Origin of the sequence: Kribbella pratensis (assembly GCF_004365355.1) — a bacterium.
GTDB lineage: Bacteria > Actinomycetota > Actinomycetes > Propionibacteriales > Kribbellaceae > Kribbella.
The window spans coordinates 2,399,655-2,514,352 of sequence record NZ_SODP01000001.1 but is presented as its reverse complement, the minus strand read 5'-3'; the positions used below and the strand labels follow the sequence as shown (position 1 = coordinate 2,514,352).

Annotated in this window: 107 protein-coding genes (2 of these 107 cut by a window edge); 64 read left to right on the top strand and 43 right to left on the bottom strand. The window is 68.1% G+C overall.

Going from position 1 to position 114,698, the window contains the following annotated elements; all coding sequences use genetic code 11:
* Positions 1-970, bottom strand: partial view of a SulP family inorganic anion transporter gene (locus EV653_RS11890; protein ID WP_134101541.1) — the 5' portion only. It extends 764 nt beyond the left edge of the window; 970 of the gene's 1,734 nt are visible here — the first part of the coding sequence; it begins with the start codon at positions 968-970; its stop codon lies off the left edge, out of view.
* A complete protein-coding gene (locus EV653_RS11885) occupies positions 967-2,490 on the bottom strand; it encodes a DUF2252 domain-containing protein (RefSeq protein ID WP_134101538.1) in 1,524 nt (507 codons plus the stop codon). The genes EV653_RS11890 and EV653_RS11885 overlap by 4 nt, the downstream gene beginning before the upstream one ends.
* A 277-nt stretch (positions 2,491-2,767) precedes the next feature.
* On the opposite strand from EV653_RS11885, the gene EV653_RS11880 reads away from it, so the two are divergent.
* The 3 genes from EV653_RS11880 to EV653_RS11870 all read left to right on the top strand — a co-directional run bounded on the left by EV653_RS11880 (position 2,768) and on the right by EV653_RS11870 (position 5,268).
* Positions 2,768-4,066, top strand: coding sequence for a diacylglycerol/lipid kinase family protein (locus tag EV653_RS11880; RefSeq protein WP_202871556.1), 1,299 nt, complete (start codon positions 2,768-2,770; stop codon positions 4,064-4,066).
* 46 nt (positions 4,067-4,112) lie between these two features.
* Positions 4,113-4,748 carry a phosphatase PAP2 family protein gene (locus EV653_RS11875; RefSeq protein WP_166679363.1) on the top strand — a complete coding sequence of 212 codons (636 nt, stop codon included), beginning with the start codon at positions 4,113-4,115 and terminating at the stop codon, positions 4,746-4,748.
* A 79-nt stretch (positions 4,749-4,827) separates the two neighbouring features.
* Positions 4,828-5,268 carry a DUF7144 family membrane protein gene (locus EV653_RS11870; protein WP_134101534.1) on the top strand — a complete coding sequence of 147 codons (441 nt, stop codon included), beginning with the start codon at positions 4,828-4,830 and terminating at the stop codon, positions 5,266-5,268.
* Between the two features lie 24 nt (positions 5,269-5,292).
* On the opposite strand, the gene EV653_RS11865 is transcribed toward EV653_RS11870, so the two are convergent.
* Together EV653_RS11865 and EV653_RS11860 are read right to left on the bottom strand one after the other, a co-directional pair.
* On the bottom strand, positions 5,293-5,910 hold the full coding sequence (locus tag EV653_RS11865; RefSeq protein ID WP_134101531.1) for a hypothetical protein: 618 nt from the start codon (positions 5,908-5,910) through the stop codon (positions 5,293-5,295).
* A 9-nt stretch (positions 5,911-5,919) separates the two neighbouring features.
* Positions 5,920-7,080, bottom strand: coding sequence for an AI-2E family transporter (locus EV653_RS11860; protein WP_134101529.1), 1,161 nt, complete (start codon positions 7,078-7,080; stop codon positions 5,920-5,922).
* A 241-nt stretch (positions 7,081-7,321) separates the two neighbouring features.
* On the opposite strand from EV653_RS11860, the gene EV653_RS11855 reads away from it, so the two are divergent.
* From EV653_RS11855 to EV653_RS11825, 7 genes are all read left to right on the top strand, one after another.
* Positions 7,322-7,732, top strand: coding sequence for a DUF7144 family membrane protein (locus EV653_RS11855; RefSeq protein ID WP_134101526.1), 411 nt, complete (start codon positions 7,322-7,324; stop codon positions 7,730-7,732).
* Positions 7,716-9,773 (top strand): alkaline phosphatase family protein, encoded by a 2,058-nt coding sequence (locus EV653_RS11850; RefSeq protein WP_134101524.1) that lies wholly within the window; start codon positions 7,716-7,718, stop codon positions 9,771-9,773. Before EV653_RS11855 ends, EV653_RS11850 begins: the two co-directional genes overlap by 17 nt.
* A 63-nt stretch (positions 9,774-9,836) precedes the next feature.
* Positions 9,837-11,432, top strand: a complete 1,596-nt coding sequence (locus tag EV653_RS11845) for a phospholipase D family protein (protein WP_134101521.1) — start codon at positions 9,837-9,839, stop codon at positions 11,430-11,432.
* A 1-nt stretch (position 11,433) separates the two neighbouring features.
* On the top strand, positions 11,434-12,522 hold the full coding sequence (locus EV653_RS11840) for a hypothetical protein (RefSeq protein WP_134101518.1): 1,089 nt from the start codon (positions 11,434-11,436) through the stop codon (positions 12,520-12,522).
* An 88-nt stretch (positions 12,523-12,610) separates the two neighbouring features.
* A complete protein-coding gene (locus EV653_RS11835) occupies positions 12,611-13,177 on the top strand; it encodes a hypothetical protein (RefSeq protein ID WP_134101515.1) in 567 nt (188 codons plus the stop codon).
* Entirely contained in the window at positions 13,174-13,656 is a 483-nt protein-coding gene (locus EV653_RS11830) for an RDD family protein (RefSeq protein WP_134101512.1), read from the top strand. The genes EV653_RS11835 and EV653_RS11830 overlap by 4 nt, the downstream gene beginning before the upstream one ends.
* A gap of 10 nt (positions 13,657-13,666) precedes the next feature.
* Entirely contained in the window at positions 13,667-14,086 is a 420-nt protein-coding gene (locus tag EV653_RS11825; RefSeq protein WP_134101509.1) for a DUF7144 family membrane protein, read from the top strand.
* Positions 14,087-14,120: 34 nt separating this feature from the next.
* On the opposite strand, the gene EV653_RS11820 is transcribed toward EV653_RS11825, so the two are convergent.
* Positions 14,121-16,580, bottom strand: coding sequence for a helix-turn-helix transcriptional regulator (locus tag EV653_RS11820; protein ID WP_166679362.1), 2,460 nt, complete (start codon positions 16,578-16,580; stop codon positions 14,121-14,123).
* Positions 16,581-16,979: 399 nt separating this feature from the next.
* Between EV653_RS11820 and EV653_RS11815 the strand changes: the two genes are divergently transcribed.
* The 5 genes from EV653_RS11815 to EV653_RS11795 all read left to right on the top strand — a co-directional run bounded on the left by EV653_RS11815 (position 16,980) and on the right by EV653_RS11795 (position 19,935).
* Complete coding sequence (locus tag EV653_RS11815) at positions 16,980-17,246, top strand: hypothetical protein (protein ID WP_134101504.1); 267 nt, start codon at positions 16,980-16,982, stop codon at positions 17,244-17,246.
* Entirely contained in the window at positions 17,233-17,496 is a 264-nt protein-coding gene (locus EV653_RS11810) for a hypothetical protein (RefSeq protein WP_134101501.1), read from the top strand. The genes EV653_RS11815 and EV653_RS11810 overlap by 14 nt, the downstream gene beginning before the upstream one ends.
* A gap of 101 nt (positions 17,497-17,597) precedes the next feature.
* On the top strand, positions 17,598-18,044 hold the full coding sequence (locus tag EV653_RS11805) for a DUF6325 family protein (RefSeq protein WP_134101498.1): 447 nt from the start codon (positions 17,598-17,600) through the stop codon (positions 18,042-18,044).
* 10 nt (positions 18,045-18,054) lie between these two features.
* Positions 18,055-18,354: an SHOCT domain-containing protein gene (locus EV653_RS11800; RefSeq protein ID WP_134101495.1), complete on the top strand. Its 300-nt coding sequence runs from the start codon at positions 18,055-18,057 to the stop codon at positions 18,352-18,354.
* A 9-nt stretch (positions 18,355-18,363) separates the two neighbouring features.
* Positions 18,364-19,935 carry an MFS transporter gene (locus tag EV653_RS11795; RefSeq protein ID WP_134101493.1) on the top strand — a complete coding sequence of 524 codons (1,572 nt, stop codon included), beginning with the start codon at positions 18,364-18,366 and terminating at the stop codon, positions 19,933-19,935.
* On the opposite strand, the gene EV653_RS11790 is transcribed toward EV653_RS11795, so the two are convergent.
* Entirely contained in the window at positions 19,919-20,455 is a 537-nt protein-coding gene (locus tag EV653_RS11790; RefSeq protein ID WP_134101490.1) for a potassium channel family protein, read from the bottom strand. The two genes, EV653_RS11795 and EV653_RS11790, sit on opposite strands and share 17 nt — an antisense overlap.
* Before the next feature lie 141 nt (positions 20,456-20,596).
* Between EV653_RS11790 and EV653_RS11785 the strand changes: the two genes are divergently transcribed.
* Positions 20,597-22,090, top strand: a complete 1,494-nt coding sequence (locus tag EV653_RS11785; protein WP_134101488.1) for a DUF2252 domain-containing protein — start codon at positions 20,597-20,599, stop codon at positions 22,088-22,090.
* Positions 22,091-22,132: 42 nt separating this feature from the next.
* Here the strand turns inward: EV653_RS11785 and EV653_RS11780 are convergent, their stop codons facing one another.
* A complete protein-coding gene (locus EV653_RS11780) occupies positions 22,133-22,513 on the bottom strand; it encodes a PLDc N-terminal domain-containing protein (protein WP_134101485.1) in 381 nt (126 codons plus the stop codon).
* 162 nt (positions 22,514-22,675) lie between these two features.
* On the opposite strand from EV653_RS11780, the gene EV653_RS11775 reads away from it, so the two are divergent.
* The 6 genes from EV653_RS11775 (at position 22,676) to EV653_RS11750 (ending at position 27,160) form a co-directional block, all read left to right on the top strand.
* Positions 22,676-23,242: an HdeD family acid-resistance protein gene (locus EV653_RS11775; protein ID WP_166679361.1), complete on the top strand. Its 567-nt coding sequence runs from the start codon at positions 22,676-22,678 to the stop codon at positions 23,240-23,242.
* A gap of 129 nt (positions 23,243-23,371) precedes the next feature.
* Positions 23,372-23,569 carry a three-helix bundle dimerization domain-containing protein gene (locus EV653_RS11770; RefSeq protein ID WP_134101478.1) on the top strand — a complete coding sequence of 66 codons (198 nt, stop codon included), beginning with the start codon at positions 23,372-23,374 and terminating at the stop codon, positions 23,567-23,569.
* 27 nt (positions 23,570-23,596) lie between these two features.
* A complete protein-coding gene (locus tag EV653_RS11765; RefSeq protein WP_134101472.1) occupies positions 23,597-24,568 on the top strand; it encodes a ring-cleaving dioxygenase in 972 nt (323 codons plus the stop codon).
* Positions 24,568-25,206, top strand: a complete 639-nt coding sequence (locus EV653_RS11760; RefSeq protein ID WP_134101469.1) for an alpha/beta hydrolase — start codon at positions 24,568-24,570, stop codon at positions 25,204-25,206. The genes EV653_RS11765 and EV653_RS11760 overlap by 1 nt, the downstream gene beginning before the upstream one ends.
* A gap of 177 nt (positions 25,207-25,383) precedes the next feature.
* Positions 25,384-26,358, top strand: a complete 975-nt coding sequence (locus EV653_RS11755) for a glycoside hydrolase family 16 protein (protein WP_134101467.1) — start codon at positions 25,384-25,386, stop codon at positions 26,356-26,358.
* A gap of 64 nt (positions 26,359-26,422) precedes the next feature.
* A complete protein-coding gene (locus EV653_RS11750; protein ID WP_134101464.1) occupies positions 26,423-27,160 on the top strand; it encodes a GntR family transcriptional regulator in 738 nt (245 codons plus the stop codon).
* Between the two features lie 9 nt (positions 27,161-27,169).
* Here the strand turns inward: EV653_RS11750 and EV653_RS11745 are convergent, their stop codons facing one another.
* Positions 27,170-28,501 carry a vanadium-dependent haloperoxidase gene (locus EV653_RS11745; protein WP_134101461.1) on the bottom strand — a complete coding sequence of 444 codons (1,332 nt, stop codon included), beginning with the start codon at positions 28,499-28,501 and terminating at the stop codon, positions 27,170-27,172.
* Between the two features lie 135 nt (positions 28,502-28,636).
* On the opposite strand from EV653_RS11745, the gene EV653_RS11740 reads away from it, so the two are divergent.
* The 7 genes from EV653_RS11740 to EV653_RS11710 all read left to right on the top strand — a co-directional run bounded on the left by EV653_RS11740 (position 28,637) and on the right by EV653_RS11710 (position 36,338).
* The gene (locus EV653_RS11740) at positions 28,637-29,257 is read left to right on the top strand and encodes an RNA polymerase sigma factor (protein WP_202871555.1); all 621 of its coding nucleotides are present in this window, start codon (positions 28,637-28,639) and stop codon (positions 29,255-29,257) included.
* A gap of 2 nt (positions 29,258-29,259) precedes the next feature.
* Positions 29,260-29,949, top strand: a complete 690-nt coding sequence (locus tag EV653_RS11735) for a Rieske (2Fe-2S) protein (RefSeq protein ID WP_238159812.1) — start codon at positions 29,260-29,262, stop codon at positions 29,947-29,949.
* 454 nt (positions 29,950-30,403) lie between these two features.
* Complete coding sequence (locus EV653_RS11730) at positions 30,404-30,700, top strand: cupredoxin domain-containing protein (RefSeq protein WP_134101455.1); 297 nt, start codon at positions 30,404-30,406, stop codon at positions 30,698-30,700.
* The gene (locus EV653_RS11725) at positions 30,697-31,644 is read left to right on the top strand and encodes a metallophosphoesterase family protein (RefSeq protein ID WP_134101453.1); all 948 of its coding nucleotides are present in this window, start codon (positions 30,697-30,699) and stop codon (positions 31,642-31,644) included. Before EV653_RS11730 ends, EV653_RS11725 begins: the two co-directional genes overlap by 4 nt.
* Positions 31,641-32,057, top strand: coding sequence for a hypothetical protein (locus EV653_RS11720; protein ID WP_202871554.1), 417 nt, complete (start codon positions 31,641-31,643; stop codon positions 32,055-32,057). The genes EV653_RS11725 and EV653_RS11720 overlap by 4 nt, the downstream gene beginning before the upstream one ends.
* An 82-nt stretch (positions 32,058-32,139) precedes the next feature.
* The gene (locus tag EV653_RS11715; protein ID WP_202871553.1) at positions 32,140-33,468 is read left to right on the top strand and encodes an NAD(P)/FAD-dependent oxidoreductase; all 1,329 of its coding nucleotides are present in this window, start codon (positions 32,140-32,142) and stop codon (positions 33,466-33,468) included.
* A gap of 128 nt (positions 33,469-33,596) precedes the next feature.
* Complete coding sequence (locus EV653_RS11710; protein ID WP_202871552.1) at positions 33,597-36,338, top strand: ATP-binding protein; 2,742 nt, start codon at positions 33,597-33,599, stop codon at positions 36,336-36,338.
* On the opposite strand, the gene EV653_RS11705 is transcribed toward EV653_RS11710, so the two are convergent.
* A complete protein-coding gene (locus EV653_RS11705) occupies positions 36,318-37,634 on the bottom strand; it encodes an NAD(P)/FAD-dependent oxidoreductase (RefSeq protein WP_134101450.1) in 1,317 nt (438 codons plus the stop codon). The two genes, EV653_RS11710 and EV653_RS11705, sit on opposite strands and share 21 nt — an antisense overlap.
* 195 nt (positions 37,635-37,829) lie before the next feature.
* Here EV653_RS11705 and EV653_RS11700 point away from each other — a divergent pair, with 195 nt between their 5' ends.
* From EV653_RS11700 to EV653_RS11690, 3 genes are all read left to right on the top strand, one after another.
* On the top strand, positions 37,830-40,577 hold the full coding sequence (locus EV653_RS11700; RefSeq protein ID WP_134101448.1) for an ATP-binding protein: 2,748 nt from the start codon (positions 37,830-37,832) through the stop codon (positions 40,575-40,577).
* A gap of 138 nt (positions 40,578-40,715) precedes the next feature.
* Complete coding sequence (locus tag EV653_RS11695; protein ID WP_134101445.1) at positions 40,716-41,459, top strand: SDR family oxidoreductase; 744 nt, start codon at positions 40,716-40,718, stop codon at positions 41,457-41,459.
* A 37-nt stretch (positions 41,460-41,496) separates the two neighbouring features.
* A complete protein-coding gene (locus EV653_RS11690; protein ID WP_134101441.1) occupies positions 41,497-42,390 on the top strand; it encodes an SDR family oxidoreductase in 894 nt (297 codons plus the stop codon).
* Between the two features lie 24 nt (positions 42,391-42,414).
* Here EV653_RS11690 and EV653_RS11685 read toward each other — a convergent pair whose 3' ends face one another.
* On the bottom strand, positions 42,415-43,260 hold the full coding sequence (locus tag EV653_RS11685) for an alpha/beta hydrolase (protein ID WP_134101438.1): 846 nt from the start codon (positions 43,258-43,260) through the stop codon (positions 42,415-42,417).
* A gap of 75 nt (positions 43,261-43,335) precedes the next feature.
* On the bottom strand, positions 43,336-43,779 hold the full coding sequence (locus EV653_RS11680; RefSeq protein ID WP_134101435.1) for a nitroreductase family deazaflavin-dependent oxidoreductase: 444 nt from the start codon (positions 43,777-43,779) through the stop codon (positions 43,336-43,338).
* A 210-nt stretch (positions 43,780-43,989) separates the two neighbouring features.
* Between EV653_RS11680 and EV653_RS11675 the strand changes: the two genes are divergently transcribed.
* Complete coding sequence (locus tag EV653_RS11675) at positions 43,990-44,607, top strand: TetR/AcrR family transcriptional regulator (RefSeq protein WP_202871551.1); 618 nt, start codon at positions 43,990-43,992, stop codon at positions 44,605-44,607.
* A 76-nt stretch (positions 44,608-44,683) separates the two neighbouring features.
* Here EV653_RS11675 and EV653_RS11670 read toward each other — a convergent pair whose 3' ends face one another.
* On the bottom strand, positions 44,684-46,858 hold the full coding sequence (locus tag EV653_RS11670; protein WP_134101432.1) for a S8 family serine peptidase: 2,175 nt from the start codon (positions 46,856-46,858) through the stop codon (positions 44,684-44,686).
* The gene (locus EV653_RS11665) at positions 46,855-48,459 is read right to left on the bottom strand and encodes a copper resistance CopC/CopD family protein (RefSeq protein WP_166679360.1); all 1,605 of its coding nucleotides are present in this window, start codon (positions 48,457-48,459) and stop codon (positions 46,855-46,857) included. The genes EV653_RS11670 and EV653_RS11665 overlap by 4 nt, the downstream gene beginning before the upstream one ends.
* Before the next feature lie 299 nt (positions 48,460-48,758).
* Here EV653_RS11665 and EV653_RS11660 point away from each other — a divergent pair, with 299 nt between their 5' ends.
* From EV653_RS11660 to EV653_RS11640, 5 genes are read left to right on the top strand one after another with little or no spacing between them, the layout of a single operon-like run.
* A complete protein-coding gene (locus EV653_RS11660) occupies positions 48,759-53,972 on the top strand; it encodes a hypothetical protein (protein ID WP_134101426.1) in 5,214 nt (1,737 codons plus the stop codon).
* Positions 53,969-55,240, top strand: a complete 1,272-nt coding sequence (locus EV653_RS11655) for a multicopper oxidase domain-containing protein (protein WP_134101423.1) — start codon at positions 53,969-53,971, stop codon at positions 55,238-55,240. Before EV653_RS11660 ends, EV653_RS11655 begins: the two co-directional genes overlap by 4 nt.
* A gap of 13 nt (positions 55,241-55,253) precedes the next feature.
* On the top strand, positions 55,254-57,230 hold the full coding sequence (locus EV653_RS11650) for a multicopper oxidase domain-containing protein (protein ID WP_166679359.1): 1,977 nt from the start codon (positions 55,254-55,256) through the stop codon (positions 57,228-57,230).
* Positions 57,231-57,259: 29 nt separating this feature from the next.
* Positions 57,260-58,213 (top strand): multicopper oxidase domain-containing protein, encoded by a 954-nt coding sequence (locus EV653_RS11645; RefSeq protein ID WP_166679358.1) that lies wholly within the window; start codon positions 57,260-57,262, stop codon positions 58,211-58,213.
* On the top strand, positions 58,210-58,692 hold the full coding sequence (locus EV653_RS11640; protein WP_134101413.1) for a hypothetical protein: 483 nt from the start codon (positions 58,210-58,212) through the stop codon (positions 58,690-58,692). The genes EV653_RS11645 and EV653_RS11640 overlap by 4 nt, the downstream gene beginning before the upstream one ends.
* A gap of 3 nt (positions 58,693-58,695) precedes the next feature.
* Here the strand turns inward: EV653_RS11640 and EV653_RS11635 are convergent, their stop codons facing one another.
* Together EV653_RS11635 and EV653_RS11630 are read right to left on the bottom strand one after the other, a co-directional pair.
* Positions 58,696-59,778 (bottom strand): sensor histidine kinase, encoded by a 1,083-nt coding sequence (locus EV653_RS11635; RefSeq protein ID WP_166679357.1) that lies wholly within the window; start codon positions 59,776-59,778, stop codon positions 58,696-58,698.
* Positions 59,750-60,424, bottom strand: coding sequence for a response regulator transcription factor (locus tag EV653_RS11630; protein WP_134101406.1), 675 nt, complete (start codon positions 60,422-60,424; stop codon positions 59,750-59,752). The genes EV653_RS11635 and EV653_RS11630 overlap by 29 nt, the downstream gene beginning before the upstream one ends.
* A gap of 281 nt (positions 60,425-60,705) precedes the next feature.
* Here EV653_RS11630 and EV653_RS11625 point away from each other — a divergent pair, with 281 nt between their 5' ends.
* On the top strand, positions 60,706-62,052 hold the full coding sequence (locus EV653_RS11625; protein WP_166679356.1) for a ferredoxin reductase family protein: 1,347 nt from the start codon (positions 60,706-60,708) through the stop codon (positions 62,050-62,052).
* Positions 62,053-62,206: 154 nt separating this feature from the next.
* The gene (locus tag EV653_RS11620; protein WP_134101400.1) at positions 62,207-63,217 is read left to right on the top strand and encodes a zinc-dependent alcohol dehydrogenase family protein; all 1,011 of its coding nucleotides are present in this window, start codon (positions 62,207-62,209) and stop codon (positions 63,215-63,217) included.
* A gap of 5 nt (positions 63,218-63,222) precedes the next feature.
* Here EV653_RS11620 and EV653_RS11615 read toward each other — a convergent pair whose 3' ends face one another.
* The 3 genes from EV653_RS11615 to EV653_RS11605 are packed head-to-tail and all read right to left on the bottom strand — an operon-like array spanning position 63,223 to position 65,154.
* Entirely contained in the window at positions 63,223-63,669 is a 447-nt protein-coding gene (locus EV653_RS11615; protein ID WP_134101397.1) for a hypothetical protein, read from the bottom strand.
* Entirely contained in the window at positions 63,666-64,433 is a 768-nt protein-coding gene (locus tag EV653_RS11610; RefSeq protein WP_134101395.1) for an ABC transporter permease, read from the bottom strand. The genes EV653_RS11615 and EV653_RS11610 overlap by 4 nt, the downstream gene beginning before the upstream one ends.
* Positions 64,426-65,154, bottom strand: a complete 729-nt coding sequence (locus tag EV653_RS11605) for an ABC transporter ATP-binding protein (protein WP_134101393.1) — start codon at positions 65,152-65,154, stop codon at positions 64,426-64,428. The genes EV653_RS11610 and EV653_RS11605 overlap by 8 nt, the downstream gene beginning before the upstream one ends.
* Before the next feature lie 106 nt (positions 65,155-65,260).
* On the opposite strand from EV653_RS11605, the gene EV653_RS11600 reads away from it, so the two are divergent.
* The 5 genes from EV653_RS11600 (at position 65,261) to EV653_RS11580 (ending at position 70,791) form a co-directional block, all read left to right on the top strand.
* Positions 65,261-65,917 carry a response regulator transcription factor gene (locus EV653_RS11600; protein ID WP_134101389.1) on the top strand — a complete coding sequence of 219 codons (657 nt, stop codon included), beginning with the start codon at positions 65,261-65,263 and terminating at the stop codon, positions 65,915-65,917.
* Positions 65,918-65,929: 12 nt separating this feature from the next.
* Complete coding sequence (locus EV653_RS11595) at positions 65,930-67,177, top strand: sensor histidine kinase (protein WP_134101386.1); 1,248 nt, start codon at positions 65,930-65,932, stop codon at positions 67,175-67,177.
* A gap of 161 nt (positions 67,178-67,338) precedes the next feature.
* Positions 67,339-68,928: an MFS transporter gene (locus tag EV653_RS11590; protein ID WP_134101383.1), complete on the top strand. Its 1,590-nt coding sequence runs from the start codon at positions 67,339-67,341 to the stop codon at positions 68,926-68,928.
* 180 nt (positions 68,929-69,108) lie between these two features.
* Positions 69,109-69,945 carry an alpha/beta fold hydrolase gene (locus tag EV653_RS11585; RefSeq protein WP_134101380.1) on the top strand — a complete coding sequence of 279 codons (837 nt, stop codon included), beginning with the start codon at positions 69,109-69,111 and terminating at the stop codon, positions 69,943-69,945.
* Between the two features lie 39 nt (positions 69,946-69,984).
* Entirely contained in the window at positions 69,985-70,791 is an 807-nt protein-coding gene (locus tag EV653_RS11580; RefSeq protein ID WP_134101377.1) for an alpha/beta fold hydrolase, read from the top strand.
* On the opposite strand, the gene EV653_RS11575 is transcribed toward EV653_RS11580, so the two are convergent.
* From EV653_RS11575 to EV653_RS11555, 5 genes are all read right to left on the bottom strand, one after another.
* Positions 70,775-71,161 carry a VOC family protein gene (locus EV653_RS11575; RefSeq protein WP_134101374.1) on the bottom strand — a complete coding sequence of 129 codons (387 nt, stop codon included), beginning with the start codon at positions 71,159-71,161 and terminating at the stop codon, positions 70,775-70,777. The genes EV653_RS11580 and EV653_RS11575 overlap by 17 nt on opposite strands.
* A 134-nt stretch (positions 71,162-71,295) precedes the next feature.
* Positions 71,296-72,162 carry a universal stress protein gene (locus tag EV653_RS11570; protein ID WP_134101371.1) on the bottom strand — a complete coding sequence of 289 codons (867 nt, stop codon included), beginning with the start codon at positions 72,160-72,162 and terminating at the stop codon, positions 71,296-71,298.
* 128 nt (positions 72,163-72,290) lie between these two features.
* Positions 72,291-72,821: a DUF1440 domain-containing protein gene (locus EV653_RS11565; protein ID WP_134101368.1), complete on the bottom strand. Its 531-nt coding sequence runs from the start codon at positions 72,819-72,821 to the stop codon at positions 72,291-72,293.
* A 13-nt stretch (positions 72,822-72,834) separates the two neighbouring features.
* On the bottom strand, positions 72,835-73,155 hold the full coding sequence (locus EV653_RS11560) for a Rieske (2Fe-2S) protein (RefSeq protein ID WP_134101366.1): 321 nt from the start codon (positions 73,153-73,155) through the stop codon (positions 72,835-72,837).
* Positions 73,156-73,186: 31 nt separating this feature from the next.
* A complete protein-coding gene (locus EV653_RS11555) occupies positions 73,187-74,917 on the bottom strand; it encodes a GMC oxidoreductase (protein WP_134101363.1) in 1,731 nt (576 codons plus the stop codon).
* Positions 74,918-75,184: 267 nt separating this feature from the next.
* On the opposite strand from EV653_RS11555, the gene EV653_RS11550 reads away from it, so the two are divergent.
* The 3 genes from EV653_RS11550 (at position 75,185) to EV653_RS11540 (ending at position 78,543) form a co-directional block, all read left to right on the top strand.
* On the top strand, positions 75,185-75,685 hold the full coding sequence (locus tag EV653_RS11550) for a hypothetical protein (protein WP_134101360.1): 501 nt from the start codon (positions 75,185-75,187) through the stop codon (positions 75,683-75,685).
* Between the two features lie 5 nt (positions 75,686-75,690).
* Positions 75,691-76,512 carry an alpha/beta fold hydrolase gene (locus EV653_RS11545; RefSeq protein WP_202871550.1) on the top strand — a complete coding sequence of 274 codons (822 nt, stop codon included), beginning with the start codon at positions 75,691-75,693 and terminating at the stop codon, positions 76,510-76,512.
* A gap of 126 nt (positions 76,513-76,638) precedes the next feature.
* Entirely contained in the window at positions 76,639-78,543 is a 1,905-nt protein-coding gene (locus tag EV653_RS11540) for a glycoside hydrolase family 15 protein (protein ID WP_238159679.1), read from the top strand.
* Positions 78,544-78,545: 2 nt separating this feature from the next.
* On the opposite strand, the gene EV653_RS11535 is transcribed toward EV653_RS11540, so the two are convergent.
* Both EV653_RS11535 and EV653_RS11530 read right to left on the bottom strand, forming a co-directional pair.
* Positions 78,546-79,124: an orotate phosphoribosyltransferase gene (locus tag EV653_RS11535; RefSeq protein WP_202871549.1), complete on the bottom strand. Its 579-nt coding sequence runs from the start codon at positions 79,122-79,124 to the stop codon at positions 78,546-78,548.
* A 399-nt stretch (positions 79,125-79,523) separates the two neighbouring features.
* The gene (locus EV653_RS11530) at positions 79,524-79,862 is read right to left on the bottom strand and encodes a hypothetical protein (protein WP_166679241.1); all 339 of its coding nucleotides are present in this window, start codon (positions 79,860-79,862) and stop codon (positions 79,524-79,526) included.
* Here EV653_RS11530 and EV653_RS11525 point away from each other — a divergent pair.
* Entirely contained in the window at positions 79,777-80,082 is a 306-nt protein-coding gene (locus EV653_RS11525; protein WP_134101352.1) for a LuxR C-terminal-related transcriptional regulator, read from the top strand. The two genes, EV653_RS11530 and EV653_RS11525, sit on opposite strands and share 86 nt — an antisense overlap.
* Before the next feature lie 33 nt (positions 80,083-80,115).
* On the opposite strand, the gene EV653_RS11520 is transcribed toward EV653_RS11525, so the two are convergent.
* From EV653_RS11520 to EV653_RS11505, 4 genes are all read right to left on the bottom strand, one after another.
* The gene (locus tag EV653_RS11520; protein WP_202871548.1) at positions 80,116-81,114 is read right to left on the bottom strand and encodes a hypothetical protein; all 999 of its coding nucleotides are present in this window, start codon (positions 81,112-81,114) and stop codon (positions 80,116-80,118) included.
* A gap of 39 nt (positions 81,115-81,153) precedes the next feature.
* Positions 81,154-81,600: a DUF1931 family protein gene (locus EV653_RS11515; protein ID WP_134101350.1), complete on the bottom strand. Its 447-nt coding sequence runs from the start codon at positions 81,598-81,600 to the stop codon at positions 81,154-81,156.
* Positions 81,601-81,671: 71 nt separating this feature from the next.
* The gene (locus tag EV653_RS11510; RefSeq protein ID WP_134101347.1) at positions 81,672-82,580 is read right to left on the bottom strand and encodes a PrsW family intramembrane metalloprotease; all 909 of its coding nucleotides are present in this window, start codon (positions 82,578-82,580) and stop codon (positions 81,672-81,674) included.
* Positions 82,581-82,614: 34 nt separating this feature from the next.
* Complete coding sequence (locus EV653_RS11505) at positions 82,615-83,037, bottom strand: hypothetical protein (RefSeq protein ID WP_134101344.1); 423 nt, start codon at positions 83,035-83,037, stop codon at positions 82,615-82,617.
* A 228-nt stretch (positions 83,038-83,265) separates the two neighbouring features.
* Here EV653_RS11505 and EV653_RS11500 point away from each other — a divergent pair, with 228 nt between their 5' ends.
* From EV653_RS11500 to EV653_RS11435, 14 genes are all read left to right on the top strand, one after another.
* Positions 83,266-83,919 carry a MerR family transcriptional regulator gene (locus EV653_RS11500; protein ID WP_134101342.1) on the top strand — a complete coding sequence of 218 codons (654 nt, stop codon included), beginning with the start codon at positions 83,266-83,268 and terminating at the stop codon, positions 83,917-83,919.
* Positions 83,916-85,310, top strand: a complete 1,395-nt coding sequence (locus tag EV653_RS11495; protein WP_134101339.1) for an ATPase domain-containing protein — start codon at positions 83,916-83,918, stop codon at positions 85,308-85,310. Before EV653_RS11500 ends, EV653_RS11495 begins: the two co-directional genes overlap by 4 nt.
* A 167-nt stretch (positions 85,311-85,477) precedes the next feature.
* Positions 85,478-86,791: a helix-turn-helix transcriptional regulator gene (locus EV653_RS11490; RefSeq protein ID WP_134101336.1), complete on the top strand. Its 1,314-nt coding sequence runs from the start codon at positions 85,478-85,480 to the stop codon at positions 86,789-86,791.
* Positions 86,792-86,802: 11 nt separating this feature from the next.
* Positions 86,803-87,414, top strand: coding sequence for a helix-turn-helix transcriptional regulator (locus tag EV653_RS11485; protein WP_134101334.1), 612 nt, complete (start codon positions 86,803-86,805; stop codon positions 87,412-87,414).
* Between the two features lie 134 nt (positions 87,415-87,548).
* The gene (gene dnaK, locus EV653_RS11480) at positions 87,549-89,432 is read left to right on the top strand and encodes a molecular chaperone DnaK (protein ID WP_134101331.1); all 1,884 of its coding nucleotides are present in this window, start codon (positions 87,549-87,551) and stop codon (positions 89,430-89,432) included.
* Between the two features lie 5 nt (positions 89,433-89,437).
* The gene (locus EV653_RS11475; RefSeq protein ID WP_134101328.1) at positions 89,438-90,043 is read left to right on the top strand and encodes a nucleotide exchange factor GrpE; all 606 of its coding nucleotides are present in this window, start codon (positions 89,438-89,440) and stop codon (positions 90,041-90,043) included.
* On the top strand, positions 90,043-91,047 hold the full coding sequence (locus EV653_RS11470; protein WP_134101326.1) for a DnaJ C-terminal domain-containing protein: 1,005 nt from the start codon (positions 90,043-90,045) through the stop codon (positions 91,045-91,047). The genes EV653_RS11475 and EV653_RS11470 overlap by 1 nt, the downstream gene beginning before the upstream one ends.
* Positions 91,044-91,400, top strand: coding sequence for a chaperone modulator CbpM (locus EV653_RS11465; protein WP_134101323.1), 357 nt, complete (start codon positions 91,044-91,046; stop codon positions 91,398-91,400). The genes EV653_RS11470 and EV653_RS11465 overlap by 4 nt, the downstream gene beginning before the upstream one ends.
* A complete protein-coding gene (clpB, locus tag EV653_RS11460; protein ID WP_134101320.1) occupies positions 91,391-94,018 on the top strand; it encodes an ATP-dependent chaperone ClpB in 2,628 nt (875 codons plus the stop codon). The genes EV653_RS11465 and clpB overlap by 10 nt, the downstream gene beginning before the upstream one ends.
* Positions 94,015-94,455, top strand: a complete 441-nt coding sequence (gene trxA, locus EV653_RS11455) for a thioredoxin (RefSeq protein ID WP_134101317.1) — start codon at positions 94,015-94,017, stop codon at positions 94,453-94,455. The genes clpB and trxA overlap by 4 nt, the downstream gene beginning before the upstream one ends.
* Positions 94,452-94,715, top strand: a complete 264-nt coding sequence (locus tag EV653_RS11450) for a UBP-type zinc finger domain-containing protein (protein WP_238159678.1) — start codon at positions 94,452-94,454, stop codon at positions 94,713-94,715. Before trxA ends, EV653_RS11450 begins: the two co-directional genes overlap by 4 nt.
* Positions 94,712-96,325, top strand: a complete 1,614-nt coding sequence (locus EV653_RS11445; protein ID WP_134101314.1) for an FAD-dependent oxidoreductase — start codon at positions 94,712-94,714, stop codon at positions 96,323-96,325. Before EV653_RS11450 ends, EV653_RS11445 begins: the two co-directional genes overlap by 4 nt.
* A gap of 52 nt (positions 96,326-96,377) precedes the next feature.
* Positions 96,378-96,986, top strand: a complete 609-nt coding sequence (locus tag EV653_RS11440; protein WP_134101312.1) for a manganese catalase family protein — start codon at positions 96,378-96,380, stop codon at positions 96,984-96,986.
* 57 nt (positions 96,987-97,043) lie between these two features.
* Positions 97,044-97,742, top strand: coding sequence for a hypothetical protein (locus tag EV653_RS11435; protein WP_134101309.1), 699 nt, complete (start codon positions 97,044-97,046; stop codon positions 97,740-97,742).
* Between the two features lie 5 nt (positions 97,743-97,747).
* On the opposite strand, the gene EV653_RS11430 is transcribed toward EV653_RS11435, so the two are convergent.
* The 4 genes from EV653_RS11430 to EV653_RS11415 form a co-directional block, all read right to left on the bottom strand.
* Entirely contained in the window at positions 97,748-98,971 is a 1,224-nt protein-coding gene (locus EV653_RS11430; protein ID WP_134101306.1) for an MFS transporter, read from the bottom strand.
* A gap of 29 nt (positions 98,972-99,000) precedes the next feature.
* Positions 99,001-99,648: a nitroreductase family protein gene (locus EV653_RS11425; RefSeq protein WP_134101303.1), complete on the bottom strand. Its 648-nt coding sequence runs from the start codon at positions 99,646-99,648 to the stop codon at positions 99,001-99,003.
* A 58-nt stretch (positions 99,649-99,706) separates the two neighbouring features.
* Entirely contained in the window at positions 99,707-100,501 is a 795-nt protein-coding gene (locus EV653_RS11420) for an isocitrate lyase/PEP mutase family protein (RefSeq protein ID WP_202871547.1), read from the bottom strand.
* 69 nt (positions 100,502-100,570) lie between these two features.
* Positions 100,571-101,110: a carboxymuconolactone decarboxylase family protein gene (locus EV653_RS11415; protein WP_134101298.1), complete on the bottom strand. Its 540-nt coding sequence runs from the start codon at positions 101,108-101,110 to the stop codon at positions 100,571-100,573.
* A 204-nt stretch (positions 101,111-101,314) separates the two neighbouring features.
* Between EV653_RS11415 and EV653_RS11410 the strand changes: the two genes are divergently transcribed.
* Positions 101,315-101,674, top strand: coding sequence for an MmcQ/YjbR family DNA-binding protein (locus EV653_RS11410; protein ID WP_202871546.1), 360 nt, complete (start codon positions 101,315-101,317; stop codon positions 101,672-101,674).
* A 139-nt stretch (positions 101,675-101,813) separates the two neighbouring features.
* Here EV653_RS11410 and EV653_RS11405 read toward each other — a convergent pair whose 3' ends face one another.
* The 10 genes from EV653_RS11405 to EV653_RS11360 form a co-directional block, all read right to left on the bottom strand.
* Positions 101,814-102,053: a hypothetical protein gene (locus EV653_RS11405; protein ID WP_134101292.1), complete on the bottom strand. Its 240-nt coding sequence runs from the start codon at positions 102,051-102,053 to the stop codon at positions 101,814-101,816.
* 13 nt (positions 102,054-102,066) lie between these two features.
* Positions 102,067-103,020 (bottom strand): sigma-70 family RNA polymerase sigma factor, encoded by a 954-nt coding sequence (locus EV653_RS11400; protein ID WP_134101289.1) that lies wholly within the window; start codon positions 103,018-103,020, stop codon positions 102,067-102,069.
* Positions 103,021-103,076: 56 nt separating this feature from the next.
* Complete coding sequence (locus EV653_RS11395; RefSeq protein WP_134101286.1) at positions 103,077-103,778, bottom strand: NAD(P)-dependent oxidoreductase; 702 nt, start codon at positions 103,776-103,778, stop codon at positions 103,077-103,079.
* A 30-nt stretch (positions 103,779-103,808) separates the two neighbouring features.
* Entirely contained in the window at positions 103,809-104,516 is a 708-nt protein-coding gene (locus EV653_RS11390) for a hypothetical protein (RefSeq protein ID WP_134101283.1), read from the bottom strand.
* A 60-nt stretch (positions 104,517-104,576) separates the two neighbouring features.
* Positions 104,577-105,368, bottom strand: a complete 792-nt coding sequence (locus EV653_RS11385; RefSeq protein ID WP_202871544.1) for an SDR family NAD(P)-dependent oxidoreductase — start codon at positions 105,366-105,368, stop codon at positions 104,577-104,579.
* 284 nt (positions 105,369-105,652) lie between these two features.
* A complete protein-coding gene (locus EV653_RS11380; RefSeq protein WP_134101278.1) occupies positions 105,653-108,865 on the bottom strand; it encodes a hypothetical protein in 3,213 nt (1,070 codons plus the stop codon).
* A 16-nt stretch (positions 108,866-108,881) separates the two neighbouring features.
* The gene (locus EV653_RS11375; RefSeq protein ID WP_134101275.1) at positions 108,882-110,132 is read right to left on the bottom strand and encodes a hypothetical protein; all 1,251 of its coding nucleotides are present in this window, start codon (positions 110,130-110,132) and stop codon (positions 108,882-108,884) included.
* Positions 110,133-110,160: 28 nt separating this feature from the next.
* The gene (locus EV653_RS11370) at positions 110,161-111,597 is read right to left on the bottom strand and encodes a hypothetical protein (RefSeq protein ID WP_134101272.1); all 1,437 of its coding nucleotides are present in this window, start codon (positions 111,595-111,597) and stop codon (positions 110,161-110,163) included.
* 1 nt (position 111,598) lies between these two features.
* A complete protein-coding gene (locus EV653_RS11365; RefSeq protein WP_134101269.1) occupies positions 111,599-113,497 on the bottom strand; it encodes an ATP-binding protein in 1,899 nt (632 codons plus the stop codon).
* Positions 113,490-114,698, bottom strand: partial view of a hypothetical protein gene (locus EV653_RS11360; protein WP_134101266.1) — the 3' portion only. The gene runs 345 nt beyond the window's last position; the window shows 1,209 of its 1,554 coding nt (coding positions 346-1,554); its start codon lies off the right edge, out of view; the stop codon is at positions 113,490-113,492. Before EV653_RS11360 ends, EV653_RS11365 begins: the two co-directional genes overlap by 8 nt.

The window sequence follows — 114,698 nt, the reverse complement described above, 5'->3', positions numbered from 1 at the left end:
CGAGGATCTGTGTCTTGGTCGGGCTGCCGTTGACCACGAACGTGCCGCTGAGGCCGGCGGCAAGGCTGGCCCCGCTGAGCCCCACGATGTCCCGGTTGATGTCGACCGCATCTCCGTGCTTGAACGCGAAACTGCGGGAGGTGGCAGCGCTCTGGGCGATGATCAGCACGGCGCAGGACACGGCGGTCGGCAGCACCTTGGGTACGTCCGACCACGAGATTCCCGACGGCAGGCCGAGCGGTGGGAAGCCGCCCTGGACGGCGCCCACCACGGCCACGCCGTGCGCGTGCGCGTCGGTCAGGGCGGAGATGGCGGTCAGCAGGATGACGGCGACGATCGCCCCCGGGACGACCGGGAGGAAGCGCTTGAACATCTGGATGATCACGATCGTGCTCAGGCCGAAGGCGAAAGTACCGAGCTGGATCGACGACAGGGAGGTGATCCAGTGCCACTGCTGCTCGAACCAGCCGCCGTTGCCCTTCGGGATGCCCAGCAGGTCGGGGATCTGCCCCGACAGCACCTGGATGCCGACACCGGTGAGGAACCCGATCAGTACGGACGCGCTGAGGAAGTCCCCGACGAAGCCCAGTCGCAGCAGCCGCGCCACGATCAGCAGCACCCCGCAGACGAGCGCCGTCAGGCTCGTGAAGGCAAGCCAGTCGGACGATCCGGGGGTCACCCCGGCGATACCGAGACCGGTCAGTCCCGCGGCGAGCACCGCGGCGGTGGCCGAGTCCGCGCCGACGACGAGCAGCCGCGAGGAGCCGAGCAGGGCGAAGACAAGAGTGGGGAAGATGATCGTGTACAACCCGGTGACGATCGGCGTACCGGCGATCGACGTGTAGCCCATCACCTCGGGGATCGCCACTGCCCCCAGCGTCAGGCCGGCGATGATGTCGCGAGTCAGCCAGGTCCGCTGGTAGCCCCGCAACGCTGCGGGTACCAGCTGCCTGCGTCGCCCCGAGGTCATACTTGCTGGATGGCTTCGATCCGGTGCGTCCGGATCGCATTGGTGAACTCCGCGAAGTCCTGCTCGTTCTGGGCGGCGTACCGCTCGGAGAAGTCGGTGATCGACATGTCGAAGGCATCGTCGTCGCCGAGATAGGCAGCGATGGACACCGCGTCACCCGATCGTGCGTGCGCACGGGCCAGGGTCCATCCGCAGATGCGGGCGTAGAAGTCCAGGGTGCCGGGCGCCATCAGCTCCACGAGCGCAGAGCCCTTCATATCGCGCAGCTGGCGCCAGTAGTAGTAGCGGTCGGCCTGCACGCCTTTGGACCAGCCGAGGAAGATGTCGCTGCTGGCCTGCATCAATCGCTGGCCCTGGACGACCCGCTCGCCCGGTTGGCTGAACGCACTCTTGCGCAAGGGTCCTTCGAGCACCGACCTGGTGGCTTCCTTGACCTGGAGGAACAGCGGATCGCCGCGGTCACGGCCCTGCAGCAAGACGATGAACGCCCTGGTTCCGACACTGCCGACGCCGACGACTTTCCGGGCCCAGTCGATGATCTCGAAGCGCTCCAGCAGTTGCCGGACGTCGGGCCGGAGGGTTGAACGGTAATCGTGGAACAGGTCGAAGACGACGTCCTCGAGCTCTCCGGGCTTGATGCCGTACGCCATGTGGAGGTCGCGGGCGGGGACGATCACCGGCGGGACGCTGACGATGCGGTAGCGGCCGTCGACCTCTTCGCCGAGCTTGGTCAGCGCCTGGTCGCTGTTACGGGAGTGCGCTTTCTGGGCGTTCTTCTCGAACCGTTTCGTCGCCTCTTTCCGCTGCTTGGCCGTCATGCTGATCGTGCCGTCGGTGCTGCCGTTGTGCTTGCCCTTGTCCTTGCCCTTGTCCTTGTCCTTGTCTTTGCCCTTGTGCTTGCCCTTGCCCTTGGACTCGGTTTCGGACAGGAAGGCGGCGACCGATTCCTTGATCTGTTCCTCGGAGGTGTGGGCGTACCACACGTCGAGAGTCTTCATCGAGGCGAAGTCGGCCATCGCCTCCCGGTAGGACGTGACCGCGGTCTTCGTGATCGCGCGGGCGTCCGACTTCGAGCACCCGTTGTTGAAGGCGGCCACCGTGAGGCTCGCTGCCAGGCGTTTGACGTCGTACTCGAACGGGCCCGGGAGGGTCTCGTCGAAGTCGTTGATGTCGAACACCATCGTTCGCTCCGGCGAGGCGTAGGCGCCGAAGTTCGACAGGTGCGCGTCACCACACAGCTGGACCTCGAGACCGGAGGTCGGCGTCTCGGCAAGGTCAACAGCCATGATCTTGGCGGCACCGCGGTAGAACGTGAACGGTGATGCCATCATCCGGCCGTGCCGGACCGGGACCAGGTCCGCGTCCCGCCGGGCGTTCTGCTCCTCGATCAGCGCGACCGGGTCCGGCCGGTCGGGGGCGGGCGTCCATCCGGTGTGACTGTCCGGATTGGCTCGTGCGCGCGCCGCCAGACCGCGTGCGCTGCGCTCGTCCAGAGTCAGGTGTTCAACAGTCGTCGACATGGTCGGCCGCCCTTCTCGCCGTCGCCGGCCCGGCTCGTCGGACGAGCCCGGTCCCTACAGTGCGATCCGCGTATTCCGCCGACGATTCAGCAGAACCCGGGGTCGCCGCATCACCCCTCAGGGAGGATCAGATCCGCGATCGGCTTGCCGGGGCGGTCCGGGGCCGGATCATCCCGGCTGTGGGATGCCCCGGGGGTGGAGGCCGCACAGGATGGGCGTGGCGTCGTGACTCGGCGCCGAAGCGGAGATTCTGAGGCGGGCCGATGGGGTGGAACTCGTGAGGCGCCGGATGGCGGCGGTGGTGGCTCTGGTCGTCGGGGCGGCGACGCTCGTGCTTGCCGTGACGGTCGCCGTGATTCATTTCCCGCGGGGACTCGTTGTGTTGGGCTGCGTCGTGATCGCTGCCGTCGCGGCCTGGTTCGGCCTGTTGCGACGAGGGATCGCGCGCGTGGTGGGGCTGGCCGTGGCCGCGCTGGCGCTTGCCGGTGCGGTGATTCTTCTTGTCGTGGGTGGGAAGTTCGGCCTCGATCTGTTCGTCGTGGTGGGGCTCCTCGTCACCTTGGCAGCGACTCGAGCCAGCTTTGCCGCCCACGTGGACCTGGCGCGCGTTGCGCCGCCGGAGCATCCGGTGCTGTTCTTCAATCCACGGTCCGGCGGGGGGAAGGCCGCACGCTTCGCCATCGCCAAGGAGGCGCGCGACCGCGGGATCGAGCCGATCGAGCTGAAGGCCGGGGACGACCTCGAAACCCTGGTCCGCGACGCGGTTGCCCAGGGCGCGGACGGACTCGCGATGGCCGGCGGGGACGGATCGCAGGCGATCGTCGCCGCGATCGCGGCCGAACGCTCGCTGCCCTATGCCTGCATCCCGGCGGGGACCCGCAACCACTTCGCGCTCGATCTCGGGGTCGACCGTGACGATGTGGTCGGTGCCCTGGACGCCTTCGTCGACGGCGGCGAGCGGGTGGTGGACCTCGCCGAGGTCAACGGCCGGGTGTTCGTCAACAACGTGTCGCTCGGCCTGTACGCCGAGGCCGTGCAGCGCAGCGGGTACCGCGCCGCCAAGATCCGGACCCTGCTCGATACCGTGCCGGACGCGCTCGGTGCCGGTGGCAGCGAACTCGACATGCGCTGGACCGGGCCGGGCGGTGACGGACACCGCGGCGGCGCGGCCCTCCTCGTGTCCAACAACCGGTACCGGCTCGGTCGTGCGGTTGGCTCCGGCACCCGTCCGCGCATCGACGACGGCGTACTCGGCATCACCGTCATGGGGGCGTACGCCGGCGGCGAGCAAGGGCACCGCCAGCGTCCATGGCGCGAGTGGTCGGCTCCGTCCTTCGAGGTCGATGCCGATCGCCAACTACCGGCCGGCGTCGACGGGGAGGCGCTCGTCCTCGACACGCCACTGCAGTTCCGGATCCGGCCCGGAGTTCTCCGGGTACGCATCGCGCAGCACCATCCCGGTTCATCGCCGTCGGCGCTCGCTCCCGAAGGCCTTCGGGACGGCTTGGCCGAGCTGGTGCGCATCGCGCTCGGCCGGGACCGGGCAGCAGCAAGCTCAGCTCCCCGGAGGCACTGATGGACCTGATCGAGGCCGGGCCCACAGTGGTGACGGAAGCCGCTGCGTGACCGACTCGCCGCACCGGATCGCCGGCTACGACCGCGCCGTCTACCGAACGGTGGCGCGGCTGTCGACGCCGGTCCTGGACAAGCCACTGAGGCGGGTGTCCGATCTCGCCAACTTCTCCAAGCTGTGGTTCCTGGTGGCCGGCGCCGTTGCCCTGTGCGGCGGCCCGCGCGGCCGTCGCGCTGCGTTGGCGGGGCTCACCGCGATCGGTGCGACCTCCCTCGTGGTGAACCAGCCGATCAAGAAGCTGGCGGGTGAACGCCTCCGGCCCGACCGGCCCGGCCTCGGCGTTCCGGCACAGCGGTGGGTGCGCATGCCCTCCTCGGGATCCTTTCCGTCCGGGCACTCCGCGTCCGCGGCGGCCTTCGCGGTCACCGTCGGAGGCCTGCTGCCCGGGCTCAGGCCGGCGCTGCGGTTGGTGGCGTCGGTCGTCGCGTTCTCCCGGGTGTACACGGGTGTGCACTACCCGAGCGACGTTCTGGTCGGGGCAGCGGTAGGAGCGCTGTTCGGGCGGTTGGCCGCCCGGCTGGCGCTCCGCCGCTGGCCACCACCGCAGCCGAACGACAAGTGCTCGCACTCCGGGGCGAGGGCACGTAGGGAGACGCGGACACGGCGAAGTACAGGTCCGCAGTAGCCCGAGCACCGCCGGCGTCTCACCCTCGGAGGACGATGCGGTGCCGGGGATCGGCAGGCATCGTCGGTCAGGAAGCTGGATGACCAGGAGGGCAAGCACGATGACGTACAGCGACCTGGACAACTCGGATTCACACAAGCACGTCCCGAGCGGGGCGGTGGGCGGCATCGCGTTCGCCGGGTTCACCCTGCTCATCATCGGCACGTTCTCCACGGTCGCCGGGCTGGCCGCGATCCTCGACGACGATTATCTGGTCGTCAAACGGCGCTACGCCTTCGACCTCTCCACCACTGCGTGGGGCTGGATCCACCTGGTGCTGGGGATCGGCGCCATCCTGGTCGCGGGCGGCGTCTTCGTCAACAAGGCCTGGGCGGGAACGGTTGCGATCATCGTCGCCGGGCTGATCGCGTTGGACTTCTTCTTCTTCATTCCCTACCAGCCCGCGTGGTCGCTGGTGGTGATCGGGCTCAGTGCGTGGATCATCTGGTCCATCACACAGGCCCGGGGGAGCGATGTCTGACTCCCCGGCGAGACCTGTGGGAGATCAGGATCTGTGGTGCACACCTGTCACGTGCCGCCGTGGCCAGCGCGCGTGACGGCTGAGGGCGCGGACGGAGAACTCGCCCAACTGATAGTGCGGGTCGGGTGAGCCGGCGGGCGTCTCGGGCGAGCCGAAGGCGACATCCTCGATGGTCAGCCGTGATCCTCGACTCAACGCATCGTGGTAGCCGACGAGCCGCCGGTCCACCCGCAGGTACGTCTTGCCGCTGGTGTGCCAGTCGAATCCCAGTTCCACGAAGCCCGAGCTGGGGTTCGGCAGCTGGCCGATGTCGTGCCAGACCCGGTGGACCCGGACGCGGACCAGGGCCTGGAACGTGGTCAGCGGTTCGAGACTCAGCATGAACTCCTCGCCGAGGCGAATGATCCGCACAGACGAGCTGACGGCTCGGGCGGGGTGCCTGAACCGCACGCTGCAGCTGACTCCGATCACATCGATCAGAGGCGGTTCCAGGACGTACTGGAGAGTGCGGCCCGGTGCGATCAGGATGATGCCTTCGGACGGGCTCAGCGCGAGCGAGCCCGGCGACAGGCGCCCGGGCAGGCCTTGAATGGATCCGGGGTTGCGGTCCGCGAACTCGTGCAGCAGAACTGAGCGCCACATGGGATCTCCTCATCCGACCTGTTCGGCGGGGACTTCGTCCGGGGGAAGCTCCGCGGGCGCTGCCGGCGGAGCGTCTTCCGGGACCGGGCCGCCGGAGATGAGGCCGGCGAGCCAGTGCGTGGAGGGGGCGGCGTCGAGGAGCAGCGCCTTGACCAGGAGCGACAGCGGAATGGCCAGCACGGCGCCCAGCGGACCGAGCAGCCAGGCCCAGATGACCAGGGAGAGGAAGGTCAGGGTTGTCGACAGCCCGACCGTGTCGCCGACGACCTTCGGCTGAATGACCGACTGGATGATGAAGTTGATGACGCTGTACGCCACGATCACCCACAACAAGGTGGCCCAGCCCTGGTCGAGAAGTGCCAGCAGGGCGGGCGGGATCACGCCGATGAAGAATCCGACGTTGGGGATGTAGTTGGTGATCAGCGCGAGCAGTCCCCACAGCCAGGGCAGCGGGATGTCCAGCACGTAGAGGACCGCGACGTCGAACACTGCCACGATCAGGCCGAAGACCGTGGAGACGATCAGGTACCGCGTCGTACCTCGCGTGAAGCCGGTCAGAGCGGCGATGACGTCCGGCCGGACCTGTGCCGCCTGCTTCAGACGGGCCGAGAAATCCGTGGCGTCGATGCCCATGAAGAACAGTACGGCGACGGTGAAGGCCAGGAGCGAGACGACCCCGAGGAGTCCGCTCAGCCAGCCTTGCAGGGTGTCGACGAACTTCCCGATGTCGAACTTCTGCAGGGCAGCCTGGAGTTGGTCCTGACCCACGCCGCGGTCGGCCAGCCAGGCGCGGGTATCCGCGACCAGCTCGGCGAACTTGTCCTGATAAGTGGGCAGCAGGCCCGCCAGTTCGGCGACCGAGTAGGCCAGCATCGCCGCGACTCCGAGCAGGAAGGCGTTCACGACGACCAGTGCGATCAGGCCGGCCAACCATCTCTTGACGCCTCGCCTGATCAGCGACCGGCGCAGTGGACTGACCGCGATCGTGAGGACGAGCGCGAGGAAGACCGGACCGACGATCTCCGCGAAGCTGCGTACTCCGGCGGCCGTCACGACTGCGGCTCCGGTGCCGAGGAGGACGACAACTCCGCGCGGCAGCGTCTCCGGGGCGGGCGCCTGGTCGGCTGCCGGCACCCTGCCGTCGGGGGAGCCCGTGGAGCCTGCGGACATCGTCGCAACCTCCCTGTCCGACCGGCCTGGGCTTCGAAGATCGCTCAGATCGTCGTAGGCGGGCATCACCCACCTGGGATGAATCCTTCGCCGGGCCGGAACCGTGGGGTCCCGCGGAACCGCCCTGGTGCACAGGCCCCGGATGTCGTCCGCCAAGGGTGACGCACCGACGGTCGGCGCGGTCCTACTGTCGACGCGCACTCGACGTACGTCGAGGACCTGGCAGGAGAGGTGGACACAGATGACCGACGACCGCGCTGTCAAGTCGCAGGCCGACTCGGGCTGGGCGATGGCCGGAGTCGCCTTCGCCGCCACGATGATGCTGATGATCGGCGGCTTCCAGGTGATCATAGGCCTGGCCGCGATCCTGAACGACGACTACTTCGTGCGGGTCAGGGGCTATGCCTTCAACCTGGACATCACCGCCTGGGGATGGATCCACCTGATCCTCGGCCTGGCGCTCATCGCGGCCGGGATCGGCCTGTTCTCCCGAGCGGTCTGGGCCGGTGTCGCCGCACTCTTCCTGGTGGTGCTGAGCGCGATCGACAACTTCTTCTTCATTCCTTACCAGCCGTTCTGGGCGCTGCTGCTGATCGCGCTCGACGTGTGGATCATCTGGGCGCTGACGCGTCCGCGTGCCCTCCGTACGTGACGGCCGGACGACCGTGTCCACGCCGCTGGTGCGCGCCGGCGATCTCGGCCGGATCGTCGCCACCTATGTCAGCTCGGTCCTCGCCCTCGCGTTCGCGGCCGCCGTGCTGCCCGGTCTCCGGTTCTCGTCGTTTCCGCAGCTGCTCGCCTCGGCGGCGGCGACGTTGCTGGTCGGTGCGCTGGTGCGCCCGTTGCTGGTCGCCGCGAGCGCGGCGGTCGGATGGCTTGCGGTACTCCTCGTGGCGGTGCTCGGACAGGCCGTGATCCTCGCGGCGGCGCTCATGTTGATCCCGGGGGTGGAGGCGGACTCGTTCTGGGTCGTGCTCGCGGCGGCGTGGATCGCCGCGGCAACAGCGACGATCGTGGCGTGGCTGTGCACCTCCGGTACGTCGGAAGCCTTCACAGCGGCCCTTGTCCGCCGAACCAGGCGGCGGCAGAAGCCGGTCGACGATCCAGCGGCTCCCGGCGTCATCTTCGTACAGCTCGACGGCGTGCCCTTCCCGGTCCTGCGCTGGAAACTTCTCGCCGCCACCCTGCCCACGATGGGGCGCTGGATCCGCGAAGGTGGCTATCGGCTGGTGGAGTGGACCCCGGTGCTGCCGCCCACCACGCCCGCCAGTCAGTTGGGGATCCTGCACGGCCGCATCGACGGCGTACCCGCCTTCCGTTGGTACGACCGCGCGCTGGGACGTGTGCTGGTGAGCAACCGGACCGCTGATGCGGCCGAGATCGAGCGCCGGGCGTCCGACGGCCGCGGTCTGCTGGCTGACGGCGGCGTGAGTATCTCGAACCTCTTCAGCGGCGACGCCGAGCGGTCGGTGCTGACCATGAGCAAGATCGAGCTCGCCCGCGGTTCGGCCGACACGCGTCGCCGCGCTGCCTGGTATCTCGCCCGGCCGGACGGTTTCGCCGGCAGCCTGGCCGGGGCGGTCGCGGAGATCGCACGGGAGAGGTTCGAGTCGCGCCGGCAACGCCGTCTCGATATTCGCCCGAGGGGAGAGCGTGGCTGGTTATTCGCGGGGATGCGGGCGGTGACGAACGTCGTCCTGCGCGACCTCAACACCGCACTGGTGGCCGAGGAGATGATGCACGGCACGCGGGTTGTCTATGTCGACTATGTCGACTACGACGAGGTGGCCCATCACGCCGGCGCGTTGCGGCCGGAGTCGCTGAGCACGCTGGATCGGCTCGATCGTGTTCTGGCGTGCTTGGAGGCCGTCGCCGCGGCAGCGCCGCGGCCGTACCGGCTGGTCGTCCTGTCCGACCACGGTCAGTCCCAGGGCACGATCTTCGCCGATCGGCACGGGATCGACCTGGCTGCGGTCTGCTCGCAGCTGACGGCAGCACGGGTCGAAACCGTCGAGCAGTCGGTCGAGGGCTGGGGCCGCCTGAACGGCCTGCTGGCGGATCTGGCCGACGGCGGCTCCGGTACCGGACGGGTGGCCCATCATGCGGCGCTGCGGGTACAGCACCGCGCCGCACCGCCGGCGGTCACCACGCATTCGGAGCTGGTCGTCCTCGGGTCGGGCAACCTCGGCCTGGTGTACGTCGCCGAGCAGCAACGGTTGACGATGGAGGAGATCACCGGTCGCTGGCCGGCTCTCATCCCCGGGCTCGTCAACCACGACGGGATCGGCTTCATTGCGGTGATGAGCACCGAGCACGGGCCGCTGGCACTCGGGCCGTCGGGTGTACACCGGCTGTCCGACGCGAAGGTGACCGGCGTCGACCCGCTGGCGCCGTTCGGGCCGCATGCCTCGGCAGACCTGCTGAGAGCGGTATCGATGCCCGAGGCACCCGACCTGTATGTGAACAGCTCGGTCGACCAGGACACCGGCGAGGTCTCCGCGTTCGAGGGTCTGGTCGGCTCTCACGGTGGACTCGGCGGGTGGCAAGGACGGGGGCTGCTCCTGGCTCCGCCGGACCTGGTGATCCCGGACCGGCCGATCCGCGGCGCGGACGAGCTCCACCGGGTGTTCGTCAGGTATCTCGAACAGCTGGGTCAGCGCAGCGGGCTCTCCCGCGATACCGCGGACGTATGAGGTAGCAGATGCGGCCAGTGGTGGCCGGCCAACCGCTCACCCACTCGACGGAGGGATGTCACGATGATCGACGACACTGCCGGGCAGTGGTTCCTCCGACCGGACGAGCGCGGCAATCCGGGAACGGACATCGACCGGGTGGGAGACGTGGACGGGTCCTGGGTCGACGGCAACCTGGTCCGGCCGCTGATCCACGGGGCGACCTACTTCCGTCGCTTGTACGAAGAACTGTGCGCGCTGCGGCCCGGTGACAGGGTCTATTTCACCGACTGGCGTGGCGACGCCGACGAGAAGTTGCTGCCCGACGGTCCGACGATCGGAACCGTGCTCGCCGATCTGGCCCGATCGGGGATCGAGGTCAGAGGGCTGCTCTGGCGTTCGCACTCGGATCACCTGCGGTTCAACGCACGGGAGAACCAGCGGCTGGGGACGAAGGTCAACGAGGCCGGCGGCGAAGTGCTGCTTGACCAGCGGGTCCGGCATCTGTCCTCGCACCACCAGAAGCTGTTCGTGATCCGGCACAAGGGCCGGCCGGAACTGGCTGTCGCGTTCGTCGGCGGCATCGATCTGTCCCACCAGCGCCGTGACGACGGCGAGCATCTGGGGGATCCGCAACAGGCGCCGATGGATCCCAGGTACGGCGACCGCACGCCCTGGCACGATGCGGCGCTGGAGATCCACGGACCGGTCGTCGGCGATCTGCTCCGCACCTTCGTCGAACGCTGGGACGACGGTCACCCGCTCGACCGGCGGACGCCGTACCGGATGATCGTCCAGCGACTCGCTCGGATGCCGCGCCATCCGCAGTCGCTGCCGGAGGAGTTCCCCGATCCGCCACCGGCCGGGCCGCACGCCGTACAAGTCCTGCGAACGTATGCCCGCAAGAGTCCGGGTTATCCGTTCGCGCCGCAGGGGGAGCGGAGCATCGCCCGGGCCTACGGCAAGGCGTTCGCCAGGGCCCGCAAGTTGATCTACCTGGAGGACCAGTACCTGTGGTCCGAGCTGATCGCACAGGGGATCCACGATGCCCTCGAGCGCTCGCCCGACCTCCGCGTGATCATCGTCGTGCCGCGGTACCCGGATGCCGACGGCCCGGTGACCGGCCCCCCGGAACGCTTCGGTCAATTGCGCGCTGTGCGGATGCTGCGCCGTGCCGCGCCCGCCCGGGTCGGGATCTACAACCTGGAGAATGCCGCAGGGGCGCCGATCTACGTGCACGCGAAGATCTGCATCGTGGACGACGTCTGGTTCACCTGCGGCTCGGACAACTTCAACCGGCGTTCCTGGACCAGTGACAGCGAACTCACCTGCGCGGTCCTGGACCCGACTCCCGACGACCGGGATTTAGTTGCTGACGGCACCCGTCGGCTCGCCCGCGACCTGCGGCTCGAGGTGTGGTCGGAACATCTCGGGTCGCCGCGCTCGAGTCTTGCGCAACTCGACCTGTTGACCGGGTTCGAGCTGTGGCGCCGCACCGCCGCGGAGCTGGAGGCCTGGTACGCCGGTGGCAGGAAGGGTCCGCGTCCACCCGGAAGGATCCGTCCGCACGAGACGCAACCCCTGACCCGCTTCCAGGCGCTCTGGGCCGAACCGCTGTACAGGCTGATCTACGATCCCGACGGCCGCCCCCGCCGGATGCGCCGGAATGGGGAGTTCTGACATGAGTGTCGAGTTCGTGTTCTGGGTTGTGGTTCTCGCGCGCTTCACGCTGCCGCTGCTGATCCCGTTGTTCCCGTTGCCGGCGATCATCGCCTGCCTGCTGCTCGACGGCGTCGACCAGACGATCTTCCAGACCTTCGGCTACGACCCGCCGAACTACCAGAGCTACGACAAGGCGATGGACGTGTTCTACCTGTCGATCGCCTACCTCGCGAGCCTGCGCAACTGGACCAACCCGGGCGCGGTCAAGATCAGCCGGTTCCTGTTCTTCTACCGTCAGATCGGTGTGGTGCTGTTCGAGCTCACCGGGTTACGGTTCCTGCTGCTGGTGTTCCCGAACACGTTCGAGTACTTCTTCATCGCCTACGAGGGCGTGCGCACGCGGCGGAACCCGATGCGGTACGGGTTCCGGTTCTGGGTCAAGGTCGCGGCCGGAATCTGGATCTTCGTCAAGCTGCCGCAGGAGTACTGGATCCACATCGCCCAGCTCGACCTCACCGACACGATCCGGGATGTTCCGTGGTTCCTCCCGACGCTCGTCGTCGCCGTCCTCGCCCTGCTCGCGGTCGTGTTCTTCTTCGTCCGTCCGCGGCTGAGTCCGGCCGACTGGACCTGGCGGTTCCGCGCCGATCCGCTGCCCGAGGGAATCGACGACGCCCGCGAGCGTGCGGCGTACCAAGCAGCGCACCGGAAGGTCTTCGACCTCGCGACGCTGGAGAAGGTGTTCCTGATCGGCCTGATCAGCGTGATCTTCGGCGAGGTGCTGCCCGGCGTCGAGTCGAACAACCTCGAACTGTTCCTCGGCATCGCGGGCTTCGTGGTGATCAACTCCGCGCTCGGTCTGTGGGCCGCGAAGCGCGGCTACTCCTGGAACTCGGTGGCGGTCTCGTTCGGGATCGTCTTCGCGACGAACGTCGTCCTGGTGGTGCTGGCCGACGTGCTGCTGTCCCGGGGCCCGGGCCGGCTGGACCTGACGGACGCGCTGTTCTTCGTCCTCCTGTTCAGCATCCTCACCACCCTCTACGATCGCTACCGCCCGATCGCCGACTATCGCCTCGCCGCCGCTGCCCGGACCGAAGCCGAGCGCTGACTCGCCGGGAACCGATGCCGACTGACGGTCAGGTGGTTCCTCCGCCATGGATGAGGTGGTGCCCGGCGCCGAGACGGAGCATGGTCACGTGGGTACTTCAGAGCAGTCCGAGAACCCGCCTGACGCGCCCCCGGCGAGCCAGGACCCGAGCGTCGTGCTCGACGCGGCCGTCGGAGCCGCGGCGCTGGCGGCGGCCGCCGCACAGTTGGTCGGACGCCGGGTCGGGCAGGCTGTCAGCCCGGTCCGACGCCGGGTCGGGGGAGTGCTCAGCCCGGTAGCTGTCGTGATCCTGCGGCCGCCCATGCTGGCGGAGCGTTACCAGGCAGCCACCTGGCTGGAAGGCCTGGCCAGGCGCGGTGGCCAAGGACGGGCGGAGTTGGCGCGTCAATTGTCGGTCGCGCTGGACCGGATGGTTCCCGCAGTCGCGGACGAGGTACTGGCCCGGATCGACATGGCCGGGCTGGCCGAGGGGGTCATCGCGGAGGTGGATCTGGCCGAGATGATCCGGCAGTCCACCGGATCGGTTGCGTCCGACACTGTCCGTGGCGTACGCATGCAAGGCATCTCCGGCGACGAGGCGGTGGGACGGGTGGTGGCCCGACTGAGGCTGCGGCGGCCCCGCGCCGAACCCGAGATGACGCCCCAGCAGCCATGAGAACGGACGTGCCGGTGTGGGTCGTTCCGCGGGAGGGGCTGCAGTACCAGGGACGACGGGCGGGACTCGTGACCCGATCGATCGCCGGTGTCATCGACGGGGTCGTCGTGGTGGTGGCGGTACTGGCCGGCTATGTGGGCGTCAACGGACTCCGGTTCCTCGTGCGTCCGCGAACCTTCCAGTTCAGTGAGGCATCGCCGCTGCCGAGCGTGGCGATCTTCCTGCTGGTTCTGGTCGGCTACTTCTTCGTCGCCTGGTCGATCACCGGGCGGACCTACGGCTGCCACCTGATGGGGCTGAGGGTCGTTGGCCGTCGTGGTGGACGGCCGGGTCCCCTCGTCGCGCTGCTGCGCGCCCTGTTCTGTGTCGTGTTCCCGCTCGGACTGCTGTGGTGTGCCGGCGGCCGCCAGCACTCTGTGCAGGACGTCGTCCTGCGTACGTCGGTCATCTACGACTGGAGACCCGGATCGCCACGATGAGGAGTTGACCATGTCGGACATCGACAGGCGCGTCGCTGCGCCGCGAGGGGGCTGGGTTGGCCCGATCGTCTTCGCCGCGGTGGTGATGATGGTGATCGGCGTCATGCACGGCTTCGAGGGGATCGTCGCCCTGCTGAACGACGACTACTACCTGGTGCCGAAGAACGGCCTCGCCATCCACATCAACTACACCGGATGGGGATGGTCGCATCTGATCGTCGGCACCGCCGTCCTTGTGGCCGGGTTCTGTGTCCTGCTCGGTCAGGTCTGGGCGCGGGTCGTCGGGGTGATCCTCGCGGTCCTCAGCATTCTGATGAACATGGCGTTCCTCGCCGCATCTCCGGGCTGGACCACGATCATGATCGCTCTGGACGTCCTGGTGATCTGGGCGCTGACCTTCCACGGTCGTGACGTCCGGCCCAGGCACTGAGCCTGCCTGAGCCTGAGCCGGACGGACCGGTGGACTAGGCCTCCGGGCGTGAGGGGAGCAGTCCCAACTCCCACGCCCGCCGAACGGCCTCGTTCCGGCGTGATGCGCTCAGCTTGCGCAGGATGCTGCGGACATGGCTCCGGACCGTGTTGACGGAGACGTACATGGTGCGGGCGATCTCCTCAGTGGTGAGCAACTCGGCGAGGTACTCGAGCACCTCCTGTTCCTTGCAGGTCAAGGCTGCGGTGACGACCAACTCGGGTCGTGACACTGCCCAGCGACCGGCGGTGCGGTCGCGACCACGAGGGCCGGGCGCGCGGAGCCAGGGGTGCTGTCTCATCAGATCGCCCGTGGGCTGTAGCAGTGTTCGCAGCGCCGGCGGCGCCTCCGCGAACGGGCGCCGGAGCTGCTCGGGTGCAGCCAGTCTGAGGGCCCTTTCCAGGCAAAGTCCGCTGCGACCACTGTCTCCGGTCCTGATCGATTCCGCGGCCTGGACGAGCCAGCCGTCCACCTGAGTTTCGAGTGCGACGACGCGCTCGGTGTCCGGGAGAGGGTGAGCGGGCGACGGCTCGCCGGCCTCGGCAGCTGCTCGCTGCAGCACCAGACGCGATCCGACCTGGTCCCGGCCCGCGGACTGCTCGATCTCTGTGATGGCCTCTCGTGGCCGGTGTTGTGCCACGAGCATCTTCGCCTCGTCGATGGTCAGGGCCTGGCCGAGCCAGCCACCCTGCGCGCCGTAACTGTCGCGGGCAGCCCGGAGTTCCGCGGCGGCGCCATCGAGGTTGCCGCTCGCCCGCAGCAGCCTGGCCCTGACCAGCGCGAGCGCGGCAGCGAGAACTCGCGCGTCGTGGGTGGGTACGGTGTCCGCGGCACGCTGCACCATCTCTTCGGCGCTGGGTAGATCACCCCGGTCGGTGTGCACCCAGGCCTCGGCCACGATCGCGGACTGGGGCAGTTCCGCCCCCGGTTCGGCCACCGACGCCGCGTGCGCGACAACCTCCCCGGCTCGCCGCAGATGTCCCCAGGCCGCTTCGACCAGCGCGGCCATGCCGAGGAAGTCGACGAGGGCGTCCCGAGCACCGTTCTCCTCCGCGAGCGCGATCCCTTCGGTGAAGGCTGCCAGGGCTGCCGCGAAGTCTCCGCGCTGGAGCAGGACGCGGCCCTTGCTACCGGCCACCAGCAGCCTCGGCTCGAGATGCGCCACGGCCGGTGATGCCGATCTCAGGTCGGCCTCCGCGATCAGGACCGGGACCAGCCCGCTCTCAGGACATTCGCTGAGGCTTGCGCACACCGCTTGCAGCACCCTGATGGCGGACTCGGCCGGGTGCCGCCGGGCGGAGGCCTGATGGTCCAGCAGATCTATGGCCCTGCCCAGTTGGGACGTGCAGCGCTCGACATCGAACTCGGCCAGCGCGCGGGCGGCGCTGATGATCGCGGCCTCGGAACCGTCCAGATCGTCGGGAAAACCGTCGAACAAGGTTGTCAGTTGCTGTCGCCGGCGCCCGACGAGGAGACCGGCGACCTCGTGGTACTCCACCAGGTACCGGGCCGCGTCCTGCCACTCACCGGCCGTGACGGCATGGTGGATCGCCTGCAGCGGCTGACCGTTCTGGGCGAACCAGGCCGCGGCATCGCGGTGGAGTGCCGGGGCCAGGGCAGGCATCTCGAACAGCAGTTGCGCGCGAAGGAACTCGCGGAACAGCGCCTGGTAGCTGTAGCCGTCCGCTGTCCCCGGGACGGGCTGGATGAACGAGTTGCCGTGGGAGAGGAACTGTAACGAGCGACCGGCAGAAGCCTGGCCGGTCAGGATCTCGGCCAGCGCCGGCCGGACCTCGTCGACGATGCAGGTCCGGAGCAGGAACTCGCGCAGCTCCGGCGGCTGGGCATCGAGTACCTCGGTCATCAGGTACGCCGCCACGTTCCCGGTGTCGCCACGGAACTCCCGGATGACCCGCTCCGGGTCGGCCTTCCCGGTCAGGTTCATCGCGGCGAACATCAGGGCGGCCGGCCAGCCGTCGGTCCGGGCGTGCAGTTCGGCGAGTTCCGACGTTGTCAGCTCGAGCTTGTGTCCGCGCATCAAAGCCGAGGTCTCGTCGGGGGTGAAGGCCAGCTCAGCGGCCCGGATCTCCGAAACCGTGCCTGCCAGCCGGTAGAGGTGCAAGGGCAGAGGCGGGTCGGACCGGGTCACCAGCACCACCCGGACGCGTCCCGCACTGCCGTGGATGAGGCGTTGGAGGCTCCGCCCGATCTGGGGTGTCACCGTCAGGTCGCCGCAGTCCACCACGAGCACCAGCACGGTGCGGTCGCGGCGGGACAGATCGTCGCGTACGGACTCCAGCAAGGCCGGGGGATGTTCACTGGTCGCATCCAAGGCGATTCGCCTGACAACGGCGGGACCCGGGTACTGCGCTGCCCACGACTTGAGCAGCATCGTCTTACCGAAGCCTGCCGGTGCGACGACCAGCGTGAGCGGTCGCTGAACCGCCAGGCTCACCCGGTCGACAAGCCGTGGCCTCGGCACGGTCCCGGGTGGCGTAGCCGGGTTTCGGGGTCCGGATCTCTGGCGACCGTAGACGGGCGCATCCGGTGACGCGCTGCGCCGGCCCTCCGCCCCTGCGTGCTGCTCGCTCGGCATGTCCCCTCCTAGCGACGTGCGACATCACGGAACGCTGGGGAGGCGGTGCGCAACGAATCGCACCCTTCGAAGAAATCACGGAATATCCTTTAAAACCAGCGTTTTTCGTCCGATTGCCGGACTATCTGAGACTTCGCGGTTTCGCCTCGCGTGGGCGGTGGAACCTGCGCGCTGCGGCAGTTCACCCCACAGGGATGAAGCCGTGACACTCGACCTTTGCGAGCGTCGAACGCACACGTTGGGAACGGAGTGGGTTCGATGGTCGACGCGACGTACGAGATCCGCGTGGCCGGCGCCGTACCCGAAGAAGACCTTCGAGACATGGAAGCCGTCACGCTGGCAGTCGACCAGGTGAGCACCGTCGTGTACAGCATCCCCGACGAGTCGGCGCTCTACGGTCTGCTCGCCAGACTCCGGGCCCTGGGCATCGAGGTCGTCGAGGTTCACCGGATCCTGGGCGCTGCGTCGGAACCGAGAGAGTGGATCGACATCGATCCGGAGGGGGGAGACGATGGCAGCGCATGAACGCCGCGGCCCGTCGTACCAGGTTGCCGTGCAGGGGGAGCTGAGACCACCCGTTCTCGTCTTCTGCGCGGGTCCGCGGGCTCATCACCAGACGTCCGGAGTCTTCCGGTTGCAGGTCCACGACGAGCAGGGAATTGCCGACCTGGTCGCGATGCTCCAGACCGCGGGCATGATGATCCTGAGTATCCGGCAGGTCACCCCGGCCGTCGTTGCAGGCGACGTCACCACCTCCGCGAGCGTGTCCTCCTGAGCTCATCCCGCGTGGGTGATGACGGCGCCCGCAGTGCGAGGGAACGTGGCGATGAACAGGACGCAGAGTCGCTGCGAGATCCGTGTGGAGGATGGAGAGTCATGCCAGACACAGAGGTCCATGGGCCCATCGACTACATACTCATCGAGTTCACGGGCGACAAGCTCACCGGTAGAGCGGCCGAGGAACTGGTGAACCTCGTCGAGCGCGGCATCGTCCACGTGTACGACGTGATGGTGGTCGGCAAGGATGCCAACGGCTCCATGTACATGGTTGACCTGGCCGAGTCATCGGGTCAGGCCGGCGGCTTCGCCGACCTCAACGGTGCCCGGTCGGGAATCCTGGCCGAGGACGACCTCAGCGAGGTGGCCGGCGCGATGCAGCCCGGCAGCGTGGCGGCGCTGATCGTCTACGAGAACACCTGGGCGATCCCGTTCGTCGCGGCCGCCCTGGAGTCCGGCGGCCAGATGATCGCCGGCGGGCGTATTCCGGCCCAGGACGTGATGGACGTCCTCGAGGCCCTGGAAACTCTGGAATCGACGAGTTGAGGAGCCTGACATGCCACTGTTACGAGGATTGGCGAGGACCGCGGCCGTCGCGGGCACCGCGACGGCTGTCGCGGGCCGGGTGCGGCGCCGGCAAGATGCCAAGTTCGCCAGGCAGGACGCCGAGGCCGCACCCGCCGCCGCACCGGCGGAGGCACCCGAACCGGCCCCTGCATACGCTGCGCCGGAACCGCCGCCGGACAACACGGCCGACCGCTTGGACCAACTCAAGTCGTTGGGCGAACTGAAGCAGTCGGGTGTTCTCACCGAGGCGGAGTTCGAGGCGCAGAAGGCGAAGATCCTCGCGGGCTGAGGACTTGCCATGACCGAGGAGACACGGAGCGTTCCGGCGGGGACGGCGGCCAATCCAAGGCTCGCCGTCCTCTTGGCGATGGCGATGTTCGTGCTCGTCGTGGACACCTCGCTGATGAACGTGTCCATTTCCTCGGTGGTCAAGGACCTCGACACGACGGTGAGCGGCGTACAGTCCGCCATCGCGCTCGAGGCGCTGGTATCCGCGGCCTTCATCCTGATCGGGAGCAAGGTCGGTGATCTGATCGGGCGCAAGCGCGCCTACCTGCTCGGCCTGCTCGGCTACGCGATCGGCGCGCTGGCGATGGCCTTGGCCCAGAGCCTGACCGCGATCATCGTGTTCTGGGCCCTGATCGGTGGCCTCGGGGCGTCACTCCTGCTGCCCGCCATGCAGTCCCTGATCCACGGCAACTTCGAAGGCGCGGCTCAGGTGAAGGCCTATGCCATGGTCGGGGCCGCCGCGGCGCTGGCTGCCGCCGTCGGACCACTGCTCGGAGGATTCATCACCACCTACCTGTCGTGGCGGATAGCGTTCCTGCTCGAGGTTCTGGTGATCGCGATCGTGGTCACCGGCCAGCATCTCGTTCACGACGTGCCGTACACCGGTTCCCGGCGCGTCGACGTCGTCGGCGCCATCCTGTCGGTCCTCGGCATGGGCGGCATCGTGCTGAGCGTCCTCGTGTGGCAGGAAGGCGGGGAGTTCGTCGGTCTGATCATGGCCACGGGCGCCATCGCCCTCGTGGCGTTCATCCGCTGGCTGGTACGACGTAAGCGGCAGGGCAAGCCGACGCTCCTGGATCCGGGCCTGTTCAGTTCCGCTGTCTATCGACTCGGCATCTCCGGTCAGATGCTGCAGCAGATCGCTCTGGGCGGCACCATGATCGTCCTGCCGATCTATCTGCAGATGGTCCTCGAGTACAACGCGATGCAAGCGGGCCTGTCGCTGGCACCGCTGTCGCTCAGCATGTTCGGGACGGCGATCCTGGCCGAGAAGAAGGCGGGCGGGCGACGCCCGGCCAGCATCATCAGGTGGGGATTCACGTCGCTGACCGTGGGCCTGCTGCTACTGATCCCGATCGTGCCCCGGGCTGACTCCGGCTGGATTCTGATCGGGCCCCTGATCATTGCCGGTGTGGGGCTGGGGCTGTTGGTCTCGCAGCTGAACAACTACACGCTCGGGCCGATCTCGGAGGAACGGGTCAGCGAGGCGGCCGGCGTCAACTCGGCGGCGGGATCGTTCGGGCTGTCGTTCGGGCTGGCATTCGCCGGTGCCATCATGCTGGCCGCGCTGTCGTTCACCTTCACGAAGCTGGCGGATTCGAGCACGGTCCTCCCGCCGGCGCAGCAGGAGCAGGTCGCCCAGGCGCTGGAGGACGATGCGGAGGTGATGAGCAACACCGAGCTCGAGACGCAGCTCGCCAAGCAACCGCCGGCGATCCGGGACGAGATCATCCGCATCAACACCGACGCACGGCCGATCGCCCTTCAAGTAGCGCTGGGGATTCCGATTCTCGCCGGCCTGGCCGGGTTGCTGAACTCGTTCCGCATGGTGCGGGCGACGCGCGTCACTCCCGATGACTGAGGCTGTGCTGGATGGCACCGAAGAGGGTGCGAGCGACAAGACCGACGACGACGAGATCACCGATCATCTGCACGGTGGCCACCGCGCGGGCGGATTGTGACACCGCCACGATGTCGCCGAAGCCGACGGTCGCGAAGACGGTCACGGTGAAGTACGCCGCATCGAGCCGGCTCAACGGCTCGGAGAAGTTCGCGGGCTGAGCACGTCCCATCAGGAAGTACGTCGTGGCGAAGACCGTGAGGAACAACGGCACCGACGTCGCCAGCGCCCCGACCGCCCTGAGACGGGGATAGGGCGAGCGGGCGATCTCGCGGATCTGCCATGCCAGCAGGACCGCCACGAAGACGAGCCCGCCGACCAGGGTTATCACTGCCGCGGCGCCGTCCAGGCGCAGGGGAAGGAGGAAATAGCCGGCAACGATGACCACCGACACCAGCAGCGAACGCAGCAGCGATGCCGCGGCGACGCGGCGGCGGGTCCGCGGAGGGAGCTGGGCGTAGCCGGCGTCGCGATTTCTCACACCGTCAGTGAAGCCCGAACCCGCCTCGGCCGGTTCATCCGGCGGGGGTGATGCCTGCTGAGTGCCCCGGGTGTTGGCTGAGGCCCCTGGGGGATCAGAGTCTGCTGACCTGGCGTGAACCTGTCCGGAGGGAAGAGCAGCATGAGCGCACGGATCACGATGGTGGGGGCCGGGAAGGCGTCACCGGCACCGGGATCGGCTCGTGCCGACGGTGGACCGGCGTACGCTTCCCGTCGTCTCGCTCCGGCCGACCGGGCCCGCCTCGGACTCGCAGCGCGGGCAGCGCTGCCGCCTCGCGAGCAGGCGCAGCTGGTCCTACCCTCCAACCGTCCGGATCCGGTCACGCTGCTCGAGCGGCAGGCCCGGTCCCGCATCGCCGAACTTGTGCCGGTGCGGCACGGCAGGATGATGGTGTCGCCGCTCGCCTTCTTCCAGGGCAACGCCCTCGGGATGGCCACCGACCTCGGCGCGGCACCGGTATCGGGTCTCGGCGCGCAGCTGTGCGGTGACGCCCACCTGTCGAACTTCGGAGTGTCCGTGTCGCCCGAACGGCGACTGCTCTTCGACATCAACGACTTCGACGAGACCGTCGCCGGTCCGTGGGAGTGGGACGTCAAACGTCTCGCCGCGAGCCTGGCGGTGGCCGGCCGCGGGAACGGGTTCTCGCGGAAGGAGCGCCGCAAGTGCGTCCTGGAGAGCATCCGGCGCTATCGCGATGCCAGTGCCGAGTTCGGGACCATGCGGGCTCTGGACGTCTGGTACGCCCGTGCCGACATCGATGAGGTGGAGGCGGCACTCCGCAGCAAGATGACCTCGAGCCGGCGCATCAACGTCGACGAGACCTTGCTGAGGGCACGCGGCAGCGGGAGCCTCAAGGCCTCCGCGAAGCTGACCGAGATGACCGACGACGGCGTCCGGCTGAAGGCCTACCCGCCGTTGATGGTTCCGATCGCCGAGTGCCTGCCCGACACCGACCGGGAAGAGCTCGAGAGCGGGGTCAAGGAGCTGCTGACCCTCTACCGCCGGTCGTTGCCACCCGAACGGCGGGACCTGTTCGACCAGTTCGAGTTCGTCGACATGGCCCGCAAGCTGGTCGGGGTGGGCAGCGTCGGCACGCGGTGCTGGATCGTGCTGCTGCGCGGCAGGGACGACGGCGATCCACTTCTCCTCCAGGTCAAGGAGGCCGAGCCCTCGGTGCTCAAGACGATGGTGCCGACCGTGCTCAGGCAGCGGTCCGCTCCCCGTAACGAGGGGGAGCGCGTGGTGGTGGGGCAGCGTCTGATGGAGGCAGCCAATGACGTCTTCCTCGGCTGGCAGCGGGTCGCAGGCTTCGACGGCCGGACTCGCGACTTCTACGTCCGGCAGCTGCGGGACACGAAGGTTTCGGCCGCGGTGGAGAAGATGGACCCGCGCACCATGACCATGTACGGCCAGCTGTGCAGCTGGACGCTGGCCAGGGCCCACGCCCGATCCGGTGACCGGATCGCGCTGGCGACGTACCTCAACAGCGACGACGCCTTCCCCGAGGCGATGGCGGAGTACGCCGAGGCGTATGCCGACCAGAACGAGCGCGACTACCGGGTGTTCCTGGATGCCGTCAAGAGCGGCCGCCTGGACGCGGAGAGTGGCTTGTAGCGAAGTCTGGTCGGCATTACGCGGAGAGCAGCGGACGACGGGTCAAGCGGCCAGGGCCTTCGCCTTCAGGGCGTCGAACTCCGCCTGCGAGATCTTGCCGTTCTCGAGCAGCGAGCTGGCCTGGGCGATCTGGTCGGTCGGACTGGCCGAGGCCGCGACCTGCTTGATGTAGTCCTCCTGCTGGCGCTGCAGGTCGGCGCGCCCGGCAGCCTGCCGCTCGGCCATACCCCTGCCGCGGACGATGACATAGATCAGCGCGGTGAGGAAAGGAAGGAAGAGAAGGGCGAGAAGCCAGATCGCCTTGACCCATCCTGAGGTCGCCTTGTCGCGGAACAGGTCCGTGATGATCGAGAACAGCATCATCAGGTAGGCGACGAACGCGAAGCTGATGATGATGAACCACACAATGTCCCAGAAACTCATTGCAGCGTCCTTTCTCGGGTGCGCGAAACGCGCGTGATCAACCCTGGCGTCTCGCGGGCGGGTCGTCCTCACCTCTCGGGGATGATCTTCCGGGCCTCGATCCGGACCAGGATGAGCCTGATCGCACAACCTGTCGTGTGCGCCGGCCGGGGAGGTCTGGACATGGATCGGGAGCTGTTCACGTCGAGCTGGAAGATGACGGTGGTCCGCGGAGCGGTCGCCGTCGTGTTCGGGATCGTGGCGATCGCCTGGCCGATCGAGACCGGGCTCGCCCTGATGCTGCTGTGGGGATTCTGGGCGTTGCTGGAAGGCATCAGCCTGCTGGTGCAGGCCGTTCGGCCCAGCGAGCAGGGAAGCCGGTGGGGGCGCGCGCTGCTGGGCGTGATCGCGCTGATCGTGGCCTTCTTCGCCATCTTCAGTCCGGGCGTGACCGCGCAGGCACTGACCTGGATCTTCGGCATCTGGCTCATCGTCCGTGGAGTGTTCGAGGCCTTCACGGCGTTCAGCAGCTACCGGCTCACACCCCGCTGGCTACTCCTCCTGGGGGCCGCGCTGTCGATCCTCCTGGGCGTGTTCTTCGTCGCCAACCCCGGCCGCGCCGCGGTGGGCATCGCGGTCTGGCTCGGTCTGATCGCGTTGTGCTGGGGCGTGGTCTTCGTCGTGGCCGGTTTCCTGAACCGCCGTGAACACCGCTGGCCGGCTGCCCCCGCCAACCCCGCACCCGCCTGAGTGCGGGGACCTCGGCCGCCTCGGTCCTGGAGAGTTCGAGGGGCGCGCACCTCATCCGTGGCGAGTGATTAGTGCGCCCATCACCGCGGGCAGGTTGTGTGCGGGATGGTCGGAGTTCATGGTGGAGGTATGAACACTGCGGATGAGGACCGCGCGATCGGTGAGGTGGTCGAGCGGCTCGCCAAGGCGTTTCCGAACGTCGGAGTGGACAAAGTGGCCCAGGTGGTGAGTGACACCCGGCCGGAGTTCGCGGATGTCCCGATCCGCGACTTCGTGCCGTTGTTCGTCGAGCGGGGCGCCAAGCAGCGGTTGCGGGAGCTCGCGTAGTCACGAATCCGGCGGGAGAGGAACGTCATGGCTGATTCGGTTGCACCGCACGGACTCCATCACGTGACGGCGATAGCGGAGGATCCGCAGCGCAACGTCGACTTCTACACGACGGTGCTGGGGCTGCGTCTGGTGAAACGAACCGTCAACTTCGATGCCCCGGACACCTATCACCTGTACTACGGCGATGCCTCGGGCCGGCCGTCGACCTTGCTGACGTTCTTCCCCTGGCCCGGAGCGCCGAACGGGAAACAAGGCACCGGCCTCACCACAGCCACCGCCTTCAGCGTTCCGCCGGAGTCTCTCGGTTGGTGGCAGCAACGACTCCAGACCCTCGGCGTCGACGCGGACGCGCCGGTCGCCGGCGCCGACGAGGAGATCTTGAGACTGCGCGATCCCGACGGCTTGGTGATCGAGTTGGTCGCCTCCGACGGTGACAGCCGGTCCGGTTGGGACGGCGTCGCGGCCATACCGTTCGACCAGGCGATCCGAGGCCTCTTCTCGGTGACCATGACCGAGCAGCTGCTCGATCCGACGGCCGAGATGCTCGACGGCCTGCTGGGGATGCGGCACGGCCAGGACACCAAGGACGGAACCCGATTCGTCATGTCGGGCGGAGCCGAGGGTACGGCGGTGGACGTCCGCCCCAGCAACGAGAATCGCGGAGTCCAGGCCGCCGGAACGGTCCATCACATCGCGTTCCGGGCGCCGGACGGCGAGACCCAGGCGAAGTGGCGTCTCGAGCTGATCGAGGCCGGAGTACAGGTCACCGAGATCCTCGACCGGCAATACTTCACCTCGATCTACTTCCGCGAACCGGGCGGGGTCCTGCTGGAGATCGCGACCGACCAACCGGGCTTCACCGTGGACGAACCGCTGCTCGAGCTCGGCCAGCACCTGAAGCTTCCGCCCTGGCTCGAACCGAACCGCGAGCAGATCGAGAACACGCTGCCGTCGCTGCGCGTGCCACCGGCTCCGAAGCCGGGCGAAGACGGCTGATGAGCGACGACCCGCTCCGGCGGCCGCACGTCTGGCAGCCGGGCTCGTCCGCGCCGCCGCTCCTGCTGCTGCATGGCACAGGCGGCGACGAGCGCGATTTGCTGGTACTGCGCGAGCACCTGGCGCCGGACGCTCCCGTGCTGTCGCCGCGCGGGACGGTGTCCGAGCAGGGGATGGCTCGGTTCTTCCGGCGGCTCCGCGAGGGTGTGTTCGACGAGGACGACATCCGGTTGCGTGCGGACGAGTTGGCCGACTTCCTCGCCGCTGCGGAGACGAAATACGACGTACCCGCTGGTTCCTGGGTGGCGGTCGGCTTCTCCAACGGGGCGAACATGGCGTCCGCGCTGCTCCTGCGCCACCCTGAGTCGCTCGCCGGCGCGGTGCTGCTGGCCGCGATGGTTCCCTTCGCGGAGGACGAGCCTCGGGACCACGCTCTGGCCGGCAAGCGGGTGCTGATCGTCAACGGTGACAGCGATCCGATGGCAACGCCCGACCAGACGAGCAGGCTGGCCGAGCAACTCCGCCGACGAGATGCCGACGTCGAGCTCCTGCCGTTCTCCGGCGGCCACACCATCGATCCCGGTCAACTACCTCGCATCAAGAAGTTCATCCGGACCGTCGGGGACGGAAAGTGGTAAATACCCCACGGCCCGGGACAACGTGTGGGGTTCAATTGTTGGTATTTACCAGTGAACAGGCGACGATTCTTCGCCAATACTGCTGCGGTTGAAACTCTTGCAGTTCACTCTTACGGCATTCATGCTCGACCCTGATCGGCTTCCGCCCGTCCTTGCCGTGAAGGAGACCCAAGAGCCATGTCACGTCAGCGAACGACCATCTTCCTCGCCGCCGCCGCGTCGATCGCCTCGGTGGTGAGCGGCGCCTCGGCTGCCGCCGGCTCGACCGACCAGACCGACCGCAAGGCAGGCGCCTGCGGCGTCTTGTTCGACGACTTCCAGTACACCGCGGCCACCGATCCTGCGCTCGCCGACCACGGCTGGAATGCGCGCAGTGAAATGGGTGGGCCGGGGGTACCGGGCACAGCCTGGCCGGCAAGCAACATCTCCTTCGTCACCACCGACGGCCAGAAGGTTGCGCAGCTCCGGGCGACGACCAACGGCACGGTCGCCGGGACGACGAACGCCGAGCTCCGACGGACAACGATGAATCTGCGGAACGGGACCTACGCGACCCGCGTCCGGTACACCGACAAGCCGGCCACCGGAACGGACGGCGACCACATCAACGAGACCGCGTTCGCGATCGGCCCGACGAAGTTCGACTACGACCCGATCTACAGCGAGCTCGACTTCACCGAGTACCTGCCGAACGGAGGCTGGGGAGAGACCGGCCCTGTCAACTTCCAGACGAGCTGGCACACCTTCCGTGAGGACCCGTGGGACGCACGGACGGCGGAGGCTCGCCAGGACCGGTCGCTCGACGGCTGGCACACCTACGTCACGCAGGTCGGCAACGGCCACGTGAGGTACTACATCGACGGCAAGCTCACGGCCGACCACACCGTCGACCAGGACGGCAACACCGTGCTGCCGCGTCAGGACATGAGCATGAACTGGAACCTGTGGTTCATCGATCTGGACGGGCACCAGGGCACGTCGACGAGTGAGTACCGCGAGCAGGTCGACTGGGCGTACTACGCCAAGAACGACACGGTCTCGCCCACACAGGCAGACGCCCGCGTGGAGAAGTACCGCAAGCACTCCACCACCTACGAGGACTCCTTGAGCAACGCCGGGAGCTGCGAGAACTACCAGCCGCCGGAGCACTGAGCCTCTGGCCCGAGCGCTGCGGCGTAACATACGAGACCTTCCGGCAGAACCAAGGAGGGTCCTCGTGGCAGGCAGCCTGCGAAAGCGAGACCGGGCGCGCGAGCACCTGTTGGGGCTGGTCGAGTCACGAGCGGTCGGCCAGCCCATCCCGTCCGAGCGCCAGCTGTCTGCCGAGCTCGAGATCTCCCGGCCCACGCTCCGAGCAGTGGTCGACGATCTGGTGCGCGACGGCCGGCTGGTTCGCGAGCACGGCCGCGGCATGTTTGTCGGTAGCCCCAAGGTCGCGCAACAGATCAGCGGCACCCACGGAGCGACGTACCCGACGGCACCCGGGACCTGGACCAGCAGGGTTCTCAGCCACGCCACGATCCAGGCCGGCACCTTGGTCGGCAGCCGGCTGCGCGTTCCACCGAACACCGCCGTACTGCGGATCGCCAGGCAGCGCTTCGTCAACGACGACCCGATCTGTCTGGAGACCATTCACGTCCTGCAGGAGATCGTCGCCGACTTCGACGTCCGTGCGATCGAGCAGAACTCGTTCTACGCGCTGCTCGAAGAGCGGTACGGCGTGATCCCGACCGACGCCGAACAGACCCACGCGGCTGCAGCGGCCGACGCCACCGAGTCGGCCCTGCTCGGCGTCGGCCTGGAAGCTCCGATTCTGGTCGTGGAGCGAACCACCCGCGACCAGAACGGCCGCAGGTTCGAGTTCACCCGCGCGGCCTACCGCGGCGATCGCTACCAGATCACAACCCACTTGAACCTTTCCAAGCCACCAGCCGCTCCGGCGAACGCCGAATAGCCGCGACTGTTACGGCCGCAGGCCCGGCTGGGTGAGGACGGACCTGGCCAGCCTGTGGCCGAGTTCCTGGCCGGCGTAGTGGTCGAGCCTGGTGTGGACGCCGGCGTACAGGCGACTGAGTCCGGCCTCGTCGGCGATGGCCTGCAAGGAGCGGAACCTCCGGATGACGCCCGGAAGCGCGTCGGACGTGACCGCGAGCCGCAACCGCGGATCGAATTCCTGACCCAGCACGGTAGCGGCGGTCTGCGAGACCACACTGTGCGCGCCTGGGTACGACGGGTCGGCCGGTGTGGTGGCCAGCGGGTTCCAGCCCGGATTCGCGGTGGTGGCCGGGTTGCCGTCCTGGTCAGCGATCCGGATCGCCGTGATGGGCCGCCAGATCCGGAAGTGGTACTTGGCGTCGTAGAACGCGATGACCGCGTCGGCCAGGGCCAGGTTCAGATGCGCGAACACGCGCGCCGCGCGCACGAGGTCGTTGCCCTCGGCACTGATAGCCGTCTGGGTGATCTCGTTCCAGTAGTTCCAGATCGGTGCTGCCCAGAAGTTGGCCTGTTCGGTCTGGTCCTCGCCGCGGCTGCCGCTCGTGTCCTGGCCGAGCCGTTGGACCTCGTTGATCGCCGCGGCGTACCGCCGGCTGCCGAGGTCCGGATACGCTTCCGGGCGGAATCGGTCGGCCCGCTTGATCAGGAACGGCCTGACGGCTGACCAGTGCGTGAACACGGCGGGGGAATTGGCGGGCGGCGTCGGCCGGTACTGGCCGGGTTCGGTGCCGGGAGGCAGTGGCGGCGGGACGGCCGCCGACCCGTCGTCGGCGCGCAGATCGAGCAGGAGACGAGCGGTGAGCCGGCCTGCGGTGATGCCCGCTTCGCGACCTGGCGCGTGGCCGAGGGCGCGCACTTCGTCGGCGAGCCGGTGGCCCAGATCGACCGCGGCAGCCGGATACAACGCGGCGAGAATGTCATGTCCTGCTTGGGCTGCAGCGGCAACCGGGGATGCTCCGGACGCCGTGTGCACCGCGAAGAGGTACGGCGTACCCTTCCCTGTGGTGGCTACCACAGCGTTATGGATCGCCGCATGCAGGAGTGCGAAGCTACGGGTCGGATGAATCGTGGGCGGCTGCAGACCTGCTGTGCGGACGATCTCGAGCAGTGCCTGGTTCCAGGCGATCACAACGTCAGCACCCGTCCGGGCTTGTCTGGTCGCTTCGAGGGACGGAACGCGGGCAGCCGTCTGAGCCGTCTGGGCAGCAGCGAAGCTGGTGCTTGTTGCGCCGACGGCTACGGCCGCGGCAGTCGTGCCACCGGCGATCAGTAGGCCGCGACGTGAGACTGGAGAGGTCACGATGACTCCACGGAGAAGATTCGATGGACATCAAGGGATAGCCGGACGGGTTACAGGCGGGCACTCGTGTAACCCGCGCACGTATTACAGGTGTGGTGTTGTGGCGGACCTGACGTGCGAAGTGGACGGTGACGGGTGGCGGGACAGAAGGTGTGGGGACGGCGCAAGCTCGACGGGGGAGCGGACTCTGAGTCGGACTCGGTGTCGGTGTCGGTACCCGCGGCCGCAGCGGTTCGTCTTCACGTGGTGACCGAGGACAGCTATTCCGACTGGGAGGCTGTCTACAACGACAATGTGGGCCGGGTCTACCGGATGATGTTCGCCAAGGTGGGCAACCGTCCCGACGCGGAGGATCTCACCGCCGAGGTGTTCGTGACGGCGTTGCGGCCGTTGCAGCTGTCGGCGAGCGTCGGCGAGGTCAGGGCGTACCTCTCGGCCACCGTGCGAACGGTGCTGGCGGCGTACTGGCGGCGAACACTGGGCCGGGAGATCACCCGGCTCGAGGAGGACTGGGCGCTGACCGAGCCGGTGACCGACACCGGCGACGGTGGCGACAGCGGCGCGGTCGCCCGGGCGGAGGCGATCCTGGCGGAGCTGCCCGAGCGGTACCGGCGCATTCTCCAGTTGCGGTTCATCGGGTCGTGTTCGTTGAAGGAAGCCGCGAAGGAGCTGGGAGTCACCGTGGGCAACGCGAAGGTCCTGCAGCACCGGGCGCTTCGGCAGGCCGCGGCTGTGGCAGAGAGAATGGAGGTGTGACCATGCGCGGAGTACGCCGATTCGTCGAAGATCTATTGAGCCGGCGTCGGACGAAGCCTTTCGCTGTCGACGCTGCAGACGAGTCACAGATTCGGACCGCGATCGCCTTGCGCGCTGCCGGTCCCGACGCCGAGCCGAGCGACGAGTTCGTCAGCTCCCTGCGCGAGCGCTTGCGGACCGAGCTGGACGATGCGCCGCCGGTGCCGGAGGTGCGGGAGGTGCGCGGCAGCCGTCGCCGGTTCGTGCTGTCGATCGCTGCAGCCTCTGCGGCATCGGCCGCGGTCGGCGTCGGCGCCGAGATGGCGCTGAGCGGCTCCGGGGGAGCGGTGACGGCGGAGCCTGGCGACGCGACGGTCACGCCCGACAACGGGGAATGGCGCGGGATCGTCGCGGTCAAGGACCTGCCGGACGGTGCAGTGCGGCCGTTCGACGTAGGCAGCATCGTCGGCTTCGTGCACCGCTCCGGTGACGAGCTGAACGCCGTGTCCGGCGTCTGCACTCACCTGGGGTGCAAGCTCGCCCTGGACGGCCCGGCGCGCCGGTTGAAGTGCCCCTGTCACAGTGCCACGTTCGGCGTCGACGGCGCGGTGGTGCAGCACCGGCTCCCGGTCGCCCTGCCGCCCTTGCCCAAGCTGATGGTCCGCGAATCCGACGGTGTGGTCCAGGTCTTCGTCCCACCCCGCCAGGCGTAACCAACCACCGTTCACCACGGACTGAGGGCCGGGCGAAGTCTCCGTCACGACAACCGCCCGGCCCTCGGCGCGCTGGGTAGAACAAGGCGGAACGCGTCGTACCGGTCGCTGTGTACCTGCCCGGCTGCCCGCCGCGGCCGAAATGTTGCTCGACGCACCTACGCGACAGCATCTACACCGGCCTGCGCTGCGTCTGTCAGCCCGTACGACGACACGATCGAGTAGAGCACTCGCTGCGTTGCGGGGCGCAAGAAGGAAGCCGCACCAGGTGTAACCAGGCCGGCTATTTATGGGCATGAGAAGCATTCGTTTAATACGACCCGCCGTTACTGCGCTCGCGGCGACCGGTGGTCTGATAGCCCTCGCCGCTTGTGGAAGCACCGATAACCAGTCCGGAGCGGCGCCGGCCGCCGCCTCGTCCCAGCCGTCTCCCGCCGACTCGGAGATGCCTGGTATGTCCATGTCGCCGGCCCCCGCGGCCGGTGCGCCGGTCGCGACCACCTCGGTGGCCATCAAGGGGTTCGCCTTCGGTCCCCAGAGCATCAAGGTCAAGGTCGGCGCCACGGTGACGTGGACCAACGACGACCAGGACCCGCACACGGTGACCAGCCAGAACGGTAGCGGCCCGTTGAAGTCGAAGACGCTGCAGAACGGCGACAAGTTCCAGTACACGTTCACCAAGGCCGGCACCTTCAACTACCTGTGCACCATTCACCCCTTCATGACCGGCACGGTGGTGGTCACCGCATGAGCGTCGAGGACGATCAGAGCCCGGAAGGTATGACGCGTCGTCAGTTGATGCGTCACACCGCGTGGTTCGGTGCGGCCGTGGTGCTGACGGTGGCGGGTGGCGAGGTGATCAGCCAGGTCACCGGCCCCGGCGAGGCGCCCGCCGCGCTCGCCAATGATCCGAACGCGTTGCGGTTCATCCAGATCAGCGACAGCCACCTGGGCTTCAAGGGCACCGCGAACACAGCCGTCGAACAGTCGTTCACCGAGGCGATCGACCAGATCAACGCGCTGCCGTACCGCGCGGACTTCGTCGTACACACCGGAGACCTGACGCATCTCTCGACGCCCGCACAGTTCGACCAGGTCAAGCAGATGATGAGCGGCCTGAACACCGGGCATGTGTTCACGGTCCCGGGTGAGCACGACTCGGTCGACGATCACGGCCAGAAGTACCGTGCTGCCTTCGGCAAGGGCACCGCCGGCGACGGCTGGTACAGCTTCGACATGCACGGAGTGCACTTCATCGCGCTGGTGAACACGCTGGGGCTGGAGTCGCTCGGTCACCTCGGCACCGAGCAGCTCGCGTTCGTCCAGAAGGACGTCGCGAAGCTGTCGTCGGACACCCCGATCGTCGTCTTCAGCCACATCCCGCTGTTCGCGCTCTATCCCAAGTGGGGTTGGGGAACCAACGACGCCACCCAGGCACTCAGCTACCTCAAACGGTTCTCGTCGGTGACCTGTCTCAACGGCCACATCCACCAGTTGTTCACCAAGACCGAAGGCAACGTCACCTTCCACAGCGCGACCACTACCGCCTACCCGCTGCCTCACCCCGGCGAGGCTCCGGCACCGACGCCGGTCACCCTGCCGGCCGGAAAGCTGAAGGACGCGCTGGGCATCCGCGAGGTCCAGTACCTCGAAGGCACCGACCGGCTCGCGATCAAGGACGTGAAACTGGCATGAAGATTCCCCGCCGTACGCTCGAGGCCCTCCCGCTGTCCATCTGCCTCGCGACCAGCGGCTACATCCACGCGCAGCTGTACGTCCGCAGCTACCACTTCATCCCGACCATCGGGCCGTCGTTCCACTGGGATGCCGCGGCCTCGATGGCAGTCGCTGTACTCCTCCTTATCCGCAATGCCGGCGTACTCCGGATCCTCGCTGCCGGGCTGTGTCTGAGCGGTCTCGGCGGGTTCACGCTGTCGCGCACAGTGGGCCTGTTCGGATTCACCGAGCGCGGCTGGCAGCCCTCACCGCAGGCTCCGCTCAGTGTGGTGGCCTGGGTGGCCGCGCTTGTTCTGCTGCTGGTCCCTGCGATCCGACAGTTCCGAGAGCACCAGGACGCTGGAGAACATGTTGCCGTCGGCCACCAGTAATCGGCGGGCCCGAATCGATCGAACGGAGTGCCTTGCAGGTATGGAGAATTATCAGCATCAAGCCGTAGTGCTGGGGGGAAGTATGGCCGGTTTGCTCGCCGCGCGGGTGCTGGCCGAACACTTCGAGCGAGTGATCATCGTGGAGCGTGACGAGCTGAGCGGGGAGTGGGCCGGTGATCCGGTGGCCGATCCGCGAGAGCGCGAGGTACGGCGCGGCGTACCGCAGGGCCGGCATCCGCACGGAATGCTGACCGCCGGGCTCAATGTGGTCGAACAGCTGTTCCCCGGAGCGACCGACGAGCTGATCGCAGCCGGTGTGCCCAGTGGTGACGTGCTGGGCAACGTCCGGTTCTGCACCAACGGGCACCGGCTCCGACAGGTGCCGATCGGGATGACCGCACTCTCGTTCAGCCGGCCCTTCTTCGAGAACTACGTACGGGCGAAGGTCCTCGCGATGCCGGGTATCGAGCTGCGCGCGGGCACGGACATCGTCGGGATCGACGCCGATCCCGAGTCCCGGCGAGTGATCGGGGCGTTCGTGCACCGTCGCGACGCGGCCGGCGTCGAAGCCGTTCCGGCAGACCTGGTCGTCGACGCGACCGGCCGTGGGTCGCGGACCCCACGATGGCTGACCGAGCTGGACTACGTGCGTCCGCCCGAGGAGAAGGTCCAGCTCGACCTCGCGTACGTGTCGCGGCACTACGAGGTCGACCCGGAGGCGCTCGAGGGTGACATCGCCATTGTCATCGGTCCGTCCGCGGTTGCTCCGCGAGGGGGAGCTGTCATGCTGCAGGAGGCCGGCCGAGCGGTCGTCACGTTGTTCGGCATCCTCGGGGACCACGCCCCGCTCGACGATCCGGGGTACCGGGCCTACGCCCGCGGGCTGCCGTTGCCGTACGTGACCGACGTCATCGAGCGGTCGAAGCCGCTCGACGATCCGGTGAAGTTCCGCTATCCGGCCAGCGTGCGGCATCGGTACGACCTGTTGCAGCGGTTTCCCAAGGGTTTGGTCGTCGTGGGTGACGCGATGTGCTCGTTCAACCCGATGTACGGGCAGGGTATGTCGGTGGCGGCCGTGCAGGCGCTGCGCCTCGGTGACGCACTGCAACGCGATGGCGTAGCCGGGTTCGACGCGCTGCGCTTCTTCCGGGCAGTGCGGCCTGTCATCGACATACCGTGGCAGATCGCGGTAGGCGGTGATACCGCCCTGCCCGGGGTCGACGGACCGAGCGACACCCGGACGCGACTGGTGAACCGCTACCTCGACCGGCTGTACGCCACCGCCGCGCACGACGAGGTGGTGTCGGTGGCCTTCAGCCGGGTGACGAACCTGCTCGACCCGCCGACCGCATTGTTGCGCCCGGCAATCGCCGCCCGCGTCCTGACCCGCCGACGCTCCGCGGCGGCCTGAAGCGCCAGCGACGGTGCCGTGCTGGTGGTTTCGCTGAGTGGTCAGGCGTCCTGCGTCCCGGGGGGTGTTTCGTGGTTTCCTCTCGGGACCTGATTGCCCGTTGCGTGCTTGCCGGTAAGACTGTGGCCGTGCCCATCTTGCGGGGGCGTGAGTCCGAGTGCCGGCAGCTGCAACGGCTGGTCGGTGCCGTTCGTCACGGTGACAGCCGGGCCTTGGTGATTTCCGGCGAGGCGGGGATCGGCAAGTCCGCGTTGCTCGCGTATCTGGAGGCCGAGGCTTCCGGCTGCTCGGTCGTGCGGGTGGCCGGGGTGCAGGCGGAGATGGAGCTGGCCTATGCCGGGTTGCATCAACTGTGTTCGCCGCTGCTGGATCGGCTGGACCGGATCCCGGTGCCGCAGCGTGACGCGCTCCGCACTGCCTTCGGCCTGGGGGCCGGGCCGGCGCCGGATCGCTTCCTGGTCGGCCTGGCGCTCTTGAGCCTGCTGGCCGCTGCGGCGGCCGAGCGCCCGCTCGTCTGCGTCGTCGACGACGCGCAATGGCTCGATCGCACGTCGAGCGAGACGCTTGCGTTCGTGGGTCGCAGATTGCTGGCGGAGTCGATCGCGCTGGTGTTCGCGCTGCGCGACTCTGCCGACGTCCAGTCGTTCGCGGGGCTGCCGCAACTGGTCGTGGGCGGCCTGCCGCCGGACGATGCGAAGGACCTCCTGGCGGCGGCGATTCCCGGACCACTGGATGAGGCGGTGCGGGACCGCATCGTCGCCGAGACACGCGGGAATCCACTCGCACTGCTGGAGTTGCCTCGAGGCCTGAGCTACGCCGAGCTGGCAGGGGGCTTTCGCCTGCCTGAATCGCAGGACCTGTCGGACCGGATCGAGTCGAGTTTCCAGCGCCGGCTCGACGTACTGCCGTCCGATACCCGCCGGTTGTTGCTGCTGGCGGCCGTCGACCCCACCGGCGACCCGGCGCTGCTCTATCGCGCGGCATCCGGCCTCGGTATCAAGGTGGATCAGCACGACCTGACCGGATTCGGTGGGCTGCTCCAGTGGGGCACGCGGGTGATCTTCAGCCATCCACTCGCGCGGTCGGCTGTCTTCCGAGCGGCGGCACCTGAACAGCGCAGGGAGGCATACCGTGCGCTGGCCGAAGCCACCGATCCGGTGCGCGACGTGGACCGCCGGATCTGGCATCTTGCGCAGGCTACGCAGGAACCCGATGAAGGCCTGGCCGCCGAACTCGAATGCTCCGCCCAACGGGCACAGGCGCGCGGGGGTGTGGCCGCGGCCGCTGCCTTTCTCGAACGAGCGACACAACTGACCCCGGACCGCACGCAGCAGGTACGGCGTGCCCTCGCCGCCGCGCGCTTCGAACTCCAGGTCGGCGCACCGGACTCGACGTACAGGATGCTCTCGATTGCCGAAGAGGGTGACCCCGACGATCTCCAGCGCGCACACATTGACCTGCTGCGAGCAGAAGCCGTCTTCGCGTCGAGCCGTGGTCACGAGGCTCCCAGACTCCTCCTGAACGCCGCACACCGGCTGGAATCGCTGGATGCCAAGCTGGCTCGGGACACCTACCTGGACGCGCTCTCCGCCGCGATGTTCGCCGGGCGACTTGCCGTTCGCACCGGCGTCGGCGTGTCCGAGGTGGCCCAGGCCGCGCGGCGGAGCCCGCGTCCACACGAGCCGGACCATGCTGACCTGCTCTTCGATGCGCTCGCCACCCGCTTCACCGACGGGTACGCCGCGGCGGTTCCGCTGTCGAAGCGAGCGCTGCGTGCCTTCCGCAGTACTGACCTCACGCTGGAGGAAGGCCTGCGATGGTCCTGGCTCGCCGATGCGATCGCGGCGGACCTGTGGGACGACGAGAGTTGGGACGTTCTCGGCGGCCGCCATGTCCGGTTGGCCCGGGAGGCCGGAGCCCTTGGTGAGCTTGTCCTCGCGCTCAACTCGCGCATCGTTCTCGAGCTGTTCGCGGGTCACTCCGCGACAGCGGTGGCGCTGACCGACGAAGCGAGTGTCGTGACCGAGACGATCGGAGCGGCCTCGGTGCCGTACGGCGCCCTCTGGCTCGCGGCCTGGCAGGGCCGCGAAGAGGACGCATGCGAGCTGATCGGGACCCGGTCGGCTGAGGCGGCTGCCCGTGGTGAAGGAATCGGCCTGACGGTGGCTCAGGCAGCCCGCGCCGTACTCCTCAACGGCTTGCAGCAGTTCGACGGCGCGATGGCCGAAGCCCGGCTGGCCGGCGAGTCTCCACAGGAACTGGCGGCCTCCAACTGGGGACTGACCGAGTTGATCGAGGCAGCCGTCCGCACCGGCCACGACGAAGTAGCTGCTGACGCGTTCGCACGCCTCTCGCAGATGACAAGTGCGAGTGGCACGGAGTGGGCACTCGGACTGGAGGCTCGGTCCCGTGCGTTGATCAGTGATGACGACAGCGCGGAACCGCTCTACCGCGAGGCGATCGATCGGCTCGGCCACACGCGGGTGCGGGCCGAGCTGGCCCGGGCCGGCCTGTTGTACGGCGAGTGGCTGCGCCGCCAGGGCCGCCGCCAGGAGGCCCGTGAACAGCTGCGGGCGGCGTACGAGATGTTCACCGAGATGGGAGCCGGAGCTTTCGCCGAGCGAACCCGTCATGAGCTCACCGCCATCGGCGAGAAGTTGCGCCGGCGCGTTGTCCCTACGGCCGGCCAGCTGACCGCTCGGGAAGCACAGGTCGCCCGCCTGGCCCGGGACGGGCTGTCCAATCCCGAGATCGGCGCGCGCCTGTTCCTGAGCCCCCGCACCGTCGAGTACCACCTGAGCAACGTCTTCGCCAAACTCGGCATCACCTCCCGGCACGAGCTCGACCGTCTACCCAGCGGCGTCCGATAGCGACTGGCTCTCGATGGACGGGCTCGTGCACTCGAGCCGGACCCGGCTTGCGTCGACCAGGCCGAGCTGTACTGCGCGCGGCGGCATGATCGTGTTGATGGCCCAATCTGTTGAGGTACGAGTGCGGTTCCCCGGCAGGGAGTAGAGGTGGTAGCCGCGGGTGACTGTCTTGGCGGCCGGGCCGGAGAGCGGGACGTGCAGCGGGTTCGCGGCTGCCTGGAAGCCACCCAGATCGACCAGGAAGCCCAGGTCATGATGCTTGTAGGGCTGCAGATCCTCCCCTCGAAGCGAGGCCACCACGTTCCGGGCTGCCAGCTTGCCCTGCCGCTGGGCATGCTGCGCTGTCATCCCCGTGATCGAACCCGGACGCGTGACATCGGGCACCGCCGCGCAGTCGCCGACGGCGAACACGTGCGAGCGGCCGCGCACCACGAGTGTCTCGTGGACCTGGAGCCGGCCATGATCGGTGGGCAGTGACAACGCGTCGACGAGTGGGTCCGGGCGTACGCCGACGCACCAGATCAGCGATCGGGTGGTGATCTCCTCACCAGTGGTCAGCCGCAAGCACTCCGGCCCCGCGTTGTCGACGGACTGCCCGAGGCGTACTTCGACCCCACGCTTGCGCAGGACCCGCTCGGCGGTCTTCGACATGCGCGGGCTGAGTCCCGGAAGGAGCCGGTCGGCGAGGTCGGCAACCAGCCAGCGCATCGGCTGGTTGCGCAGGGCAGGAAGCTGACGAACCAGACGTTTGGTCAGCAACTGACCCTGCGCGACGACCTCGGTCCCGGTGTAGCCGGCGCCGACCACGACGAACGTGCACCTCGCGTCACGCTCGTCGCGGTCACTGGTGACGGCGGCGAGCTCCAGCTGCCGGGTGATGTGGTCGCGCAGGAACAACGCCTCGGAGATGCTGCGGAACCCGTGGGCGTACTCGGCCACCCCCGGGATCGGGAGCAGCTTGTTCACGCTGCCGGCGGCGAGTACGAGACGATCGAAGTCCGTGACGTTGAGCCGCCCCTCGGGGTCGGCCCATTCGACCCGGTGACCGTCGATGTCGATGTGCGTGGCGGTCCCCAGCAGCAGTTTCACCTTCGGCAGCCGGTCGGGCAGCGACACGCAGATCCGGCGCGGTTCGAGGATCCCTGCCGCCACCTCGGGCAGCAACGGAACATAGAGGAAGTAGTCGGTCGGATTGATCAGCACGATCTCGGCGTCGGGAGCGTGCTTCTGCAGACCTCTGGCGGCGTGGTAACCCGCGAACCCGGCACCCACGATCACTACACGTGGAACGCTCATCGATAGTCAGGGGCCCGGAACCGTGAGGAGCCCGGTTCCCCGTCCTCCTCTCGAACGGTACGGCGGAGTCTTCCGCCTCCGGATCAGCCTGCAAGCCGACAGCGGGCATCGCATCCGGGAGGCACGGGGCCGACACACCGGGGCTGCCGGGCCGGGGCTCTTGGCCTCCGAATCGAAGGACGCTACGTTGCCAAGATGCTGGTCGGTCGGCGCACCGAGTGCCGTCACCTCGACGAACTGCTGGACACCGTGCGGAACGGCACCAGCCGGTCGGTGCTGATCCGGGGAGACGTCGGCATCGGCAAGTCGGCGTTGCTGGAGTACCTGGTGGCAGAGGCGTCTGGGTGCCGGGTCGTGCGGGTGGCCGGAGTACAGGCCGAGTCTGAGCTGGCGTTCGCCGGACTGCATCAGCTGTGTGCGCCGCTGCTGGATCGCCTCGATCGGATTCCGGTGCCGCAACAGGACGCGCTCGGCACGGCGTTCGGCCTCCGGGCCGGCCCCGCGCCGGACCGCTTTCTGGTGGGTTTGGCCGTCTTGAGTCTGCTGGCGGCTGCGGCGGCGGAGCGTCCGTTGATCTGTGTGGTCGACGACGCGCAGTGGCTGGACAGGATCTCGGCGGAGTCTCTGACGTTCGTGGGTCGTCGCTTGGTGGCCGAGTCGGTCGGGCTGGTGTTCGCGTCGCGTGACCCGGTGGATGAGCAGGTGTTCGCCGGGCTGCCGCAGTTGGTGCTGGACGGGCTGCGTCCGGACGATGCGCGAGAGTTGCTCGCGGCGGTAATTCCCGGAGCGTTGGACGAGCAGGTCCGCGACCGCATCGTCGCCGAGACGCGCGGGAACCCGCTTGCACTGATCGAGCTGCCCCAGGAGGTGAGCTACGCCCAGCTGGCTGGTGGTTTCGGCTTGCTGGACGCCAAGAGCCTGACGGGCCGGATCGAAGACAGCTTCCGGCGCCGACTCACGCCGCTGTCGCCCGATCTGCGCCGATTGCTCCTCGTCGCCGCCATCGAGCCGATGGGGCAACCTTCGCTCGTACTCCGGGCGGCACAGCGGCTCGGTATCGCCGCCGACACGCTGGACCGGCCCGAGTTTGCAGGTCTGCTGCGAGCGGGGGAGCGGATCACGTTCCGCCATCCGCTGGTGCGCTCGGCCATCTACCGGGAGGCGACCCCGGAGGAACGCCGGGAGACACATCGTGCGCTGGCCGACGTCACGGACCCGGCCGACGACGCCGATCGCCGGGTGTGGCACCTGGCCCACGCAGCGAGCGGCCCGGACGAGGATGTGGCCGCCGAATTGGAGCGGTCGGCCGGCCGCGCAGGCGCGCGGGGTGGGCTTGCGGCGGCGGCCGCGTTTCTCGAGCGCGCCGCCCGGCTGACGGTCGACCCTGCGCGCCGTTCTGGCCGGGCGCTGGACGCGGCACAGGCCAAGCTCCAGGCGGGTGCGTTCCCGGCGGCTGTTGATCTGCTGGCCATGGCCGAATCCGGCCCGTTGACTGAGCTCGAGCAGGCGCGTGTCGACCTCATGCGGGCCCAGCTCGCGTTCGTCACGAGTCGGGGCAAGGACGCGCCCCCACTGCTGTTGAAGGCTGCCAAACGCCTCGAGCCGATCGACATCGAGCTGTGCCGGGCGACGTACTTGGACGGGCTGACTGCGGCAATGTTCGTGGGCGCGCTGGCGAGTCCAGGAGGCGGCACCCTGGATGTGGCTCGCGCTGCCGGTACGGCGCCGCAACCGCTGCACCGCTTGCGGGCGCCGGACCTACTGCTGGACGGCCTGGCAGCAAACTTCAACGAGGGATATGCGGCCGCAGCGCCGGTGCTGCGGCAGGCTCTGGCGGTTTTCGGCAGCGATATGTCCCCTGACGAGGAACTGCGGTGGCTGTGGTTGGGGACCGAGGCCGCTTTGCACCTGTGGGACGACGAGGCGTGGCACCTGCTCTCCGCTCGGTACGTCGAGCTCGCGCGTGCGGGCGGCGCGTTGAGTGAGCTTCCGCTGGCGCTCAGCACGCGCGCGTACATGCTGCTCTTCGCCGGCGACCTGGCCGCGGCGACGTCTTTGGTCGACGAGGGACATGCGGTGACCGAGGCGACGGGCAGCAGCCTGGCGCCGTACAGCGCCATGGCCCTGGCCGCGTTGTCCGGACGGCAGGACGAGGCGTCGGCCCTGATCGAGACCACGATCAGAGAGGTGACTCGCCGGGGTGAAGGCATCGGGATAGCCGTTGCGCACTGGACGAACGCGGTCCTGTGCAACGGACTCGGCAACTACCCCGAGGCGGCGACCGCCGCCGAGGAGGCACTCCGTCATCAGGAGTACCCCGGTCTGCGGTATCCCGGAGTGGCGAACTGGGCCGTGACAGAGCTGATCGAGGCGGCCGTGCGCAGCGGCAGGCATGAGACCGCCGCCGAGGCCTTCGACTGGATCGCCACGATGACGGGGGCCAGTCGCACCGAGTGGGCGCTGGGCTTGGAGGCGCGGTGCCGCGCTCTGCTGACGGAGGGCGAAGACGCCGAGAAGCTGTATCAGGAGGCGATCGCGCGGCTGCGACGTACGCGGGTGCGTGGAGAGCTGGCGCGGGCCACGTTGCTGTACGGGGAGTGGCTACGCCGGCGGGGTCGCCGCGTGGACGCGCGAGATCAGCTGCGCATGGCCCACGAGATGTTCAGCTCGATGGGCGCGGAGGCGTTCGCCGAGCGGGCGCGCCATGAGCTGGTGTCCACAGGGGAGAAGGCGCGTAAGCGGACGGTGTCCACCAGCAGCCAGCTCACGGAGCGGGAGATTCAGGTGACTCGGTTGGCCCGCGACGGGCTGTCCAATCCCGAGATCAGCACCCGGCTCTTCTTGAGTCCGCGCACTGTCGAGTACCACCTGGGAAACGTCTTCGCGAAGCTCGGCATCAGGTCCCGCCACGAGCTCAGCCGCTGGTCCGGAGACCTCCGGTAACGAGGTCCTGGGCTGCGCTGCCGGACCCCGGGTGGAACCCCGGGTGTCCACGGGGGCCACGGGCACCGATGTGGGGTGATGGTGAAGCCATGCGAACCGCCGCGGAGTACCGCGGCTTCCTGATCGGAGGGAATCGACATGGCCAATCCCAGCAATCCTCCCCGGGTCGCGCTCGTCACCGGCGGGTCGGGCGGCATCGGCCGCGAGGTCTCACACCGGTTGGCCGCCGACGGGATGAGCGTGCTGGTGCACTACGCGGGCAATCAGGTCACGGCCGACGAGATCGTCAAGTCGATCTCGGACGCCGGCGGGACCGCAAGCAGCTACGGGGCCGACGTCGCCGACGAGCTGCAGGTCGCTGAGCTGTTCGACACCGCGGAGCAGTTGTACGGCGGTGTCGACGTGGTGGTGCACACCGCCGGCATCATGCTGCTGTCGCGGCTGACCGAGTTCAACCTCGAGGACCTGGACCGGATGCATCGCATCAACATTCGCGGCACGTTCCTCGTCAACCAGCAGGCCGCCCGCCGCATCCGGCGGGGCGGGGCGATCATCAACTTCTCGTCTTCGGTCGTCAAGCTCGCTTTCGAGGGCTACACCGGGTACGCGGCCTCCAAGGGCGCTGTGGATGCGATGACGCTGATCCTGGCGAAGGAACTGCGTGGCCGCGATGTCACGGTGAATGCCGTAGCACCGGGTCCGACGGCGACGGCACTGTTCCTCGACGGCAAGGACCAGGCCACCATCGACACCCTGACGAACCTGGCTCCGCTGCAGCGGCTCGGCGTACCGGGCGACATCGCCGAGGCCGTCTCCTTCCTCGCCGGACCGGCCCGCTGGCTCAACGGGCAGGTCGTCTACGTCAACGGCGGCGTCGTGTGAGGCTCCCGCCTTCCCAACCACCACCAGGAGATCAGGTATGTCCAGGAACATCGTCGTCACCGGAGCCTCGAGCGGGTTCGGTGCGATGGCAGTGCGTGTCCTCGGCGACGCGGGTCACCGTGTGTACGCCGGAATGCGGAACACCACCGGCCGCAACGCTGCCGCCGTCGGCGCGCTCGCGGAGTACGCCAAGAGTCATTCGGTCGACATATCCGCCGTAGAGATGGACGTCACCGATCAGGAGTCGGTCGACGCCGCGGTGAAGCAGATGGTCGAGGAAAGCGGCCATCTGGACGTGATCGTGCACAACGCCGGACACATGGTGCTCGGCCCGGCCGAGGCCTTCACGCCGGAACAGCTCGTGGAGGTCTACGACATCAACGTGTTGTCCACCCAACGCGTCAACCGCGCGGTCCTTCCGCACCTGCGCGAGCGGGGCGACGGGTTGCTGGTCTGGGTCGGTTCGTCCAGCAGCCGCGGCGGCACTCCGCCGTACCTGGCGCCGTACTTCGCGGCGAAGGCTGCAGAGGATGCCCTTGCGGTGAGCTACGCCGCCGAACTGGCCCGGTTCGGCATCGACACCACGATCATCGTGCCGGGTTCTTTCACGACCAGTACGAACCACTTCGCCCACGCCGGGCATGCCGCTGACTCCGAGGTAGCCACGGCGTACGACGCCCGTTACGCCGGCCTGATGGATCAGGTCGCCGCACGTCTGGCCGAACTGGCTCCCAGTAACGCAGACCCGACCGAGGTTGCACGCCAGATCGCACGCGTTGTGGACCTGCCGAAAGGCGAGAGGCCGTTCCGCGTCCACATCGACCCGGCCGACGACGGCGCAGAGCGGGTCAACCAACTGGGCGACCAGGTCCGCGAAGAGTTCTACCACCGGATCGGCCTCACCGACCTCCTCACGCCTAGCCTGCAGTGAGATTGGGTTCGGAGCTGTGCCGGTTCAGAGCAGAATTGTCCGCAGCCAGGCCGCTGTAGTGGCCAGCGTGGGCGCGCTGTCGAACTTCGTGTCCTCGTGTCCTGCGTTGGCCAGGAGCTCGAACCGGCTTCGTGCACCGGCATGAGTGAGTGCTTGGTGGAGGGAGAGACTCTCTGAGGAGAGAACTATCCGGTCGCGGTCGCCGTGCGCGATGAGGAACGGTGGTGCCTGCGGCGATACCCGCGACAGCAGACTGAATCCGCGGGCCCGCTCGATGAGCTCGGCCGGATCGGAAGTGCCCAGCAGGTCCGCCTCGAACCGGAACGGAATGAGTCTTGCCTCGAGCTCGCTCCGAGCGGCCGACGACGCGAGATCCGCCGCGCCGAACCAGTGGACCACCGCCTGCACAGCACTGGACTGGTCGAGGTTGCCGCCGACCGCACCTTCCAGCGCGCTGTCGCCTTCGGTCAAGGCCAGCAGGGAGCCCAGATAGGCTCCCGCCGAACTGCCCCAAATGCCGACTCGCTGAGTGGGAAGCCGAAGCTGGGACGCGTTGGCGCGCAGCCATCGCACAGCTCCCTTGAGATCGTGCAGCTGCTGGGGAAACACAGCGTGCGGTGCCAGCCGGTAGTTGACCGACACAACGGTCACGCCGTACGCCGCGATCGGCGCGAGGCGCTTGGCGCCGTCCTCGGCTTTGTCGCCGTGGATCCATCCGCCGCCGTGTGCGTAGACAACGACTGGCGCATCCGGTCGGGCCGAACGATAGATGTCGAGACCCAGCTCGGCACCATCGACGCTCGCGTATACGAGGTCGCGCTCGACCACGACGTCGTCCTCGGCCACTCCAAGTCCCCCTTGCTGTGACATGTCGGAGCCTCCCGAATGCTCTACGGACAAAGCCACTGTCGCACCTCGAACCGCGACTCCGACGCGGATCTGGCATCAAGCGGCGGGTGGTTCGGGCTCGAGGACGACTACCGGGATCTGGCGGTCGGTGCGGTCCTGGTAGCGCCCGTACCCGTCGTACACCGCCACGATTCTCTCCCACAGCGCCGAACGCTCAGTTCCGGTCGCGGTGCGCGCCATCAGAGGTCGCGTGCGGCCGCGCAGTGTGACCTGAACGGCGGGGTTGGCGCGCAGGTTGTGGTACCACGCGGGATGCCGTTCGTCCCCGCCGAAGGATGCGACCAGGACGACCCGGTCGTCTTCCACGATCGGCGCCGCCAAGGTCGTCGTACGTCGCTGTCCCGATCGCCGCCCGATGGTCTGCAGCCCGACGATTGGCATCCCCATCGCCCGCCCGAACAGCCGGCCCTTCGATCCGAGGAACACCGCCAGATGCAGTCTCGTGAAGACCTTGTAGAGCCTGTCCTTCAGCTGCGTCATGTCGATTCCTCCAGCGTGGTGGTCCCGCCCGTATCGCAACTTGAAGTTGCGATGACCAGCCTGCCAGGTCAAGACGCGGATCGCAACTCCGAGTTGCGATACGATGGTCCGCACACGATCGGACAACAGCCCGTCGACCGCGCGCAGCGTGAGCGCGGCGACCGGCTGACCGGGGGGCGCGGCAACGAGCTCCGGGGCCAGGGAGGCGCGATGCCGTCAGCCGAAGGTGCGCGTCCGGTCGGCCGTGGCCCGAAGGTGCGGGCCGCAGTACTCGACGCGACCCTGGCCGAGCTGGCCGAGGGCGGGTACGCCGCGCTCACGATCGACAACGTCGCGCGCCGTGCCGGCGTCCACAAGACGACGATCTATCGACGCTGGCCGGACCGCGAGGCACTGGTCGGCGACGTGCTCGGCGAACACATCGCGATGGAGCTGCCGATTGCCGATACCGGCAGTCTGGCCGCCGACCTCCAGCACCTCGCGGAGGCGTTCGTCGCGTGGGTGGCGAGCCCGCCGGGCCGAATGATCTTCACCGCGATCTACAGCGACGCGGCCCGCATCCCCGGCATCGCGGAGACCCGACGTGAACTGTTCGAGTACGGCCCCCGCCGAGCTGGTGTAGTCGTCGACCGCGCCATCAACCGCGGCGAGCTCCCCGCAGACACGGACCCCGCCGCAGTCATCAGAACCCTGATCGCACCCATCTACTTCCAACTGTCCGTCCTCGGCGAGCCCCCCACCAAAACCACCGCCGCCCAGTCAGCCCAAATCGCCCTATCCGCCGCCCAAGCCGGCGTCTTCAGCCGGACCGCGGCCAAAAGAACCTGACACCGTGGCCTCGCCACCGCAGTCCCGGTGCGGTAGCCGCCTCCGCGGGCCCTCGCGGTGTCCGAGGGCGCCCGGGTCAGCGGATGACCAAGGCTGCCGTCGTCTGGTGGGTTAGGGAGCCGGTGGTGGCGGTTAGCTTGATGGTGAAGGTGCCTCGTGTGGTGGTGGACGTTGTCCGGATCTTCACCGTGGCAGCGCCAGAAGTGGTTACCGGGTTGCCGGTCCAGCTTGTTGTCACGTTCGATGGGAGGCCGGATGTGCTCAGCGTGACCGCGCCCGTGAAGCCACCCGTCGGCGTGATGTTTGCCGTGTACGTCGCGGTCTGACCACGAGTGACTGTGCTTGAGGCTGGGCTGATAGCCACCGCGAAGTCCGGCCGATTCACGACCAGGCTCACGCTGACCTGGTGGCTGAGCGAACCACTCGTACTGGTCACGGTCAGGGCGTAGGTGCCGGCCGGCGCCGATGCCGACGTAGTGATGCTCAGTTGCGCGCTTCCACCACCGTGTACGACGGCCGGGCTCACGGTCGCGCTTCCGACGGCTGCCGGAAGGCCACTCACGGCCAACGACACATCACCGGCGAACCCGTTCGTAGGGCTGACAGTCAAGGCAAAGGCGGTGGAGCCGCCGGCGCTGACGACCCGGCTGCCGGGAGACGCCGCGAGGCCGTAGTCCGGGGGCGGTACGACGGTCAGTGACGCCGCGACACTGTGGCTAAGACCCGCGCTCGACCCGGTGATGGAAAGCGCAGTCGTACCAGGGGTTGTCGGCCCAGTGACCGTAAGCACGGAGGTGCCAGACCCACCGGACACCACCGACGGATTGAAGCTCCCCGCGAGACCGCTGACCGAGAGCGCGACATCCCCGGTGAACCCACCGCTCCCGGACACTGTCGCCGTATAGCTCGCAGTGCCACCAGGTAGCACACTCGCAGCTGCCGGCGTCACGGTGATCCCGAAGTCAGGTGTACTCCGGAGCCAGTTGTACGACGCCAGCACGTCAAGTCGGCCCGACCCGTAGTCGTTGTCCGGCCCCGGCGTACCCAGATCGACCGCGCCCGCCTGCAGCGCGTCCCGTTGCCGATCAGGCGTCAGCCCGGGTGATGCTTGGAGGAGAAGAGCCAGCGCCCCGGCAACGTGTGGTGCGGCCAACGAAGTGCCGGAGACGTCGAGGTACCCGCCGTACAGATCGGTCGTGCGGATATCTGTGCCTGGGGCAACCAGTTGCGGATAGATTCCCTGCGTACATCCGGACGGTCCGCGGCTGCTGTATGGATCGATCAGCGAGTTGTCGTCGACCGAGCCGACGGCCAACGCCTCGGGATTGTTCGCCGGACTGGCTGACGTACCCGTAGTCGGGCCGTAGTTGCCAGCGGCAAAGACGGGAAGGATTCCGGCCGCGCGGAGGGTGCGCAGATCCGGCTGGAACTCCAGGCTGCAACTGCCCGCGCTCATCGTCCACGAGTTGTTCACGACGTTCGGCGCATCCGCCGTCGCGGGGTTGCCGTCCGGGTCGAGCAGCCACTGGTAGCCGAGGTGGATCGCCGTCGACGAGGCCTGCCCGCGGTCGTTGAAGATCTTCACCGCGATCCAGCGCGCGTCCGGCGCGACGCCGATCGACGTACCGCCGGCGTCGCCGCCGACCATCACTCCCATCGTCTGGGTTCCGTGCCCGGCCAGGTCGACCGGAGTACTGCGATGCTGGCCGTTCGGGTCGTACCAGCTGTTGGTCCCACCGCGCCAGCGGGCGGCAAGTTCGGGATGGCTGATGTCGACGCCGGTGTCCATCGATGCCACGACCATGCCCTGGCCGCGGTAGCCGAGGTCCCACAGCGCCGGAGCGTTCACCTGGGCCACGTTCGGCTCGATGCCGCCGGCAACCTCCGCGGCCGGCGCCTGGATCGTCGTACTCGGCCGGACCTCACGGACATCAGGACGTCGCGCCAGTTCGGCGGCCACACTGGCACGGACGTGCGCGCCGATCGCGTTGACGATCCACAACGGCACGACCGACGTGGCCTTTCGGGTCGCCAGCAGAGCGCGGGCGCCGCGCTGGGTCACGTCGGCATGATCCCGCAACGCCTTCTCCAGTTGGCGAAGCCGCTCGCGCCGGTCCGGTGCGTTGATCGTTGGGGTCGCCTGCGATTTCATCACGACGATGACATCGACGAACGGATCAGGAGCCGGTGTGGTGAGAGTCGTCCCGGACAGTCCGATCGAAGCGGCAACCGCAGCAACCAGAGATCTCATCGTCTACCTCCATGTCCCCGAACGAGCCACCAGGCACAAACCACGACCCCGAGTTCGAGCACCAACAACGCCGCGACGTCGACGTACGGCGCCAACCGCTGCCCTGCCGCCGACCGCACCGCCGGCGACGACACCTGCCAGTCGATGGGTACGGCGTACTCCTGCCCGCCCCGATGCAGTACTGCGACCATCCGCACGGCGCCGGCGGATCCGGCCTGGTACGTGGCGAAGTACCGCGTGCCGGTCAAGTGCTGCAGGCCGACGGTCTCGCCACCGATCCGGAGGTCGACACTGTCGAGCGGCGCCGGCGCCGGTCGGCGGGTGCTGTCGGCCAGGACCGTCAGCCAGTTCACCCCAGGCTGATTGGGAGTCGCCGACACCGTGACGACCAAGTCGCTGACGAAGCCGCTCCGGGTCACCTCCGGCTCGACGCCGGAGGATCCGGAGGACACCGTGGAAGGTGGCGCTTGACCGATCAAAGCGGCGACGGCAATCAACAAGACCGCACCGACGGTGCTCTCGGCGGCAATAGTGCGTCGCGGGACCGAACGTCGGCGCAGACGCCAGGCATTCAACAGCCCCAGAACGCCCATGCCCACCAGCAGCGCTGTCTTCGCGAGGAGCAAACGTCCGTACGACGCGGTCACGAGCGACCGGGGAGTGGCCACCTCGCGGCCGGCGCTGTAGAGCCCCGACGCGACCAGGAGCAGGACACTGCCCGCGGCCAGGACCGAGAACGGGCCGCGGAGTTGCCGCGCCAGTTCCGCACGCGGAGCCCGCCAGAACACGACGAGGAGGGCCGGGACCGCACCTAGCCAGAGCAGCCCGGCCAGCGCGTGTACTGCGCCCGCAACGAGTGCGAAGCTCCGACCGGACGGGAGCGCGGCCGCATGGCTGCTGGTTGCCTCCAGCCATCCGAGTACGCCCAGTGGTACCAGAACCGCTACTGATGCGACGCGTCCCGCGAGCACAAGCACGACCAACGCACACAGGCCCGCCAACGTGATCAGCTGCAATCCCGAGTGATGGATGACGAGGGCAACAACCGCAGAGGCGAGTGACGTGACCAGAAGTCGTTGCCGTGCGGCCAACGAGACCGGATCCGACGGAGCGCGGAGCACGAACACAACCAGTGCGAGCGGCCCCACCACGCCGGCTAGAGCAAGCAACCACAGCCATCGCTGGACCAGACCACCCGGACCACCGGACGCAACTGTCACCAAAGCTCCGGAATGACCGATCGAGAACGTGACCGTCCCACTTGTCGTATGACCGTCCCGAGCTGCAACGGCTTCCCAGAGCAGGCCGTACGATCCGTCGGTCAGCCTGGGCAGTTCGACCGCGAGCGCTCGCCGATCACCGGAGTCGCGGACGGCTTGCGTTCCAGGCATCGTCGTACCGCGTTCGTCGACCAGTCGCGCCGTACTGCGGGTTGGATCGACATCGCCGCTGAACCAGAGCCGGGCCAGTCCGGGGGACTCGGCGAGCACGGCGCCGTCGGCCGGGTCCGAGCGGACCAACTCGGTATGGGCGAACGCGACCGACGGCAGCGCGCAGAGCAGGAGCACGCTGACCAGCAGCAGCACACAGCGATGCCGCACGGGCTTCCCCTCCCCGTCGGCGCTGTGCGCGCCATCAAGGGACACCCGACGCCGACAGCCCGACGATCCCGACGATAAGGACGGCAGCGGGCGATCGGCCCGGTTCATGACGCGACGGTCATTTCATGACCGGACCGTCATCCCGGCCGGCGGGACCGGATGACCGCGAAATGACCTGCGGATGACAGAGCCGTCATGGAGCCCACGGGTCCGGCCGGAACGGCGAATGATCACCCACAGATATTCAGGCGCCAGGCGGCGACCTTTGCCGAGGTTGTGCCGCCGGGAGGGTGGTTCCGATGTCTGCAGCTCCGACGCGGTCGTTCCGCAGGGTGCAACGTACCCGGGCGGTGGTGGCCCGGGTCGCCGTGCTGGGCCTGATCGCTGCCGGCCTCGCAGGCGTGGCGATGACCAGGTCCGCGCCGAAGGCAGAGGCCGCCGCGGCCTGCCCGTCGGGCGGCTGTTCGGTCACGATCGACGCGCGCGACTTCCCGACCGGCAACCCGTTGGCGAACTTCAACTACATCGTCAACGTGGACAACACCAAGCTGCCGAGTGACCCGAAGGCGCTCAACACCGAGAGCAACAGCCCGATCATCCGGGAGGGCGACCAGACCCGGAAGACGGTCACGCTGCCGGCCGGCCGGTACCTGATCTCGGTCCGGTCGCTCGACCACAAGATGTGGGGCAAGTACATCAACCTGCCCGCCGACGCCGCCGCGGACGGATCGCTGACCGCGCGCGTCGATCTGACCGTGCAGAGCGCCGAACACCCGCTGCCGCTGGGCAAGATCCGGGTGTTCGTGTTCGACGACACCTCCTGGACCAACGGCGCGCCCGATACCGAAGAAGCCGGGCTGAGCGGTTTCCAGGTCGGCCTCGAGGAGCAGACCCACAGCGCGGTCACCGTCGACTACAACAACAACCCGTTGTGCGGCGGCCTGTGCCTGACCAACGGGGACGGCTTCAACCAGATCGACAACCTCGGGCCGGCGACGTACTACATCGACGTCCATCCGCCGGACCGGCCGTGCAACAGTGACCCGAACAGCCGCTGGTACCAGACCACCACGATCGACGGCGGTCTGCAGCTGCAGGCGCCGACCGAGGAAGGTGCCGACGGCACCGGTGCGCCCGGCGAGCAGTTGTGGGAGCCGCCGACGGCTCGAACCGCGTACTGGTTCGGGTTCGTCTGCGCGCCGCGGCCGTTCGCGACCACCGGCACCGGCGAGATCACCGGTACGGCGCGGAACTGGCAGGGCTGGCCCCCGTTCGACCAGCTGACCCTGGGCGAGCCGGTGGAGAACCCGTTCGTGGCGCTGAGCGACAGCAGCACCGACCAGACCGTGTACATCGGCCAGGGGGACGGCAACGGCAACTTCGACATCCAGAACGTGCCACCGGGCAGCTACAACCTGTCGATCTGGGACGAACAGCTGAGTTACATCATGCGGATCCTCCCGGTCGACGTGACGGCCAACCAGACCGTCGCGGTCGAAGACCCCGACCCGGTCCACCCGGACGAGCACGGCGTCGGTGTGTCCCGCTGGTTCGGCTGGCTGGACGGTCATGTCTACAAGGACCTGAACGGCAACCAGATCAGGGATCCCGGCGAGCCCGGGATCGGCAACACCGACATGGACCAGCGCTGGCGGGACGGCTCGATCAAGGAAGCCACGACCACGGACCCGAGCGGCTACTACCAGTACCCGACCGCGGAAGGCGGCCCGCTCGGCCGCTGGATCATCAACGAGCAGGGCTTCGCGCGCTTCGGCGTCAGTGGCGCCTCCCTGCACGACGAGTACGACCCGAGCGTCGTCACGCCGATCCCGACCGATCGCGGCGGCGCGCTGCTCACCAACCAGTTGCTGACCGAGGGGCACCGAGCCACGGTCGACTGGGGCAAGACCGACTACCCGGCCGGTACGCCGGGACAGATCGTCGGAATCACTTACTTCTCCACCACGCGCAACGAGTTCGACGCCAAGATGCAGGCGCACGAGGACTACGAGCCCGCGATCCCCGACGTCACGGTCTACCTCGAGACGCTCGGGGCCGACGGCCTCCCGAACACGGCCGACGACGTGATCGTGAACAAGTACGTCACCGATCACTGGGTCCAGCCCAGCGGTACGCCGCCGACCGACCCGGCGACGTACGCGGACGGCTGCGCGGTGCGCGACGCAACCGGCGCGGACATCAGCTCGCAGCTCAATCCGACCATCGGGCCGAACTGCCTCGAGGTTCCGATCACCGGCGCGCAGACCAAGGACGGCGCCTTCGACGGTGGGTACGCGTTCGCGGACTACTGCCCGAACGGCTATGACCTGACCGCCGACAACGGCACCTGCGCCGGCAACACCCAGCCGGTCGCGCTGACCGCCGGCACCTACATCACCCACGTCGTGATGCCGAAGGACTCCACCGATACGCGGGAGTGCAACCCGGCCGACGCCGCCCAGCGCGTCACCCACCTGAAGGGCACCACGATCCCCGGCGACGGCAGCGGCTGCCTGTACCGGCCGGTCCGCGAGGAGGACGTGAACGTTGATCTCGGCAACAACTTCGTCCCGGCCATCCCACCGCCACCGTGCGTCGGCGACGACCACGTGATCGACAAGTCCACGCTGACCACGCGCAGCAACTACTTCCCGGTCACCGGAGCGCACGCGCCACTGTGCGACAAGAAGCTGGTCGTGCTGCAGAACAGCCAGAACGCCAACGCCGACTTCAACCTGATGACGAACTTCCGCACCGACCCCAACGGCGTGGACGCGGCCGACACGCGGACCGGTGACGTCGCCGAGCCCGGCCGGCTGGTCGGCCAGGTGTTCAACGACATCTACTTCGAGCGCGACCCGAACTCGCCCTGGTACGGCGAACCGCGGCCGATCGGCAACATCCCGGTCGGGATCTACGCCCGCGTCGACACCGCGGGCCCCGGCGGCAACGTGAACCTGCCGTACGACGCGAACAACTGGCGGTTGCTGACCACCGTGACGACCAGCCCGGACGGCTCGTTCGAGGCTCTGGTCCCGTCGACGGAGACGCTGAACTGCCCGATCCCGCAAGGTCCGTGTCCCGGGATGTACCTGGTCAAGGTCGACGACCCCGGCTCGAAGGCCGCCCCGAACGCCGGCTACAACCCGAATTTGCTGACGGCAACGACTCCGGCCGAGGCCTGGCCCGGCTTGAGCACCCAGCTCGACCTGCCGCTGGACCCGATCTCGGGCACCGGCTGCGAGGATCCCGCCGTACCGGCGCGACCCGAGTTGCTGCAGGTGGACACCCCGGTCCGGACGGCCGGACAGGTGATGACCATCCAGGCAGACTTCATCGGCGCCCAAGGTGGTGCGACCGGCGCATCCGGCGTCCGCGCCACGCTGACCGATGACCGGACCGGCACCTCCGTGACGCTGACCCGTGCCAACGGCGGCATCGTCAGCTGGACCCCAGGGACGTCGGGGACCACTGGCGTGCCCGATCGGGTGCAGATCCGGATGCCCGCGTTCAGCGCGACCTTCCGGCCCGGCCCCAAGGAGCTGACGCTGATCACCTCCGACGCCAATGGGGGAGTGCCGACCGTCAACGGCATCACCGTCCACGTCACCGGCTCGTCCGGAGGCATCAACTACAACCCGAACGTCGTGAACGTCGCCGCCCCGACACTCGCCGGCCACGAATTGCAGACGGCTATCGACGCCGCCCCTGCTCGCAGCCTGCTGGTGCTGAAGCCCGGCACGTACAACGAGAACGTGCTGGTCTGGAAGCCGCTGAAGATCCAAGGCGTCGGCCCCGGCGGCATCATCGGCGCCCACGAGGCGCAGGCCCGTGACCCGGAGGACCCGCGGTTCCACGTCCTCGGTTCCGTGGTCGACGGCCGCTACTTCCAGCAGAACGCGACGGCGTACGACGCCACGATCGCGGCGCACGGTCCGTACGTCGACTCTGCACACCCGATACTCCGGGGCGCCGACGTCACCGTGGTAGCCCAGACCGCGACGGCGTACGACCTGACCGGGACGACGACCGCGGTGAACCAGGCCGAGTTCAACCGGTCCCGCGTGGACGGGGTCGCGCTGATGACCGGCGGCTCGGGTGAAGGTGCCGGCGGCATCCAGTTGCAGGCGTCGATCAACAACGAGCAGCTGACCAACAACGTCCTGGAGAACAACGCCGGCGTCGTTGCCGGTGGCATCGGGATCGGGCAGCCGTACGACCACGCCAGCCACAACTACCAGGTGAAGGTCGCGAACAACCGCCTGCTCGGCAACGGCGGCCTCACCCAGGCCGGTGGGCTCGGAATCTTCTACGGCTCGAACAACTACGAGGTGACCGGCAACATCGTCTGCTCGAACTTCAGCGTCAACTACGGCGCGGGCGTCTCCCACATCGGGTTGAGCCCGAACGGGAACATCCACGACAACCAGATCTACTACAACGACTCCGTCGACTCCGGCGCGGGCGTCGCGCTCGAGTCCGAACTGCCGGTCGCCGGTGGATCGCTCGGCGACGGCACCGGCGCGGTGTCGCTGGACCGGAACCTGATCCAGAGCAACTACTCCGGTGACGACGGCGGCGGTCTGTTCGTGCTCGACGCGCTGAACGCCGCGGTCAGCGTCCGCGACAACCAGATCGTCGACAACGGCTCGGCGGACATCGGCGGCGCGATGATGCTCGACGACTCGTCGAACGTGCGCATCATCAACAACACCATCGCCAACAACGTGTCCACGGCATCGTCGGAGAACTCGGCGATCGGCGTACCGCACTCGGCCGGGCTCGCTGCCGAGGGCAACGATCCGCTCTGGCAGAGCGATCCGCGGTACGTCGCGCAGTACCCGACTGCCTCGACCAGGCCGGACTTCTCCCGGCCGGTGGCCCAGTTCAACGACATCTTCTGGAACAACACCGCCTTCACCCTGGACAGCTTCGGCCCGGGCGCGGCGCTCGTGAACCAGGGCGTCATCGACTTCGAGGTGCACGGTACGACGAACAACGCCGACACGTTCGTCCCCCGGTACTCCGATCTCAGCAACGGCCAGATCCTCGGCCCGAACGGGGTCCAGCACGCGGTACCAGGTGCCCAGGGCAACATCGTGGGCTCCGACCCCGCGTTCGTCACCCCGTTCACGCTCGAGCTGACGGTGTCGGGTTCGCGGGCCGATCCGCAGACGGCAGCGGTCACGATCACCGGCGCGGATCCGCCGGTGGGTCTGACCGGGAACTACCACCTGCAGACCACCAGCCCGGTCGTGGACCGCGGTGTCCGCTGCTCGAACACCGCCTCTCCGACTCCGCTGACAGCGCTGAGCCCGTGCGCCGCGACCGCGGTCCAGGCGCCGACGCTGACACCGGCGCTGGGCGGCCTGGGTGACTACGACGGCCAGTACCGTCCGCAGCTGCGTACGCTCCGGCTCCTCACTCCGTGGGACCTCGGCGCGGACGAGCTGCCAGGCGTCCCGGTGATCCTCGCATCACCACTACCCACCACCCTCGGGAGCTCGCGATGAACTCGCAGCCGGCCGGCGTCGGACGCCGGGACTTCCTGAAGGCCACCGGCCTGGGCGCGCTGGGCGCCCTCGCCGTCGGCGGCGTCGGCGCCGGCCTGGTCCGCGGGACCGGCGCTGCCGTCGCGGCCACCACGACGCTGGCCCTCGCTGCCACGGACGGCTACGTCACCGTGCCGGGCCGGGAGGACGACCCGCTCTACATCTTCGGGTTCATCCCGGTCAGCCCGACGGCGACGGTCGATCAGCTCGTCACGCAGTACAAGGGGCATGCAAGGACCAGCGCGCCGACGCTGGACGTGAAGCAGAACGACGACATCAAGATCACCTTGACGAACCTCGGCCTGGTCCAGCGACCCGACCTGGTCGACTCGCACACCGTGCACTGGCACGGCTTCGACATCCCGTCGCCGCTCAACGACGGCGTACCCGAGGTGTCGGTCGCGGTGCCGATCGGTAAGCAGCTGACCTACTTCTACCGCCCGCACCGCGAGGGCACGTACATGTACCACTGTCACTTCGAGGACGTCGAGCACGTGCAGATGGGGATGACCGGCATCGTCTTCGTCCGTCCGCTGCAGGACGGTACGACGCTCGGCGGGTTCTCCCGGTTCGCGTACAACGACGGCGACGGGTCGACCGGCTACCACCGGCACTTCGCGATCCTGTTGAACGAGTTCTGGGCGGAGTTCCACGACGGCGACCGGGACATCCAGGAGTCGATCCCGACCGACTACGACCCGGAGTGGTTCGTACTGAACGGCCGTTGCTACCCGCAGACGACGCTGCCGAACGACGACCCGTCGCTGCCGGCCGCGTTGCGGATCGCGACGCCCAACCCGAACTACGACGGCGCCCCCGACTACAGCCTGCCGAACTCGGCGCTGGTCCAGGTCAACCCCGGCGACCGCGTCCTGTTGCGTCTGGCGAACCTGGGCTACCAGCAGCACGCGATGCAGCTGCCCGGGATCCCGATGCATGTCATCGGCCAGGATGCGTCGCTGTTGCGTACGACGGCGTACTGGACGAACACGCTCTACATCGGACCTGGCGAGGCGCGTGACGTCCTGTTCGACGCACCGGCGTACTCGGCGCTCCGGCCGTCCGGGACCGATGGCCGCGGCAACTACAACGTCTACTACTTCAAGAACCGGGACTGGCGCAGGTTGTCCAGCCTCGGTGCTCCCGGCCCGAGCGGAATGATGACCGAGGTACGGGTGTACCAGAACCCGTTGCCGGCGCAGACCGTCGTGAGTCAGACCTATGTCTGAGCAGGAGGCGACGATGAGCACATCGCAACGGATCCGCCGGTCGCTGGCCGGTCTGGCGCTCGCTGCCGGCGCACTCGTACCGCTCGCGTCGCTGGACGCGAGCGCCCAGTCGGAGGCAGTGCCGCCGACCGGCATGATCTGTTCGACCGGAACAGTGTCCGGTACGACGCGGACCTTCGACCTGGTCGCATCCGCCGGCACGATCGACACGCCGGACGGCAACAGCGTCTTCATGTGGAGCTACTCACCGGCCGGCGGTCACTTCCAGAGCCCGGGGCCGGTACTGTGCGCGACCCAGGGCCAGACCGTGGTGGTCACCCTGCACAACAATTTGCCTGAGGCAACATCCATTCTGTTCCCGGGCCAGGACGCGACGGTCGCGGCCAGCGGCGGAAGCCCCGGCCTGCTGACCACCGAGGCGGCGCCGGGCGGTGACGTCAGCTACACCTTCACGGCCGGACAGCCCGGAACGTACCTGTACGAGAGCGGATCGGACATCGCCAAGCAGGTCGAGATGGGCCTGGCCGGCGCGCTGATCGTCCGGCCGGCCCTCGGCGACGACTACGCGTACGGCGATGCGTCGACCCAGTTCGCGCCTGCCCGCGAGTACCTGTTGCTGCTCAGCGACATCGACTCCGACCTGCACCACGCGGTCGAGGTCGGCGCGACGTACGACGTCAACGCGCTGCGGAACAGGTACTTCGCGATCAACGGCCGCGAATTCCCCGACACGATCCAGGACAACGGATCCGCCCTGCTGCCGAACCAGCCGTACGGCGCCTTGGTCCGGCTCCAGCCGAACACCGCCGCGGACAATCGGCCGGCGTTGATCCGGATGATCAACGTCGGTGCGGTGAACCACCCGTTCCACCCGCACGGCAACCACACCAAGCAGATCGCCCAGGACGGCCGGCTGGTCGCGTCGACCGAGCACTTCGGCGAGACGATCGGGGCGGGCCAGACGGAGGACTTCCTGCTGCGCTGGGACGACGCCGACAACTGGAGTCCGACCGCGAACCCGCTGCCGGTCGCGCAGCCCAACTACCGCAACGTGTTCTTCAAGGACGGCAACACCTGGTACAGCGGCTCGCCGTACCTCGGCTACAAGGGCACGCTGCCGGTCGGTACGACGTCGCAGAACGCATGCGGCGAGTGGTACTTCCCGCTGCACAGCCACGCATTGAACGAATTCACCAACTACGACCAGGGCTTCGGCGGCATGGGCACCTTGCTCCGAGTCGATCCCGCCGGAGGTTGTTTCGGCTCGCCGACCACATCCTCGCTGCTCGGCGGCACGCTGAAGTCCGGGTCGGTCGCCTCGCTCGGTCAATCCGACGACGTGTACTACCAGATCAACCCCAGGACGACGACCCGTCCGACCGCGACGACAGCCGGACAGACCTCCATCACAGTCGCCTCGGCCGCCGGTTTCCCCACCACCGGCTCGTACTTCGTGCGCATCGACAACGAAGTCTTGCAGGTCACCGGCGGTCAAGGCACCACTACCTGGACGGTCGCACGCGGCCAGCTCGGCAGCTCCGCAGCCAGTCACACCAGTGGCGCGGTGGTCACCGCGCTGGCGACGGACTGGTACGGCGGGTTCGGCGGCGTACCCGCCGGAAGTACGAACCTCAAGGTGATCTACGAGGGCCGCAACTGCGGTGTCACCACCGGCACGACCTGCCCGGCGATCACGACGAACCTGCCGCAGCAGACGGTCAAGATCTGCAACTGGTCATTGGGTTGCAGTACGGCGACTTCGCCAGGCTGGACCGCGTTGACGGGCCCGCCCACCCAACCGCAAGGTGTCGGCTCGACGGACGTCAGCTCCACGTGGACGGTCCCTGGATCGCCGAGCGCTTACATCGGCACCGGTTCGTATGCCGGCCAGATCCGGGTGCTCGTCCACACCCAGCGCTACACCGCACCCGCCCCGGCCACCTTCGCCACCTGGGGTGACCTGATGAAGATCGTGTACGACGCGCCATGACCGGGCCCGATTGGCAGAGGAGAGCTGCGATGCGTACATCCGTTCACCGCGGGGCGCAGGCCCTGCTGGTGCTCGCGCTGGCCGTGTTCGGCCTGACCAGTTCGGCGTCCGCGGCGACGGTGGCCATCGAGCTGTGCGCCGTACCCGGGACGGCACCGCTCCCTGGCGGCGGTCTGGTGCCGATCTGGGGATTCGGTACGCCGACGACGCCTGGCGACTGTTCCACGGCCTCGGCAGGTCTGCCGGGACCGCAGCTGACCGCGACGGCGGGCGACGTAGTGACGATCACGGTCCGGAACGCCTTACCAGCCGGGCATACCGTGTCGTTCGAGATCCCCGGAGTGGCATTCAACCCGGGTCCGACCGACGCCGCGTCCGGAGCAGCGGTCAGCCGGACGTTCACCGCGCAGCCGGGCACCTACCTGTACCAGTCCGGCGGCGACGCCGGCCGTCAGGAGGCCATGGGACTGTCCGGGGCGTTGCTGGTCCGGACGACGACACCTAACCAGGCCTACGCCTCGGCGACAACGGCGTACGACGTGGAATCCGTGCTGGTGCTGACCGCGATCGATCCTGCCTTCAACGCGGCGCCCGAGACGTACGACCTGCACAACTACCGGGCGACGTACTGGTTGATCAACGGCAGGTCCTACCCGGATGTCCCGGCGATCACGGCGGCTACTGGTCAACGCGTGCTGTTGAGGTATCTGAATGCGGGTTATGACAACACCTCGATGACGTTGCTCGGCGCTCATGAGCAGGTCGTCGCCCGGGACGCAGGCGTGCTGACGAACCAGATCTCTGCGAGCACCGAGACGATCCCGGCCGGTGCGACCGAGGACGCGATCGTCGTCGTACCGACCGGGACTCCGCCCAGCACGCACGGCTTCGCACTGTTCAACCGTCAACTCCACGTGACCAGCGGTCCGCAGACGGGTACGTCGCCGATCGGCAACGGCATGCTGGTCTTCATCCACTCATGACGATGCGAAAGGTTCTCGGCCTGCTGACGGGCGTGGCACTCGTCGCCGGCGCGATGGCGGTCTGGTTCTTGTACAGCGCCCACAACGCACACAAGAACCAACCCGCGGCCGCGCCGGTAGCGGCGATCGCCTGGGGGCGTACGGCGGTGGACGCGGACGGACTCGCCGAGCGCAGCGGCGTACGCATCACGCAGGTCGCGCTGACCGGAGGCGGCGGCCTGCTGGACCTGAGGTTCCAGGTTCTGGATCCGAACCGCGCGAACAGTCTGCACGATGCCACGACTCCGCCGGCCGTGATCGACGAGAGCAGCGGTCTGGTGGTGCGTGACCTGCTGATGAGTCACGCGCACACCGGCAAGTACACGGCGGGGGAGACCTACTACCTGGTCTTCGAGAACCCTGGGAACTGGATCCGGCGTGGGTCGAAGGTCACCGTGTTGCTCGGCAAGGCGCAGGTCGAGCACGTCGTCGTACGGTGACGATCACCGGCTGCGCGGGATGCTCAGGACGATCGACGCGCCGCCGTCCGGACCGGTGGCGGCTGTCAGGGCGCCGCCGTGCGCTTCGGCGATAGCCCGCGCCATCGGCAGGCCGAGACCGCTGCCCATCGGCCCGTGCTCCGGGCGGCGATGCCAGAACCGGTCGAACACATACGGCAGATCTTCCGGGTCGATCCCGGGACCCGAGTCGTCGACCGTGATCGAGATGAGCCCCGGCGCCGACGTACAGCCGATCCGGATCGTGTCGCCGGACGCGGTGAAATGCACCGCGTTCTCGACGATCGCGTCGAGGGCGAGCTCGATCCAGTCGGGATCGATCCGCACCTGACCGGTCGGTCCGCAGCCGACCAGCCACACCCGGTCGGTGTTCGCCGTCCAGTTCCGCCCGAGCTCGGCGACCAGCGCGGCCACATCGGTCGGCCGGCGGTTCAGCTCCTCACCGGCGTCGAGGCGTGCCAGTGCGAGGAGCCGGTTGGAGAGCGCCGACATCCGGTCCAGCTGTCGCAGTGCCACGTCGACGTGCAGCCGTACGCCGTTCACCACCGCGGCATCACCCGCCAGTTCGAGATGGCCACGAGCGATCGTGATCGGCGTCCGGATGGCGTGCGACGTGTCGCGGAGGAACTCGCGCTCACGTTCCAGGCTGGCTCGGCGCTGGTCCGCCATCCGCTCGACCTGCCGCTGCGCCTCGGCCCGGCGACGGGCGTGCCACACCATCGCGACGAACAGCGCCGGCATCAACGGCACCTCGGCGAGCTCGGCGTTGTCGATCACCCCGCTGACGACCCGGTCGCCAAGGACCCACCCGGTCGTGCCGGTGACGGCCAGCGCGACGAGGATCGTCGGCCACATCGGCCAGACCCGGAAGCCGTAGACGATGGTGAGGCTGAGGAACAGGAAGTGGTACGGGATCGTCTCCTCGCCGGGGAGGCTGATCATCAGCACCAGCATGGCGGACATGAAGACCGCCAGCAGCCCGTCGGTGATCCACCTGCGGTTGAGCCGCAGGTCGCCCGGCAGGCTTCTGACTTCCTCGTCAGGCCGTCTGTAGCTGATAGCCGACATTGCGTACCGTCCGGATGGCGTCGCTGCGAAGCTTCGAGCGGAGCCGCCCGATGCAGACATCGACCAGGTTGGTCGAGGGATCGAAGTCGTAACCCCACACCTCGGACAGCAACTCCTGCCGCGAGCACACGGTGTCCGGATTGCGCATCAGGTGCTGCAGCAGCAGGAACTCGCGCTGCGGCAGCTCAGCGGTCCGCTCGCCGACCTGCAGGCGACGGGTCCGCGTGTCCAGCGCGATCTCGCCGACCCGTAGTACCTCCGGCAGCCACTGCAGTCCGCCGGCGACCGGTGACAGGAGTCGCGAGCGGACCCGGGCAATCAGCTCCCGGACCACGAACGGCTTGGCCAGGAAGTCGACCGCGCCCTGCTCGAGGCAGCCGACCCGCACCTGCCGGTCCTCGGTCGCGGACAGCACGAGGATCCGGGTGGATCGGTCATGCGTCAGCAACGCGGTCAGCACGGCTTGACCGTCCAGGCCCGGCATCAACAGGTCCAGGATGACCAGATCGGGCTTGGTCGTGAGGGCCAGCCGGAGACCGTCGGTCCCGTCGGTGGCCGTGGTCACGTGGAAGCCCTCGGCCTCCAGCGCACTGCGGACGAACCCGAGCAGGTCGGGTTCGTCGTCGACAACGAGAATCCTGCTCATCGAACCCCCTCGAGGCCGTACGGCCTGCCCCGGGGCACGGAATGTCCGGCGCTGCACCCCACAGCGTCCGGCTCGGGACCCCACCGATCCATGACCCAGCGTTATTCTCTTCCGTCCGGGATCTGGACGGAAGAGGTCAGAGCCGTCCCGGTGGACCGGTCCGTACCGTAATGAGCGGGGAGCTGGATGACAGTCCTGTCATGCGCGGCCGGCACTGTTTGCGCCGTCGCGTGGCGGGCGTACTTTTCCAGCGTCCCGACGGATCCTGGAAGCAAGCCACGATGTCCCGCCACCGAGTCTCAGCGCGAGTGCACGGTCCGCTGTCCCGGCTCGCCTGGTTCCTGTGGTATCTCGCCGTCCTGCTGACCCCGCTGGCGCTCACCTGGGGTGTCATCGAGCCACCGGACACCAGTCCGGGCGGGGCTCTGGAGCTCAGCGCCGGCCTGGTCGGTTTCTCGGCCCTGGTCGTGGCTGTGGCGCTGCCCGCCCGGTTGCCGTGGCTGATCGCGAGTTTCGGGATCGAGACCGTGCTCGCCGTGCACCGGCTGATCGCGCTGATCGCGGTCGCACTGGTGGTGGTGCACCTGATCGCGGTGCTGGTCGTCGATCCGCGCGGCTTGTCGATCCTCGATCTCGCGCACACGACGTGGGCCGCCCGCGCCGCTGTCACCTCGACGGTCGCACTCGGGCTGGTCGTCGTACTCGCGCTCCGGCGTCCGGGCCGTCAGCCGCGGTACGAGGGGTGGCGGCTCGTCCACAACGGGCTGGTCGCGATCGTCGTGATCACCGCCTGGCTGCACGTCTGGTGGCTCCGGCACCTGGTGTCCCATTTCGTGCTGGCCGTCTGGTTCGTGGGGTCCGGTGTGCTGCTCGCCGGGCTCGCCGCGCGACGCTGGATCTGGTTGCCGCTGCGGGCCGGGAAGTTCGCCTACATCGTGGTATCGGTGCGCGCGGTCGCCGGCGACGGCGTGACGCTCGTCATCCAGGCCGACGGCCATCCCGGCCTGCCGTTCGCGGCCGGTCAGTTCGTCTGGCTCAAGATCGGGTCGACGCCGTTCGTGTTCGAGGAGCATCCGTTCAGCATCGCTTCGACGGCTGAGCACCCGGACCGGATGGAGTTCACGATCAGGGCGCTCGGAGACTTCACCGAGCTGCTCGGCGCGCTTCGCCCCGGCCGCCGGGTCTTCCTGGACGGCCCGTACGGCGGCTTCACCATCGACGGGCTCGAGGACGCGCACGGGTTCGTGTTCATCGCCGCCGGGGTCGGCATCACGCCGCTGCTGAGCATGCTGCGGACCCTCGCGGACCAGGAGGACCGGCGGCGGATCTGGCTGATCGTCTCCGCGCGTACGCAGTACGACCTCATGCTCCTTCCGGAGGTCGCGCAGGTACAGGCGCGGCTCAACCTGAAGGTGATCCCGGTGGTCAGTTCGCCCGAACCCGGCTGGACCGGAGAGATCGGCCGGATCGGCCACAACCTCCTCACCCGCACCCTCCCTCGCCGACCCCACCGCCTCCACTACTTCCTCTGCGGCCCCGCCCCCATGGTCACCTCGGTCAGCCACGACCTGGCCGCCCTCGGCATCCCCGTCCGCCGAATCCACACCGAACGCTTCGGCGCCGTCTGACCACGAGTCGAGAGCTCGTCCGCCAGGGGAGCCGTTGGCCAGGGATGGTGCCAGGGATATCGACGGATGTGAGCAGTCGGTCGGTGGCGGACTGTCGGAGCAGGGCAGTTCAGCTGCCGTGAAACCGAACTCACTTCCGACGGAGGAAGGCAACATGAAGAGGATCGTTCTGACTGCGGTAGGCGGCGATGTCGCCGACAGCGTTTCCCTGGAAGCCGGGGCGGGGGCCTCGCCAGCAACCGGCGAGATAGTTGTAGAGATCGAGGCGGCGCCGGTCAACGGGGCGGACGTGTTGTTCGCGCTCGGCTGGTTCGGCGTCTACCCGGACGTTCCGGCGGAGATGGGCGCCGAAGGTGTCGGACGTGTCGTCGAGGTCGGCGAGCACGTGGATTCGGCACTGGTAGGGCAGCGGGTCGCGATTCTGCCGTCGTTCAGGTTCGGTACGTGGGCGACGCGGACGGTGGTGCCGGCGCGGAACGTGGTTCCGGTTCCTGAGGATGCGGACGCGCTGCAGCTGGCGATGCTGTCGGTCAATCCGGCGACGGCTTACGCGTTGTTGCACGACTACGTGGAGCTGAAGCCGGGGGACTGGGTCGGCCTGAACCTCGCGAACTCCGCGGTCGGACACTACGTGATCGCTCTCGCGCGGCGGGCGGGCTTCAAGACGCTGGCCGTCGTACGGCGTGAGGAGGCGGCCGAGCAGGTACGCCGGCTCGGCGCGGACCTCGTCGTACTCGACGGTGACGACCTCGGTCAGCGGGTCGGGCAGGCGCTGGGCGAGGCGAAGCTGCGGGTGCTGTTCGAGGGCACCGGTGATCCCGGGCAGACCGCGCAGCTCGTGAGCGCCGTGGAGGACGGAGGAACAGTCGTCGCGTTCTCGTCCGTCACCGGTCAGTCCCCGGTGGTACCGCTGGCGGATCTGATCTACCGCGGCGTCTCGTTGCGGTCGTTCTTCATCCTGAGCTGGCTGCGGAACACACCGCGCGAGCAGCTGGAGCGGGTGTACGGCGAGTTGTCGCAACTGATCGCCGAAGGCGTGATCAGCGCCGCGGTCCAAGCGACGTACCCGCTGGAGGATTACCGGAAGGCGCTGCACGACGCGCAGACGACCGGACGTACCGGCAAGGTGCTGTTCGTACCCACGACGAGCGCGTTGAGCAGGTGAGAGGGTCAGCGGGTCTTGAGGCGGGTGATGAGGGCGGCTGCGCCGAGGAGGGTTGGTACGGCGATGGCGATGGGAAGTGCTCCGCCGGTGTCCAGGGTCTGGCGCGGGGAGACGGTGATGTGGACGGGTGGGCCGGCGACGAGGGCGCCGTTCTTCGGGATGAGTACGACGTACACCGCGAAATGCCCGGGGTTGACTGCCTGGAAGTCCCAGTCCAAGGCGCTCTCACCGCCGCCCGGCACTGGTTGTGTTACGTCCTGGCTCCAGTCCTCGAGATCGACGTAGACGCCGTCAAGGCTGACCACGTTGAGATGCGCGATACCAGGGCCGGAGTTGCTGACGACCGACTCGACGGTGAGGGTCTGTCCGATCTGAGCGGTCAGCTGGTGGTGGTCCATGGCGATCGTCGGGTCGGCCAGCAGGAGGGGCGCGATCAGGCTCAGGAGGTTCATCGTGTCCCCGCAGTCAGCCGGACGAGGCGCGGAGCCGCAACGAGGAGGGCTCCGACCGCGGCCACTGCGATGACCAGCGGTGAGATCAAGTAGCCGAGGTCCTGGGTCCAGCCGCGCCGGGCGACCAGAACCTGTGACATGTAGTGCAGAGCCGATCCGATCGGATTGATCCGATTCAGTAGCTGGCCGAAACCTGTCTTCGGCAGCGCCGGAAGCTGTGTCGGCGCGAACAGGACGAGGAGCAGCAGCAACCCGCTCGCAAGGCTGGTCCTGTTGGTGTTCGACCAGCCACTGAAGATCATCCCGACACCTCCGAGACCGACGGCAACCAGCGTGCCGACGACCAACGTCAGCACGGCCGCCTGGACAGCTCCGGAAACGCCGCGCCCAAGGACCCACAGATACGGCATTGCGACGACCAGGCAGGCCAGCCAGATCGTCGCGGCGGCAGCGAGTTTGCCCATGACGATCGCGCGTCGGGGCGCCGGTGTGAGCAGGAGAGCCTCCAGTGTGCCCCGTTCGCGTTCGCCGCTGATCGTGTCGGCGCTGACTACGACAGTGAGGAGGACGCCGACAGCCAGTGCGATCTGGACCATGAGGTTGACGGCTTCGCGCTGCTCGAGGAAGTTCATCGCCTGGTTGGTGGCGGCCAGGTAGGTGATGGCGCTGAGCAAGATGCTGTACCCGAAGATCAGCACCGGGCCACGCCCACCGATCCAGAGGTCGCGGCTCTCCTGCGCAGCGACGACGTTCCAGCTAGTCATGGCTGTCCTGCCCCGTGAGATGGAGGAACGCGGAACTCAGGCTGCCGGCTCCCGCGACGATCTCGGCGATCGGGCCTGCGGCCCGGAGCTTGCCGCGGTCGAGGATGAGCAGGTTGTCGCACACCTGCTCGACCTCGGTCAGCGTGTGGGTCGAAAGCACGACGGTTGCCCCGCGCTGCCGGGCGACGTCCGAGATGGTGGCGAGGATTTCGCCCTGGCCTGCCGGGTCGAGTCCTAACGTCGGCTCGTCGAGGAACACGACCGCAGGATCGTTGACGAGCGCCCTGGCGATGCCAAGGCGCTGCTTCATCCCTCGGCTGTACGTGGCGATCCGTGCGCCGGCGCGTTCGCTCAGGCCGACATCGGCCAGTAGCCGCTCAGCAGCGGTCCGCGCATCCGGCCTGCTTCGACCGAACAGCCGCGCGGCGTACCGAAGGTACTCGGCGCCTGACTGGCGGCCCGGATAGCCGGCGCTCTCGGGCAGTACGCCGATGCGCTGCCTGATCCGGTGCGGCTGATCGCCGGGGATGCCGGCGACGGTGAACGTTCCGCCGGTCGGCTCGAGGATTGTGGTGAGCAACCGGATCGCGGTGGTCTTGCCGGCGCCGTTGGGCCCGAGGAGACCGATCACCTCGCCCGTGTCCGCCGTGAACGTGAGGCCGTCGAGCGCAATGCGTGCGCCGTAGCGCTTGCACAGACCGCTTGCCTCGATGGTGGTCATGGAACGACGGTAGGAGTGCTCGGCTGAACCCTGGCTGAACGTCACGGTCAGCGTGAATTCAGCGGGGATTCAGCGAGAATGGAGCACAGTCGCCGGGAGGTGGCAGATGCGCGCTTTGGTGGTTGAGGACGAGCTCCGCCTGGCCGCGGGTGTCCGGAACGGTCTCGAGGCCGAGGGCTATGCAGTCGACGTCGCTCTGACCGGCACGGACGGACTCTGGCTGGCCCGCGAGCAGACGTACGACGTCATGTTGCTCGACATCATGCTGCCGCAGGTCGACGGCTTCGAGATCTGCGCGACCCTGCGCAGCGAGGGCGTATGGACTCCGATCTTGATGCTCACGGCAAGAGATGCGGACGCCGACCTGGTTCAGGCGCTCGACACCGGCGCCGACGACTACCTGACGAAGCCGTTCTCGTACGACGTTCTCGTCGCTCGGCTGCGTGCACTGGTCCGGCGAGGGACCCCGGAGCGTCCGTGCGTACTCGAAGCCGGCGACCTGCGCATGGACCCGGCCGCCCGGCGGGCGTGGCGCAGAGGCACCGAGCTGATGCTCACGGCACGCGAGCTGGCACTACTGGAATTCCTGATCCGTCGACGAGGGCAGGTCGTCTCGAAGCGAACGATCCTGGATCACGTCTGGGACTACGACTTCGAAGGTGATCCGAACATCGTCGAGGTGTACATCCGCCGGTTGCGCAACAAACTCGGGAGCCACTGCATCACGACGTTGCGCGGGGCCGGCTACCGCATGAGCGAGTGATGAGGTGACGTGATGCGGATACGGGTGACACTGGCGGCGGTCCTGGTCGTCGGGATCGCCCTGGTGGGCGGTGCGCTGGTGCTCGTCGCGTTGCTGGGGAACGTACTCACCGGCCAGGTCTGCCAGGACTCCCACGAACGTGCCGCGCAACTTGCCACAGGCAACGATCGGCAGACGTCGACGGCCACAGAGCTGATCCAATGGACCGATTCGGCCACTGCCGGTGGGCGTATTGCGTCGCCAGGCAGCGGTTGCGTTGCGGTCGAGCCGCCGGGCTACACCGAGGACTTCGTCTTCGCCTCGGCTGCGTCCGGTGCGGGGGAGGTGATCGTCGGGCGGCCGCTGGTCGACGTACTGGACTCGACGCGTTTCGTACGGCGGGTGCTCGTCGTCGGCGTGCCGCTGATGATGGGAGTGGTCGGCGGGGTGACGTGGCTGGTGACAGGGCGGATGCTGGCACCGGTCACCGCGATCCGCCGGGAGGTCGACGAGATCACCGCTGCCGAGCTGCATCGTCGTGTTCCCAGCGCGCGCGGGGACGAGGTCGGACGCCTCGCGACGACGATGAACCGGATGCTCGACCGGCTGCAACGCTCGCACGAGAGTCAGTTGCAGTTCGTCTCGGACGCTTCGCACGAGTTGCGGTCGCCGATTGCCACGATCCGTCAGCATGCCGAGGTGGCGCGGGCCTATCCCGACCGTACGTGCGTCGCAGACCTCGCCGCGACGGTGTTGGCCGAGGATCTGAGGATGCAGGGCCTGGTGGACGACCTCCTCCTGCTCGCCCGGGCCGATGAGGAGCCGGCCGGATGTCCGGACACGCCGGTCGACCTCGATGACGTGGTGTTCGCGGCAGCCGAGCAGTTGCGCGTGGCAACGAACCTGACCATCGAGACGGCAGCTGTCTCGGCGGGTCAGGTCCGCGGCGACAGGGTCGCGCTCGCGCGGATGGTCGGCAATCTCGCCGACAACGCGGCGCGGCATGCTCGAAGCCTCGTCACCTTCTCGCTGTCGGAGTCCGCCGACGGTGTCGTGCTGACAGTCGCCGACGACGGCCCCGGCATCGCGCCCGCGGACAGGTCACGGGTCTTCGACCGGTTCGTCCGGCTCGACTCGGCCCGCACCCGCGAGTCCGGCGGCGCCGGCCTCGGCCTCGCAATCGTCGCCAAGATCGTCCGGCAACACGGCGGCACGATCGAGATCGACACCTCGCCCAACGGCGGCGCAAGCCTCGTCGTGAGCATCCCCAGGCCGGCTTGATCGCTTCGACGGTCCTGGCGCGGTTACGGGTTTGGTGTGCGGCGCCGGCCACGGACCAGTAACCCCGCCAGTGGCTCCCACTGGGGTGAGTGGGGTCTGACCGACCGACGGTTGAAACATCAACTGCGCATCGGCGCGGGGTGGCGCCCGGAGGAGTGGACATGACGACCAGTGAGGTCAGTGAGAACGCGACGATAACCTCGTCACGGCAGCGGTGGACATTGGTGCTGGTGTTGACGGCGGCGTTCATGTTGCTGCTGGACATCACCGTGGTGAGTGTGGCGCTGCCGTCGATTCAGCGCGATCTGAGTGCGAGTTTGCCCGATCTGCAGTGGGTGAGCGCCGCGTACGCCCTGGCGCTGGCCGTGCTGCTCCTGCCGGCGGCCACCTTGGGGGATCGGGTGGGCCGTCGCCGGGTCTTCCTGATCGGCATGGTCGTCTTCACGATCGGGTCGCTGGCAAGCGCCCTGGCTACGACGGCGCTGACGCTCGAGTTGTTCCGCGCGCTGCAGGGAGTCGGTGGCGCCGCGCTGTTCGCAGCCGCGACGCCGCTTCTCCGGGCGGAGTTCTCCGGTCCGGCCTTGGGTCGGGCGTTGGGCGCGTTCGGCGCCACCCTCGGCGGTGCCAGCGCTATCGGGCCGCTGGTCGGCGGGGTACTGACCGACGCCTTCGGCTGGCGGTCGATCTTCTTCATCAACCTGCCGATCGGCGTGCTGGCGTTGGTGATCGGATGGGCGAAGTTGCGCGAGTCCGGTAACCCGGCCGGCGGCCGGGCCGATTGGCTGGGAACGGCGCTGATTGTCGTGGCGCTCACCGCGCTGATGTTCGCGCTGATCCGCGGCAACTCCTCGGGCTGGGCGAGCCCGGAGATCGTGACGCTGTTCGCGGTCGCGGCGGTCGCTCTTGCGGCGTTCGTGGTCTACGAGTTGCGCATCGCGTCCGCACCGATGGCCGACCTCCGGCTGTTCGGGCGCCGCAGCTTCGTCGCGACGGGGTTCGACGCGTTCGCGATCTCGGCGACTGTGATCGGGACGATCACCTACCTCTCGCTCTATGTTCAGAACACTCTGGGCAACTCTCCGGTCCAGGGCGGGCTGCGGTTGCTGCCGATGTTCCTGGCCTCGTTCGCGGTCGCCCTCCTGACCGGCCGGTTGATCGGCAAGGTAGCGATGCGAATGCTGCTGGGGGTAGCGATGGCCTTGGCTGCCGCTGGGTTGGCCTCGATGGCTCATCTGACCGCCACCTCCGGCTGGCTCGTCCTGCTGCCCGGCTTGATCCTGGCGGGGACCGGCCTCGGCGTCACCTCCACCGCCTTGCCCTCGGCGGCGCTTTCGGCGGTGGAACCGCCCCGCGCCGGGATGGCTGCCGGCCTCACGAACACGCTGCGGCAGGTCGGCACAGCGACCGGGGTGGCGGTGTTCGGCGCGCTGTACGCAAACCGTGTCACCGCCGCCACGGTGCATGAACTGGCAGGGCAGGGCGTGCCGCCCGACGCGATCCACAGGCTGGCGGCCGCCGTCGCCTCCGGCGAGGGCACCCGGGTAGCGGCCACTCTGCCACCCGAAACCCGCGCGGTGGTCGCCAACGCTGCCCGCGCAGGTACGGCGAGCGGTCTCAACGACGTACTGCTCGCGGCGGCCGCTTTCGCGGCGCTCGCAGCCGTCGTCGGCTTCGCCTTCGGACCCGACCCAGCCAAACGAGCGCCGGCCCGCGCCGCGGCCGTCGACCAGCCCACCAATCCACGCCCGTAGCGCCGCCGGCAGTGCTGCGGAGGACCGACCGGGACCGTTGTTGAGGATTGCGGTGGCTTCGTGGGTGGTCGAGGTTCTGGTTTCGGCGCACGGATGAGCCGGGGACCACCCCTGGGTCCAGGGTCAGACACCAGTGTCTTCACTGGCGCGATCGGCGTACGTCGGAGTGAGTCTGGGGTCATGACGAACATTCCTGATACTCAGACGAGAACGATCAGCGCCGCGAACGGGATCGAGTACGCCTATCGCGAGACAGGAACCGGTACGCCGGTTCTCGTTCTCCTGCAGCACTTCCGCGGGAACCTCGACAACTGGGATCCCGCCTTGATCGACGCGTTGGCGAGCGGCCGGAGAGTCGTGACGTTCGACAACGCCGGCGTCGGCGGATCCACCGGTACGACGCCGAGTACGGTCACGCAGATGGCACGTGATGCCATCGCCTTCATCGACGCCCTCGAACTCGACTCGGTCGACCTGCTCGGCTTCTCGATCGGGAGTTTCGTGGCGCAGGAGATCGCGTTGACGAGGCCGGCGCTCGTACGTCGTCTGGTCCTCGCGTCGTCCGCGCCGCGAGGTGCCGCGGGCATGCACGGCTGGGCGCCCGACGTGATTGCAGCGGTCGGCGCTCCCGGACGCAACGCGGACGGCTACCTCGACGTCTTCTTCACCGACTCGGCTGCCAGCCGGCAAGCGGGCGGCGAAAGCCTGAAACGACAGACCGCCCAGCGTGACGATCGCGATGCACTGACCACCTGGCAGACGCGGCAGGCGCAGTACGAGGCCGTCAATGAATGGGGCATCCCCGATCACAGTCAACTCCAGCGGGTGAGCGCGATCGAGATGCCGGTGTTCGTTGCCAACGGTGACAGCGATCCGATGATCCTGCCGCACTTCTCGTACCTGCTCGCCGGTCTGATCCCGCAGGCACAGCTGAAGCTCTACCCCGACGCCGCCCACGGATTCCTGTTCCAGCACCACACCGAATTCGCCCGCGACGTCGACGCCTTCCTGACCTGATCGAAGCGCCGTACGCGGTAGCTCTGAAGGAGTTACACCATGAAGACACAGTTCCGCACCGTTGACGGAGTCCAGATCCGGTACGCCGACACCGGCGGATCGCATGAAACCACCGTGCTGCTGACGAGCCCCTGGCCGGAGAGCATCTACGCCTTCTCGCCGGTGTGGAAGGTGCTCGCCGAGCACGCCCGGCTGTTCGCGATCGACCTGCCAGGTTTCGGAGCGTCCGAGACCCGCGATGACCTGATGTCACCGCGGGCCATGGGCACCTTCCTCACCAAGGTCATCGCCGACGCGGATCTCGGCCGGCCATACATCGTCGGACCGGATGTCGGTACGGCGGCCGCCCTGTTCGCAGCCGCACAACAACCCGAGCAGATCGCCGGTCTGATCGTCGGCACGGGCGCGGCGTCCGTACCGCTCGACCTCGGTGAGCCGCTGGCGTCGTGGGTCGTCGACCCGGACCTCGACAAGTACCGCACGATCGACCCGAGCATGATCGTGAACGTCGCTGTCGACGGAATCGCGGGCGGTGTTCCTGACGACATCCGGGCCGACTACGTGGCGTCGTACCAAGGCGACCGCTTCGTCGATTCGATGCGCTACGTCCGCCGCTATCCACAAGAGCTGCCCGAGCTTCGTGACCTGTTGCCGACCATCACGACGCCGGTCACGCTCATCAACGTCCGCCACGATCGCGTCGTACCGCTGTCCAACGCGGAGTTCCTCGACGCCCGCCTGCCCAACAGCCGCCTGGTCGCGGTCGACTCCGGCCACTTCATCTGGGAGGAGATCCCGGATCAGTACGCCGCCACGGTCATCGAGGCGATCACGCCGAAGGAGTGAAGAGCTCGATCGCCATGCCCTCCACCAGTACCCACTCGTTCTCATCTGGGTCGCGGAAGGAGATCGCGCGGACGCCGGTCGGCAGGTCCCGGACGGGGCCGGGAGCGGCGCCACGCTGGACGAGCTCGGACCGGGCCGCCTCGACTTCCGGAACGGTCAGCACGACGCAGGAGGGCCCTGGCAGGGCGGCGACGATCGCGCTCCCGAAGAGGATCGAACAGGTCGATCCGGGTGGCGTGAGCCGGACGACGCGAGAGCCGTCGCCGGTCGTCACGTCGAGGTCGAGCCGGAAGCCGAGCGCGCGGTAGAAATGCCGGGAGCGATCGGCGTCGGACACCGGTACGACGACGGCCTCGAGTCTGGTCTCCATGAAAGAACTCCTTCGACGATGTACTTCGATCGTCGCCGGACCCGATCGCCGTCGCGTCCGGGAGAGTCCCTGGTCCCTACCTCGGCGTTCCCAACGTGGTCAGGTTTGGACCCGTTGGTGAGACCGAACAACGCTCAGACGGTATCTGCGCCGACCACGACGACCGGACCGCGAGCCAGCCGCTGAACCGTGCAGGCAGTCGACCCGTACAGCAGTCGCCGGAGCCATCCGTGGGTCGTGGAGCCGATCACGGTCAATGCGGCCCCTGCGGATTCGGCCAGGATCGCGGAGTCGGCCGGGCCGGTCGTGACACTCCACCGGACGTCGACGTCGGGGTACGCCATCTGCCAGACGCGCACGGTCTCCTCGATGTCGCTGCGTCGATCGACGCAGGTAGCGTGGACGATCGTCAGGCCGGTGCCGCGGCGGCGGGCCGCCCGGAAGGCGAATCCCAGCACCGGCTGCGGACCGCCGTTCCCGTCGACCCCGACGACCACCCGGCCGACTGACGATCCGGGCGCGTACGGCGAGGTCAACCCGATCACGGCCACGGAGTTCGGCGTACGGCGCGACAGCCGGCGGATCGAGGACCGGCCGGATCGATGGTGATGCCCGAGGACCAGAAGACTCTGCCGACCGCCGTGTTCGGCCGCCCGTGCGAGGGCGGCGGCAGGCTTGCCGGGGAAGACGATGGTCCCGATACGCAGACCGGACGCGATCCGGCTGGCCCTGTGCTCCGCGACCTCGACGACCTTCTCCGCGGCCTCACGGACCCGCGGGTCGACGGTCGCGTTGCCGAACGGGTCGAGTACGCGGGCCCAGGGGAAGGCGTGCACGATCCGGAGCTCGGAGTGACGCGCCGCGGCCTCGGCGGCGGCCCACTCCACCGCGTCCCTGCTGTCCTCGGTGCCCTTGACCAGGACGATCACCGGACCGTGATCCGGTCCCGCCGCGGTCGCGGGTACGGCGCTGGCCGTTTGTCCGCCGCGAAAGAGCTTCATCCGATGCCTCCCAATGCGATTTCTCCCGATGACCTCAACTCTGGCCCCGGAGCCGTCGCATCACACCAGGGAGACTCCCTGGCCCGCACCCCTGGCTGGGCCGCGGCGTTGATCTGGGATTCGCGTAGTCAGAGCCGGAATCTGCGCGCGAGCCTGAAGACCGCGGCCGTTGTCAGGCCGTAGACCAGGTGAGCGCTCAGGTCCTTCGCGAGGGTCTTACGGTCGTACTTCCAGATGGGCTCGTAAAGCTTGGCGGCCGGCAGTACGACGTACCCCGACCCCCAGACGCCGGCGCCGAACGGTATGCCGTACCAGACCTGCGGATTCCGCAGCGAGCCGGCGAGTACGCCGTACGCGGCTCCGTTGGCGATGCCGTAGCCCCAGTGCATGATGTTGTTGACCAGCGCGGCCCGGTCGTCGGGCAACTCGCGCTGCAGCAACCCGTCGTACAGACGTCTCCCGACCTGGGCGGGTGCCGCCGCCTGATCCCAGCTGTGGATGTCGGCGGAGAACTCCCAGCGCGCGAATTCGCCGTCGCCGCCGCCCTTGCGGTAGCGGAAGTAGAGCAACGTATCCATGGCGATGGTCCCGACGGTTCCGGCCAGGAGACCGCGCGCGATTGCTCCGACCGGCGTCAGGCACTGACGGTTGAGTTTCATGAGGTCGTCTCCTTCACAGCCCGATTGCGAGATTGCCGTCGAGTTCCTGGACTTCGTAGCTGCTCAGCGGTCGGCTCGCCGGCCCGTTGAGCACCGCGCCGCTCGTGACGTCGAACCGCGAGCCGTGGCACTGGCACATGATCGTGCGCCCGGTGAGCAGTCCGCTGGACAGCGGGCACGGGTCACCGCCGCACGTGCAGAGATCGTCGAAGCTGTACAGGCGGCCGTCGATCCGGGCGAGGGCGATGCGGAGTTTTCGATCGCCGAGGTAGTACGGAACGACGACGCCGTCAGCGATCGGCGCGAGCGGCTCGAGGGCGCGAAGATCGGTCATCGGTCTGCTCCTTTGGCCTTGATACGGGCAGTCAGTACGGGTAGTCGGGGATGACGTCGGCCTTCTTGGCGTCGAGCCGCAGCTCGGCCGGAGCGCCCGCGGGTACGGCGGGCCGGTGCGGCATCACGGGGGCGACGCGCTGGTAGCCCGACCCCAATGGCGGCCTCGGATCCACGTCACCCTTGTTCGGCCACAGCGACAGCGCTCGTTCGGCGAGGGCGGTGATCGAGAGTGACGGGTTCACGCCCGTGTTGGCCGGCATCACGCTGCCGTCGATCACGTGCAGGCCGGGCTGGCCGAAGACCCGCTGGTACGGGTCGACCGCGCCGCTCTCGCTGTTGTCCCCGATCGGAATGCCGCCGGTGAAGTGGGCCGACGCGGTGCGGTTGACGACCTCGAACGGCAACGCTCCCTGGTGGCCGCCCATCAGAGCGGTCATCCGGTCGACGAACTGCTCCACGGCCGGGATGTGGACCACCGGCGGCGTGCCGGTCTGCTTACTCCGAAGTCGGCCGTCGCCCCAGTAGAGGTCGATCGACGTGTCGGTCGTCTGCGAGCACAGCATGATGACAGTGCGCTCGGCCCAGTTCCGCGGGTCGTCGAAGCTGAGCACCGAGCTCGGCTCGTCGATGAGCTGCTTGATCCAGGCTGCTGTCGGGTGCTTCTGCTCGCCGTGCTGGTGGTAGGTGACCAGAAACGCGAACAGGTCGTTGCCGACGCCCCAGTAGACCGGCTCGATGCTCGTGACGGGATCCGGCCAGACGCCGGAGGTGATCGACACCGACCCCGGCGTGAACGTGATCTTGTCCGGATCGGCCTTCCACTCCGCATGCGTGCGCGTGATCGCGAGGAGTTGCTCGGAGTTGGTCCGAGCCCTGTGGCCGAGTTCGGTGGAGACACCGGTGAGTCGGCCCTCGTGCTGCATGTGCAGCAAGAGTTTCGACGAGCCGTACGCGTGGGCTGCGACGATCACCTGCTCGGCGGTGTAGGTGTGCTGCTGACTGTGCGCGGCTCGTTGTGCCCAGCCCGGATGCCGGGCATGGACCTCGAAGCCGCCGCCCTCGAGCGGGATCAGGTCGTGGACCTCGTGCAGCTCGTGGACCTGGGCGCCCAGCCGCTCCGCGAGGTACAGGTAGTTGGTGGTCAGCTTGTTCTTCGCGTTGTGGCCACAGCCGATGTTGCACTTGCCGCAGGAGATGCACCCGGTACGACGCGGTCCGGCGCCGCCGAAGTACGGATCCTCGGCCTCGACGCCGGGGCTGCCGAAGTACACGCCGACGGGCGCCTTGTTGAAGGTCTCGCCGCGTCCCAGCTCGGTCGCGACCTGCAACATGACACGGTCGACGTCGGTGGGCATGTACGGGTACCGAACGGCGCCGAGCATCCGGGTGGCCTGGTCGTAGTGCGGAGCCAGTTCGTCGGCCCAGTCGGTGATGCTCGACCATTCGGGAGCATCGAAGAACTGCTTCGGCGGGACGTACAGCGTGTTGGCGTAGACATGTGACCCGCCACCGACGCCCGCGCCGGACAGGACGAGCACGTCATCGAGGTACTCGACCCGCTGGATCCCGTAGAGCTCCGCCGCCGGGAACCACAGGAACCCCGGCAGATGCCACTGGCTCTTCGGGATGTCTGCGTCGCTCCAGCGCTTCCCCGACTCGAGAACCCCGACGCGGTACCCCTTCTCCGCGGCACGCAGCGCAGCAACACTGCCACCGAACCCGGACCCCACGATCAGCACGTCATAGTCGAAGGTAGCCATCGGAATCTCCCTCGCCGGCCATTGTCACGGACCACGCTGCCCCCTGACCACCCCAGGTCACACCAGGGAACCCACTGGCAGACACACGGGTCCGCCGCGGCCCTACGTACGGCCCATCCGTACGCTCCCGGCGCGCTGTCGGGCGCCGACGGTCGGACGCCTCACGGCCTTGCGCTGGTGTATCGACCAGGGATTTCCCCTGGGGTGATGCATCAACCTGCGGCGGAAAGTGGAGTCATCGAAGGGCTCCTAGCAAAGGAAAAGGCAATGACCACCATCCGCTTCAGCGAAACCACCACCTCGACGCCCGCGCAGTTCATCGCGGCGCTGACCGACTTCGGGCCGGGTCGCGCGCAGCTGTTCGCGAACAGCAGCGACGACTACCTGAAGGTGCACGATCAGGGACCCGGCTACGCCGACGTCACCGAAGGATCGGGCGGCGTGTGGGAGCGCCTGCACTACAACTGGTCCAACCCGCACCACGTCGTCCTCACCACGACCGACTCCAACGTCTGGGGCGGCGCCTCCGGACACTCCTACACCCTCACCGAGCACTCCGACGGCGCGACCACGATCGACGTCGTGATCGTCCGCGAGGGCAAGAACCTCAAGGGCCATCTGCTCGCGACCCTGTTCGCGCTCGGCGGCAAGAAGGTACTGCGCAAGGCCTTCGACAACACCGTCCGGGCCATCGAGGCCCGCAACATCCCATCCACCACCACCCCCATCACCACCACCCCCATCTCCACCACCCGGACCGAGGTCTGACCACCATGAAGAACTTGATGCCCAAGGCAAGAAACCTGATCCTCGCAGCGCTCGGCACCGCGGTGCTGCTCGGCGGCGCGACCACCGCTCAGGCCGCCCAGTCGTCGTCCACCCAATCGTCGTCGACCTCGTCGGCCCAGACGAAGCCGACCATCGTGCTCCTGCACGGCGCCTTCGCCGATGGGTCCACCTGGTCGGAGGTGACCGGACGGCTCCAGCACGACGGCTATACAGTCGTCGCGCCTGCAGTGCCACTCCGCGGGATCGCCGCCGACACGTCGTACCTGAGCGGCGTACTCGCGACCATCCCCGGCCCGAAGGTACTCGTCGGTCACTCCTACGGCGGCGCGCTGGTCAGTGAGCTGGCCGACACGGCCGATGTGAAGTCCCTGGTCTACGTGGCCGCGTTCATCCCGCAGGCCGGCGAGACGCTGGGTGCGCTGAACTCGCAGTTCCCGGGCAGTGAGCTCGGCCCGCAGCTCGTGCCGATCAACTACCCCGGTGGTGTCGACCTCGCGATCAAGCCGGAGAACTCCCGCGCCGTCTTCGCCGCCGACCTGCCCGTCCGTCAGGCAGACGTGTTCGTCTCCGCTGAGCGTCCGATCGCCGCCTCGGCGTTCGACGAGCCCGTCGCCGAGACCGCTCCGACCACGGTCCCGAAGTACGCCGTGATCCCGACCGGTGACCACGCCATCGCCCCCGCGGCAGAGCGCTTCATGGCCAAACGGGCGAACGCCACCATCACCGAGATCGCCGGCGCCTCCCACCTGGTCGCGCTGTCACAGCCCGCAGCCGTGACCAGCGTGATCGAACGAGCCGCCCGTTGACAGCCGCCACCGAAGAGCCGGCCGGAGTACCTACTCCGGCCGGCTCTTTCGTCGCATGATGAAGGGTCGAGGAGGCGAGATGGCCAATGCAGCTACAGCCAAGAGCCCTGATACGGGGGCGGGGAAGTGACGTCGCCCGAGTCGTTGGTACGTCGGAGCGCCCACCCGCCGATTGCGGAGTACGCCTTCTTGTCGGACTGCGAGTCCAATTGCCTGATCGCGCCCAGCGGTGCGGTGGAGTGGATGTGCCTGCCGCGGCACGACTCGCCGAGTGTCTTCGGGGCAATCCTCGACCGCGCGGCGGGGAGCTTCCGGCTCGGTCCGCACGGCGTCCGGGTGCCTGCGGCACGTCGGTATCTGCCGGGCAGCCTGATGCTCGAGACGACCTGGAAGACGCCGACCGGCTGGCTGATCGTCCGTGATGCGCTGCTCATGGGTCCGTGGCACAAGATCTCCGAGCGGTCCGGGTCTCACCGCCGTACGCCGACGGACTACGACGCCGAGCACTGCTTGTTGCGGACGGTCAAATGCGTCAGCGGCGTTGTGGATCTCGCGATGGTGTGCGAGCCGATGTTCGGGTACGGCCGGCGCGAAGCACGCTGGACGTACGACGGTCCCGGGTACGGCGAGGCCGTGGCGACCTGCCCTGACGTGGATCACGATGTCACGCTCAAGCTGACCACGGATCTACGCCTCGGTCTGGAGGGAGGCACGGCGGGGGCAAGGACACGTATGTCTCAGGGCGATACGGCGTACGTGGCACTCTCGTGGTCGGCCGTGGCACCGCCACACACCTGGACCGAAGCCCTTGAACGGATGGGGAGAACGGCCGAGTACTGGCGGCAGTGGATGAACGTCGGCGTCTTCCCGGATCATCCGTGGAGCCGCCATCTGGCGCGCAGCGCACTCACGCTGAAAGGGCTGACCTTCGCTCCAACCGGGGCTCTGCTTGCCGCCGCAACGACCTCCCTGCCCGAGACGCCACGCGGCGAGCGGAACTGGGACTACCGGTACACGTGGATCCGAGACTCCACGTTCGCCCTCTGGGGGCTGTACACCATCGGGCTGGATCGCGAGGCCAACGACTTCTTCTGCTTCCTCACTGAGATGTGCGACGCCGATCACGACATGCAGATCATGTATGGCATCGGCGGTGAGCGTGACCTGCCGGAGCAGATCCTGGACCACCTCGGCGGCTACGAGGGCGCGAGACCGGTCCGCGTCGGAAACGCGGCCTATCTACAGCGTCAGCATGACGTCTGGGGCGCGGTCCTCGACTCGGTCTATCTGCATGCCCGCTCCCGGGACCAGGTGCCTGAAAGCCTGTGGCCGGTCCTCAAGCGAGCTGTGGAGGCGGCCGCGAAGCACTGGCGCGAGCCCGATCGCGGGATCTGGGAATCACGGGGTGAACCGCAGCACTTCACCTCGTCCAAGCTGATGTGCTGGGTCGCCCTGGATCGCGGTGCCAAGCTGGCGCGGCTGCACGACGAGCCGGGATACGCCGACGACTGGCAAGTGGTCGCCGACGAGATCCGTGAGGACATCTGCACCCACGGTGTCGACGATAGGGGAGTCTTCGTGCAGCGGTACGGCGCCACCACGCTCGATGCCTCGCTGTTGCTGGTCCCCTTGCTCCGGTTCCTGCCGCCTGACGATCCGCGGGTTCGTGCCACCGTGCGGGCGATTGCCGACGAGCTCACCGAGGACGGCATGGTGCTGCGGTACCGCGTCTCGGAGACCGACGACGGAATGACCGGCGCGGAGGGAACGTTCACGATCTGCTCGTTCTGGCTGGTGTCCGCGCTCGTCGAGATCGGCGAGCTGGCCGAGGCGACCGCGCTGTGCGAGAAGCTGCTGTCCTACGCGAGCCCGCTCGGCCTGTACGCCGAGGAGATCGACCCGCTCACCGGACGCCAACTCGGCAACTTCCCCCAGGCGTTCACCCATCTGGCGCTGATCAACGCCATCACCCACATCATCCGCGCCGAGGAAGCAACCGGCGCCTTCCTCCCCGCCCGCGGGCGGTTCTGAGGTCAGGCGGCGTGGTCGAGCAGCGACCAGCGGGGATCGTCATCGGTCCAGTGGTTGACCAGGGCGTTGACCGCGAGCCGGTGGGTCGCGGGATCGAGAATGCCGGCGTCGGTCGCCGCGTCGAGGACCTCGAGATAGGTCGCGACGGACTCGATCGGAAGCGTCTTGGCGATCGGGACCACCGAGGTCGCAACATCACGCATGTCGACGAGAGTGAAAACCCCGACGAGGATCGCCCCTTCGCTCTGCAGCTCGTCTGCGAACGCTTCGAGCGCCTTGCCCGACGAGACCGCGTCGTCGACCAGCAGTACCCGCCGCCCGGCAACCGAGGCTCCACGGACCCGCGGTTCATGGTCCTCGTGCCCCACATACCCGGGCTTGCGAACAAACGCGAACGGAAGATCGCCGGCCAGTGCAACCGCCGTACCCAGCGGGATCCCGCCCGTCTCCGCGCCGACGACCACGTCAACGCCCAGCCGATGCGCGAACTCCGCCCCCGGCACCGCCAGGTCATGAAGCAACTGCGGATCGCCGTACGCATTCTCGTTGGACAGCGGATGCAACGGCAGCCGCGTCTTCATGTCCCAGTGCGAAATGCCAGGCCGGACCAGGCCAGGCACGGTGGCAAGCCGGGTCACAAGATCCGTCTCCGGCACCGCGGAAAGCCGAGCAACGTCGCCACGGCCAACAACCCTGGTCCGCCTGGGATTCGCCAAAGTCACCTGATTCGTTGTCATACCTCGACAATCGCGCCACACGGGATCCATCGCGCCAGTAGCACACCCTGGCGCCCACCCTGGCACCCAACCGTCGGTCACCCGGAAGAGATTGTGGCTTTCTCCGGGGGATTAGGCGGCGGGCAGCATGGCTGCGGTGTGTTGGCGTCTGGCGACGATGGCCGGCCGCTGCGATCAGCCAGAAGGGGAGCAGCACGTAGTTCACGAGGCCGCCGGGTGGGATGCCGGCGTTGCCGAGTGCGCTCAAGGCGCGAGTACGACGGTGGCGATTGCGAACCACTTGGGCAGCACCGCATTGCGGATCCCGCCGAGGCCGATGGCCAGGAAGGCGGTCGCGATGCCGATGCCCATCCCGGCGAACCCGAAGTACCCGCTGTAGCTCAGCACGTGCAGAGCGGCGTCGTCACCGGTGTCGGCCGCCCCGTTGATCATTGCCCAGCTCGACACCACCATCTGCCCCAGGCCCGCGACGACCACGATCCAGCCGCCGTAGGCGATGCTTGAGTACGTCGCCTCCCGGGCCTCGCTCGACCGGAGCAGATTCCTGACGGCTGTCGCGAAGAACAGAAGCGCGATCCCCATCAGCACCAGGCTGCCCACGGCGGCGTTCCCGTCGCTGACCGACCGCGAGGTCCTGGAGTTGGTTGCCGCCGGCAAGGGCAATGCCACGATCGCGCACGAGTTGATGATCAGCCTCAAGACCGTGCGGGACCACGTGTGGAACATCTTCACCAAACTCCAGGTGCCCGACCGCTCAACCGCGATCGTCAAAGCCCGCCAGGCCGGTCTCGGCGGAAACTGAGGCTCCGTCGTCCGTCGAACGGCTTGACATTCGCTACGCGTCGTCGCGTTCCTGCTCGAGGCGGTTGCGGCGGTCCTGCTCGCGTTTGGAGTACGCGGCGGCGCGGATGGCCTCGTCCGACTCCAGGCTCGAGCCGAGTCCGCCGCCAACGGTTGCTGCCGATGCGACGAACCAGGCCAGGACGAGAAGGTCGGTGTGGCCGATCGGAACGTTGACGTACTTGCCCATCACGTGCGGGTCGAGGACGAAGAACGCCCATGCCAGGTTCACGACATAGAGGGCGACGTAACAGATCAGTCCGCCGGCCAGTAAGGTCAACAGTGTCGAGGTGTTGTAGAGGCGCGACCTTTCCCGCGCTTGCGGGGAGTCGTCGTCGGGCCGGTCCCACAGTTCGCCGTCGATCATGAGCCAGGCGGCGACGAGAGCGATCGAGGCGACGCTCGCGATCACCAGGCGCCACCAGGACAGCGAGCCTGCGAGGAGCCAGACCGTGGAGTTGACCGTGGCCACGGCCCCCGTCGCCAGTGCTGCCACAAGCGCAGACTTCAGGCCGGGAACGAGCAGCCATGGCCGGTTGGCGAGCACCATACCCATCAGCAGGCGCCAGCGGCCACGCACCCGCGGAAGGGCAACCCGGTGCTCGTCGGTCGTGTTCGGGTCCGCCATACCGCTGACCAATGAGCGCACCGCCCGACGGGTGCGGGTGCGCATCCGGAGTCCGCCCAACGCAGGCAAGGACAGCACCGCGGTCCGTTGCGCCGGGTCGGTGTCAACCAACAGGTGCCGACCCTCGTCGTCGTGCAGTGGAAGTTCGGTCAGACCGATCACGACGTCCCAGTCCTGCCGGCGCGCGCGCTCCTGGAGCCGGGCCTTGGCGCGGTCGACGTCTTCGGAGCCGGTGGTGAACGGTTCACTCACCACAGTGACGAGCCAACTGTCGCGACCGTCGAGTGGGCGCAGATCGGTCATTCTTCGGGCGATCTCGGTCGGCGCGGCGGGATCAGCCACCAGGCCGACGCGAATGGTTGCCACAGCAGCCCAGTACCCACTTATGGCGTCCACGACACCGGTCTAGAGCAGCAGGTCGAAGATCTGGAAGGTGCGTTCCCAAAGCTCCGAGCCCGGGTTGCGCACTTTCGGGTCGACGATCTTCATCGTGCGGGCGAGGGCGAGGCTCAGACCGCCGACGACCTCGGGGAGCCGGGACTCGGTGTCCTCGCTCAGCGTCGCGTCGAGCGGTGGCCAGGTGGCCAGCTGTTCCAGCACCGGTTTGAGCTCCACCTCGTCGTCGAGCGCGCGGAATTCGTGAATGGTCTCCTGGAGGCCTTTGGTCAGCGGCAGGTCGCGCCATTCGATGATGTCGCGGGCGTTCGCCTTCGCGGTGCCCTGCGCCGTCAGTAGCAGGTCGTAGAGCTGCTCGCCGATGAAGTCGTTGTGGCGTTTCAGATCGTCCTTGTCGACGTCAAGCGACGCCGCGAGACGAAAGAAGCGCTCGAACTTGGCCACGGCCATCACCATGACATGTCCTCCTTGGGTCGATCTCGTGGTCGATCTTGGGTCGATGCTGCCTATGCCGGTGCAGTCCGGATTCAGTGCCGCCGCGCGATGCTCGGCTCGGTCGTGGTCCGGCGCCACGCCACTCGCAACGTGATCAATCCCAGTACCGCCACGATCAGGAGCAACCCGTTGCTCAGCAGGGTGAACGTGCGCGTCTGCTCAGTGGTGGGCTGCGGCAGGTACCCCATCGAGAGCAGCTGGTACTGCCACCTGGTTCCGGTGAACAGGAAGGTGAGCGCCAGCGCGATGCTGTGCGAGTAGTCCCAGAAGGCGTGCACCACCGAGACCCACAGATAGGTGAGTATGACCGGCATCGTGTAACGGAACCGGCCTCCACGTGCCTCGTAGAAAAGCACTCCGCCGACGACTGCCGTCCAGAGTCCGTGACCGAACGGTGTGAGCACACCGCGCATCAGTTCTGTCTGCACCAGGGCGCTGAGCGAAAGGCCTTGGATGGTCAGTAGGGCGTTGAAGGCGTAGCCGGCCGTCTCGAAGGCAGCGAAGCCGAAACCCACCGCCGCGCCCAGGACGAAGCCGTCTCGCGCATGCCGGCGGGACAGCCGCCGGGCGACGAAGATGAGTGCACCGGCCTTGGCGGCCTCCTCGATCAGCCCGACTCCGAGGAACAACCACGGTGACGGATGGAGCAGGTAGGTCTCCAGGACGGACGCACCGAGCACACCGAGCACGCCGCCCAGGATGAAGGCGCTGACGATCAGCTCGGCGGTGACGTCCTCGTCGCGCCATCGCTCGAACGCCCAGGCTACGAAGGTGACCGGGACGAGGAAACTGCCGAGCAGGATCAGGGTGGGGACGAGATTGGCGTTCGCGGTGAGCAGCGTGACCACCAGGCACGCGATCCACAGCGCCAGACCTGCCAGGAAGACCCGCAGCCAGGTACGAGGATGCGTCGTGCCTGTTCGAGCAGCATTGAGAGTCACGCTGTGCCTCCCCAGAACGGAAACGGCGGTCGGGTCAGGACTCTTCGGTCAGGTCGTCGATGACAACGGACAGCCCGATGGCCAGCAGCCAGATGTCCTTGGCGATCGGGATGCCCTGCTCGGTCGGGCGGAGACTGCCTTCCTTCCGCAGACCCGGGGTCCGCAGATAGAGCCCGAGCAGGCCGCCGGAGAACGCCGTCAGACCTGCTCCGGCCAGCCAGCCGGGGATGATCGGAAGGAGCAGCGCCGCGCCGAGGGTCAGCTCGCTGATGGTCAGAACCCGCAGGAAGACCTTCGGGTCCATCTGTTTGAGCCCGGGATAGGCGCCGACGGCGAAGCCGTGCGTCTGCGCTGCTGCCGATTCGTCCTTGCCGAGCTTGCTCAGTCCGGAATTGAGGATGAAGGCACCGGAGCCGAGCCGCAGCGGAACCTGACGAGCCTTGATGCGCAGAACCATGATCGATCCTCACTTTCTGGCGAGCCGGGTTGTCACCAGCCTTGCCAACGACGTGATCGACGGCATCCCCTGATCAGGTAGTCGGCGGCTGTTCTCCGGGCAGGTGTAGCGTGCGAAGCAACGCAAGTCCGGTGCTGTCCCAAGGTCTCCTCACGACCGGGGAGACTGTCCGGCGATCGCCTGTGATCGTCAACTGCCAGTCACGCGACCCAGCGGAAGGCCCCTCCGATGGCCGATCAACCTGTCTACAGCATCGGGCCCCTCGCCAGGATGCTCGGCATCCCGGCGGCGACATTGCGCACCTGGGAGAAGCGGTACGACCTCGTGGTGCCAGGCCGCAGCCCGTCCGGCCAGCGGCTCTACTCCCGCCTGCAGGTGGCACAGCTGCGCTTTGTCGTCGACCAGGTCGCCGGCGGCTTGTCACCCGCCGACGCGTACCGGATGCTGAGGGAGCGAATGGCCAGCGGCGGGGCGCCGGCAACCGAGGCAGTCCCGGGTGGCGGCGGGAAGCTGATCCTGCTGGCCGAGCGGGATCCCTATGCCGCCGAGTTCTCCGAGTTCTACCTGCGGCGCGACGGGTACGGGGTGCTCACCACGAGGAGCTCCGAAGAGGCCAAGGCGCAGACCTTGCGCCAGCGTCCACATCTGGCCGTGGTCGATCTGCTGATCTCCGGTGGCCGGGGACTGCAACTGTGCGCCCAGTTGCGAGACCGGCTGGGCATCCCGGTGCTGGCCGTCTCGACCTTCGCCCAGCGCGAGGACGCCCTGGCTGCGGGAGCGGGCGACTTCCTCAGGAAGCCGCTGTCGGCCCAGGCGCTGCTCCTGCAAGTGCGGGGGCTGCTCGGTCGGCGGGCCCTCCAGACCGCGCAGGCGGATCGGTGATCGACAGGATCACGTCCGGGTCGGAGCCCCTGGACGTGATCCTTGGGGGAGGGCTGCCGCAGGACGCCATCATCGTGCTGGCCGGCGCGCCCGGTTCGGGCAAGACGATCCTCGGGCAGCAGTGGGTGTTCGCCAACGCGACCCCCGAGCGGCCCGCGCTCTACCTGACGACCGTCTCCGAGCCTTTGGAGAAGGTCCTCCGGTACGGGGAGACGATGTCGTTCTTCGATCAGAGCGCGGTCGGTCGCAGCGTCTACTACGAGGATCTCGGGGCCGCCTTACGCGATCAGGGACTGCGAGGTGTCCTCGATCGGCTGCGGGACCTGATCCGCGAACTGCAGCCGATGATGGTCGTGATCGACAGCTTTCGCGCGCTACACCCCTACGCCGACCGCAGCAGTGGCTTCCGCCGTTTCCTGCACGACCTGGCCGGCATGCTCAGCGCCGTACCGGTGACGAGCTTGTGGGTCGGCGAGTACGACGAGGACGACATTGCGCGTGATCCCGAGTTCGCCGTGGCCGATGCGATCATCACGCTGAGCAGTGTGCAGGTCGGTCAGCGCAGCGCCCGCGCCTTGCAGGTGCACAAACTGAGAGGCGGCGGCTTCCTGGCGGGCAAGCACGCCTACCGCCTCTCGGCAGCGGGGCTGGACGTCTTTCCCAGGCTGGCGGACGCCCCGGACGCCAGCAGTTACGAGTTGGGTGACCAGCGGGTCCCCTCCGGCGTCAAGGCGGTCGACGAGATGCTGGAGGACGGCTTCTGGCCCGGCGCCTCCACCGTCGTGGCAGGTCCGACCGGGGTCGGCAAGACACTGATGGGGCTTCATTTCGTCTTCCGGGCTCTCGAGCTGGGCGAGCGGGCCGTGATCGCGACGTTGCAGGAGGACCGGTACCAACTGGAGCGGACCGTCGCACGATTCGGCTGGACCCTCGACGCGGAGAATCTCACCGTCTTGTACGGCAGTCCCGTCGACCTGTACGTCGACGAGTGGGTGTACGAGTTGCTTGCCACGATCAAGGACACCGGGGCGAGCCGGGTGCTGGTCGACAGTCTGGGAGATCTGCAGGTCGCTGCCCCCGACGAGGCACGCTTCCGTGAATACCTCTACTCCCTGCTGCAGAGATCGTCCCGAGGCGGCACCAGTGTGATGCTGACATACGAGGTCCCGGAGCTGTTCGGCGTGACCCGGCTGAGCGAAGTCGCGGCGTCACACATGGCCGATAACGTCCTGCTGCTGCAATACGCGCAGATCGGCAGGTCGATGACCCGCACGCTGACCGTCCTGAAGACCCGCGCCTCCCATCACGACCCGGCGGTCAGGGAATTCCTGATCACCCCGGAAGGCATCGGTCTACTTGCCGACGGCACCAGCGGCCCGGTCGAGCCCTAGTCAACTGCTGCGCACCCGCGGCGGGGGTTCGTCAATCCTTGGCCAGTTCTGAAACGCCGGCATTTCTCCTGGTGAGATGGGTACTCCGGGTCTGAACAGCACGATCCGAGCCGAGCCGTGGTCGAGCGACTGTTGACGGCCATGACGAACCACTAGGGAGTGGGCACATGTCCGCCACGGCGGAAACAGTCGCGTCTCCTCGTTGCCTCCGGGGGCGGGGAGCGGAATGGCGGTCGGTCCTGCGGCTGCTGGATGCTACCGCGTCCGGCCGAGGAGGACTCCTCCTGGTCGACGGTGCGCCCGGCACCGGCAAGAGCCGATTGCTGACCGCCGCGGAGGACCGCGCGGCCTATCAGGGATTCACCTTGGCCAGGGCCCGGACGGACGATCTCGCCCGGCCGGTGGAAACGCAGTACGGGAAGCGGGCGGCAGGGCGGCCGCTCCTGGTCACCGTCGATGACCTGCCGGGGACCGACGAGGTGACGACCGATCAACTGCAGGCCCTGCCAACCAGGCTGGATGATCAGCCGGTCGGCTGGGTCGTGGTCCGCCGAACGACCGCGGAGACCCCGGAGGCCGGCTGGCCCTACGATTGGCGCCGGCCGACCAGGTCGTGGGTCGAGCTCGGCCCTGTGTCACCCGAGGCCACCGCAGCCATCGGAGCCGATGTGCTGCGACACCGGCCTGACGCCGGGCTGCTGGCCCTGGCCGAAGGCGCGGGCGGCAACCCGATGCTGCTGGTCGCGCTGTTCGAGGGACTGCGGGACGAGGGTCTGGTGGTCGTCGACGGAGCTCGGGTGCGACTGCTGGGCGACCAATTGCCCCGCCGCGTCGACGACGTGGTCGACAGTTGGGTGTGCGTGCTCAGTCCCGCAGCGCGCAACGTCGTTGAGGTGGCAGCCTGCCTGGATCAGCCTTTCACCATGGACAGTCTGGGCTGGACGCTCGGCTGCCCGCTCGGCAAACTGCTGGCCCCTCTGAACGAGTTGGTCGTCGGCGGCCTGCTGACCATCGGACACGAGGGTGTGCTCGCCTTCCAGCACGATCTGGTGCGGGTGTCGATGCTCCGGCGTGTTCCGGTCGCGGTGCGAAACGTGCTGACGGACAGTCAACGGATCGTGCATTCGAAGCCTGAGGCTCCGCGGCCGGGCGAGGCGGACACTGCTGTGGCTGCGGGGACCGATTGGGATCGCCTCTCGGAGTCCGAGCGGACAGTGGCAGACCTGGTGGTTCAGGGGATGACGAACCGCGAGGCTGCGGCGCGGCTGTTCCTCTCGCCCGACACCGTCTCCTTCCACCTACGCAAGGTGTACCGCAAGCTGCGCGTGGGCTCGAGGGTCGAACTGACCAGGCTCTACCTCGAGTGGGAGCAGGCCGGCCTCGTGCCGAAGCAGCGCCGCCCGGAGCCGGCACAACGCCGCCGCGAGCAGGACGGAGACGGGGTGGCCGACCCTCCGACCGGTCCAGGCACGAGCAGATAGGTCGACGGCTCATGTCGATCGAACAGTATGGGGTTCACGACCGGCCAACGGACCCGCTGCGCCCGCTGACCCACCAGATGTTGCAAGCGGCCTCGGGCTTCGGCCGCATCTTCGATATCCGGTGCGTCGCCCTGGTCCTCCGGCGGACGGTCGCTGAGTTGCTGCCGTCGGTCCATGAGGCGCTCGCCGCGGGCGTCCTGGTCGAGAAGGGCGCACAGCTCGGTTTCCGCGACGAGGCCGCCCGCGACGAGGCGTACTACGCCTTGCCGGTCCCTGTTCGGCGCAGGTTGCACCGCGACGCCGCGGACGTGTTGCTCTCCATCGGATCGACCGAGGAGGCAGCAGCGCTGCTGGCTGACGAGCGGCACTCCCGATCAGCAGAGGACGGGCCTCCGGCCGAGGACCGGGCGACGTTCGGTTGGGCAAGCCTGACCGACGCCGAACTCCGGGTCGCCGGCCTGGCGGCCAGTGGACTCACCAACCGGCTCATCGCGGAGGAGCTGTCGCTGTCCCAGCACACGATCGAGTCCCACCTGCGGCACGCCTTCCGCAAGCTCGACATCCGGTCCCGCGTGGAGCTGACCAGGGTGGTGCTGACGCACCAGCCCGTGGCCGATCACTGAGGCCGGGAGCCCCCGAGAACAACAGGTGGAAACACCAGTTGGACCCAGAACCACAAGAACCGGGGATGTGCGCGGCGCGGCCACGGACAAGGTTGGGAAGTGTTCGTGACACCCGTGCTGAGCAGGAGGTAGACATGGCCAAGGCCGTAGGTATCGACCTGGGAACTACCAACTCGGTGATCGCCGCGATGGAGGGCGGCCAGCCCACCGTCGTACCGAATGCCGAAGGGGCCCGGACCACGCCGTCGGTGGTGGCGTTCACCGATTCCGGCGAGCGGCTGGTCGGGCAGCTGGCCCGCCGTCAGTCCGTGCTGAATCCGAAGGGCACCATCAGTTCTGCGAAGCGGTTCATCGGGCGCAAGTACGACGAGGTGGAGTCGGAGATCTCCACTGTCTCGTACGACGTGGCCCCCGGTCCGGACGGGGCCGTCCGGTTCAAGATCCGCGACAAGCTCTACGCTCCCGAGGAGATCTCCGCCCTGGTGCTGCGCAAGCTCGCGGAGGACGCGGGCAAGTTCCTCGGCGAAAAGGTCACCGAGGCGGTCATCACCGTGCCGGCGTACTTCAACGACGCCCAACGCCAAGCCACCAAGGACGCGGGCCGGATCGCCGGCCTGGAGGTGCTGCGGATCATCAACGAGCCGACCGCCGCGGCGCTCGCGTACGGGATGGACAAACTGGCGAACGAGACCATCCTGGTGTTCGACCTGGGCGGTGGCACGTTCGACGTCAGCGTGCTGACGGTCGGCGACGGCGTCGTCGAGGTCAGGGCGACGGCGGGGGACACGCATCTGGGCGGCGACGACTTCGACCGCCGGATCGTCGACAAGCTGGCCGACGACTTCAAGCGCGAGGTCGGAGTGGACCTGCGCCAGGACCCGCAGGCCCTGCAGCGGCTCTTCGAGGCCGCGGAGAAGGCGAAGGTCGAGCTCTCGTCGGTGACGCAGACGACGATCAGCCTCCCGTTCATCACGGCGAACGCGCAGGGGCCGCAGCACCTCAACACGACGTTGATGCGGTCCACCTTCGACCAGCTGACCGGCGACCTGGTCGAGCGGTGTCTGAGCCCTGTGCAGCAGGCGATGGCCGATGCCAAGGTCACCGCGAACGACATCGACGAGGTGATCCTGGTCGGCGGCTCGACGCGGATTCCCGCGGTACAGAACCTGGTCCGCCGGCTGACCGGCGGCAAGGAGCCGAACATGACCGTGAACCCGGACGAGGTGGTCGCCATCGGCGCCGCGGTCCAGGCCGCGATCATCAAGGGCGAGGTCAAGGACGTCCTGCTGCTCGACGTGACACCGCTGTCCCTCGGACTGGAAACGATGGGCGGCGTGATGACGAAGGTGATCGAACGCAACACGACCATCCCGGCCCGCCGGACCGAGGTCTTCAGCACCGCCGAGGACAACCAGACCGCGGTGGATGTGGTTGTCCTGCAGGGCGAACGGGAGCTGGCCGCGGACAACCGTCAACTGGCCCGCTTCCGGCTGGAGAACATCCGGCCCGCACCACGCGGCGTACCGCAGATCGAGGTCACCTTCGACATCGACGCGAACGGCATCCTGCACGTGTCCGCCAAGGACAAGGACACCGGCGCGGAGCAGAAGGTGACCATCAGCGAGACGTCCAACCTGGACAAGTCCGAGGTCGAGCGGATGATCGCCGACGCGGAGGCGCATCGTGGCGAGGACTCCCGGCTGCGCGAACTGGTCGATGCCCGCAACACGCTGGACTCGATCGCCTACCAGGTCGAGAAAGCCCTGGCGGATCGCGGCGACGCGGTCGCCGAGCACGACCGGGCCCGCGCAGAGATGCTGGTCGGCGACGCGCGACAGGCGCTGCAGTCGGAGGACACCCCGCTGGAGCGGCTCCGCGAGCTGACCGGTGAGCTCCAGCAGATCGCGCAGGCATTGGCCGCCTCCGCGTCGGGCCCGTCGGCGCAGCCGCAAGGCCCACCCGATGGCGGGGGACAAGACGATGACGACGTGATCGACGCCGAGTTCTCGACGAGCTGATCGAGATGTCACACAAGGACGCCGAAAGGGCCGGTACGACGTCCGCCGCCGACCGGCCCGACGACCACGCACCGGCCAACGGCAGGAACCAGAACGGCGCCGCGGCCGAGGACACGGCCAAGGACAGGGCTGCGGATCGGGCGGCGGATCGGGCTGCCGACACGGCAGCACCTGACCTGGCCGCCCGGGCCGCCGAGCTGGAGGACCGGTGGCGGCGTACCGCTGCCGAGCTCGAGAACTTCCGCAAGCGGACAGCCAGGGAGTCGGCCGGGCAGCGCGAGGACGAGCGGGCCAGGGTGCTGACCCGCTGGCTACCCGTCGTCGACAACCTCGAACTCGCCCTGGAGCATGCGGGTCCCGAGGCCAAGCAGATCGTCGAGGGGATCAAGGCAGTCCGGGACCAGGCTCTGGCTGTTCTTGCGGAGTACGGGTACCCCCGGTTCGACGACGCCGGGAAGCTCTTCGACCCGAAGTTGCACGACGCGGTCGGCACCGTCGCAAGCCCGGATTCGGAACCCGGCACGGTCGTGCACGTCGTCCGGCCGCGGTACGGCGACGGTGACAAGGTGCTGCGTCCCGCGGGGGTCATCGTGGCCACAGAGGAGCGCTGATGCCTCCGGACGGCGACTTCTACTCGATCCTGGGTGTTTCGCGTGATGCCGGCGCGGACGAGATCCAGCGCGCGTACCGCAAGCTCGCCCGCCAGTACCACCCGGACGTCAACAAGGATCCGGGCGCGGAGGAACGCTTCAAGCAGATCTCCGAGGCCTATGACGTGCTGTCGGATCCGAAGACGCGCGAGAGGTACGACGCCTTCGGGGAGGACTTCCGCCGGGTTCCGCCCGACGTGGACCCGGCCGACTACGCCCGGGCCCGGGCCGCAGCCGGCGCGGGGAGGGGACGTCGCTCAAGCCGGTCCCCGGAGGGCGCCTTCGGCGAGGGCGTCCGGTTCAGCACCGGAGGCGCCGAGGGGATCGACATCGAGGATCTGCTCGGCGGCATGTTCGGCGGCGGTGGCGGGTTCGGTGGCGGGTTCGGTGGCGGTGGCCGGTCGACGCGGGGCTGGGGTCCGATCCCCGGCTCCGACCAGGAGGTCGAGATCGAGCTGACCGTCGAGGAGGCGTACCGCGGCACCAGTCGCTCGCTGACATTGCAAGGGCCTGACGGCACCCGGGGGAACCTCGACGTGAAGATCCCGGCAGGTGTGCAGAACGGCCAGCGGATCCGGCTCAAGGGCCAGGGTGGCCAGGGCACGGGTGGCGCTGCGGCGGGCGACCTGTACCTGGTCGTGCGAATCGCGGAACACCCCCGCTACCGGCTCGACGGGCGTGACATCACGGTCGACCTTCCACTGGCCGCCTGGGAGGGCGCGCTCGGTGCTTCCGTGGACATCAGGACGCCCGGCGGCGACGCCAAGGTGAAGGTGCCGAAGGGCACTTCGACCGGTCGCAGGTTGCGACTGAAGGGACGCGGCCTGCCCAACCCCAAGGGCCAGCCCGGTGACTTGTACGCCGAGGTGAAGCTGATGGTCCCGCATCGGCTCACCCCCGAGGAGGAGCGACTCTTCGAGGAGCTGGCGGGGACTTCGAAGTTCGATCCCAGGAGGAGGCGATGACCATCCAGATCGTACGCAGAGCCGGGTTGGGCCTGGACGAATTCTCCAGGCTGACCGATCTCCATCCGGACCTGGCGCGCCGGTTCGTCGCCCTGGGGTTGCTAGAGGCAACGACTGACGCGGACGGGCAGCTGTGGTTCAGCCCTGGCCAGCTTGCCAGGGTCGCCCGGATCAGGCGGCTACGGGCAGGTTTCGCGTTGAACTACGCCTCGTTGGGGCTCGTGCTCGACCTGCTCGACCGGATCGCCGTACTGGAGGCGCAGCGCCGGCGCCGCGACACAGCAGTGGTCGGAACCAGTGCCAGAACCAGTGCCAGAACAAGTGCCAGGACAGGAGCCAGGACATGGACATGAACCGGTTGACGCAGAAGTCGCAGGAGGCTCTGCACGACGCGCAGACGAAGGCTCTGCGGTTCGGTCACAGTCAGGTCGACGGCGAGCACCTGCTGCTGGCGCTGCTGGACCAGCCGGACGGACTCGCGCCACGTCTGCTGGCCCAGGCCGGCGCGGATCCTGACGAGCTGCGGACCCGGCTCGAGGACGAGTTGTCCCGGCGGCCACGCGTCAGTGGACCAGGAGCCCAGCCGGGGCAGGTGATGGTCACCCAGCGGTTGTCCCGGCTGCTCGACTCGGCGGAGCGGGAGAGCAAGCGGCTCAAGGACGAGTACGTGTCGATCGAGCATCTGGTGATCGCGCTGCTGGACGAGGGAAGCACGAGTACGTCGGGTCGGCTGCTCGCCGAACAGGGGATGACCCGCGACGGGTTCCTGACCGCACTGACCTCGGTCCGGGGCAACCAGCGGGTCACGTCGGCGATGCCGGAAGCGGCGTACGAGGCGCTGGACAAGTACGGCCGGGATCTGGTCAAGGACGCGACCGAGGGCCGGATGGACCCGGTGATCGGGCGCGACAACGAGATCCGGCGCGTGGTCCAGATCCTGTCCCGCAAGACCAAGAACAACCCGGTCCTGATCGGTGACCCGGGCGTCGGCAAGACCGCGATCGTCGAGGGTCTGGCGCAGCGGATCGCCAACGGCGACGTACCGGAGGGCCTGAAGAACCGGACCGTGTTCGCGCTGGACATGGCCGCGCTGATCGCGGGTGCGAAGTACCGCGGTGAGTTCGAGGAGCGGTTCAAGGCCGTGCTGAACGAGGTGAAGGCGGCCGAAGGGCAGATCCTGCTGTTCATCGACGAGTTGCACACCGTCGTCGGCGCCGGTGCGACCGAAGGTGCGATGGACGCGGGCAACATGCTGAAGCCGATGCTGGCCCGCGGTGAGCTGCACATGATCGGCGCCACCACGCTGGACGAGTACCGCATGCACATCGAGAAGGACGCGGCGCTCGAACGCCGGTTCCAGCCGGTGATCGTGGACGAGCCCACCGTCGAGGACGCGATCTCGATCCTGCGCGGGCTGCGGGAGCGGCTCGAGGTCTTCCACGGGGTGAAGATCCAGGACGGTGCGCTGGTCGCGGCGGTGGTGCTGAGCCATCGCTACATCTCCGACCGGTTCCTGCCGGACAAGGCGATCGACCTGGTCGACGAGGCGTGCGCGATGCTGCGGACCGAGATCGACTCGATGCCGGCCGAGCTGGACGAGCTGACCCGCCGCGTACGCCGGCTCGAGATCGAGGAAGCCGCGCTGGGCAAGGAGGAGGACCCGGCGAGCAAGTCCAGGCTCGAGGAACTGCGCAAGGAACTGGCAGACCTCCGTGCCGAGTCGGACGCGATGCGGGCGCAATGGGAGGCCGAGCGCAACGCACTGAAGAAGGTGCAGGACCTGCGCCGCGAGATCGAACAGGTGCGGCAGGAGGCCGAACAGGCCGAGCGCGACTACGACCTGAACCGTGCGGCGGAGCTACGGCACGGCCGGATGCCCGAGCTGGAACGTCAGTTGCAGTCCGAGGAGGAACGCCTGGCCAGCAAACAGGGTGGCAAGCGGCTGCTCCGCGAGGTAGTGACCGAGGAGGAGATTGCCTCGATCGTGTCGCGCTGGACCGGTATCCCGGTGAGCCGGCTGCAGGAGGGCGAACGCGAGAAGCTGCTGCGGCTGGACGAGGTACTGCACGAACGGCTGGTCGGCCAGGACGAGGCGGTCCAGCTGGTCGCGGACGCGATCGTCCGGGCCCGGTCCGGGATCAAGGATCCGCGTCGGCCGATCGGATCGTTCATCTTCCTCGGCCCGACGGGTGTCGGTAAGACCGAGCTGGCGAAGACGCTGGCCGCGGCCCTGTTCGACACCGAGGAGAACATCGTCCGGATCGACATGAGCGAGTACCAGGAGCGGCACACCGTGAGCCGGCTCGTCGGCGCCCCGCCCGGCTACGTCGGCTACGAGGAGGGCGGTCAGCTGACCGAGGCGGTCAGGCGCAAGCCGTACTCCGTGGTGCTGTTCGACGAGATCGAGAAGGCACATCCGGATGTCTTCAACACGTTGCTGCAGATCCTGGACGACGGCCGATTGACCGACTCCCAGGGCCGGACGGTCGACATGCGCAACACCGTCATCATCATGACGTCGAACATCGGCTCCGCTTACCTGCTGGACGGCGTGACGTCCGACGGGCAGGTCAAGGAGGACGCCCGTGAGGCCGTGATGGACGAACTCCGGCGGAGCTTCCGGCCCGAGTTCCTCAACCGGGTCGATGAGATCGTGCTGTTCAAGCCGCTCACGATCGCGGAGATCGAGCGCATCGTGGACCTGATGTTCGACGACCTGCGGACCCGGCTGATGGATCGGCGGATGACGCTGGAGGTCACACCGGAGGCGGCTCGCTACATCGCCGCTCAGGGCTTCGACCCGGTCTACGGCGCCCGGCCGTTGCGGCGGTTCATCGCCCGTGAGGTGGAGACCCGGATCGGGCGGCTTCTGCTCCGCGGCGACGTACTGGACGGCTCGGTGATCCGGGTGACGGTCGAGGACGGCGACATCGTCGTCCGGCACGAGATGCCGGTGGAGGCGATGGCATGACCACGAAGGTCGTCACCTGCCCGAACTGTCAGCACCGCAACCGGGTGCCTGCGGCGGCCCAGGGCACCCCGCGCTGCGGAAACTGCCACCGGCCGCTGCCGTGGATAGTCGATGCCGGCGACAACGACTTCGCCGAGGTCGTCGAGCAGGCAACCATCCCGGTGCTGGTCGACATGTGGGCTCCCTGGTGCGGGCCGTGCCGTCGGGTCAGCCCGGTGCTGGAGCAACTTGCCGTCGAGAAGGCAGGCGAGGTGAAGCTGGTGAAGATCAACGCGGACGAGGCGCCGCAGCTGTCCCGCCGCTTCAACGTGCAGTCCATCCCGACGCTGCTGGTGCTGCGCCAGGGACAGGTCGTCGCTCAGCAGGTCGGTGCTGCGGCGGCGACCGCTTTGCGGCCGTGGCTCGAGGACGCGATCCACAAGGAGGTGGCGTCGTGACTACCGCCCTCGACCCACACCTGGAGATGGTGCGTCCGGTGCGGCCGCGCACACCCGAGGGTTGCGAGGAGTGTCTGCGACTCAACACGCCCTGGGTGCACCTCCGGCTCTGCCTGACCTGTGGCCACGTCGGATGCTGTGACTCCTCTCCGATGCGGCACGCCCGCGCCCATGCTGGCTACCAGGGGCATCCCATCGTCCAGTCGTTCGAGCCCGGCGAGGATTGGCGCTGGTGCTACGTCGACGAGGCGTTCGTATGAACGAGACCCCGGACCTGTACGGCGCCTATCCGCGGCTGGAGGACTATCAGTTGGCCGAGCTGTCGTCGATGGGTGAACGTCGGCAGACGAGCGAAGGTGAATTGCTGTACCAGGCAGGGGACGCCCCGGGCGAGTTCCTGGTGCTGCTCGAGGGGCTCGTCGCCGTGACCGAGGATCTGGGTCCGCACCGCCGGCTCATCGCGATCCACGGACCGAAGCGCTTCCTCGGCGAGATCGGCCTGCTGACCGGTCAGCCGTACTTCCTCACCGCTCAGGTGCAGCAGTCCGGCGCCGTTCTCGCCGTACCGAAGGACCGTCTGCGCGACCTCGTCGTACGGGATCAGCCGCTGGCCGACCTGGCCCTCCGGGCGTTCCTGATCCGGCGGTCGTTACAGCTGTCGCTGGGCGCGGGGTTCGCGATCATCGGTTCGCGGTTCTCGGCCGACACCCGCCGGCTCCGCGACTTCGCCGCCCGCAACCGGCTGCCGCACCACTGGATCGACCTGGAGAACGACGCCGACGCCGAGCGGCTGATCCGCGAGCTCGGCATCGATGTCGAACAGACCCCGGTGGTGATCTGGCGGGGCGAGGTACTGCGGAACCCCGACAACGAGCAGCTGGCGGCCGCGGTCGGCCTGCGTCAGCCGGCTCCGCCGACGTCCACCTGCGATCTGATCGTGGTCGGTGCCGGCCCCGCCGGATTGGCGGCCTCGGTTTATGCCGCCTCCGAAGGTCTGACCACTGCGGTCTTCGACGCTGTGGCGACCGGCGGCCAGGCGGGCACCTCGTCCAGGATCGAGAACTATCTCGGCTTCCCCGCCGGCATCAGCGGCGGAGAGCTGGCCGACCGCGCGGTCGCCCAGGCGAGGCGGTTCGGCGCCGACCTGACGGTGCCCGCGCCGGTCATCGGGCTGGAGCATGACGACGGGTACCACGTGGTGCGGCTGGAGACCGGCGAACGGGTCCTGGGCCGTGCGCTGCTGATTGCCTCGGGAGTGCAGTACCGCCGGTTCCAGGTGCCAGGCATAGACGATGTCGAGGCGACCAGCGTGTACTACGCGGCCACCGAGCTGGAGGCGAACCTGTGCCGCGACGACCCGGTCGTGATCGTCGGCGGCGGCAACTCGGCCGGGCAGGCGGCGGTGTTCCTGTCCGGACACGCGTCTCGCGTTCTCCTCGTCATTCGCGCCGACGACATCGGCGCCGGAATGTCCCGCTATCTCGCGGATCGGATCGAGAAGCTCCCGACGGTAGAGGTGCTGCTGCACAGCGAGGTCCGTGAGGTCCGCGGCAAGCCGACACTCGAAGAGGTCGTCATCGAGGACCGGAAGACGCAGGAGCGTCGGACCGAGCAGGCCAAGGCTCTGTTCATCTTCATCGGCAGCTCCCCGCACGTCGAGTGGCTCGGCAACCAGATCGAGCTCGACGACCGGCGATTCGTCCTCACCGGCAACCAGGTGAAGGGTGACGGCAAGCTCCTGGAGACCAGCCTCCCGGGCGTCTTCGCGGCCGGCGATGTCCGGAGCGGTTCAGTGAAACGAATCGCCGCCGCCGTCGGCGACGGCGCGCTCGCCGTACGACTGGTGCACGAGTACCTGGCTCACACCTGAGCGTCGTACGACGGAAATCCATCACCCTTCTCTCCCCAGTGGAGCGGCCAAAATGTTCACGCATCGTCAGGACCTTCAGTTCAAGTCCAAGCCGGAGGAGCCGGACGCCGTCTACGCCCGGACGCTGGAGGAGTCCTTGAGAGGTCAGTACGGCGAGATCACCGTCGCCATGCACTACATGTTCCAGGGATGGGACATGCACGTTCCGGGCGGATACCGTGACCTCGTCTTCGCGCTCGGCGCCGAGCAGGTCGCGCATGTGGAGATGCTGGCCACCGTCGTCGCCCGTTTGCTCGAGCATGCTCCGCGGCAGGCAGCCGACGCGGCTGCTCAGGCCAACCCCGCCGTCGCCGCGGTGCTTGGTGGCACCGACCTGCAAGATGCCATCGCAGCCGGCGCCGGCCCAGGCCCGTCGTCGCACATACGCAACCCCTGGCTTGATGCCGACGGCACCGTCGATCGCAAGCTCTTGACCGACTTCAGCGCCAACCGCGAGGCCGAACGAAGCCGCCTCGTCGACCTCCCACGCGTCTATCGGCTCACCGACGACCCCGATCTCCATTTCCTGCTGTCGTATCTGCGAGCTCGCGCCGCCGTACAGCAAGATGCCTGCCGGACCGCCGTGCAACGGCTGGTGGAGCACGATCATCTGTCGCCCTGACCAGTTCCCCACAGATCTTGCGACCTCATTGCCTGTGCGGAGTACCCGGGGACTGTCATGCATGATGAACGGGCGCGGCGCAACCATCCGGGCGAGCTACGGTGGCCGGCCGCAGTGGGAGTGCTGGTGGCGATCGCGCTGTACGGTGCACTCCCGAGTGCGCTGCAGATCGGACCGCGGTTCGTCATCCCTGTCCTGGAGTTGCTGCTGTTCATCCCGCTGGTAGCGGCCAACCCGCGGCGGATGACCAGGCAGAACTGGTTCCTGCGGCGGCTGTCGATCGGCTTGGCGGTGTTGATCGCGTTGTCGAACACGACCGCGCTCGCGCTACTCATCCGGTCGCTGGTCCTCGAGGAGGCGACGGCGGGAAGTCAGTTGCTGGTCGCCGCCGGACAAGTGTGGCTGACCAACGTTCTGGTCTTCGCGCTGACGTTCTGGGAGCTCGATCGAGGCGGTCCGGTGGTGCGCTTTCGAGTCTCCCGGCCGGAACTGCCGGATGCCGACTTCCGGTTTCCGCAGGACGAGGACGACGACGCGGTCAGCGAGGTGGCGAATCGGTCATCGGCCAAGTCCGGCTGGACGCCCGCCTTCATGGATTACCTGTACGTATCCGTCACGAACTCCTCGGCCTTCAGCCCCACCGACACGATGCCGCTGACCGTCAGGGCCAAAGCCCTGATGGCCATCGAGTCGGTCTCGGCCCTGATGCTCTCCGCCCTCGTCGTCTCCTTCGCCGTCGGCCTCCTCGGCCCGTAACAACCTCAATCCCGGCCGGCACTGGCCCGCGGGTCGCGTGCGGCGACAACGGTGAACAGCGTCGTGACGAGCGCGAGTCCGGCGTACCCGAGAGCGATCTGCGGCAGCGAGAAAGTGCTGGAGAGCCGGCCGGCGAGGAGGCTGGGGAAGGCAGCGGCGCTGTAGCAGATCAGATAGATGACGCTGAAGATCGGTGCCCGGTCGGCCACGGTGCTTCCGTGCAGCACGCCGCGGATCGCGGCGCTGACCGCGATGCCCTGAGCGGCGCCGGCCACGACGGTTGCCGCGATGAACACCGGAAGCGAGCCGATCGTGATTGCTGTGGTGATGCCGATCCATCCGGCCAGGAAAACTGCCATGCCGACGCGTTGTCCTGTCGCGGGTGTGAACCGGCCGCCGACTGGAGCGCCCAGAACGCTGGGAGCCATGAACGCGGCGAACACCAGCCCGAGGACGAGCGAGCTACTGCTGTGAAGCTGATCTTCGACCAGCCCAGGAACGAATGCCTGGTAGAACGCACCGGTCGCCCAGGTGGACAGGAACACTGCGGCCGCGACCGGGAGCAGACCCGTGACTCGGGCGGGCACGCTAACGCTGGGTCGCAATGATCGCCAAGCGCCCGGAGTCCGAACGATGGTTTCGGGGCTGAGAGCGACCAGCGCCGCGGACACAGACAAGGAGCCCACGGCAACCAAGTAGGTGAGGTGACGTGGCCAGGGGCCGTACTGCACCAGTGCGCCGGAGGTGATGGCGCCGACCGCGAGTCCGAGCGTGACTGTCTGGCTGGATGCGACTGACGCCAGCCAGACCGGTCTGGCCGGTGCAGCGTCCACGACGTACGCCGTGACGTTGCTGCTGGCCAATCCAGCCCCGAGCCCCATCAGGACCCGACTGGCCAGCAGTGTGCCGATGTCATGCAGGTTCAGCAACAGCAGACAGCCCAGCGCGATCAGCGCGAGGCTGGCGATCGCGGTGGCACGTCGGCCGACATGATTGGACAGCCGCCCCATCACCAGCAAGGCGGCGAGGGTGGGTACGTCGAAGGCGACAACGGCCAGCGAGATGTCGGCGTTGCTGAACCCGTCCTCGGCCCGGTAGATGTTGAACAGCGGGATCGGCGCGGACGATGCGGCGAACGCGGTCGCCAGGGAAACCACCGCCGACACGAACGCCAACCGGAGCCTGCTGTCCCGGCGAGCCAGGTTGGTCGCCGGGGGAGAGCCTTTCATCGAGCCGTGCCTTCCGGTGGCGCTGGTGGTTAGACGAAGGTGAACAGTTCGTCGGTGTCGAAGCGGGAGATCGGGTTGGTGTAGTTCTTGTTGGGGTCGGGGTAGCCGAGCGCCAGCAACACCGTGGTGGCGTGTCCGGTTTCACGGATCTTGAACGCCTTGTCGACGCTGGCCGGGTCGAAACCCTCGAGCGGCATGGCTTCGATGCCGAGCTCTGCGGCGGCCATCATGGTCAGACCCAGCGCCATGTAGGTCTGCTTCTCCATCCAGTGGTTCACGTCCTTGTAGCCGTAGTTCCGCAGGTTGAGGAAGTCGCGGGTCATGGACTCCCAGAGTTCCTGCTTCGCCGGCTCGGGGAAGCGGCCGTCGGCCCTCTCCTTGCTGAACACGGCCTCGACGTGGCTGTCGGGCAGATCTGCCCGAGTGGTGAGGATGATGGTGTGCGAAGAGTTCAGGATCTTTCCTGCGTTGTCCTGGAATCGCTCGCCCAGGTTGTCCGCCAGTTGCTGCTTACCCTCTGGCGTGGCGATGACGTAGAAGTGATTCGGCTGGATGTTGGTCGACGTGGGCGTCGAGCGCAGGAACTTCAACAGCTGCTGAAGAGTGTCCTCCGGGATCGTCCTGGTGGGGTCGAAGTACCTGGTGAGGTGCTTGCCCATGAGCTTGTCGAGATCCATGTCAATCTGCTTTCTTGGTGCGATCGATCAGTGTGTGCATTGCTTCGGTGAGGTTGGTCTAGTTGTTGCTGCGGGCAAGTAGTTCACCGACGCGCTCGAAGCTGAGGCCGGTCGCGGCGGACGCGAGGTCGCCCGCGACGAGAGCCTTGGTGGCTTCTTCGAGCGCCCCCATCGCGTGGACGTAGAGCCACGGACCCAAGCTGATCCGTTTCACTCCTGCCTTCTGCAGTTCAGCGACGGTCAGGACCTTGTCCGACGGCGACACGAGCACATTGACCGGAGTCGGCGCGACCGCGGTGATGATCTTGCCGAGCGCGTCGAGGTCAGGCGGGTACGGCGCAAAGAGGACGTCCGCGCCGACCTCGGCGAAGGCCGTCAGACGCCTGATGGTGTCGTCGAGATCGGGGCGGCCCTGGATGAAGTTGTCAGTGCGGCCGGTGACGACGATCCGTCCCTTGGCCGCGTCGACGGCGCTCCGTACGCGTTCGACGGCTTCGTCGAAGTCCCGGATCGGTCGGGCGGGGTCGCCTGACGTGTCCTCGATCCCGATGCCGGCCAGGCTGTACTCGACAGCAGCTTCGACGGTCGCCGCGACGTCCGCGGGCGTCTCGCCGTACCCGTCCTCGAAGTCGCCGTTGACGGGCAGCCCGGTGAGCCGGCCGAGCAGTCTCGCATGCTCGAGGTGCTCGGCGCGGCTGATCCGGTGCCGTCCGTCGGGCCGGCCGAGCGTCGCGGCGAGCGCTACGGAGGTTGTCGCGATCGCCTCGAATCCGGCATCGGCCAGCATCAACGCCGAGAGGCCATCCCAGGCGTTCGGCATGACGAGGCCACCGTCTCGGGTGTGCAGCGCCATGAATGTCTCATACAGTTCGGAGCCTGGCATATCGCAGCTTTCCTGGATGGTCGTTGGCGCGATGAGGGGTCATCGGGCCGCGGTGGCGGCGGGGATGTCGATGTCGGTCTGGTTGACGTTGTTGATGAAGTTCGTGAGCAGGGCCTGCACGGCAACGGTGACGATCGCCAGAATCTCCGGGTCGGCGTACCCGGCGTCGCGGACAGCTGCGAGGTCGCCGTCGCTGACCTGTCCGCGGCTGTCGACGACCTGTTGAGCGAAGCGGGCCGCTGCGGCGCGCTTGGGATCAACCGAGCTGCCTGCGCGGGCGAGGTCGATGTCGTCGCTCGACATACCGCCGTACTCGGACGAGGTGTACGTGTGGATGGCCAGGCAGTAATCACAGCCGTTCGACTGGGACACGGCCAGAGCGATGCTGTGCCGGGTCCGGGCATCCAGGACCCGGCTCATGGTGCCTTGCAGGGTCGTGACCGCCTCGAGAACGGTCGGGTTCGAGGCGATCGTCTTGAACATATTCGGGACGAACCCGAGTTGCTTGCCGAGCTTGTCGAGGGTCTGCCGCGCGCCGGCAGGGACTTCATCCAGCGAAGGGGTAGTGAGTCGTGACACAGCGAATCAGCCTCCGATAGGGGGTGGTGCGAGTGGTTAGTGCCGGGCTCGAGCCGGTTCTTACCGCCGCCTGGGCTGATGCGTTCGCGGCGTCCCCTCGACGGACGCTCCAGGAGGTCTCTAGCCGAAAGATCCGCACCGATCGCGGCACCAATGGAGGACGCCTGCGATTTCGGGCCATTCTCGAGAACGGAGTTGATCGCCTTGGACGCGCTGGAGCTGCAGAGGATCGCAGACGACCTCGCGGTGAACCTGCCGGACGCCGACCTGGAGCATCGTGTCGACCCCAACTGGGCTCTCTACAAGGTGCGCGGCAAGGTCTTCATGCTCATGACGGACTTGCCGGGGCGCCGTGTCGTGATCCTGAAAGCCAACCCGGACCAGGCTGTGGCCCTGCGGGAGCAGTACGCAGACATCACCCCGGGCTACCACATGAACAAGAAGCACTGGATCACGGTGGAAGGCGGAGGCACCGTCGACGAGACGCTGCTGAAGCAGCTCGTCGCCGACTCTTACCAGCTCGTAGCAGGCAACCCGCTGGGCGACCGGTTTGTCAGGCCTTGACGAGGGCTTCGAGGATCAGGTTGTTGCGGGCGTCCTGGCCGGCCCGCGGAAGCTTTCGATCCGGCCGGGCTGTCCGCGTTCGAGTAGGCCACCAGCTTGGCGCCGCGCGGACGTTACGCCCGCGACCGAACCGTGAGCATCATCGCGTCCGGTGCTGTGTCGACACCTGTCGGCGGACTCCGCAGAGGGTGGCTGCGATGCGGAAGAGGTGGACGCATTCCGCCGGCCCGTCCTCCTGCTTGTCGTCGAATGCATGACGGTGGATCTGCAGAAGCGCGGAGTCGGCGGCCTCGGTTGAGCCGAGCATTAGTTCGCAGAACAGTCGCAACTGAGTCTGGAGCGCGGCGTCGGGTTCGGCCGGGTGTTCCTGTTCGGACATGCGGGGTGCCTGGTCAGAGTCCGAACAGTGGAAACAGCCCCGACCCGTGGAAGGCGACGATTCTGCTGACGCCCTGCGGGGTGAGTGTCAGTACGTGGATTGCGTGTGGTTGGTACTGACCGTCCTGGCCGCGGGCGTACACGGCGAAGGCAGGCTGTCCGTTGGCCGAGGTGGCGACCAGTTTCGCCGTCCCGATGATCCGCATTTGTTTGGCCAGGAAGGCGACGATTGTGTCGCGGCCTTCGAACCAGGTGGCGATCGGCGGCATCTCCCAGCGTGCGTCCTCGGTCAGGACCGCGACGAGTTGGTCGACATCCGCGGTTTCGAAGGCCTTCGCGTACCGGTCGAGGAGAGCCCGCTGCTGGAGCTCGACGGGTTCGGTGAGGCTGTCTTCGCTGAGTGGAACCTGTGCTCGGGCTCGCTGTAACGCGCTGTTGACGGCTGCGGTCGTCATCTCCAGCAGCTCGGCGACCTCCGTGGTCCGCCACTGCAGTACGTCGCGAAGGATCAGCACGGCACGCTGTCGGGGCGGTAGCTGCTGGAGTGCTCCCACCAGAGCGAGCCGCATCGTTTGCCGTTCCACCACGGCCGTTTCCGGATCGACCGGCGCTGCTGTGAACAGGAAATCGGGCATCGGCTGGAGCCACGGTATCTCCGGCGTTCGCTCAACGAGCCTGGCGTCCGGGTTTACCTCGGGGGCACCGAGATCCGCGGGCAGCGGCCTGCGCCGGCCCTTTTCGAGCGCCTTGAGACAGGCTCGGGCCGCGATTCGGTACAGCCAGGTACGCAGTGAAGACCTCCCCTCGAACCTGTCGTACGCGCGCCAGGCGTCGAGAAGGACGTCTTGCACCACTTCTTCGGCTTCGTGGACCGAGCCGAGCATGCGGTAGCAGTAGGCCAGCAACTCGCGCCGGAACGGTTCGCTCAGCGTCCCGAAATCCTCGCTACCGGCTTTGGATTCAACCACGGTGCGCATAATCCGCCCTTCGGAGTTCGGTTGTCGATGTCACGTCGGTCTCGGGCTCAATACCCGATGGTGAAGCGGCGCTGCACGAAGCGTGGAATCTCGGCCTCGTCGAGAACTGCGACAGCCGCGTCCTCGGCGGAGATCCGGCTGCGCCCCTCGGCGTCCATGACGGGCTGGTCGCCACCGATCCGGAAACGGCCGGTGCGTTCGCCGGGGGTGATCTCTACGGCTGGGCTGAGGTAGGTCCAGAGCCGGTTGGAGGTGCGGAACAAGTTCAGCGCGTCGCCGTGTCCCCGCAGCGCCGCGGCGTACTCACGAGGCAGCCCGAAGCCGTCGATCGCAGCATGGAGAAGTTCGTCGGAGTCGGCAAACACCCGTCCGGGCTCGAGTTCGAGACTCGCGGCGCCGCCGACCACGATCAGCCGGACCCGGGGGAAGCCTTCCAATGCGGTCAGCAACGCGGTGGCAGCCCGGGCGTAGATGCCGGGGTCGGCGATGGCGCGTGCCACCGCGTCAGCGGGGTCGTTGGCGGCGTTGCCGGGCCCGAATCCGCTGATCAGGACGTCGAGGCCGGGCAGTACCGCGGCGACACTGCCGGTCTCGGTGACGTCGACCTGCTTCCACCGGATGTTCTCGCGGTTTTCCTGACGGCTGGAGACGTCGCGACTGAACGCCGTGACCTGGTGCCCGCGGTCGAGCGCCTCGGTGACGATCCGGCTACCGATGGTGCCGGTGGCACCGATGACCCCGATGTGCATGATTCTCCTGCGGTGGAAGGGAAAGTCGGATCAGTAGACGGTGATGTCGGCCATGTCGATGGCTACCAGGACGATCTGGTCGTCGCCGACTGTGGCGTACGCCCGGCGAGTGGCCGGGATGATGATGCCGTCGACGTTGCGGTAGTCGGCGGCGTACAGCTGCGACTCGGTGCCGGGGTCGACGATGTCGATGGTGAAGTCGTGGCGGCGTAGCAGTCCGTTCGGGCCGAAGCAGAAGACCTGCTCGCGGGTGTGGCTCTTGATGTGGTCGGGGAAGGTCACTTTCAGCCGCCGCCAGGTTTCACCGTCGACCTCGATCGGCGCGATCTCCTCGCAGACGAACCCCGGCCAGGTGAACAGGAACGGCGCATTCAGGTACGTCCAGAGTGCTTCGCCGGTGAAGTACGCGAGCTGCAGGTCGTCCCACGGCGTCTCGAACTGGTGGCCGTCGAACGACCGCTCCGGGTCGTCGCGTGCCTCGACCACCGTGCCGATCGGTCGTTGCATGACGACCCTGTCGGGTTCGAAGACCGACCGTCGGTCCTGGCCGACGAAGTCCATGCTCAGCCGTTCCCGCGTGGTGTCCACCTCGAAGCGGACCTTTGTCAGCGCGTCGGCTTGTCCCTTGATCTGCCAGAAGGCCCCGGTGATGGCGGCCTCGACAGCGATCGTCCGGATCCGGTTCCACCGGTCCACGCCACCATGCGAGGCGACGGCGCTCGCGAGTAGATCGTTCATTGTTCTTGTTCCTCCATAGGGATGCCCCGGCCGCCGGGACGGCGGTCGGGGCGGGTCGGGTCAGTCGACGATGATTCCGCCGGTCAGGTTGGCGACGGTGCCGGTCATCGCGGATGCCCGGTCGGAGGCGAGGAATACCGCGGCTTCGGTGAGTTCGGCCAGCGTGGTCGGGCGTTTGCGGTGGCTCATGCCGCCCGCTACCGCAGTGAACTGCTCCTTCGTGATCCCCAGCGCGTCGGCGTGCAGCCCGTACACGATGTCGATGACCGGTGTCTCCACCATGCCCGTGGTGCGTAGGCAGATCGCGCGAACACCGTGCTGGGCCCATTCGGCCGACAGCGCGCGGTTGAGACCTTCCATCGCCGCCCAGCCGACGCTCATGCCGCCCACGAGAGGCATCGGCATGCGGGCCGGTTCGGGTGTGTGCATCATGATCACCCCCGACCGCTGGGCGATCATGTGCCGTGCGGCGGATCTCGCGGTGATGAAATGAGCCTGGGTATAGGTGGTGATCGGGCGCAGGAAGTTCTCGACCGGCAGTTCGGCGAGCGGTACGCCCTGCAATCCCACGGGCGAGATCCCGATCGCGTTGAACGACACGTCGATGCTGCCGGCGTCGGCGACGACCGCATCGAGGTGCTCGGTCACGGATTTCTCCTCCCCGGCGTCCACCACGGCGGTCTCGACTGCTCCACCCGCGGCGGAGATCTCCTTCGCGACGGTGTCGATGACGTCGAGATTTCGCCCGGTCAGGAACACCCTGGCACGTTCGTGAGCGAAACCGCGGGCCACCGCACTACCGACAGCGCCGCCCGCGCCGTACACGACGACGTTCTTGTTTTCCAGCAACATAATCTTCTCTCTCTGCTTGCTCACGCCATCGCGTCAAGTCCGCAGCCGGTGACCTGGTACTCCCGGTGCGTGCCGCTCCGAAGCCGCGTCTGGCTTCGGTGACCACCGCCGTGGTTCGACGGGCGCGATGAGCTCATACCTGTACAGAGGCGAGCTCATCGCGAAAGTCATCGCTGCGCCCGAACTCCAAGTCAAGGACGTACGGCGTTCCGGTGCTGGGCGTGCGCGAGCAGGCGGTCACCCACGATGGCAAGCGTGTTCGTCTGCGGCGGCCGCGGCTGGCCTTAGCCGGTGGTGATCAGCGCCGTCACCCCGCAGATCGGCATGGCGATTTTGATCCGGGCCTGGTTCTGGATGTCCAGGTGCAGGGCTGCGAGCGCTTCCTTGGCCCGCTCTGTCCGGGCGTCGACGGTGTCGGTGACCTCGCCGAGGTTGTCCGGGAGCATCAGCTGTGTAGCTAGCGCGTTGAATCCCTTCCACCACTGACGCAGCGGATCGAGGTTGCTCAGCGCGCCTTCGGTGAACGTCGCGGTGAAGGCGTCGAAGGTGAACCCCCGGGACCGCAGGAAGTCCTCGATCGGTACGCCGGGATCGGCCGGCAGGTCGTTCAGCGTGGCCAAGATCTTCGCGGCCATGTCACGATCGGTGCGCAGGATCCGGACGCACCGCGCCGACGGCTGCGTCGACGCGACGATACCCCCGGTCAGCAGCACGCCGTCGATTCCGAGCGCGGTCAACCCCGGCGGTACGTCGGGTAGGAACCGGACGTCGGCGTTGTCGGCCGTGACCAGCCCGGACAGCGCCGTACGCAACGCGTTGATCCGCGCGCCCGCGATCAGCTGCCCTTCCGCTCCGCCCGCGGCGACCATGAAGGCGAGCTCGGACGGTCGGTTCGCCGACTGCCAGGCGATCCGCAGCGCCGGGACCGACGACACGATCTCGGCCGAGTTCGCGGCGAAGTCCAGGTCGATCACCGGCTCGAATCCGCCCGTACCTTCCATCGTGCCGTTGACCAGGTTGTCGAGGATCGTCTGGAGGTCTTCCGACGAGGCGGCGCCGGCGTTGTAGAGGCGCAGCGTCGATACGGCGGGTTGTACGACCTGGTCGCCTTGGCAGGTGATGGTCTCCCGGCGGTGGAACAGGACCCAGTCGCGGGTCGCCTTGATCGGTGTGACGGTGGTCGCGGGTCCGCCGTACAAGAGAGCACGGGCGCCGACGGCGAAGGCAGGGTCGCGGCCGGCTCCAGCCAGCGTGGCCGCGAGTAGTTCGATCGCCGTGTCGGCCTGCTCGCGCGTCGGCGTGCCGGGTGTCGCGGCGCCGGCCGTGTCGGTGAGTTCGACGGTGCCGATCGGCGTGACGTTCGGACCTGCAGTGGACAGCCCTGGTACGGCGGAGAGCATGCCCGATTTGGTCATGCGCTCGAAGATCCGCGCGAACCGCCCGCCGACACCGGACGTCCAGTCCGACGTCTTCCCCTCGACCGGGACCACCGGCGGCAGGATCGGCAGCGTCGGCAGCCCTGGTGTGGGCAACCCCGGTGTGGGACGGAGGACGAACTGGCTCAACACCGCCTGGATCTTCCGTGGTACGCCGGAACTCGTTGCCGAAAGCACCAGCCCGGACCGGCCCTGGGTGAAGCCGACCTGTAGCTGCTCCGCACCGGTGTCGTCCACACCGAACTCCCACCCGACCTGCAACGCGCGAATCGGCGTCACCCGGGACTTCGGCTCGCCGTTGTCGATCGTGAAGGTATCCATGAAGCCATCGAGGACGGTGAGCAGCTGGACGGTCGGCGCGCCGTTGGCGGTGCCCGCCTGACGCTGGACGACCCGCAGTTCACCGCTGAAGCGAGTGTCCAGTGCGGACACGTCGTCCACCGCCGCGGCATACGTCAAGCGGGCGCGGACGTCGGTCGTGTCGCCCGGTTGCAGCGTGTCCACACGGGCCGACGTGATGATCTGTGCCCAGACCGAGATGGCGCGATCGGAACCGTCGGCACGGGTGTCGTCCGGCGTGATCATCGCCCGGATCGCAGCGTCGACGGTGGCCAGTCGACGCTGCCGCTGCGTCTGCCCGCGGGCGAGTCGGGTCACCGGGTCCAGCATCCTTGCTGCGGGCAACTGACCCGTGCCGGCCGCGCACCACGTCCACCCCGTGCCGCTGCTGTCGCGTGCCATCGTGGCCAGTGAGATCGCCGATCCGCTCTCGCCGTCGCGGACGGCCGGCAGCGTGCGCGCCGTACCGACGAGGGCGTCGAGGGAGACCTGCGTCTGGGTCAGCGTCCCGTCCGGAACCAGGATGTCAACCTCTTCCTTCGCGGCGGGGTCGTCGAGACCTTTCGTCAGGCTGATCCGGTCGCGATGCTGCGCGTCCTCGACCAGACCGGGCACGACGTCCGACCGTCCGACGCAGAACCGGAGATCGACGCCCGCACCGAACTTCGCCCGAACCTGGGCCTCGACATCGCCGGTCGGATCGATCTGCAGGTATCCGGCCGACGGCAGCTCCACGATCCCCGCGTCGAGAAGGATGCTGCCCGACACGGTCGCGGTCGTCGGCAGCACTAGATCGACCAGCTGGCATTGGAACTGGGACAACTGCGCGCTCGCGACGCTGACCGGCCGCATCGCGATCCGCTGCTGCCAGTACCGCCGCGGCGTGGTCTCGAGCAACTCTCGCCGTGCGGTCCAGCCGTCGACCCACTTGCTGACGGATCCTTCGCGCTGCAGTACGGCGAGCGGTACCTCGTCACCGCCGACCGCGTCCGCACCAAGACACCACACCTGACTGTGCAGACCGGGACCGGACACGATCGAGGAGATCGCCTGGCGCTCGGCCGCGAACCACGCGGACGCCACCCGCGACCGAAGGTGCGCCGCGGTCATCGTCACGGTGGTCGGCGTCGTCAGCGGCAACGACACGGGGTGCACGCGGAAGATCACGCCCTCCACGAGCTGCGACCGGTCGGTTTCGGTCGCGCACGCGTCCGCGCAGAGCTGACCGAACCGCTCTTCCTCGCCGCACAACGTCTCGGTCGCGGCCACGGTGAGCAGCCACAACGTCGTTGCCGGCAGCACCGGTACGTCGCCGGTGAGGTCATCGCCCGCACACGGTCCGAACGCCGAGTTCCCACCTGTCGCGGTGGTCGGATCGACGATGCCACGAGCGCGGGCGATCAGCGTGGCGGTCGGAAGATCGATCTGCCGGGTGAGCAGCACCGCCCGGCCGGACGGGGCGAGCGCGAGACCCGCTTCGACCCGGAGCTGGTCGCCGGTCCCCATTGCCACTTCGAGTCCGTGCACCACACCGGTACCGTTGCCTTGGGCCACGAGACTGGCGAGGGAGCGCTCGTACGCCTGGTCGGTGCGGAAGCCGTCGGCGCGCAGGAAGCGGCCGTCGAAGTACCAGGTCCGGACCAGCGGGCCGGACGGATCGACGACGGTGATGCCCTCCTGCGCGAGGCCGGAGTCGAGAACGGTGGCGTTCTGGATGGTCATGCTGGTTCCCTCCCGGTCAGGCGCCGTTGATCATCAGTGCGGCGTCATGGCCGCCGTTCAGTAGCTGGTCGTCCGCGCCGAGCACCGGGCGTGCACCGGCACCTTCGACGATCACGCGAATCGGCCGGACCCGGACCGTGGCACCGAGCTCTACCTGGACCGTGCTGCCGGATGCCTGCACTCCGGTGACCTCGACGTCCTCCCAGCCGCTTGGCCGGAGTGCGGTGACAGTGAAGGCAGCGGGCCGTACGGTCGCCGGTTTGACCGCCCCGCTGAACTCCAGGGTCAACGTCTTGCCGGACAGCCGGGAGTCCTCCAACTGCAGACCCGGTTCAGCCAGTCGCCCCGAGACGCGGGCGGCCTCACCGGACGGCGGCACGAGCAGGTCCTGGAGCAGGCCGGTGGGCGCGACGGCGCGTCGTACCAAATTGTCGACAACGGTTGGATCGGCGCCGTCCTCGACCACGCGCCAGCCGGTCCCTTCCGGCGCGAGGTGCACCTTGAGATCCGCGAGTACGACGCACCCGGGCTCGGGCTCCGGGAACCAGTCGCCGGGACCCGCGGCCGGCCGGCGATCGATCGCGTCGGCGGCCAGCATCGCTGCGAGCTTCTGCTGCGACGTGGCGAGCCGATCGGCGGGGTCGGCGGCGGCGATGTCGGCCAGTGCCTGGGTGACGAGTGGATCGGTCGCCTCGGCGAGACCGAGCAGTTGGTGCACCCGCGGGTAGAACGGTCTCGTGGTCGGGTCCGGACGCTTTCGCAGTACCGGAAGACCCTGCTCGACGGCCCGCGAGTACGCCGTGTCGCCGGATGCGCCCTCGCAGCTCTCGGCGATCGCGGGGACCGGCCGGTCGAGACAGCGCTGCGCGCAGAGCGTCAGCTGCAGCTCGAAGATCACGCCGCCGTTGCCGTCGTCGGTGACCACCAGGTCCTCGGGCCGGTTGGCGTCGTACCAGAGACCGAGGTCGACGCAGAGGGTGTCGGCGACGTACAGCTCGCGGCCGCGCTCATCGATGGCCAGGCCGGGCAGTACGGCGAGTTCGTTGGTGCCCGTTCGCAGTTCGGCCTGGAGGCCCCAGACCGTGCCGTCGCCATGCAACCAGGCGGTGTGCAGCCATGCCTTGCCACGGTGGTAGCCCTGATCTGTGTCCAGGTCGGCGACTCCGAGGAGCATGCCGAAGTGGTAGCGGTTGGAGACGAACGGGTTGATCGGCAACGTCACGTCGTCACACGTGGACGTTGTCAGGATCAGATCGGGACTGGCCACGATGCACTCCTCGGCGGCTTGGCGGGTGTCAGAGCTGGTCGGCCGTTCGGCCGGAAGGCCCGTCACCGCGGGCGTACTGGTTGGTGAGGTCAACGGAGAGCTCGCCGAGCGCCCGCGCCCGGGCACTCCGGTCACCGGTCTCGGCGGCTGCGACCTGGAGCCGGCGCAGCTGTACGTCGGCGTCGTCGAGCGCGTTCGCATAGGCGTCCTGCGCGGTGTCCAAGGTGGTGAGCAGCGCGTCCCGGGCGGCCTGTGCGGCCAGCCGGTCGAGTACGTCGCTCGCGGCCTCGAACTGCGTGAACGCGTCCCACAACTCGTCCGGTACCTCGACCTCCCACGCGTCCAGCGCATCCCGGGCCGGCTGGTCGTACGCCGTGCGCGCATCGGTCAGCGCCTGATGCGGGGCGGGAGCGTCCAGCGCGTCCTGCGCCGTGATCACATCGGCGTTGCTCGCGGGATCGGAATCGGGATCGTCGATCCGGGCCGCGAGTACGGCGTCGTCGAGTGCCTGTTGCAGGATCGCGATCTCGGCCACCGCGTCCGCGAGCTCCTGCTCGGCGTCGGCTGCCGCGATCGCGTCGGCGCGGCCGGCCGGGTCCAGCGCGGCGACCTGCGCCGGCGTGAGGTCGGGGATGGCGGCGACTGCCTCGAGGCGGGTCCTGGCTCCGGCCAGTTCGGCGGCGGACGAGGCGACGTACCCGGAGAGGGCGCCCAGGGCGATGCGGAAGTCTGTCTCGGCGGCCTTGACCGCGCTGATCGGGGTGAGCTCGCCGAGTACCTTGTCCTCCGCGGCCTGGGCGATGGCAAGGAAGTCGGCTGCTTCGGAGGCGAGCGATGTCGCTTCGGCGTACCGCTGGCGGGCGCGGGTGAGGAGGGCGTCCGGGATCAGTGCCGCGAGGCGGTCGCGGGCCGCGGTGAACGTCGTACTCGACCGAAGGGCGGTCGCATCCGCGACGATCGTGTCGAGAGGTGCGACCAGTACGGCGTCCCGGGCGGCACGGACGGCTGCCTGGTCCGCCGTCCCCTGGGCGACCGCCTGGATGGACGCGGCGACGCGGGCACCGGCGTCGTCCGCCACCTGGCCGAGCGCGCTGACGACGGCGGTATCGGTCAGTTCGCGTTCCCGGCCGGCGCGGAGCTGGACCCGGATGGTTGCCTGGCGCAACAGTGACTTCCGGAGTTCGGTCTGGTACGTCAGCGTGTCGGCCGGGCTGTTGACGCCGGCCAGCGCCGTACGGATCGACTGCTGGGCGGCGAGCTCGGCGGCGAGTGCCGCGCGGGCCAGTTCGACGTGCTGGTGTGCGCCGACGGACGTTGCCCACTGGTCGGGCGTGAGCGCCGCCGGATCGGCCACCCGGAGGTCCAGGTCGGCGCGGGCGGCGACCAGAGCGGCGGCGGACTGGGCGGCGGCCGCTTGGTTCAGGGTGAGCTGGTGTTCCGCTCGGGTCTTCAGGTCCTGTGCCATCTCAGCCTCGCATCTGCGGTCGGGTTCCGGCGGCCCGCCGGGGGGTGCCGGGGAACGATCGGCCGGCCTTCTCGTACTCGTGCCGGACGGCCTGCACCAGAACGGCCTGGTCGATCGGTCGCCGGTGCGCCGCGGCCGCGAAGGCGGCGGCGAGTACGGCGTTGCGGATCAGCGCGCCGGTGACGTCGTACAGCGCCGCGAGGGCCGGCAGGTCGAGGTCGCCGGCGAGCGGGGCGGTGGCCGGCAGGTGGCGTTGCCACAGCTGCAGGCGTTGCTCGCGGTCCGGCTCGTCGAACTCCACGATCACGTCCAGGCGGCGGACGAACGCGTCGTCGATCGCGGTCCGGAGATTGGTTGCCAGCAGCACCAGTCCGTCGAACCGGTCCATCCGGGCCAGCACGTACGCCGTCTGCAGGTTGGCCCATCGCGACTGCGCGTCCGAGATCTCGGTCCGCCGTCCGAACACGGCGTCGGCCTCGTCGAAGAACAGCACCGCGCGGGCCTGCCGGGCGGCGTCGAACACCGCGCCGAGATTCTTCTCGGTCTCCCCGAGCCACTTGCTCATGAGCGCGCCGAGGTCGACCACCATCAGGTCCAGTTCGAGCTCGGCCGCGATCACGCGGGCGGCGAGCGACTTGCCGGTACCGGGCGGGCCGGTGAGCAGCGCCCGTACTCCTTCACCGCCGTGCACAATTGCGCCGAGGCCCCAGTCGTGCAGCACGGTTGCCTGCCCGGCGACGCGGGCAGTGATTGCCTGGAGCAAAGATTCCTGGGGCGGGGTGAGCACGAGGTCCTGCCAGCCGGCGGTCGGCTTCTCGAGGCGGACGCTGTACGGCAGCTCGGCGTCGATCCGCTGGCGGAGGCCGGCCAGCACGTGCGTCGGTTCCGGCACCCGCGACCGTGTTACCAGGTGGGCGTCGGCGACGGCGCGCCGGGCGCTGAGTCCGTCGACACGGACGAGTCCCGCCAGGTTCTTCGCCGTACCGTTCGAGCCGGGCAGGAGGGCCTCCCAGAGCGCGACCGACTCGGCCAGGCCGGGGGACTCGAGCCGGGTGGTGACCAGTGGGCGTACGTCGTGCGGCGCGCGCTCACCTGCCGCCGGGCAGACGACGACAGGGCCCGGATGCTGCGGGAGCGGTGCGTCGCCGGTTCCGCCGTACACCAAGGGGATCGCGTCGTGTACGAGGGCGTGCAGAGACCACGTCTGGGCGTCTCGCCGCTCCAGCGGTCGGTCGCTCACGTCGATCGGCACGACGCACCGTCCGGCCTGCTCGACCAGGTGGCGAACAAGCGCAGCCCGCTCCTGGGGTGGCCGATCCTCGGAGCCTGTCACCGCAACGAGGACCGGTCCGCGCGCGGTCAGCACATCGGTGAGACCTTTGAGGACCGTCGAACTGGTGTCGGTGCGTAGGTCGGCGTCCACGGGTGCGGGCCAGGTGTCGACTCCCCTGAGGGCACTCCACAGCCCGGGCGGCAGCGACAGTCCGCGGGTCGGCAACGGTTCGGCGGGGTCGCCGGCGATCAGGCCGGTACGACGGAGCGCACCGCCGTCGACCTCGGCGCGTAGATGCCGCCGGCCGGCTGCGTCGAGACCGAGCGCGTCCGCGATGGCGGCCGGTGTGACGAACGGAAGGCGTGCGGGATGGGTGAGGCGCGCCCAGCGGGTCAGGAGTCCGTGTTCGTCGGGGAGGCCGACCATGATCAGCAGGTCGACTGCGAACGGCGTCAGCCCGAATGCCTCGACAACCCGGGCGATTCGGTCGTTGTGGTCAATCTGCAGGCTCTCGGTGGTGAGGTCCTTCGAGAGCCCGGTGAGGTCGTTGCGTAGGTCATCGTCCGAGCAACGGTCGGCGATCCGCGCGGTCAGCAGGCCCGCTCTGCCGGTCAGATGGTCAGACATAGCGGAACCTCATCGCCGCACCCCGCCACCACAGCCAGCCCGGATCGATGTCGAGCAGGCCGCGACGAATCGTCAGATCCACATCATCCAGCGAGAACACGGCCTCGACCCGTGCCGCTGCGATCTCGACGTATGCCCGCCGCCGCCAGATCCAACCGAGATCGTCGTCGTCCTGTGCCCCGAGCCGATTTCGAATCCATCCGCGAATCCGGGCCTCCGCAAGTTCATCGACCACGGCGTCGGCGGGAGATCGGTCAGCCGTCGGGTCGAGTCCGGTGAGCCCGATGACCGCTGGATCAGTCGGCGGTACGCCGGCGAGACGCCCGCACAACCGCGCCAGCACCTCGGGTAGGTCAGCGGCGACCGCCGGTAGGTCGATTTCGGTAACCACGGGGTCAACCGCTCGGGCCAGGAACAGCAGGGCGCCGAAGTCGGTGGCGAGGAGCTGGCGATCGTCGACGGCCGGAATCGGCTGCTCGTCCGCGTCGAGGGTCGGCCGACCGTTCACCGGCAGGATCGGGCGATCGGCGTCGGACAGAGGTTCGGGCTTCGGAGTGAGAGGCGCGGGCCTCGGTGGGAGAGTGCTGGGTGGCTTCGACGCGTGGTGCTGGGCGAAAGCCTGCGCGGAGATCGGTGACACCGTCGCGATGGCCTCGGCAACCCGATCGACAGCGGCGCCGCGGCTGTGGTGCGGGGCCGCGGACGCGATAGCCAGGCTCGCCAGTTCCCTGCGGACCTGGACAGGCAGGCCCGCGGCGACATTCTGTTGTGCCCGGAGGACTCGGCCTACCGGGGATGCCAGGGCAGCCTCGATCACCGAGGCGGCGGTCGACTCCGTTGGTGACGCGGGAGGTGGCAGGTGGATCGCGGCGGCCCAGGCGTGGGCGATTGCCGTCCACTGCATCGATGCCAGGGGCAACAGTTCGTTGACCTGGGCCAGGACTGCCGGGATCAGCTGTGGCGCCGCGGTCAATGCGCGGGTGATGGTCTCCGCCCGTGCGGCTGTTGATCGGGGGAGCGGGCCGGAGTACAGACCGCACTGCTCCCACGCCCACGCTCGCTCGAGGGCAGCCGCCGCGGGATCAGTCCTGGTGATCGGCGCGGCCGGGTTGAAGGCGGTGCTCGCGCCGGGCAGGTGCTGTCTGTTCGGCGGCCCAGAGCCGGAGAGGCTGCGGACGAGGTCTGAGACGGCGTCGACGTG

Coding starts and splice junctions, on each gene's coding strand:
- EV653_RS11440 (WP_134101312.1), top strand. CDS start 96,378: ATGTTCACGCATCGTCAGGACCTTCAGTTCAAGTCCAAGCCGGAGGAG.
- EV653_RS11535 (WP_202871549.1), bottom strand. CDS start 79,124: ATGAAGACGCGGCTGCCGTTGCATCCGCTGTCCAACGAGAATGCGTAC.
- EV653_RS11670 (WP_134101432.1), bottom strand. CDS start 46,858: ATGAGATCTCTGGTTGCTGCGGTTGCCGCTTCGATCGGACTGTCCGGG.
- EV653_RS11445 (WP_134101314.1), top strand. CDS start 94,712: ATGAACGAGACCCCGGACCTGTACGGCGCCTATCCGCGGCTGGAGGAC.
- EV653_RS11830 (WP_134101512.1), top strand. CDS start 13,174: ATGAGAACGGACGTGCCGGTGTGGGTCGTTCCGCGGGAGGGGCTGCAG.
- EV653_RS11470 (WP_134101326.1), top strand. CDS start 90,043: ATGCCTCCGGACGGCGACTTCTACTCGATCCTGGGTGTTTCGCGTGAT.
- EV653_RS11705 (WP_134101450.1), bottom strand. CDS start 37,634: ATGAGCGTTCCACGTGTAGTGATCGTGGGTGCCGGGTTCGCGGGTTAC.
- EV653_RS11595 (WP_134101386.1), top strand. CDS start 65,930: ATGCGGATACGGGTGACACTGGCGGCGGTCCTGGTCGTCGGGATCGCC.
- EV653_RS11715 (WP_202871553.1), top strand. CDS start 32,140: ATGGCCGGTTTGCTCGCCGCGCGGGTGCTGGCCGAACACTTCGAGCGA.
- EV653_RS11755 (WP_134101467.1), top strand. CDS start 25,384: ATGTCACGTCAGCGAACGACCATCTTCCTCGCCGCCGCCGCGTCGATC.
- EV653_RS11590 (WP_134101383.1), top strand. CDS start 67,339: ATGACGACCAGTGAGGTCAGTGAGAACGCGACGATAACCTCGTCACGG.
- EV653_RS11725 (WP_134101453.1), top strand. CDS start 30,697: ATGAGCGTCGAGGACGATCAGAGCCCGGAAGGTATGACGCGTCGTCAG.
- EV653_RS11625 (WP_166679356.1), top strand. CDS start 60,706: ATGTCCCGCCACCGAGTCTCAGCGCGAGTGCACGGTCCGCTGTCCCGG.
- EV653_RS11785 (WP_134101488.1), top strand. CDS start 20,597: ATGAGCGCACGGATCACGATGGTGGGGGCCGGGAAGGCGTCACCGGCA.
- trxA (WP_134101317.1), top strand. CDS start 94,015: ATGACCACGAAGGTCGTCACCTGCCCGAACTGTCAGCACCGCAACCGG.
- EV653_RS11390 (WP_134101283.1), bottom strand. CDS start 104,516: ATGAACGATCTACTCGCGAGCGCCGTCGCCTCGCATGGTGGCGTGGAC.
- EV653_RS11550 (WP_134101360.1), top strand. CDS start 75,185: ATGACCACCATCCGCTTCAGCGAAACCACCACCTCGACGCCCGCGCAG.
- clpB (WP_134101320.1), top strand. CDS start 91,391: ATGGACATGAACCGGTTGACGCAGAAGTCGCAGGAGGCTCTGCACGAC.
- EV653_RS11680 (WP_134101435.1), bottom strand. CDS start 43,779: ATGACGCAGCTGAAGGACAGGCTCTACAAGGTCTTCACGAGACTGCAT.
- EV653_RS11615 (WP_134101397.1), bottom strand. CDS start 63,669: ATGAACCTCCTGAGCCTGATCGCGCCCCTCCTGCTGGCCGACCCGACG.
- dnaK (WP_134101331.1), top strand. CDS start 87,549: ATGGCCAAGGCCGTAGGTATCGACCTGGGAACTACCAACTCGGTGATC.
- EV653_RS11500 (WP_134101342.1), top strand. CDS start 83,266: ATGGCCGATCAACCTGTCTACAGCATCGGGCCCCTCGCCAGGATGCTC.
- EV653_RS11475 (WP_134101328.1), top strand. CDS start 89,438: ATGTCACACAAGGACGCCGAAAGGGCCGGTACGACGTCCGCCGCCGAC.
- EV653_RS11815 (WP_134101504.1), top strand. CDS start 16,980: ATGGTCGACGCGACGTACGAGATCCGCGTGGCCGGCGCCGTACCCGAA.
- EV653_RS11860 (WP_134101529.1), bottom strand. CDS start 7,080: ATGTCCGCAGGCTCCACGGGCTCCCCCGACGGCAGGGTGCCGGCAGCC.
- EV653_RS11690 (WP_134101441.1), top strand. CDS start 41,497: ATGTCCAGGAACATCGTCGTCACCGGAGCCTCGAGCGGGTTCGGTGCG.
- EV653_RS11370 (WP_134101272.1), bottom strand. CDS start 111,597: ATGGCACAGGACCTGAAGACCCGAGCGGAACACCAGCTCACCCTGAAC.
- EV653_RS11635 (WP_166679357.1), bottom strand. CDS start 59,778: ATGTCGGCTATCAGCTACAGACGGCCTGACGAGGAAGTCAGAAGCCTG.
- EV653_RS11885 (WP_134101538.1), bottom strand. CDS start 2,490: ATGTCGACGACTGTTGAACACCTGACTCTGGACGAGCGCAGCGCACGC.
- EV653_RS11730 (WP_134101455.1), top strand. CDS start 30,404: ATGTCCATGTCGCCGGCCCCCGCGGCCGGTGCGCCGGTCGCGACCACC.
- EV653_RS11760 (WP_134101469.1), top strand. CDS start 24,568: ATGAGCGACGACCCGCTCCGGCGGCCGCACGTCTGGCAGCCGGGCTCG.
- EV653_RS11465 (WP_134101323.1), top strand. CDS start 91,044: ATGACCATCCAGATCGTACGCAGAGCCGGGTTGGGCCTGGACGAATTC.
- EV653_RS11630 (WP_134101406.1), bottom strand. CDS start 60,424: ATGAGCAGGATTCTCGTTGTCGACGACGAACCCGACCTGCTCGGGTTC.
- EV653_RS11515 (WP_134101350.1), bottom strand. CDS start 81,600: ATGGTGATGGCCGTGGCCAAGTTCGAGCGCTTCTTTCGTCTCGCGGCG.
- EV653_RS11565 (WP_134101368.1), bottom strand. CDS start 72,821: ATGAAACTCAACCGTCAGTGCCTGACGCCGGTCGGAGCAATCGCGCGC.
- EV653_RS11435 (WP_134101309.1), top strand. CDS start 97,044: ATGCATGATGAACGGGCGCGGCGCAACCATCCGGGCGAGCTACGGTGG.
- EV653_RS11870 (WP_134101534.1), top strand. CDS start 4,828: ATGACCAGGAGGGCAAGCACGATGACGTACAGCGACCTGGACAACTCG.
- EV653_RS11420 (WP_202871547.1), bottom strand. CDS start 100,501: ATGGCGCTGCACACCCGAGACGGTGGCCTCGTCATGCCGAACGCCTGG.
- EV653_RS11585 (WP_134101380.1), top strand. CDS start 69,109: ATGACGAACATTCCTGATACTCAGACGAGAACGATCAGCGCCGCGAAC.
- EV653_RS11490 (WP_134101336.1), top strand. CDS start 85,478: ATGTCCGCCACGGCGGAAACAGTCGCGTCTCCTCGTTGCCTCCGGGGG.
- EV653_RS11780 (WP_134101485.1), bottom strand. CDS start 22,513: ATGAGTTTCTGGGACATTGTGTGGTTCATCATCATCAGCTTCGCGTTC.
- EV653_RS11855 (WP_134101526.1), top strand. CDS start 7,322: ATGACCGACGACCGCGCTGTCAAGTCGCAGGCCGACTCGGGCTGGGCG.
- EV653_RS11735 (WP_238159812.1), top strand. CDS start 29,260: ATGCGCGGAGTACGCCGATTCGTCGAAGATCTATTGAGCCGGCGTCGG.
- EV653_RS11645 (WP_166679358.1), top strand. CDS start 57,260: ATGCGTACATCCGTTCACCGCGGGGCGCAGGCCCTGCTGGTGCTCGCG.
- EV653_RS11840 (WP_134101518.1), top strand. CDS start 11,434: ATGAGTGTCGAGTTCGTGTTCTGGGTTGTGGTTCTCGCGCGCTTCACG.
- EV653_RS11810 (WP_134101501.1), top strand. CDS start 17,233: ATGGCAGCGCATGAACGCCGCGGCCCGTCGTACCAGGTTGCCGTGCAG.
- EV653_RS11505 (WP_134101344.1), bottom strand. CDS start 83,037: ATGGTTCTGCGCATCAAGGCTCGTCAGGTTCCGCTGCGGCTCGGCTCC.
- EV653_RS11805 (WP_134101498.1), top strand. CDS start 17,598: ATGCCAGACACAGAGGTCCATGGGCCCATCGACTACATACTCATCGAG.
- EV653_RS11765 (WP_134101472.1), top strand. CDS start 23,597: ATGGCTGATTCGGTTGCACCGCACGGACTCCATCACGTGACGGCGATA.
- EV653_RS11685 (WP_134101438.1), bottom strand. CDS start 43,260: ATGTCACAGCAAGGGGGACTTGGAGTGGCCGAGGACGACGTCGTGGTC.
- EV653_RS11555 (WP_134101363.1), bottom strand. CDS start 74,917: ATGGCTACCTTCGACTATGACGTGCTGATCGTGGGGTCCGGGTTCGGT.
- EV653_RS11365 (WP_134101269.1), bottom strand. CDS start 113,497: ATGTCTGACCATCTGACCGGCAGAGCGGGCCTGCTGACCGCGCGGATC.
- EV653_RS11660 (WP_134101426.1), top strand. CDS start 48,759: ATGTCTGCAGCTCCGACGCGGTCGTTCCGCAGGGTGCAACGTACCCGG.
- EV653_RS11560 (WP_134101366.1), bottom strand. CDS start 73,155: ATGACCGATCTTCGCGCCCTCGAGCCGCTCGCGCCGATCGCTGACGGC.
- EV653_RS11485 (WP_134101334.1), top strand. CDS start 86,803: ATGTCGATCGAACAGTATGGGGTTCACGACCGGCCAACGGACCCGCTG.
- EV653_RS11695 (WP_134101445.1), top strand. CDS start 40,716: ATGGCCAATCCCAGCAATCCTCCCCGGGTCGCGCTCGTCACCGGCGGG.
- EV653_RS11580 (WP_134101377.1), top strand. CDS start 69,985: ATGAAGACACAGTTCCGCACCGTTGACGGAGTCCAGATCCGGTACGCC.
- EV653_RS11575 (WP_134101374.1), bottom strand. CDS start 71,161: ATGGAGACCAGACTCGAGGCCGTCGTCGTACCGGTGTCCGACGCCGAT.
- EV653_RS11425 (WP_134101303.1), bottom strand. CDS start 99,648: ATGGATCTCGACAAGCTCATGGGCAAGCACCTCACCAGGTACTTCGAC.
- EV653_RS11775 (WP_166679361.1), top strand. CDS start 22,676: ATGGATCGGGAGCTGTTCACGTCGAGCTGGAAGATGACGGTGGTCCGC.
- EV653_RS11525 (WP_134101352.1), top strand. CDS start 79,777: ATGCTTGAGTACGTCGCCTCCCGGGCCTCGCTCGACCGGAGCAGATTC.
- EV653_RS11845 (WP_134101521.1), top strand. CDS start 9,837: ATGATCGACGACACTGCCGGGCAGTGGTTCCTCCGACCGGACGAGCGC.
- EV653_RS11405 (WP_134101292.1), bottom strand. CDS start 102,053: ATGTCCGAACAGGAACACCCGGCCGAACCCGACGCCGCGCTCCAGACT.
- EV653_RS11545 (WP_202871550.1), top strand. CDS start 75,691: ATGAAGAACTTGATGCCCAAGGCAAGAAACCTGATCCTCGCAGCGCTC.
- EV653_RS11640 (WP_134101413.1), top strand. CDS start 58,210: ATGACGATGCGAAAGGTTCTCGGCCTGCTGACGGGCGTGGCACTCGTC.
- EV653_RS11380 (WP_134101278.1), bottom strand. CDS start 108,865: ATGACCATCCAGAACGCCACCGTTCTCGACTCCGGCCTCGCGCAGGAG.
- EV653_RS11530 (WP_166679241.1), bottom strand. CDS start 79,862: ATGGGGATCGCGCTTCTGTTCTTCGCGACAGCCGTCAGGAATCTGCTC.
- EV653_RS11385 (WP_202871544.1), bottom strand. CDS start 105,368: ATGTTGCTGGAAAACAAGAACGTCGTCGTGTACGGCGCGGGCGGCGCT.
- EV653_RS11825 (WP_134101509.1), top strand. CDS start 13,667: ATGTCGGACATCGACAGGCGCGTCGCTGCGCCGCGAGGGGGCTGGGTT.
- EV653_RS11675 (WP_202871551.1), top strand. CDS start 43,990: ATGCCGTCAGCCGAAGGTGCGCGTCCGGTCGGCCGTGGCCCGAAGGTG.
- EV653_RS11700 (WP_134101448.1), top strand. CDS start 37,830: ATGCTGGTCGGTCGGCGCACCGAGTGCCGTCACCTCGACGAACTGCTG.
- EV653_RS11720 (WP_202871554.1), top strand. CDS start 31,641: ATGAAGATTCCCCGCCGTACGCTCGAGGCCCTCCCGCTGTCCATCTGC.
- EV653_RS11430 (WP_134101306.1), bottom strand. CDS start 98,971: ATGAAAGGCTCTCCCCCGGCGACCAACCTGGCTCGCCGGGACAGCAGG.
- EV653_RS11610 (WP_134101395.1), bottom strand. CDS start 64,433: ATGACTAGCTGGAACGTCGTCGCTGCGCAGGAGAGCCGCGACCTCTGG.
- EV653_RS11395 (WP_134101286.1), bottom strand. CDS start 103,778: ATGCACATCGGGGTCATCGGTGCCACCGGCACCATCGGTAGCCGGATC.
- EV653_RS11865 (WP_134101531.1), bottom strand. CDS start 5,910: ATGTGGCGCTCAGTTCTGCTGCACGAGTTCGCGGACCGCAACCCCGGA.
- EV653_RS11600 (WP_134101389.1), top strand. CDS start 65,261: ATGCGCGCTTTGGTGGTTGAGGACGAGCTCCGCCTGGCCGCGGGTGTC.
- EV653_RS11800 (WP_134101495.1), top strand. CDS start 18,055: ATGCCACTGTTACGAGGATTGGCGAGGACCGCGGCCGTCGCGGGCACC.
- EV653_RS11620 (WP_134101400.1), top strand. CDS start 62,207: ATGAAGAGGATCGTTCTGACTGCGGTAGGCGGCGATGTCGCCGACAGC.
- EV653_RS11770 (WP_134101478.1), top strand. CDS start 23,372: ATGAACACTGCGGATGAGGACCGCGCGATCGGTGAGGTGGTCGAGCGG.
- EV653_RS11650 (WP_166679359.1), top strand. CDS start 55,254: ATGAGCACATCGCAACGGATCCGCCGGTCGCTGGCCGGTCTGGCGCTC.
- EV653_RS11605 (WP_134101393.1), bottom strand. CDS start 65,154: ATGACCACCATCGAGGCAAGCGGTCTGTGCAAGCGCTACGGCGCACGC.
- EV653_RS11655 (WP_134101423.1), top strand. CDS start 53,969: ATGAACTCGCAGCCGGCCGGCGTCGGACGCCGGGACTTCCTGAAGGCC.
- EV653_RS11795 (WP_134101493.1), top strand. CDS start 18,364: ATGACCGAGGAGACACGGAGCGTTCCGGCGGGGACGGCGGCCAATCCA.
- EV653_RS11570 (WP_134101371.1), bottom strand. CDS start 72,162: ATGAAGCTCTTTCGCGGCGGACAAACGGCCAGCGCCGTACCCGCGACC.